General features: G+C 70.0%; 93 protein-coding genes and 1 pseudogene (1 of these 94 cut by a window edge). 33 read left to right on the top strand and 61 right to left on the bottom strand.

The genetic code is table 11. The features are described 5' to 3' along the window. From AB0M63_RS05305 to AB0M63_RS05225, 17 genes are all read right to left on the bottom strand, one after another. Nucleotides 1-430 carry the 5' portion of an EthD domain-containing protein gene (locus AB0M63_RS05305; protein ID WP_366018439.1) on the bottom strand. The gene continues 353 nt to the left of window position 1, outside the view, so the window shows 430 of its 783 coding nt (coding positions 1-430); its start codon is at nucleotides 428-430; the stop codon falls past the left edge of the window. Continuing rightward, a complete protein-coding gene (locus AB0M63_RS05300; RefSeq protein WP_366018438.1) occupies nucleotides 418-786 on the bottom strand; it encodes an antibiotic biosynthesis monooxygenase family protein in 369 nt (122 codons plus the stop codon). Before AB0M63_RS05300 ends, AB0M63_RS05305 begins: the two co-directional genes overlap by 13 nt. 50 nt (nucleotides 787-836) lie before the next feature. Beyond that, nucleotides 837-1,955, bottom strand: a complete 1,119-nt coding sequence (locus tag AB0M63_RS05295) for an acyl-CoA dehydrogenase family protein (RefSeq protein ID WP_366018437.1) — start codon at nucleotides 1,953-1,955, stop codon at nucleotides 837-839. A gap of 213 nt (nucleotides 1,956-2,168) precedes the next feature. Beyond that, entirely contained in the window at nucleotides 2,169-3,167 is a 999-nt protein-coding gene (locus AB0M63_RS05290) for a cytochrome d ubiquinol oxidase subunit II (protein WP_366018436.1), read from the bottom strand. 17 nt (nucleotides 3,168-3,184) lie between these two features. After that, on the bottom strand, nucleotides 3,185-4,462 hold the full coding sequence (locus tag AB0M63_RS05285) for a cytochrome ubiquinol oxidase subunit I (protein ID WP_366018435.1): 1,278 nt from the start codon (nucleotides 4,460-4,462) through the stop codon (nucleotides 3,185-3,187). Between the two features lie 28 nt (nucleotides 4,463-4,490). After that, on the bottom strand, nucleotides 4,491-5,372 hold the full coding sequence (locus AB0M63_RS05280; protein ID WP_366018434.1) for a LysR family transcriptional regulator: 882 nt from the start codon (nucleotides 5,370-5,372) through the stop codon (nucleotides 4,491-4,493). A 114-nt stretch (nucleotides 5,373-5,486) separates the two neighbouring features. Beyond that, on the bottom strand, nucleotides 5,487-7,235 hold the full coding sequence (locus AB0M63_RS05275) for a fatty acyl-AMP ligase (protein ID WP_366018433.1): 1,749 nt from the start codon (nucleotides 7,233-7,235) through the stop codon (nucleotides 5,487-5,489). A 123-nt stretch (nucleotides 7,236-7,358) separates the two neighbouring features. Beyond that, complete coding sequence (ccrA, locus tag AB0M63_RS05270) at nucleotides 7,359-8,603, bottom strand: crotonyl-CoA carboxylase/reductase (protein WP_366018432.1); 1,245 nt, start codon at nucleotides 8,601-8,603, stop codon at nucleotides 7,359-7,361. Between the two features lie 84 nt (nucleotides 8,604-8,687). After that, nucleotides 8,688-11,033, bottom strand: a complete 2,346-nt coding sequence (locus tag AB0M63_RS05265) for a type I polyketide synthase (RefSeq protein ID WP_366018431.1) — start codon at nucleotides 11,031-11,033, stop codon at nucleotides 8,688-8,690. 53 nt (nucleotides 11,034-11,086) lie between these two features. After that, entirely contained in the window at nucleotides 11,087-12,142 is a 1,056-nt protein-coding gene (locus AB0M63_RS05260) for an aldo/keto reductase (protein WP_366018430.1), read from the bottom strand. Nucleotides 12,143-12,152: 10 nt separating this feature from the next. Then, a complete protein-coding gene (locus AB0M63_RS05255) occupies nucleotides 12,153-12,935 on the bottom strand; it encodes an alpha/beta fold hydrolase (RefSeq protein ID WP_366018429.1) in 783 nt (260 codons plus the stop codon). Beyond that, a complete protein-coding gene (locus AB0M63_RS05250; protein ID WP_366018428.1) occupies nucleotides 12,932-15,592 on the bottom strand; it encodes a beta-ketoacyl synthase N-terminal-like domain-containing protein in 2,661 nt (886 codons plus the stop codon). Before AB0M63_RS05250 ends, AB0M63_RS05255 begins: the two co-directional genes overlap by 4 nt. Continuing rightward, nucleotides 15,585-15,911, bottom strand: a complete 327-nt coding sequence (locus AB0M63_RS05245; RefSeq protein ID WP_366018427.1) for a phosphopantetheine-binding protein — start codon at nucleotides 15,909-15,911, stop codon at nucleotides 15,585-15,587. The genes AB0M63_RS05250 and AB0M63_RS05245 overlap by 8 nt, the downstream gene beginning before the upstream one ends. Before the next feature lie 147 nt (nucleotides 15,912-16,058). Next, nucleotides 16,059-16,949 (bottom strand): methylenetetrahydrofolate reductase [NAD(P)H], encoded by an 891-nt coding sequence (metF, locus tag AB0M63_RS05240; protein ID WP_366018426.1) that lies wholly within the window; start codon nucleotides 16,947-16,949, stop codon nucleotides 16,059-16,061. 28 nt (nucleotides 16,950-16,977) lie between these two features. Continuing rightward, nucleotides 16,978-17,958: a carbohydrate kinase family protein gene (locus AB0M63_RS05235; protein ID WP_366018425.1), complete on the bottom strand. Its 981-nt coding sequence runs from the start codon at nucleotides 17,956-17,958 to the stop codon at nucleotides 16,978-16,980. 1 nt (nucleotide 17,959) lies between these two features. Then, entirely contained in the window at nucleotides 17,960-19,363 is a 1,404-nt protein-coding gene (locus AB0M63_RS05230) for an aldehyde dehydrogenase family protein (protein WP_366018424.1), read from the bottom strand. After that, nucleotides 19,363-20,463: a phenazine antibiotic biosynthesis protein gene (locus AB0M63_RS05225; protein ID WP_366018423.1), complete on the bottom strand. Its 1,101-nt coding sequence runs from the start codon at nucleotides 20,461-20,463 to the stop codon at nucleotides 19,363-19,365. The genes AB0M63_RS05230 and AB0M63_RS05225 overlap by 1 nt, the downstream gene beginning before the upstream one ends. 202 nt (nucleotides 20,464-20,665) lie before the next feature. Between AB0M63_RS05225 and AB0M63_RS05220 the strand changes: the two genes are divergently transcribed. Then, entirely contained in the window at nucleotides 20,666-21,010 is a 345-nt protein-coding gene (locus AB0M63_RS05220; RefSeq protein WP_366018422.1) for a hypothetical protein, read from the top strand. Nucleotides 21,011-21,073: 63 nt separating this feature from the next. Here AB0M63_RS05220 and AB0M63_RS05215 read toward each other — a convergent pair whose 3' ends face one another. The 15 genes from AB0M63_RS05215 to AB0M63_RS05145 all read right to left on the bottom strand — a co-directional run bounded on the left by AB0M63_RS05215 (nucleotide 21,074) and on the right by AB0M63_RS05145 (nucleotide 36,160). Beyond that, complete coding sequence (locus AB0M63_RS05215; protein WP_366018421.1) at nucleotides 21,074-22,450, bottom strand: FAD-binding protein; 1,377 nt, start codon at nucleotides 22,448-22,450, stop codon at nucleotides 21,074-21,076. Nucleotides 22,451-22,502: 52 nt separating this feature from the next. Continuing rightward, a complete protein-coding gene (locus AB0M63_RS05210; RefSeq protein ID WP_366018420.1) occupies nucleotides 22,503-24,149 on the bottom strand; it encodes an amino acid adenylation domain-containing protein in 1,647 nt (548 codons plus the stop codon). Nucleotides 24,150-24,209: 60 nt separating this feature from the next. After that, nucleotides 24,210-24,869 (bottom strand): phenazine biosynthesis FMN-dependent oxidase PhzG, encoded by a 660-nt coding sequence (phzG, locus tag AB0M63_RS05205; protein ID WP_366018419.1) that lies wholly within the window; start codon nucleotides 24,867-24,869, stop codon nucleotides 24,210-24,212. Continuing rightward, on the bottom strand, nucleotides 24,866-25,702 hold the full coding sequence (locus tag AB0M63_RS05200; protein ID WP_366018418.1) for a PhzF family phenazine biosynthesis isomerase: 837 nt from the start codon (nucleotides 25,700-25,702) through the stop codon (nucleotides 24,866-24,868). Before AB0M63_RS05200 ends, phzG begins: the two co-directional genes overlap by 4 nt. Nucleotides 25,703-25,726: 24 nt before the next feature. After that, a complete protein-coding gene (locus tag AB0M63_RS05195) occupies nucleotides 25,727-27,646 on the bottom strand; it encodes an anthranilate synthase family protein (protein WP_366018417.1) in 1,920 nt (639 codons plus the stop codon). Further along, on the bottom strand, nucleotides 27,643-28,266 hold the full coding sequence (locus AB0M63_RS05190) for an isochorismatase family protein (RefSeq protein ID WP_366018416.1): 624 nt from the start codon (nucleotides 28,264-28,266) through the stop codon (nucleotides 27,643-27,645). Before AB0M63_RS05190 ends, AB0M63_RS05195 begins: the two co-directional genes overlap by 4 nt. Before the next feature lie 49 nt (nucleotides 28,267-28,315). Continuing rightward, a complete protein-coding gene (locus AB0M63_RS05185; protein ID WP_366018415.1) occupies nucleotides 28,316-29,491 on the bottom strand; it encodes a 3-deoxy-7-phosphoheptulonate synthase in 1,176 nt (391 codons plus the stop codon). A 34-nt stretch (nucleotides 29,492-29,525) separates the two neighbouring features. Next, nucleotides 29,526-30,011 (bottom strand): PhzA/PhzB family protein, encoded by a 486-nt coding sequence (locus AB0M63_RS05180; protein WP_366018414.1) that lies wholly within the window; start codon nucleotides 30,009-30,011, stop codon nucleotides 29,526-29,528. Nucleotides 30,012-30,179: 168 nt separating this feature from the next. Next, nucleotides 30,180-31,136 carry an aromatase/cyclase gene (locus AB0M63_RS05175; RefSeq protein WP_366018413.1) on the bottom strand — a complete coding sequence of 319 codons (957 nt, stop codon included), beginning with the start codon at nucleotides 31,134-31,136 and terminating at the stop codon, nucleotides 30,180-30,182. A gap of 30 nt (nucleotides 31,137-31,166) precedes the next feature. Next, nucleotides 31,167-31,955 (bottom strand): 3-oxoacyl-ACP reductase FabG, encoded by a 789-nt coding sequence (fabG, locus tag AB0M63_RS05170; protein WP_366018412.1) that lies wholly within the window; start codon nucleotides 31,953-31,955, stop codon nucleotides 31,167-31,169. Nucleotides 31,956-32,010: 55 nt separating this feature from the next. After that, a complete protein-coding gene (locus AB0M63_RS05165) occupies nucleotides 32,011-32,274 on the bottom strand; it encodes an acyl carrier protein (protein WP_366018411.1) in 264 nt (87 codons plus the stop codon). Then, a complete protein-coding gene (locus AB0M63_RS05160; protein WP_366018537.1) occupies nucleotides 32,271-33,515 on the bottom strand; it encodes a ketosynthase chain-length factor in 1,245 nt (414 codons plus the stop codon). The genes AB0M63_RS05165 and AB0M63_RS05160 overlap by 4 nt, the downstream gene beginning before the upstream one ends. After that, entirely contained in the window at nucleotides 33,515-34,804 is a 1,290-nt protein-coding gene (locus AB0M63_RS05155; protein ID WP_366018410.1) for a beta-ketoacyl-[acyl-carrier-protein] synthase family protein, read from the bottom strand. Before AB0M63_RS05155 ends, AB0M63_RS05160 begins: the two co-directional genes overlap by 1 nt. Beyond that, nucleotides 34,801-35,130: a TcmI family type II polyketide cyclase gene (locus AB0M63_RS05150; RefSeq protein ID WP_366018409.1), complete on the bottom strand. Its 330-nt coding sequence runs from the start codon at nucleotides 35,128-35,130 to the stop codon at nucleotides 34,801-34,803. Before AB0M63_RS05150 ends, AB0M63_RS05155 begins: the two co-directional genes overlap by 4 nt. A gap of 265 nt (nucleotides 35,131-35,395) precedes the next feature. Continuing rightward, a complete protein-coding gene (locus tag AB0M63_RS05145) occupies nucleotides 35,396-36,160 on the bottom strand; it encodes a response regulator transcription factor (protein WP_366018408.1) in 765 nt (254 codons plus the stop codon). Nucleotides 36,161-36,502: 342 nt separating this feature from the next. Between AB0M63_RS05145 and AB0M63_RS05140 the strand changes: the two genes are divergently transcribed. Next, the gene (locus tag AB0M63_RS05140) at nucleotides 36,503-37,534 is read left to right on the top strand and encodes a ketoacyl-ACP synthase III family protein (protein WP_366018407.1); all 1,032 of its coding nucleotides are present in this window, start codon (nucleotides 36,503-36,505) and stop codon (nucleotides 37,532-37,534) included. A gap of 56 nt (nucleotides 37,535-37,590) precedes the next feature. Next, nucleotides 37,591-37,881 (top strand): phosphopantetheine-binding protein, encoded by a 291-nt coding sequence (locus AB0M63_RS05135; RefSeq protein WP_366018406.1) that lies wholly within the window; start codon nucleotides 37,591-37,593, stop codon nucleotides 37,879-37,881. 229 nt (nucleotides 37,882-38,110) lie between these two features. On the opposite strand, the gene AB0M63_RS05130 is transcribed toward AB0M63_RS05135, so the two are convergent. The 3 genes from AB0M63_RS05130 to AB0M63_RS05120 all read right to left on the bottom strand — a co-directional run bounded on the left by AB0M63_RS05130 (nucleotide 38,111) and on the right by AB0M63_RS05120 (nucleotide 43,155). Next, on the bottom strand, nucleotides 38,111-40,834 hold the full coding sequence (locus tag AB0M63_RS05130) for a LuxR family transcriptional regulator (protein WP_366018405.1): 2,724 nt from the start codon (nucleotides 40,832-40,834) through the stop codon (nucleotides 38,111-38,113). Between the two features lie 105 nt (nucleotides 40,835-40,939). Next, on the bottom strand, nucleotides 40,940-41,821 hold the full coding sequence (locus AB0M63_RS05125; RefSeq protein WP_366018404.1) for a methyltransferase domain-containing protein: 882 nt from the start codon (nucleotides 41,819-41,821) through the stop codon (nucleotides 40,940-40,942). Nucleotides 41,822-42,111: 290 nt separating this feature from the next. Continuing rightward, a complete protein-coding gene (locus tag AB0M63_RS05120) occupies nucleotides 42,112-43,155 on the bottom strand; it encodes a streptomycin biosynthesis protein (protein WP_366018403.1) in 1,044 nt (347 codons plus the stop codon). 211 nt (nucleotides 43,156-43,366) lie between these two features. On the opposite strand from AB0M63_RS05120, the gene AB0M63_RS05115 reads away from it, so the two are divergent. From AB0M63_RS05115 to AB0M63_RS05100, 4 genes are all read left to right on the top strand, one after another. Continuing rightward, entirely contained in the window at nucleotides 43,367-43,810 is a 444-nt protein-coding gene (locus AB0M63_RS05115) for a helix-turn-helix transcriptional regulator (protein ID WP_366018402.1), read from the top strand. A 140-nt stretch (nucleotides 43,811-43,950) separates the two neighbouring features. Continuing rightward, complete coding sequence (locus tag AB0M63_RS05110) at nucleotides 43,951-44,427, top strand: hypothetical protein (protein WP_366018401.1); 477 nt, start codon at nucleotides 43,951-43,953, stop codon at nucleotides 44,425-44,427. After that, on the top strand, nucleotides 44,424-45,641 hold the full coding sequence (locus AB0M63_RS05105) for an MAB_1171c family putative transporter (RefSeq protein WP_366018400.1): 1,218 nt from the start codon (nucleotides 44,424-44,426) through the stop codon (nucleotides 45,639-45,641). Before AB0M63_RS05110 ends, AB0M63_RS05105 begins: the two co-directional genes overlap by 4 nt. Then, complete coding sequence (locus AB0M63_RS05100) at nucleotides 45,638-46,834, top strand: amidohydrolase family protein (RefSeq protein ID WP_366018399.1); 1,197 nt, start codon at nucleotides 45,638-45,640, stop codon at nucleotides 46,832-46,834. Before AB0M63_RS05105 ends, AB0M63_RS05100 begins: the two co-directional genes overlap by 4 nt. A 220-nt stretch (nucleotides 46,835-47,054) precedes the next feature. On the opposite strand, the gene AB0M63_RS05095 is transcribed toward AB0M63_RS05100, so the two are convergent. Further along, nucleotides 47,055-47,441 (bottom strand): hypothetical protein, encoded by a 387-nt coding sequence (locus tag AB0M63_RS05095; RefSeq protein ID WP_366018398.1) that lies wholly within the window; start codon nucleotides 47,439-47,441, stop codon nucleotides 47,055-47,057. Between the two features lie 65 nt (nucleotides 47,442-47,506). Between AB0M63_RS05095 and AB0M63_RS05090 the strand changes: the two genes are divergently transcribed. After that, entirely contained in the window at nucleotides 47,507-48,130 is a 624-nt protein-coding gene (locus tag AB0M63_RS05090; protein WP_366018397.1) for a TetR/AcrR family transcriptional regulator, read from the top strand. Nucleotides 48,131-48,964: 834 nt separating this feature from the next. Here AB0M63_RS05090 and AB0M63_RS05085 read toward each other — a convergent pair. Together AB0M63_RS05085 and AB0M63_RS05080 are read right to left on the bottom strand one after the other, a co-directional pair. Next, a complete protein-coding gene (locus tag AB0M63_RS05085) occupies nucleotides 48,965-49,249 on the bottom strand; it encodes a hypothetical protein (RefSeq protein ID WP_366018396.1) in 285 nt (94 codons plus the stop codon). 394 nt (nucleotides 49,250-49,643) lie between these two features. Beyond that, on the bottom strand, nucleotides 49,644-50,264 hold the full coding sequence (locus AB0M63_RS05080; RefSeq protein ID WP_366018395.1) for a DUF2637 domain-containing protein: 621 nt from the start codon (nucleotides 50,262-50,264) through the stop codon (nucleotides 49,644-49,646). Between the two features lie 1,994 nt (nucleotides 50,265-52,258). On the opposite strand from AB0M63_RS05080, the gene AB0M63_RS05075 reads away from it, so the two are divergent. Further along, nucleotides 52,259-53,749 (top strand): hypothetical protein, encoded by a 1,491-nt coding sequence (locus tag AB0M63_RS05075; protein WP_366018394.1) that lies wholly within the window; start codon nucleotides 52,259-52,261, stop codon nucleotides 53,747-53,749. 191 nt (nucleotides 53,750-53,940) lie between these two features. Then, nucleotides 53,941-57,846: an FxSxx-COOH system tetratricopeptide repeat protein gene (fxsT, locus tag AB0M63_RS05070; protein ID WP_366018393.1), complete on the top strand. Its 3,906-nt coding sequence runs from the start codon at nucleotides 53,941-53,943 to the stop codon at nucleotides 57,844-57,846. An 8-nt stretch (nucleotides 57,847-57,854) separates the two neighbouring features. Here fxsT and AB0M63_RS05065 read toward each other — a convergent pair whose 3' ends face one another. The 4 genes from AB0M63_RS05065 to AB0M63_RS05050 form a co-directional block, all read right to left on the bottom strand. Next, on the bottom strand, nucleotides 57,855-59,573 hold the full coding sequence (locus AB0M63_RS05065) for an HEXXH motif domain-containing protein (protein ID WP_366018392.1): 1,719 nt from the start codon (nucleotides 59,571-59,573) through the stop codon (nucleotides 57,855-57,857). A 151-nt stretch (nucleotides 59,574-59,724) separates the two neighbouring features. After that, nucleotides 59,725-59,913: a hypothetical protein gene (locus AB0M63_RS05060; protein WP_366018391.1), complete on the bottom strand. Its 189-nt coding sequence runs from the start codon at nucleotides 59,911-59,913 to the stop codon at nucleotides 59,725-59,727. A 104-nt stretch (nucleotides 59,914-60,017) separates the two neighbouring features. Next, nucleotides 60,018-61,043 (bottom strand): trypsin-like peptidase domain-containing protein, encoded by a 1,026-nt coding sequence (locus AB0M63_RS05055; RefSeq protein WP_366018390.1) that lies wholly within the window; start codon nucleotides 61,041-61,043, stop codon nucleotides 60,018-60,020. A 764-nt stretch (nucleotides 61,044-61,807) separates the two neighbouring features. After that, entirely contained in the window at nucleotides 61,808-62,377 is a 570-nt protein-coding gene (locus AB0M63_RS05050) for a lamin tail domain-containing protein (RefSeq protein WP_355911950.1), read from the bottom strand. 338 nt (nucleotides 62,378-62,715) lie between these two features. On the opposite strand from AB0M63_RS05050, the gene AB0M63_RS05045 reads away from it, so the two are divergent. Beyond that, nucleotides 62,716-64,116, top strand: coding sequence for an acyltransferase (locus tag AB0M63_RS05045; protein ID WP_366018389.1), 1,401 nt, complete (start codon nucleotides 62,716-62,718; stop codon nucleotides 64,114-64,116). Here the strand turns inward: AB0M63_RS05045 and AB0M63_RS05040 are convergent. Next, nucleotides 64,034-66,418, bottom strand: a complete 2,385-nt coding sequence (locus AB0M63_RS05040; protein WP_366018536.1) for an endonuclease/exonuclease/phosphatase family protein — start codon at nucleotides 66,416-66,418, stop codon at nucleotides 64,034-64,036. The genes AB0M63_RS05045 and AB0M63_RS05040 overlap by 83 nt on opposite strands. A 395-nt stretch (nucleotides 66,419-66,813) precedes the next feature. On the opposite strand from AB0M63_RS05040, the gene AB0M63_RS05035 reads away from it, so the two are divergent. Then, nucleotides 66,814-68,571 carry a beta-ketoacyl-[acyl-carrier-protein] synthase family protein gene (locus AB0M63_RS05035; protein ID WP_355911944.1) on the top strand — a complete coding sequence of 586 codons (1,758 nt, stop codon included), beginning with the start codon at nucleotides 66,814-66,816 and terminating at the stop codon, nucleotides 68,569-68,571. 20 nt (nucleotides 68,572-68,591) lie between these two features. Here the strand turns inward: AB0M63_RS05035 and AB0M63_RS05030 are convergent, their stop codons facing one another. Further along, nucleotides 68,592-69,602, bottom strand: a complete 1,011-nt coding sequence (locus tag AB0M63_RS05030) for a Ku protein (protein WP_366018388.1) — start codon at nucleotides 69,600-69,602, stop codon at nucleotides 68,592-68,594. A gap of 54 nt (nucleotides 69,603-69,656) precedes the next feature. Here AB0M63_RS05030 and ligD point away from each other — a divergent pair, with 54 nt between their 5' ends. Further along, nucleotides 69,657-70,538: a non-homologous end-joining DNA ligase gene (gene ligD, locus AB0M63_RS05025; RefSeq protein WP_366018387.1), complete on the top strand. Its 882-nt coding sequence runs from the start codon at nucleotides 69,657-69,659 to the stop codon at nucleotides 70,536-70,538. A gap of 70 nt (nucleotides 70,539-70,608) precedes the next feature. On the opposite strand, the gene AB0M63_RS05020 is transcribed toward ligD, so the two are convergent. Both AB0M63_RS05020 and AB0M63_RS05015 read right to left on the bottom strand, forming a co-directional pair. Next, on the bottom strand, nucleotides 70,609-71,313 hold the full coding sequence (locus AB0M63_RS05020; RefSeq protein WP_366018386.1) for a Clp protease N-terminal domain-containing protein: 705 nt from the start codon (nucleotides 71,311-71,313) through the stop codon (nucleotides 70,609-70,611). Between the two features lie 75 nt (nucleotides 71,314-71,388). Next, nucleotides 71,389-72,192, bottom strand: coding sequence for a nuclease-related domain-containing protein (locus AB0M63_RS05015; protein WP_355911932.1), 804 nt, complete (start codon nucleotides 72,190-72,192; stop codon nucleotides 71,389-71,391). A 96-nt stretch (nucleotides 72,193-72,288) separates the two neighbouring features. Here AB0M63_RS05015 and AB0M63_RS05010 point away from each other — a divergent pair, with 96 nt between their 5' ends. The 7 genes from AB0M63_RS05010 to AB0M63_RS04980 all read left to right on the top strand — a co-directional run bounded on the left by AB0M63_RS05010 (nucleotide 72,289) and on the right by AB0M63_RS04980 (nucleotide 78,890). Next, nucleotides 72,289-72,795 (top strand): dual specificity protein phosphatase, encoded by a 507-nt coding sequence (locus tag AB0M63_RS05010; RefSeq protein ID WP_366018385.1) that lies wholly within the window; start codon nucleotides 72,289-72,291, stop codon nucleotides 72,793-72,795. A gap of 126 nt (nucleotides 72,796-72,921) precedes the next feature. Next, nucleotides 72,922-73,638, top strand: a complete 717-nt coding sequence (locus AB0M63_RS05005; RefSeq protein WP_366018384.1) for a hypothetical protein — start codon at nucleotides 72,922-72,924, stop codon at nucleotides 73,636-73,638. Next, a complete protein-coding gene (locus tag AB0M63_RS05000) occupies nucleotides 73,635-74,909 on the top strand; it encodes a HAMP domain-containing sensor histidine kinase (protein ID WP_366018383.1) in 1,275 nt (424 codons plus the stop codon). The genes AB0M63_RS05005 and AB0M63_RS05000 overlap by 4 nt, the downstream gene beginning before the upstream one ends. A gap of 69 nt (nucleotides 74,910-74,978) precedes the next feature. Beyond that, entirely contained in the window at nucleotides 74,979-75,443 is a 465-nt protein-coding gene (locus AB0M63_RS04995; protein ID WP_366018382.1) for an SH3 domain-containing protein, read from the top strand. 61 nt (nucleotides 75,444-75,504) lie between these two features. Next, complete coding sequence (locus AB0M63_RS04990) at nucleotides 75,505-76,863, top strand: FtsW/RodA/SpoVE family cell cycle protein (RefSeq protein WP_355911917.1); 1,359 nt, start codon at nucleotides 75,505-75,507, stop codon at nucleotides 76,861-76,863. A gap of 8 nt (nucleotides 76,864-76,871) precedes the next feature. Further along, nucleotides 76,872-78,329: a penicillin-binding transpeptidase domain-containing protein gene (locus AB0M63_RS04985; protein WP_366018535.1), complete on the top strand. Its 1,458-nt coding sequence runs from the start codon at nucleotides 76,872-76,874 to the stop codon at nucleotides 78,327-78,329. Between the two features lie 45 nt (nucleotides 78,330-78,374). After that, the gene (locus tag AB0M63_RS04980; protein ID WP_366018381.1) at nucleotides 78,375-78,890 is read left to right on the top strand and encodes a DUF3291 domain-containing protein; all 516 of its coding nucleotides are present in this window, start codon (nucleotides 78,375-78,377) and stop codon (nucleotides 78,888-78,890) included. Nucleotides 78,891-78,906: 16 nt separating this feature from the next. On the opposite strand, the gene AB0M63_RS04975 is transcribed toward AB0M63_RS04980, so the two are convergent. Next, entirely contained in the window at nucleotides 78,907-79,512 is a 606-nt protein-coding gene (locus tag AB0M63_RS04975; RefSeq protein ID WP_366018380.1) for a hypothetical protein, read from the bottom strand. A gap of 256 nt (nucleotides 79,513-79,768) precedes the next feature. Here AB0M63_RS04975 and AB0M63_RS04970 point away from each other — a divergent pair, with 256 nt between their 5' ends. The 4 genes from AB0M63_RS04970 to AB0M63_RS04955 all read left to right on the top strand — a co-directional run bounded on the left by AB0M63_RS04970 (nucleotide 79,769) and on the right by AB0M63_RS04955 (nucleotide 82,903). Continuing rightward, nucleotides 79,769-80,707 (top strand): diiron oxygenase, encoded by a 939-nt coding sequence (locus AB0M63_RS04970; protein ID WP_366018379.1) that lies wholly within the window; start codon nucleotides 79,769-79,771, stop codon nucleotides 80,705-80,707. 55 nt (nucleotides 80,708-80,762) lie between these two features. After that, on the top strand, nucleotides 80,763-81,413 hold the full coding sequence (locus AB0M63_RS04965) for a helix-turn-helix domain-containing protein (RefSeq protein ID WP_355911905.1): 651 nt from the start codon (nucleotides 80,763-80,765) through the stop codon (nucleotides 81,411-81,413). Then, nucleotides 81,406-81,726 (top strand): hypothetical protein, encoded by a 321-nt coding sequence (locus tag AB0M63_RS04960; RefSeq protein WP_355911902.1) that lies wholly within the window; start codon nucleotides 81,406-81,408, stop codon nucleotides 81,724-81,726. The genes AB0M63_RS04965 and AB0M63_RS04960 overlap by 8 nt, the downstream gene beginning before the upstream one ends. A gap of 142 nt (nucleotides 81,727-81,868) precedes the next feature. After that, nucleotides 81,869-82,903, top strand: coding sequence for a C40 family peptidase (locus AB0M63_RS04955; RefSeq protein ID WP_366018534.1), 1,035 nt, complete (start codon nucleotides 81,869-81,871; stop codon nucleotides 82,901-82,903). On the opposite strand, the gene AB0M63_RS04950 is transcribed toward AB0M63_RS04955, so the two are convergent. Genes AB0M63_RS04950 through AB0M63_RS04930 form a run of 5 tightly spaced genes read right to left on the bottom strand, consistent with a single transcriptional unit; the run spans nucleotide 82,876 to nucleotide 88,385 of the window. Then, entirely contained in the window at nucleotides 82,876-84,129 is a 1,254-nt protein-coding gene (locus AB0M63_RS04950) for a styrene monooxygenase/indole monooxygenase family protein (protein WP_366018378.1), read from the bottom strand. The genes AB0M63_RS04955 and AB0M63_RS04950 overlap by 28 nt on opposite strands. 36 nt (nucleotides 84,130-84,165) lie before the next feature. Continuing rightward, entirely contained in the window at nucleotides 84,166-84,807 is a 642-nt protein-coding gene (locus AB0M63_RS04945; RefSeq protein WP_355911896.1) for an ATP/GTP-binding protein, read from the bottom strand. Beyond that, nucleotides 84,788-85,198 (bottom strand): DUF742 domain-containing protein, encoded by a 411-nt coding sequence (locus AB0M63_RS04940; RefSeq protein WP_366018377.1) that lies wholly within the window; start codon nucleotides 85,196-85,198, stop codon nucleotides 84,788-84,790. Before AB0M63_RS04940 ends, AB0M63_RS04945 begins: the two co-directional genes overlap by 20 nt. Beyond that, nucleotides 85,195-85,698, bottom strand: coding sequence for a roadblock/LC7 domain-containing protein (locus AB0M63_RS04935; protein ID WP_355911890.1), 504 nt, complete (start codon nucleotides 85,696-85,698; stop codon nucleotides 85,195-85,197). Before AB0M63_RS04935 ends, AB0M63_RS04940 begins: the two co-directional genes overlap by 4 nt. Beyond that, entirely contained in the window at nucleotides 85,695-88,385 is a 2,691-nt protein-coding gene (locus AB0M63_RS04930; protein WP_366018376.1) for a nitrate- and nitrite sensing domain-containing protein, read from the bottom strand. The genes AB0M63_RS04935 and AB0M63_RS04930 overlap by 4 nt, the downstream gene beginning before the upstream one ends. A 353-nt stretch (nucleotides 88,386-88,738) precedes the next feature. On the opposite strand from AB0M63_RS04930, the gene AB0M63_RS04925 reads away from it, so the two are divergent. Next, nucleotides 88,739-89,527, top strand: a complete 789-nt coding sequence (locus tag AB0M63_RS04925; protein WP_355911884.1) for a protein phosphatase 2C domain-containing protein — start codon at nucleotides 88,739-88,741, stop codon at nucleotides 89,525-89,527. A 27-nt stretch (nucleotides 89,528-89,554) separates the two neighbouring features. On the opposite strand, the gene AB0M63_RS04920 is transcribed toward AB0M63_RS04925, so the two are convergent. Further along, nucleotides 89,555-89,737: a hypothetical protein gene (locus tag AB0M63_RS04920; protein WP_366018375.1), complete on the bottom strand. Its 183-nt coding sequence runs from the start codon at nucleotides 89,735-89,737 to the stop codon at nucleotides 89,555-89,557. A gap of 74 nt (nucleotides 89,738-89,811) precedes the next feature. After that, nucleotides 89,812-90,306, bottom strand: coding sequence for a MarR family transcriptional regulator (locus AB0M63_RS04915; RefSeq protein ID WP_366018374.1), 495 nt, complete (start codon nucleotides 90,304-90,306; stop codon nucleotides 89,812-89,814). A gap of 201 nt (nucleotides 90,307-90,507) precedes the next feature. Between AB0M63_RS04915 and AB0M63_RS04910 the strand changes: the two genes are divergently transcribed. Next, nucleotides 90,508-91,326: a lysozyme gene (locus tag AB0M63_RS04910; protein WP_366018373.1), complete on the top strand. Its 819-nt coding sequence runs from the start codon at nucleotides 90,508-90,510 to the stop codon at nucleotides 91,324-91,326. Here AB0M63_RS04910 and AB0M63_RS04905 read toward each other — a convergent pair. Continuing rightward, a complete protein-coding gene (locus AB0M63_RS04905; RefSeq protein ID WP_366018372.1) occupies nucleotides 91,323-94,175 on the bottom strand; it encodes a COR domain-containing protein in 2,853 nt (950 codons plus the stop codon). The two genes, AB0M63_RS04910 and AB0M63_RS04905, sit on opposite strands and share 4 nt — an antisense overlap. Nucleotides 94,176-94,361: 186 nt before the next feature. Beyond that, nucleotides 94,362-96,779 (bottom strand): endopeptidase La, encoded by a 2,418-nt coding sequence (gene lon / locus AB0M63_RS04900; RefSeq protein ID WP_355911870.1) that lies wholly within the window; start codon nucleotides 96,777-96,779, stop codon nucleotides 94,362-94,364. Nucleotides 96,780-97,000: 221 nt separating this feature from the next. Between lon and AB0M63_RS04895 the strand changes: the two are divergent. Both AB0M63_RS04895 and AB0M63_RS04890 read left to right on the top strand, forming a co-directional pair. After that, nucleotides 97,001-97,823 (top strand): annotated as a pseudogene (locus tag AB0M63_RS04895) (GNAT family N-acetyltransferase). A 108-nt stretch (nucleotides 97,824-97,931) separates the two neighbouring features. After that, nucleotides 97,932-99,431 carry a sulfatase gene (locus AB0M63_RS04890; RefSeq protein ID WP_366018371.1) on the top strand — a complete coding sequence of 500 codons (1,500 nt, stop codon included), beginning with the start codon at nucleotides 97,932-97,934 and terminating at the stop codon, nucleotides 99,429-99,431. Here the strand turns inward: AB0M63_RS04890 and AB0M63_RS04885 are convergent. Further along, nucleotides 99,428-100,237, bottom strand: a complete 810-nt coding sequence (locus AB0M63_RS04885) for a rhomboid-like protein (protein WP_366018370.1) — start codon at nucleotides 100,235-100,237, stop codon at nucleotides 99,428-99,430. The genes AB0M63_RS04890 and AB0M63_RS04885 overlap by 4 nt on opposite strands. A 192-nt stretch (nucleotides 100,238-100,429) precedes the next feature. Here AB0M63_RS04885 and AB0M63_RS04880 point away from each other — a divergent pair, with 192 nt between their 5' ends. The 4 genes from AB0M63_RS04880 (at nucleotide 100,430) to AB0M63_RS04865 (ending at nucleotide 107,158) form a co-directional block, all read left to right on the top strand. After that, nucleotides 100,430-101,107, top strand: a complete 678-nt coding sequence (locus tag AB0M63_RS04880) for a spermidine synthase (RefSeq protein WP_366018369.1) — start codon at nucleotides 100,430-100,432, stop codon at nucleotides 101,105-101,107. 113 nt (nucleotides 101,108-101,220) lie between these two features. Then, on the top strand, nucleotides 101,221-101,961 hold the full coding sequence (locus AB0M63_RS04875; RefSeq protein WP_019075191.1) for a response regulator transcription factor: 741 nt from the start codon (nucleotides 101,221-101,223) through the stop codon (nucleotides 101,959-101,961). After that, nucleotides 101,958-103,064: an ATP-binding protein gene (locus AB0M63_RS04870; RefSeq protein WP_355911855.1), complete on the top strand. Its 1,107-nt coding sequence runs from the start codon at nucleotides 101,958-101,960 to the stop codon at nucleotides 103,062-103,064. The genes AB0M63_RS04875 and AB0M63_RS04870 overlap by 4 nt, the downstream gene beginning before the upstream one ends. Nucleotides 103,065-103,345: 281 nt before the next feature. Then, nucleotides 103,346-107,158 carry a multifunctional oxoglutarate decarboxylase/oxoglutarate dehydrogenase thiamine pyrophosphate-binding subunit/dihydrolipoyllysine-residue succinyltransferase subunit gene (locus AB0M63_RS04865; protein WP_366018368.1) on the top strand — a complete coding sequence of 1,271 codons (3,813 nt, stop codon included), beginning with the start codon at nucleotides 103,346-103,348 and terminating at the stop codon, nucleotides 107,156-107,158. Between the two features lie 72 nt (nucleotides 107,159-107,230). On the opposite strand, the gene AB0M63_RS04860 is transcribed toward AB0M63_RS04865, so the two are convergent. The 4 genes from AB0M63_RS04860 to AB0M63_RS04845 are packed head-to-tail and all read right to left on the bottom strand — an operon-like array spanning nucleotide 107,231 to nucleotide 114,972. Then, nucleotides 107,231-111,553: an SAV_2336 N-terminal domain-related protein gene (locus AB0M63_RS04860; RefSeq protein ID WP_366018367.1), complete on the bottom strand. Its 4,323-nt coding sequence runs from the start codon at nucleotides 111,551-111,553 to the stop codon at nucleotides 107,231-107,233. Then, nucleotides 111,553-112,587 (bottom strand): MoxR family ATPase, encoded by a 1,035-nt coding sequence (locus AB0M63_RS04855; RefSeq protein WP_366018366.1) that lies wholly within the window; start codon nucleotides 112,585-112,587, stop codon nucleotides 111,553-111,555. Before AB0M63_RS04855 ends, AB0M63_RS04860 begins: the two co-directional genes overlap by 1 nt. 52 nt (nucleotides 112,588-112,639) lie before the next feature. After that, entirely contained in the window at nucleotides 112,640-114,568 is a 1,929-nt protein-coding gene (locus AB0M63_RS04850) for a trypsin-like peptidase domain-containing protein (protein ID WP_366018365.1), read from the bottom strand. After that, nucleotides 114,565-114,972 carry a CU044_2847 family protein gene (locus AB0M63_RS04845; protein ID WP_366018364.1) on the bottom strand — a complete coding sequence of 136 codons (408 nt, stop codon included), beginning with the start codon at nucleotides 114,970-114,972 and terminating at the stop codon, nucleotides 114,565-114,567. The genes AB0M63_RS04850 and AB0M63_RS04845 overlap by 4 nt, the downstream gene beginning before the upstream one ends. 133 nt (nucleotides 114,973-115,105) lie before the next feature. Between AB0M63_RS04845 and AB0M63_RS04840 the strand changes: the two genes are divergently transcribed. Next, nucleotides 115,106-115,288: a DUF6104 family protein gene (locus AB0M63_RS04840; RefSeq protein ID WP_003961784.1), complete on the top strand. Its 183-nt coding sequence runs from the start codon at nucleotides 115,106-115,108 to the stop codon at nucleotides 115,286-115,288. The last annotated feature ends 55 nt before the right edge of the window (nucleotides 115,289-115,343 follow it).

Genomic DNA, 115,343 nt, shown 5'->3' with positions numbered 1-115,343 from the left:
AGACGTGTTCTGTCCGCACGTCGTACATCGTCGGCCGGCCCATCAGGAGTTCACGGTCCAGGTATTCCTCCTCCGGCCGCACCCGGGCCAGGTACTCGGGGTCCTCACGGGCCCGCAGATACGCGGCCCGCGATGGGCCGACGTGCTCGACGACCGCCAGCGCCGTCGCGTCCGGCGCGTACAGCAGGTGCAGAGCCGGATCCGGTATCCCGTCCGTCCTGGTCAGCACCCGGTTCATGGCGTACCGGCTGAATACGTCCTGGAACGCGGGCACGCTCATCACCAGCGCACCGTGCCGCGTGACGATCCGGTCGCGGGCGCGGGCCCGGTCCCGGCCGGGGGCGAGCCGGGGCACCAGGACCGTCTTGAAAGGACGGTCGGGATCGGTCTCGGCGGCCGGTGCCGTCTCGGTCACGGTCACGCGAGGCATATGCCCGGCACCCCGGCCTTCTGGGTCAGCAGCGGGCGGGACACAAGGCCGTCGGGCTGGCTGTGGTGGATGTCCTGGAACTCCTTGGACTGCACAGCGGTGCGCAGTTGCTCCGCGGACTCCCACACGGCCATGTTCACCAGGACGTTGTCGCTGCCGACGACTCGGTGCAACTGGGTGGAGATATAGCCGGGCTGACGCTTCATGAAGGTGGAGATGGCCGTCCACCCGGCCATGAAGCGCTCCATTTCGCCCTCGGGCACGACGAACGTGTTGAACAGTGTCACCGGGCCGACGTCTTGCTGTAGCTGGGCGCGGTAGGAGTTCTCGGGCTCGATGTCCTGCATGCTCACCATGGCGGTGTCACTCCTCGGTCGGTCATGGGCAGTGCTCGGGATCGGTCGGGTCACTCGGACAGGGCGGCCGCAGGGGCGGCGAGCCCCTCGGCGTGGACGGCGGCATGTGTCCCGGCGTTCAGCGACCGGTGGCTCAGCTCGCAGGTGACGTCCCGCCAGACCCTCTGCATGACGTCCGTCTCCTGGTGGGCGGCGGTGCCCGCGGCCCGGAAGAGCCGGTCGACAGCGGATGCCAGGAACCGCGCCGCCACCGCGCAGTCCCGGCCGCCCCGGGCGACGGCCGCCGCGTCGGGTACCGCCGTGTCCGCGTTTACCGCGGCCCGCTCCAGCAGCAGCCCGGCCGCATCCACCTCGCCCCGGGACCACAACAAGTCCACCTGCGAGGCGCTGCCCGCCGGGCCTGCGGCGAGACGCCGGACCAGAGGGTGGTCGCCGGTCAACAGGGCGCGCGCGGCGCCGAGCGCCGGTGCCGTGAATGTCAGCCCGCTCACCATGGCGAGCGGCACCCGGTGACAGGCGGCGGGCAGTCCGCTCTCCCCGCGCAGCAGATCGTCCTGGCGGAATGTGCGCTCGAGCGGTACGACCGCCTCGTCGACGACGAGGGTGTGGCTTCCGGTGCCGCGCATGCCGACGGACTGCCAGGTGTGCTCGACGCGGAACCCGGTACGCGGGACCGCGAAGTAGCGGACCGTGCCCACCTCGCCCGTCTCGCGGGCCCGTACCAGGGCCCAGTCCGCGTACTCCACGGCGCTCACATAGGGCCAGCTGCCGCGGACGACCCAGCCGCCGTCCGTCTCCTCGGCGGTGCCGTCGGATGCCTGGGCGGCGACGATGAACGCGTCGGGGCCGTCCGCCCACACCTCCGCCCGCCCCTTCTCGGGCAGGTGAGCGGCCATCCGGGAGACCGCCGCGCTGAGCCCGGCGACCCAGGCGGCCGACACACACGCCCCGCCCAGTACCGCCACTGCCTCGGTGAGTTCGGCGAAGGTGCCCTCGCGACCGCCGTGGGCGAGCGGCACGAAGTGGCGGGCGAACCCCGCCCCGGTCAGCTCGGCGACCACTGCGGGGTCGAGCCGGCGCTCGGCGTCGGCATCGGCTGCGTGCAGCGCGGCCACGGCGGCGGCCCGCCGGGCGCCGTGCGCGAGATGCGTGAGGGTATCGGCAGTCACAACGGTCCCCTTCCTGACGCTCAGTGCGTCCCAGGGACCAGACGATCACGGGAGCGGAGGCGAGGGAGTGAGTACCGGGTACTCAGATACGGCCCCGGCGAACGCGGCGTGACGGCACGCCCTGCTCGGGGTTCGCCGCCGCGGAACGTCGCAGGCCGGGTGGCCACGGAGCGTTCTCGCGCCGGGCGGGCGGGCCGGCTCCCCGGCCGACCGTCACTGCGCCGGGCGGACCTGTGTGGGCCGCGCTCCCCGACGTCCGAAGACGCGCCACATCCAGACCTGACCGATCGCCACGGGGACCAGGGCGGGCAGGACGGTCACCGTCAGCAGGGTGAGCGAGCCGGAGTCGGCGGCGGTCGCCGAGACGGTGAGGGAGCCGGTGCCGGAGCGAGTGGCCAGCAGCGTCGTGCCGTGGACCGCGATCACCGTCACCGGCAGCGAGAGCCATCCGGCGGCGCCGTACAGCAAAGCGCGGTCGACGCGGCCGACGGCCAGCGCGCGTCCGGAGGCGTAAACCACCCCCGCGGCCGCGACCCCGGCAACGGCCGCCACCGGGACGTCAGTTGTCGCCGCGACCAAGACGGCCAGCAGGAGAAGCAGCCCGATGAGGGCCCGGCCCGACTGCCGGGCCACCTGGACCGCGGGCTCCCGCACCGCGTCGTGGCCGGGCAGCGCGCGGCAGGCGAACAGCGCGCCCTGCCGCAGACTCGCCGCCACCGCCAGCAGCGCGCACACCGGCGCCAGGGGATGCGCCAGGTCTCCGAGGGCAGCTGCCGCCCGGCCGTGCCCGTCGGTGGACAGGCCGCGGATCAGTACGGCGAAGACGATCCCCCACCCGACGGCGAGCGCCACCCCGGCGGAGGGCAGCACCGCGTCCCACAGTCGGCGCCATCCGGCCCCCGGCCTCGCGGTACGGAACCACAGGGCGGCGTCGCGCAGCATCCAGGCGCACACCAGCACCACCACGTAGGGCCGCAGGACGTGCAGCAGCGTGCCCTCTGCCTGCGGAAAGGCGCCGAAGAGCAAACCTACGAAGGCAACCAGCCACACCTCGTTCGCGAGGAACAGCGGCACGATCCGTCCCCGTAGGCGCTCACGGTCGGGCTCGGCACCGAGCGCGGGCACCAGCATCCCCACCCCGAAGTCGATGCTTTCCAGGGACAGGTAGCCGACGAGGAGCAGCCCGGTCAGCACGTACCAGAAGATGTCCACAGCTCGTTCCCGTCGGGTCAGTAGGAGGGCGCCTCGGCCGCAGCCGGCAAGGAGCCGGTGTCCCCGATGAAAGCGCCGTCGGGGCCACGCCGGGCGTAGCAGGTGAGCAGCGCCCAGTCAGCGACGGCGAGAGCGAGCAGGACGGCCGTGAACGCGAGGAAGGACAGCAGCATCCCGGTGACCGAGACATCGCCGACGGCGTCCCGGACAGTGAGTTCCCCGGTCACCATCCAGGGTTCCCGTCCGACCTCGCGGCTGAGCCAGCCGCAGATCAGTGCGAGGAAGCCGAGCGGCAGCAGCACCAGAGGCAGCCCGAGCCGGAGGCGTTTGCGGGCGAGCGGCACGTTTGCGCGGCCGAGCACGGCGGTGGCCGGCAGCCAAGCGAGGAGGAGCAGCAGGAAGCCGATGACGAGCATGGTGACGGAGGCGATGCCGACCCAGGCCGGCGGCAGCCAGTCGCCCGTGCCGTAACGGGCGGCCTGAGCCCCCTTGACGCGGGCGAGCCGGCTGCCCGACTCCCCCATCAGCACGGCGTACTTGGCGGGCTGATAGCCCTGCAGTGCGTTCAGGTGCGCGAAACCGGCGCCCACGGTGAGGAGCGCGCCCACGCCCGCGGTCACCGAGCCCCGTACCAACGTGGGCCTGAAGAAGCCGACTTCCCGGTCCCGGCGCAGGTGGTAGCCGCTCACCGCAGCGAGGAACAGCCCAGTGAGCAGGGCCACGGCGCCCGCGATGTGGGCGATCGCATACCAGGTCGCCTCGTTGCCGAGGACTGCGGCCCAGTCGGTGACGCGGGCTACGCCATCGTGCATGCGATATCCGACGGGATGCTGCATGAAGCCGTTGGCCACCATGATCCAGAAGGTGCTGAGATACGCGGTCAGGGTGACCAGCCAGATCAGGGTGAGGTGCGCGCGGGCGGGGATGCGGTCGAACCCGAAAGCCCACATCCCGAGGAACGTGGACTCCAGGAAGAACGCCACGACGGTCTCGATGGCCATCGGAGCACCGATGATGTTGCCCATGACGTGCGAGAGCCCGGTCCAGTTGAGGCCGAACTGGAACTCCTGGGTGAGGCCGCTGACGATGCCCAGCGCGTAGTTGACGACGTAGAGACCGCCCCAGAACCGCACCTTGCGCATCCTCTCCCGGCGCTCGCCGGGTGCGGTACGGCGGATCGCCCCGGACTGCATCACGGCGACGGTCGTCACCAGTCCGAGCGTGAGGGCGACAAAGAGAAAGTGCAGGGTCGCCGTCGTAGCGAACTGCAGACGGGCAAGACCTACTACACTCACTGTCCCTTTTCCCCACCAGATGTCGTGGCTACGCGAACGCCTCGCGGGCCTGATAGACCAGGGCCTGCGCCGCTGGTCCAGTGCGTCCGCCGGAGCGCCATACGAGGGCGAGTCGACCCCGAAGCCCCGGGCCGAGGACCTCCAGGCAGTGCAGTTCCCCTGCGCGCGCCCTGACGAACCGCTCGGGCAGGATGGCGACACCGAGGCCACGCGCGGCGAGTTGCGCCAGCACCGCGGGGTCGCCGGCCTCGAACGCGATACGCGGCCGGAGGCCGGCCGCGCTCCACGCCGCGTCGGCGGCGGCCCGCAGTCCGCTGCCCACGGGCAGGCACATGAGCGGGTGGCGGTCGAGCTCCTCGATGTGGACTCCGCTGCGCCCAGCGAGGGGGTGGTCCGGGCTGACCGCGCCGACCAGGGACTCGTCGACGAGGATCTGCGACTCCAGGTCGGCCGGCGGATCCGTGGACAGGCCGATGACGGCCACATCGGCCTTGCCGTCGCGTACTGCGTCCGCCAGTTGGTCGGTCGTGCCCTCGATGAGCGAGATCTCCACCGCCGGGTGGCGCGCGCTGAAGTCCGCAATCAGGTCGGGCAGCCGCATCGAGAGGGACGAGGACACCGAACCGAGGGTGACCTGTCCACGCACCAGGCCGGTGACGTCCTCGACCGCGTCGCGCACGCCGTCCAGGGCGGCCAGAACCGCGCGGGCGTGCGGCAGCGCGGCGACGCCGACCTCGGTCAGCCGGACCGTCCGGCCGGCGCGGTCGAGGAGATCGTGTCCCAGTTCGCGTTCCAGTCTGCGGATCTGGGCACTGACACAGGGTTGGGTCACGAAGACACGGGCAGCCGCCTTCGTGAAACTCTCTTCCTCGGCCACGGCCACGAGATATTCCAGCTGACGCAGCTCCATATGATCACCCTATCGATGTAAGCCGTCACCATCCGGCGCGTTCGGGTAATCGATCGTCAATAACCGCACACGCTTTTCAAAGCCGGGCAAGCGAAATGTCAATTCCGCGTCAGATCACCGACGGGCCACGCGCGTGCCCAGCCGCGTCAGGGAACCGGCGACATACTGATCGCGGCAGGTGCGGCGGCGTACCTTGCCGCTCGTCGTCTTGGGCAGGGTGCCCCGGCGGATCAGCACGACGTCGTCGACGTCGATCCGGTGCCCGGCGCGTATCGCGGCCCGCACCGCCTCGGTGACTTCCTCGGCGCCCGCGTATCGCAGGACGCGGTTGTCACCCTCCACCACGACCACGACGTTCTCCCGGCCGTCCGCCTCGACCGCGAAAGCGGCGGTGGAGCCCGAACGGAGCAGCGGATGGCTGGTCTCGGCGCTGTGTTCGAGGTCCTGCGGGTAATGATTGCGGCCTCTGACGACGATCAGGTCCTTGAGCCGTCCGGTGACGTACACCTGCCCGTCCCGTACGAAGCCCGTGTCGCCGGTGCGCAGGAACGGGCCAGCGGCCTCCTCCCCCCGGATCCGGGCCCGGAAGACACGTTCGGTGTCCTCCTCGTGCCCGAGGTATCCAGCGGTCACGCACGGGCCGGAGACCCATATCTCACCGACCTCATCGCCGACCGCAGCGCACCGGGTGCGCGGGTCCACGATGCGCACCTGGGTGGTGCCGACCGTCCGGCCGCAACTCAGTACGGTGGTGGAGCCCACTGCGGCAGCCCGGTCCGCGGGGAGAGGCACCACCCGGCCTCGGCCCAGTTCTGCGGCGTCGAGCACGAGGACGGCGGGTTCGGCGTCGGCGGGCGTGCCGCTGACCTTCAGCGTGTTCTCAGCGAGCCCGTACGCCGGGCACAGCGCGGTGCGGCGCAGGCCGTAGGGGGCGAACTTGCCGGTGAACTCTCGCAGGGTGTGCTCCCGTACGGGTTCCGCGCCGTTGATGGCGACCCGCCAGTGCGAGAGGTCCAGCGAGCCGTGCATGGCGTCCGCGCGCACACACAGGTCATAGGCGAAATTGGGGGCCGAGGAGTGCGTGCCCGCGTACCGGGAGAGGGCCTCCAGCCAGCGGGCCGGGCGGCGGACGAAGGCCTCGGGGGGCATCAGGTAGGCGGGCCGGCCGGACCACAGCGGCAGGACGACGCCGAGCAGCAGACCCATGTCGTGGAAGAACGGCAGCCAGGAGACGATCGTGCCGTCGTCACCGAGCGGCCACAGGGCGTCTGTCTCCTGGGCGTTGGCCCAGAAGTTCCCGTGGGTGACCATGACGCCTCTGGGCGAGCCCGTGGATCCGGAGGTGTACTGCAGCAGTGCCACGTCCGACAGCCGCGGTCCCGGAAGCGACGGGGCCGGGGCGGCGGGTAGCCCATCCGTCGCCACGAGGTCGAGACCGGAGAGCTCCGGCAGGTCCGCGAAATCCGCGAGGACGCGGTCCCGGGTCTCCCGGGTTGTGAGCACCAGTGCGGTGCCCGCGTCGTCGGCGATGGCGCGCAGCCGCCGTACGGCTTCGCGGCGGGTCGGCGCCTGGACCGGGGCGCCCATGATCCCGGCGCTGGCGCAGGCCAGCCAGCCGCGGACGAACTCAAGGGAACTGGGGTACATCAGCACGGCGCTGCGGGCACCGGCGGCCTTCTGTACGAGAACTGCGGCCCGGGCCGCGACAGCGTCGCACAGTGCGGCGTACGTGGTCCGCTCGCCCTCCTGCTCGCCGTCGCGGAGATGGACGTAGGCGACACGGTCGGGCGTTTCGGCGGCACGCAGGGAGAGCAGGGCGGGCAGGGTCATGGGGCGTCGTTCGGCTGCGGGGTGCATGCTCATGGACGTCCGTTCGTGGAAGTGAGCCGGAAGAAGGCCGAAAGGGGCCTGGAAGACCGGAAGAGGAACGGCTGGAAAGCGACAGGAACCGGGGGCGCGGTTGCGGGGGCGCGCCCCTTGCCCGGGTCAGGGGAGGGTCGTCAGGCCCGGAGCGGGGGCGTTGATCAGGGCGGCCATGTTGCCGGGGGGCTGACGGTTCTCGTGCATCAGCTGGTGGGCCTCGCCTATCTCCTCGAAGGTGAACAGGCGGGACAGGCACGGGTCGACCAGACCCGAGGCGACCAGACGGATGATCGCCCGGCACTGCGCGCCGTTGAAACCGTGCGAGCCTTGCAGCCGCTTCTGGCGCATCCACAGGAAGCGGAGGTCGACGTCGGCCGCGTAGCCGGAGGTGCCACCGCAGATGACGACCATGCCTCCGGTGTCGCAGAGGTACATCGACGTCGGGATGGTGTCCTGCCCGCTGTGCTCGAACACGATCCTCGGCGCCCGGCGTTCACCGAGGACCTCCCAGAAGGCCCGTCCGAAGGAGCGCAGTTCGGCCGTCCACGCGGCGTAGGCGGCCGGGTCGTCGAGATCGGGCATCCGTCCCCAGTGCGTGAACTTCGTACGGTCGATGACGCCGGCCGCGCCGAGTCCCCGGCAGTACTCCGCCCGTTCCTCGCTGGAGACGACGGCGACGGGGATGCCGCCGGCGTTGCGCACCAGTTGGATCGCCATGGAGCCGAGGCCGCCCGCGCCACCCCAGATCAGCACCGGGTCACCGGGCTTGACGGCGTTGGGCTTCCAGCCGAGCAACTGGCGGTAGGCGGTGGCACCGGTGAGGATGAAGGCGGCCGCGGCCTCCCATGTCAGGTTCTTCGGCTTGGGGTGGCACTGGAAGTCCTGCACCAGCGCGAACTGCGCGAACGACCCGTAGTTCGACTCGTACCCCCAGGCCTGCAAGGTCGACGAGAGCATAGGGTCGGTGCCGAGCCGAATGTCCTCGGACCGCTCGTCCCACTGGCCGCCGGAGAGCATCACCTCGTCGCCGACGGACACCCCGGCGACTCCCTCACCGACGGCGAAGACAATGCCGGAGCCCTCCGATCCGCCGATGTGGAAGTCCTCCGGCTCCCCGCGCTTCTGCCGCGCCGCGATGACGTCGAGGGGGAGGCCCAGGCCGGCCCAGACATTGTTGTAGTTGATGCCAGCGGCCATCATCCACACCAGCACCTGGCCACGGCCGGGCTTGGGGGTGTCGACGACCTCCATGGCGAATGCCTGCCGGGGTTGCCCGAACCGTTCGCGTCGGATGAGGTTGGCGTGCATCTTCTCCGGGACGGAGCCGAGGGGCGGCATCTCGCCGGGGTCGTACAGCGTCTTCGCCATGTCACTGGTCTCCTGGTCTTTCGGTGGTTGCTTCGTCGGTGCCGTTCGGCAGTGCCTTCCGGCGGGGGCGGGCGTGGGGCGCGGTCAGGCCACGGGCAACGGGAACTCGGTGCGCCGGAAGGGGTATCCGGGCAGTCCGGTCCGGCGGGGCCGGTAGCCCTCGTGCAGCGCGGCCCAGTCGATGTCGACCCCGGCGGTCCACAGCGCGCCCAGCGCGGTCAGGAAGGTCTCCGGGGCGGGGGTGGGGTCCGTCGGGTGAGGGAGGAGGGGCATCACGAGGTGGTCCCGGCGCAGCGCGGAGTCGCGGCGGGCCAGGGAGGTCAGGGTGGTGCCGGGTCCGACCTCGACCAGGGCGCAGTCGTCGAAGGCAGCCAGGGTCCGCAGCACGTCGTGGTAGCGGACCGTCCGCCGCATGTGCTCGCACCAGTAGTCGGGGGTGGCGATGTGCTCGGGGCGGGCCCAGGTGCCGGTCGTGTCCGAGATCACTGGGATGTCGGGGGCCCGGAACTCCACGGACTCCAGGAACGCGGCGAACTCGCCGAGGACGGGGTCGACGAGCGACGAGTGCCCGGCGCCCGGGATCTTCAGCAGCCGGGCCTCGATGTCCTTGTCCTGGGCACGCGTCACGAACTCTTCCACCATGGTGCGCGGTCCGGAGATCGTGACCTGGTCCGGGCCGCTGATCGCGCCGATTCCGACGCCGGCGGGGAGCAGCGTCAACAGCTCCCGCTCGGGCATGCGCACCGCCGCCATCGCGCCAGGGGCGAGGCTCAGCAGCAGCCGGGTACGGGCGACGACCATCCGGACGGCATCGGGCAGCGAGAACACCCCGGCGACGCAGGCCGCCGCGTAGCCGCCGAGGCTGTGTCCGACGACCGCGGCCGGGCGCACACCTCGGTGTTGGAGGGCCCGGGCGAGGGCGTGCTCGACGACGAACACGGCATGCTGAGCAGTGCCGCCGTCCGACAGCGCCTGCCGCGCCGCCTCTTCCGCGGCGTCACCGACGGGGTCGAGCACGGGGCGCAGGTCCAGCCCCGTCTCGGCCTGCACCAGCTCGGCGGCGGTATCGACGTCGGCCCGGAACCGGTCATCCGTGCGGTACAGCTCGCGAGCCATGCCCAGGTGCTGACCGCCGTGCCCAGGGAAGGTGAAAACCACCGGCGGTGCTCCGCCCGCGCTGTCGCCGACCACGCGTTCCCCCGTCTTGAGGCCGGCCAGTTCCTCGGCGGCCCCCGCGGTGTCGCGGGCCACGACGCAGGCGCGCCGCACGTGTGCGGTGCGTCCCGTCTGCAGCGTCCAGGCCACCTCGCGCAGCGGAGTCGGGTTGCCGGACCCGGCGACGCGTAGCAGGTGGTCGCGCAGGTCACTTGCGACATCCGCGAGTGCGTCGGGCGTCTTCGCCGAGAGCGGCAGCAGCTGCCAGACGGCCTCCTCTCCGGCGGACTGGGGAGGGGCGGGTGGCGGTTCGAGGACCGCGCCGGCGTGCAGACCGAAGGACGCGGAGACGGTGACGCCGGCCCGGCCCGGCCCGCCCGGCTCCGCCTCGTACATCGCGAGGACGGCCTGGACGAGGGCGGCCATGGCGGGGGCGACGTCCGTCACCCCGTCAGCGTGGGCGACCTCGACGGGGGTCACTGTGTCCGGGTCGGTGTCGGCTGCGAGTGCCGCGTAGCGGGCGATCCGGTCACGGCCGTCGCCGTCGGACTCGTTCGGTGCCGATCTGCCCACGGCGGTGCCGCTGACGACGGCGAGTATCCGGTCCCCCTGTTCCTCGGCCGTTGCCAGGGGCTTGAGGACGATGACGACACAGCCGCCGGTGGCGGTCGGGCCGTCGGCGGCGGGCCGTACCGAGACGGCTCCGGCCAGTGCGAGATCGCACTCGCCGCCGAGCAGGGCCTGCACCGCGGTGTGCACGGCAACCAGCCCGGTCGCGGCTGCGGCTTGGAGGGAGACAGCCGGTCCGGTCAGCCCGAGCTTGTAGGCGACCCGGGCAGCGAGGAAGTCGGCGCCAGTGCCGGCCCGTATCTGGCGGTCGTCGACGCCGGATGGCCCGGCGGGGCCGCGCAGCCACGCCGCGTGGCCAGTGGCGCCACCGCCCGCGTAGACGCCGATGACCAGGTCGTCGTCCGAGGGGCGCTGACCGGCGTCCTCCAGCGCGTGCTGGGCACACTCCAGCAGGATCCGATGTTGCGGATCGAGGAGCGCGGACTCGCGCGGCGAGACACCGAAGAACCGGTGGTCGAAGGCCTGATACCCGGCGAGTGGCCGACGGGTGTCCAGCCCCCCGGCGATGCGCCACGGCTGTCCTGCCGCCTCCTCGGCCGGGTCAGCCGTTTCGCCAGGCCCGCCATCTCCGGTGACCGTGCCGATGCGGGCCGCCATCCCGACCATGGCGATCCGAGGGTCGTCGTCCGGGTCCCACTGCGTCATGGTGCTGCCTTCCTCCCTGCCCGCGGTGGCACCCGGGGCCGTGTCCGTCCGGCTCATGCGACTGGGGTTTCGAAGCTGGTGAAACGGCTCGCCTCGTGTCCCAGGACGGCGTCCCGGTGCCCCTCGATCAGCTCGTACGGCTGGCCGAGCCGGACGGCTGCGGCCTTGTCGAGCCGGGCCAGCTGGGCATCGTCCAGGGCGAGGTCGAGGGCGGCGAGGTACTCCTCCAACTGGGCAAGGTCGCGCGGACCGATGACCGGCACCATCGCGGTGGCGGACCGGGTGGCACGGGCCCGCAGCCAGGCCATCGCCACCCGCGCCGCGGGTACCTGTGCTTCCTCGGCGACGGCCAGCACGGTGTCCAGGATCCCGGTGCGTTGCTCGGTATCCTCCAGTCGGATGGCAAGGCCGTCCCAGTCGCTGAGGCGACCGTCGCGGCCGGTGCGGTACTTGCCGGTGAGCAGCCCGCCGCCGAGTGGTGACCACAGGGCCGTGCCCAGGCCCAGTGCCTCGGCCATGGGCAGCAGCTCTCGTTCGGCGCCACGCTCGGCGAGGCTGTACTCGAACTGGACCCCCACGACCCGGGTCAGTCCGCGTAGTTCGGCCAGGGTTGCCGCCCGGGAGACGCGCCACGCGGGGAAGTTGGACAGCCCGGCATAGAGGATCTTCCCGGCGTGGACCAGGTCGTCCAGCGCGCCGAGGATCTCCTCGACGGGTGTCACGCCGTCGGGCAGATGCGCCCAGTAGACGTCGATGTAGTCGGTGCCGAGCCGCTTGAGGCTTGCCTCGACCGAACCGCGGATGTTCTTGCGGCTGTTGCCGGTGGAGGAGATCCGGGGCCGGCCCGAGCCCAGCGAGAACTTGGTCGTCACCACGAAGTGGTCACGGTCGGCGGCGATGAACTCTCCGAGGAGCCGCTCGGACTCGCCCACCTGGTAGTTGTCGGCCGTGTCGACGAACGTACCGCCGGCCTCGGCGAACCGCTCGAAGATCCTGCGGGCCTCCTCGCGCCGGGCTCCGCCGCCCCACAGGGTGCCGAAGTTGGCAGTGCCGAGGGCGTACTCGGACACGCGCAGGCCGGTGCCCCGCCCGAAGGTCGTGTAACGCATCGCCGTTCTCCTAGTTCCGGGGGTCCTGTGTGCCGAGCGCGCCGCCGACCAGGCGCAGCAGCGCCTGTTGCTGGCCGGGGTCACGGAAGTAGAAGTGGCCGCCGCGCAGCAGATGGGTCTCGCAGCCGGCCCGGGTGTGGGTGTGCCAGCGCAGTTGCTCGCGTTCCTCCAGGTCGCCGGCGATGGCGGTGACCGGTACATCCAGCGGCTCCTCGGGCAGGTACGCGTAGGTCTCGGCCAGTTCGGCGTCGGCACGCAGGGTGCCGAGGACGATCTCCCGGAGCTCGGGGTCGTCGTGCAGCGCCTGCGGCAGCGCGCCCCAGCGGCGTTCCACCTCGGCGAGGAGTTCGTCACCCGGCAGCCGGTGGGCGACACGGCTGGTCGTGATGGGCGGCGGCTGCATAGAGGACAGCAACAGTCGGCTCGGCTGCCTGCGGCCGGTGCGGCGCAACGCGCGGGTGACCTCGAAGGCCACCAGGGCGCCAAGGCTGTGCCCGAAGAAGGCGAAGTCGCGCCGGCCGAACTCGACCTGCTCGACCAGGTCGGCGACAAGTTCGGTCATCCGGGTGTACGGCGGCTCGTCGTGGCGGGGAGCGCGGCCGGGCATCTTCACCGCCCACAGGCGCACCCCAGGCAGGCTCGCGTCCCAGCGCAGGAACTCGCTGGCGGAGCCCCCCGCGGGGGGAAAGCAGAACAGGTCGAGCGTCGTGTCCCCACGGGGCCGTCGGCCGGCGAGCCAGCGGCTCTCGGGAAGAACCGGCGCGGGGGACGCCGGGTTCGCGGTGCCCGTCATGACGGCTCCTCGTCCGTGGCAGAGCCGTGGCCCGGCTCGGCGAGCTGCTGTTCGATGAGTGCGGCCAGGTCGGCGGCGGTCGCCGCGGTGAAGAGGGACCGCATCTTGATGTCCACCGGGTAGGTGTCGCGGATCCGCGCGAGCAGCTTGGTGGCGATGAGCGAGTCGCCGCCGAGTTCGAAGAAGCTCTCGTCCGGGGCGATGTCCGGCAGTCCGAGCGCCTCCTGGAACAGGTGCAGCACCAGGCCCAGCGGGGTGTCCTCGCCGGGTGTTCCGGCCGTGCGGGGCACGGGGTCGGGCCGCTGCTCGGGGGCGGACTCCTCAGCGACCGCCGGGGCGGCGTCGGCCGCGGCGCCCGCCGGAACGGCGGACGTGGCTGCCTCGGCCGGGTCTCGCAGCAGATAGGGCAGGCGCTCGAACGGATAGGTGGGCAGCGAGACCTTGCGGCGGCGTTCCCCGTCGTGCACCCCCGCCCAGTCGACCGCGGTGCCGGCGGCCCAGAGCCGACCCAGCGCGGTGTACAGCCCCGGGAGCACGTCGGTGTCGTCGTGCTCCGCCTGCGGCAGCGTGGCAAGGAAGAGATGACGGTCGCTACGGCCGGGGTGCCGGGCGGCTCGTTCGGTCAGGGTGGTGCCGGCGCCGACCTCCAGGAGGATCAGGCCGGAGTCGGCGAGCAGGGCGGCCAGCGCGGCGTCCGTGTCGTCCGGCTCGGCCGACGCGTCGGCCGAGCCGGACGGGGTCCGGTTCCGTTCCGCGGTCCGCCGCAGTGCGTCCGTCAACGAGAGAGAGCCCGTGACCGCAGCCGCCGTCAACGCGCCCACACCGATCCCCCAGCACCGGTCCGGGCTCACTCCCCAGCGCCGCCACAGGGCCGCGAGGGCGTACTCCACAGCGAAGACGTACGCATCGCGCACCTCAGGTGCGTCGAGCCGGTCGAGTCCGCGGGCCACCTGCCGTACGGCCCGGGCGAGTTCGGGGTCGAGGGCGTCGGTGCAGGCCCGAAAGGCCTCGCGGAACGCAGGCTCTGTGGTGTGCAGCCGCCGGGTCGCGGACGGCGGCGCGGTGCCGGGGAACAGAAGGGCGACGGGCCGGTCAGGGCCGACGGGCTCGGCGGCGGCCACCCAGTCCGTGCCGTGCGGCCCGGTGACCCGGACGGCGCGGTGCGGGAGTTGGCGCCGACCGGTCTGCAGGGTCCAGGCGACGTCAGCCGGGGACGCGTCAGGGTGGCGCTCCAGGTGTCCGTCCAGCCGGCGGAGCTGGGCGTGCAGCGCGGTGGCGGTCCGTGCGGAGTGGACGAACAGCTGGGCTGGCCGGTCGGAATCCGCGGGGTGTTCGGCGGGAGCCTCCTCCAGGACCAGATGGGCGTTGACCCCGCCGACGGCGAAGGCGCTCACCCCGGCCCGCCGGGCGCCACCCCGCGGTTTCCAGGGCAGTGGCCGGGTGGCGACCCGGAACGGGCTGGCCTCGAAGTCAATCCGTGGGTTGGGTTCGGTGTGGTGGAGGCTGGGCGGGATGGTGCCGTGCTCCAGCGCGAGCACGGTCTTGATGAGTCCGGCGGCGCCGGCCGCGGCGTCGGCGTGCCCGATGTTGGTCTTCACCGACCCGATCGCGCAGAACCCGCGGGCATCGGTGTCCTGACGGAACGCCTCCGTGAGCGCGGCGATCTCGATCGGGTCGCCCAGCGGCGTCGCCGTGCCGTGGGCCTCGACGTAGGTGATGGTCCCGGCGTCAGTACCGGCCGCCAGCTGCGCGTCCCGGACGGCGGCGGCCTGGCCGGGCACGCTGGGCGCGGTGAAGCCGATGCGGGCGGCGCCGTCGTTGGTGACGGCCGACCCACGAACGACGGCCCGCACACAATCGCCGTCGATACGGGCGTCCACGAGCCGTTTCAGTACGACGACACCGGCGCCGTTGCTCGCCACCGTGCCGGCGCCGTGGGCGTCGAAGGCGCGGCAGACCCCGTCCGGGGCGAGGGTGCCGTCCGGGCCGGTCCAGGTGATCGCCTTCGGCGGCACATGGACGGCGACACCACCCGCGAGGGCCATGTCGCAGTCGCCGGCCAGCAGGGCGCGGCCAGCTGTGTGGACGGCGACCAGGGCAGTGGCGCAGGCCGTCTGCACGGCGACCGCTGGGCCGCCGAGGCCCAGCCGTTCGGCAGTGCGCAGAGGCAGGAAGTCCGGAGCGGTCGCCAGCAGGATCTCGTCGTCGGTGAGGCCGCCGAGGGCTTCGCGGTGGGCATCCACGTACCGGGCGTAGGCGGTCTCGGTGGAGCCGCCGTAGACGCCGATCGTGCCGGGGAACCGATCGGGGTCCTGGCCCGCGTCCTCCAGCGCCTCCAACGCGCACTCCAGGAACACCCGATGCTGCGGATCGGTCAGAACGGCGTCCCGCGCGGTGAGGCCGAAGTACTCGGCGTCGAACCACTCAGGCCTTTCGAGCCGGCCACGAGCTGGGACGTAGGTAAGATCCGAACCGTCTTCAGCGTCCCCCCTGAATACCTGGGGGAGGCCGCGCTCGATGGTGTCGCGCCCCTCGACCAGATTCTCCCAGAACTCATCGAGGTCAGCCGCGCCGGGAAAGCGTCCGGCCATTCCGATGACGGCTATAAAGTCGCTCTCGTCGGGCTGGTCGTCGAATCCAGTCACCGATTCAGTCACCGAGGTCTCCTTGCGGGCGCGTCCGGTCGCCGCCCAGTCGGGCCCGGCGGCCCGCGAGCCGGCCGGCCGCTCCGGCCGTGCGTCGCACGCGCACCGGACGACCGGTCTCCGAACCAGAGTTGAGGTGGTCTACGAGGCTGCGCACGGTCGGGTGGTTGAACAGCTCGACGAGCGGCAGGTCCCGGCCGGTGCGCTCGGCGAGACGGCTCTGGACCAGCTGGAGCAGGAGGGAATGCCCGCCGATGTCGAAGAAATTTTCGTCGGACCCGACCTCGGGAATCTCAAGAACATCGCACCAGATGGCTCGAACGGAATCCATGTCGATGGGTCCCGGATTTCCTTCCATTCTGCCTCAATCCTCTTTTCCGTCGATTCCCGATGGCGTCCCGATAATCATCCGCAAGCCACTGGAGAGATGTCCAATAAATGATTTCTCAGCCCGGTAGAAACGTTGTTTATCCAGAGGTCACGCGACCGGCAGGACAGCCCGCGCGGCCAGCACCGCCCGATGGATGTCCAGGGCGGCAGAGGACCGGTTGAGCGTGATGTAGTGCAGCCCGGGCGCGCCCTCGGCCAGCAGCCGTTCCGCCATGGCGGTCGCGTACTCGACGCCGATCCGGTGGGCGTCGGCGGGCCGGTGGCGGGCCGCCTCCAGCCGCAGGGCGAGCGCGGCCGGGAAGACGGCGCCGCTCAGCTCCGCGAACCGGGCGATCTGCCGGACGTCGGTAGCGGGCATGATCTCCGGCACGATCGGGGTTGCGCAACCCGCGGCGGCCACCCGGTCACGCAGCCGCAGATAGTCATCGACGTGGAAGAACATCTGAGTGATCGCGTAGTCGGCGCCGGCCCGGCACTTGGCGACGAAGTGCCGGATCTCGCTGTCCCAGTCCGGCGAGCGTGGGTGCCGTTCGGGAAAGGCGGCCACACCGATGCCGAAGTCTCCCGACTCCCGTATCAGGGAGACCAACTCGTGCGCGTGGGCGAGGCCCCGGGGGTGCGGGACCCAGGGGCCCCGCGGGTCGCCGGGAGGGTCGCCGCGCAGGGCCAGCACGTCCCGGACACCGGCGTCCGCGTACGCGCCGAGGACTCGGCGCAGTTCGGTGACCGAGTGGCCGACCGCGGTCAGGTGGGCGACCGGCCGCAGGGTGGTCTCGGCCGCGATCCGCCGGGTCAGTCCGACAGTGCGCTCGCGCGAGGAGCCGCCAGCGCCGTAGGTGACGGAGACGAAGGCGGGCGCCATGGCCTCGACCCTGCGCAGAGCGTCCCAGAGGGCGCGCTCCCCGGCGGGGGTACGGGGCGGGAAGAACTCGAAGGAGAAGGACGGCATCCCGGACCGCAACAGATCACGCGGGTTCATGCCGCACTCCCCGATGTCCTGCGCGGGTTCATGTCGCGCCTCCCAGCGCCGGGGCCAGCTCGGCCGCCGCGGTCGCGCCGTACGTTTCCCGGATGCTCGCGGACAACGCCGCCGAGTCGGCCGGGTATCCCTGCGAGCCAGGCGAGCCCAGTACACCGGAGGCGACGGCGCATCCGAGCCTGGCCGCCGCGGTGACGGAGAGCCCGTGGGCCAGCGCGGCCAGGAAACCCGCCCGGAAGCCGTCGCCGGCCCCGGTGGGGTCCGTCACCCGTTCCCGGGGCACGGCGGGCACGAGCAGGGGCGGCCCGCAGCGCCGTTCGACGCGAACGCCCCGCGGGCCGAGCGTGGTCACCCAGGCGCCGACCCGCCTGAGGATGTCCTCGGGCGGGCGGCCGGTGTGCTCGGTGAGCAGTGCGGCCTCGTACTCGTTGGTGAACAACCAGCGCGCGCCGTCGACCAGATCCAGGATCTGCTGCCCGGTCAGCCGGGCCAGCTGCTGGGAGGGGTCGGCGGCGAAAGACAAACCCAGGTCCCTGGCCTGCCGGGTGTGACGGGCCATGGCGTCGGGGTCGTTGGCGCACACGAGCAGCAGGTCGGGGCGGGTGCCGACGGCGAGTGGGGCCAGGTCGATCTCCCGAGCCTCGGTCATGGCGCCCGAGTGGAAGGCGGCGATCTGGTTGCCGTCCCGGTCGGTGAGGCACAGGAAGCGTGCCGTCCGGCGGGTGCCGGAGACCCGGACGCCGCTGATGTCGACGCCGTCCGCCTTGAGCCGCCGCCCGTACTCCTCGAAGTCGGTGCCGGCCGCGCCGACGAGCAGTGGGGTGAGGCCGAGTCTGCCGAGGCCGTGCGCGATGTTCGCCGCGACCCCGCCGTGCCGGATGTCCAGGTCGTCGACGAGGAAGGACAGGGAGACATGGTCGAGGCGGTCGGCGAGCAACTGGTCGGTGAACCGGCCGGGGAACCGCATCAGATGGTCGGTGGCGATGGAACCGGTGACGGCGATCCGCATCTCAGGCCTCCGCCGCGATGCGGTGATAGACGGTCTTGCTGCGCATGAGGAACTCACCGAGATGCCCGTCGTGCGGCAGACCGGGGCGGTGCCAGTGAGTGGGATGAGCGCCGATGTGCACATTGCTGATCGTCGGTTCGTCGACCAGCGCGTCGACCAGTGCCTCGTCCTCGGTGACGACGGTCAGCACGAGGGTGTCCCGCAGCGGCTCGATACCGTCGTCGCGGCTCCACGGCGCGACCCACACACAGGGGAACGGAACCTCGACCCCGACCTGCGGGGCACCGGCCGAGTCGACCTGGTGGACGACCGGGCGCAGTACGGCGCTGCCGTCGCCGAGTTCGTCGACGAATCCGGTTCCGCCGAGCCAGGCCCGGCTGCCCTGGGCCCGGTCGAGGACGAATTTCTCCATGGCGCGGGCGGCCTTGACGTGCTGCACGGGCAGGCATGCCTTGTCGTCGTCCGGGGGAAGGCTGGGCAGGGCGGCGAGCCGCTCGGCGATGGCACCGGCCGGCTCCGCCGGGTCCCCCTCGACGAGTACCGCGGTGGCATTCACACAGCCGGTACCGGCGTGCCGGGCCACCGAGTCGACGATCATGTCGAGGTGGTCGCGCCAATCGGTGTCCGCGGTGATGAGGATCTTCGAGCGGCCGGGACGCAGCGAGAGCACCCCGGGGTCGTCCGCATAGGCGCGGATCACTTCGTCGCCGCCGTAGGCGAGATCGGCGGCGCGGACCAGGGCGTCGGCGGCCTCGTGTCCGCAGGGCAGCAGGACGACGTGGTCGTCTCCGAACCCGGCCGCACGCAGGGCATGCACCAGACGGTGGGCGGTGAACGGTTCGCGGGCCGCCGGACGCACCGCCACCCGGTAGCCGAGGGCGAGCGCCTCGGGCCAGAAGCCGTGCGTGCCGGGGTGGTTGCCGGGGACGTGCACGGCGAGCACCTCGCCGCGCCGGGTCCACAGCGCCCGCCCGGTACGGGCCAGCGGATCGCGCCAGTCGGCGACGGCACCGGCGGGCCGGGCCAGCGCGGTGCTGCCGGCGGTCCGGCTCACGCGTTCGGCGCAGGTCAGGGTGGCGGTCGCCACGACGGAGGCGGGAAGCCCGGAGACCCGGGTCACGGCCCGCTGGTAGTCCCGGACGGTCAGGCCGCCGAGTTCGGCGCCGCGGAACAGTTCACCGGCCCGGGCGAGCGCGGCGGCCCGGTCGGCAGCCGGCAGCGGGACGGCTTGGTGCAGTGCCTTCATGGCGCGGTTGACGTAGAGCGTGGGCGCGAGGCTCAGCTCGGCGACGACGGCACCGGTCACGTCGGTGATGTCCTGGCGGGTGCCGGAGCGGTAGGGACCGGCCGGGCCGAGGGCGTCCAGGACCAGGACCGGGGAGCCGGCCGTCTCTGGCGCGCCCATCAGTAGACGCCCTCGATGACTGTCTCGTCGTCGAAGCGGGCCACCGGGGCGATGCCGGCGGCCGAGTCGCCGACCCGGCCGTCGGGCGCCGGTACCCGGATCGCGGTGTCGCGCTCCAGGTTGTTGGGAAGCAGCAGCGCCTTGCTGACGTGGTGCATCACCACCTGGCCACGCTCGCCATACGCGACGGCGGCGCCCGTGACCGGGTCGACGACCTGGAAGGTGATGTACGGCGAGAAGGTGTCGAAGACGCACGGTCCGCCTGCCGGGGTGCCATGCCGCTCGCCGGCGATGCCGAGGATCATCGTGCTGCCGTAGTGGCCGTACAGGACGGTGTCGGGAAAGATTTCGCTCCGGTACAGCTGCGCGGTGTCGGGGTCCATCTGGGTGCCACCCCAGCGGATCGCCCGCACCTTGGAGTTGACGAGTTCCACCAGGTCCTCGCGCTGGGCGATGCGTTCCAGCAGCGGCGGGGTGACGGTGAGGACGCCGATGTCCTGGGTCCGCAGCACATGGGCCGCCTGGTCGATGACGTGCTCGGCGTAGGCGTCGGCCTGGCCGCCCTTGCCCTCGGCGATCAGGCGCTTGACCCAGCGCGGGTCAAGGTCGACCTGGAAGCCGTAGCGGCCGTGGGTGAGGGCGGAGCGACGGAAGATCTCACCGACGACGTGCGGGCCGGAGGGCGTGATGCCGAGCCAGTCGACACCACGCGGGAACCCGTGCACATCGAGGTTGGCGTTGCTCCAGGCCACCAGCTTCTCCAGCCAGTCGCGGGGGCAGACCACCCGCTTGGGGGCGCCGGTCGTACCGCCGCTCTCGTACACGCCGACGATGTCCGGCCGACTGCCGTAGCCGCGCGGCACCAGGTCGGCCGCGGGGACCTCGCGCAGTTCGTTGGCGACGTTGGGGAAGAGTCTCAGGTCGTCGTAGCCCTTGACGTCGGAGAGCGGATCGAAGCCGAGTGTGGCCGCTCGGCGCAGCCAGAATGGGGAACCGGTCTCCGGGCCGAAGTGCCACTCCATCGCGGCCCGGACGAGTTCGTCGGGGTCCGGACTCGCCTCATGAGGCAGATCCAGGATCGACAGCTCTGCACGCGCCACGCGTCCTCCCAATTCACACCGCCGGCCGCTCGGGTCCGGCGTCCCGTCTCGTACGGGTCCGAAGCTGGTTGTGCATGTGTTCCCATTCGAGCAACGGGACGGGATGCGTTCCTGAGTAGCCACTACTCAATTCCCTTACTGAGCGGGCCTTTTCTCGGACCACGACCGCCGCAGGAGGCGGGTCCGTCCGTACGCTGGCGCGATGAAGGCAATGATCGCTTGGTGGGATCTCACCGATTCGGAGCACACCGCGCAGAGCCTCCGCGCGTTTCTTCGGGACGAGGCCGAGCAGTCCTGGTCGGGGATACCTGGCCTGTTGCTCAAGGTCTGGATCTCGGATCCGGAGAAGAACCGCTGGGGAGCGGTGTTCCTTTGGGAGTCAGAACAAGCTGCAGCTGCCGCCCGGTTGCCGCGCAGCGCCGGGGAACTGATCGGCCGGCCACTGGAGTTCCGTGAGTGGTTCGACATCGAGGCGACGGTCGAGGGCAGCCATGCGCTGGCCTCGCTCGCGGGCTTGGGACTGGCTCTGCAACCTCGGACCGACTGAAGCGCCGGACGTGCGGAGGCGGCTGCCCGGAGCGATCCGGGCAGCCGCCTCCTCCTGCGAGGCTCAACCGTGCGCGGCCGGTGGGATGTTGCGGTTGCAGCGGAACAGGTTGGCCGGGTCCAAGCGGGTCTTCAGACCGGTCAGCCACCGGTGGTCGGCCGGCTCCCAGAAGTCCTCGGCCGGTCCGGGCGGCCTTCCGTACACCAGGTTCTGGCAGCGCCCGCCCACGGACTGCCCGGCGACCGTGTCGAGCACGGCACGCCGCATCCGGTCGGCATGGTCCGGTTCGGCGCCCATCAGGGGCACCAGCACCCGGAGCAGATAGCGGGCCTCGCGGTGCCCCACGACGTTCGGCACGGCAGGCTGCCGCCCGAGGGCCCCGCCCAGATGCCGGACGTCCACCACGCACGGCACCGGCCCCGGTGCGCCGGCCAGTTCGGTGACGGCGGCGGCCTGCTCCGGGGTGACAGCCCGCAGCAGGACGTTGTCCCCCAGGTACGCGTGAGGCATGTGGGGATCGTCGTAGATCGCCCCGCACTCGGTGTACGGCATCTCCGCGAGGGTGTCCGACAACAGGTGACCGATCGCCCGCAGCGGTGCCGCCAGGCACTCGCCGCTACGGGCGTCACCGGTGTGGGCGATGCGCACGTGCCCCGCGAGCCGGCCGCGCAGCCGGGCGGGGAACAGCGGCAGGTCCGGGTAGGCGACCAGGGACACCGAGGAGGTCAGCTCCTCCGGCAGGGTCCGGGTCCAGCCCAAGTAGCGCTCCAGGAGATCGGGGGTGCGGGCGAGGTCGAAGACCAGCTCTCCCCCGTAGATCCGGCTGATCCGCACCAGCTCCAGCTCCACTGCGGTGACCACGCCGAAGTTGGCACCGGCGCCGCGCAGCGCGCGGAACAGCCCAGGGTCGGAGTCGGCCGTCACCCGCCGTGACCGGGCGTCGGGGGTGACGATCTCGACGGCGCGCACATGGTCCGCCGCCCAGCCGAACCGCCGGCCCAGCAGGCCCAGTCCGCCGCCGAGCACATAGCCGACGGCGCCCACTCCCGGGGCGGAGCCGTTCAGCGGGGCGAGGCCGTGGCGGGCGGCGGCGTCGACAACGTCCGTGAACCGGGTACCCGCCGCCACCCGCGCGGTGCCGGCCCGCGCGTCCACGGTGACCCCGGTCAGCGTGGACGTGTCCACGAGCACACCGCCATCGAGAGGGAACGACAGCCCGTGACCGGTGGCCTGTGCGGCGACCGACAGGCCGGCTCCGGCCGCGTGGGCCACGGCCGCCACCACGTCCTCGGGCCCGTCGGGCCGTACGATCACCGAGGGCCTGTGGTGGTAGGCGGTCTGGAAGCCTTTGCGCCGGGCGTCGAACCCGGCGTCGCCCGGCAGCAGAACCGCGCCGCGGACCTGGTCGGTCAGGATCCGTGCCGTCGCGGCACCGTTCATGGCAGAGCGCTCCTTATCGGTCGTACGGGCCGATGGGACACCGGCGTCCGCGTCACAGTGGGAACGGCTTGAGCTCCCCGGAGACGATCCGCTCGCGCAGGGCCGTCCGGTCGGTCTTGCCGTTGGCGTTCAGCGGGAACGCGTCCAGGGTGTGATAGGTCAGCGGGATCATGTAGGGCGGCAGGGCGGCCCGCAGCGCCTCGTCGACGGCAGCCACGTCCAGCCCGTCGCCGCAGAGCACGGCGGCGAGCACGGTCAATCCCTCCTCGTCGCCGGGTACGGGCAGCACCACCGCCTGCTCCACGCCCGGCCGACGTTCCAGATGGGTCTCGACCTCGCCGGTCTCGATGCGGTGGCCGAGGATCTTCACCTGGGAGTCCAGCCGTCCGACGTAGCCGAACTGACCGTCCGGGAACCGGCGGACCAGGTCGCCGGTGCGGTACCAGCGGACGCGCCCGCCGTCGCCGGACTCCCGGACGTGGAAGGCCCGTTCGGTCTGCTCCGGCGCGTTCAGATAGCCCTCGAAGATCTGCGCCCCGGCCACGCACAGCTCGCCGGTCTCGCCGTCGGGCAGCTCGGTGCCGTCCTCGGCGAGCGCCGCGGCCGCCGTGCCCGGGTAGGGCGCCCCGATGGGCACCACTCCGTTGACGGCCAGACCGGGCGAGGTCCGCGGGTCCCAGCGGTGCCCAAGACAGGTGATCGTCGCTTCGGTGGGGCCGTACAGGTTCTCCAGGACCGAGCCGTCGGCCGCCTCCTGCCAGGCCCGGGCCACCGTCACCGGCAGGGCCTCGCCGCAGAACAGGCTCCAGCGCAGCGAGGGCAGCGAGCCGGGGGCCAGGGTTTCCCGACGGTGCTGGAGGATGGCCACGGAGGGGACCGACGACCAGACGGTGATGCCGTGGTCTCGGACGAAGTCGAGCGGCGCCATCAAGTCGAAGGTGTCCATGGGGAACAGATGGCCGCCGTGGCCCCAGGCCATGAAGAGGTCGAAGACGGCCGGGTCGAAGGTCTGGTCGAAGGTGTTGCTGAACCGGTCCTCGGGGGCGAAGTCGTAGCGCGCTGCGCTCGCCCGCAGGAATGAGGTGACGTTGTGGTGGGAGACGGGCACGCCCTTGGGGCGGCCTGTGGAGCCGGAGGTGAATAGCAGATACGCGGTGCCGTCGGGGTCCGTGAACTCGGGTTCCGCCAGGGAGACGGCATCCGCCAGTGTCGGAGCGGTGACCGGCCGCGACCCTTGCGGCAGTCCGGGGGGCGCCTCGTCGCTCTCCGGGAGCAGCACGGCGGGCGCCGCGGGCAGGCCGCTGAGGAGTTCGGCCAGGCCGGGCAGCGCGCCCCGGTCGGCGAACAGGGCGTCCGCGCCGGACCGTTCCAGGATGTCCCGGTTGCGGGCCACCGGGTACTTGGTGTGCAGGGGTACCACGGTGGCTCCCGCGTAGAGGGCGGCGAGGAAGCCTGCGTAGGTGACGATGCTGCGGTGACCCAGCAGACCGACGCGCGCGGGCCGGTGTCCGTCCGCCCGCAGGGCCCCGGCCCAGCGCCGGGCGAGGGCGTCCAGCTCGGCGTAGGTCCAGGTCCGGTCCCCAAGGGTGAGGGCGGGTCGGCCAGGGTGGCGCCGGGCCGAGGCGTGGAAGCCGGCGTGAAGGAAGGGCTGGTGTGGTCCCTGCATGATGGGCTCGCGTTTCGCTTCGATGGGTCTCATGGACAGGCTCGATCCGGTTCCGGTGTACGAGCGGCCCGAGGTACGGCCCCGGTACGGGGGTCAGGGCTGGCGGCGGCCGACGTTCCAGCCGTCACCCGTGCGCTCGTAGCAGAGCCGTTCGTGGAGCCGGTCGGTGCCGTTGGCCCAGAACTCCACGGAGTCGAAGCGGAGTTCGTAGGCGGTGAATTCCTCGGGGCAAGGCAGCGCCTCGCCGCTCTTGCCCAGCCGCAGGGCCCGTTCGCGCAGTTCCTCGACCTGCTCGGGACCCCTCAGCGGGCGGCTCTGCCGGGCGGCGGCCGACATCGCGTGAGTGAACACCGGGCGGGCGAACCACATGGCCTCGGTCTCGGGCCTGGGCAGAACTGTCACGGGTCCGGCGACGATGATCTGCTGGCTGGTCTCGCGCCAGTACAGCACGCCCGAGGCCCAGGAGTTGACGGCCAGGTCGAGGCCCTTGCGACTGCCGGCGTGGCTGAGGAAGACGAACCCGTCGTCGGTGACCTGGCTGATCACCACGATCCGCGAGGACGGCCGGCCGCGGGCGTCGGCGGTGGCGAGGGCCAGCGCGCGGGGCTCGCGGACCCCCAGTTCCGCGGCTTGGGCGAGCCATCGCCGCAGCAGCCCGGACGGTTCCGCGGGTGGCACCGCGTACTCCGGGAAGTCCACCCGCACCTTGCCCGTGAGGCTCTCCGATCTGGTGCTGCCCGGAGACGTGGTCACAGCCGCAGGGTTCCTTCCAGTACGACGACCCCGTTTCCGCCGACCGCGACGGAACCCACCCGGTCGCCGTCGCCGTGTGCGATCACGTGCATGGGCGAGGGGCGGCCCATCTCGACGCCCTGGGTGATCACGAGGTGCTGCCCGTATCCGGCCAGCCCGTGGCGTGCGAGGTGGATCGCGATGGGCCCGGCCGCCGACCCGGTGGCCGCGTCCTCGACCACTCCGTAGGCCGGGGAGAACATTCGGCTGCGCCACTGGGTCCCGGAACCGGCGAAGCAGTTGGCCGCCATGTCGGGGAACCGGGCGAGGGCGCGGTGGTCGGGGGCGAGCGCGGAGAGCTCCCGGACGCTGCCGAGACAGACCAGGACGTGGCGCGGGCCGTTGCGGTAGATCTCCACGGGCAGCACGGAGTCCTGGACGCCGAGTGCGGCGAGCAGTTCGTCGCGCCGCTCGAAGGGCTCCCAGACGGGCACCGGCTGCTGCATCCAGGCCCCCGTCACCCGCTCGCCTTCCTGGGTCAGTTCGAAGGGGACGACGCCCATGGCGGTCTCCAGTTTCAGCTGCCGCGCGGGCGCGCGGTGGGCGAGGGCGAGGGCGGTGCCGAGGAGCGGGTGCCCGGCGAACGGCAGCTCGTTGACCGGGGTGAAGACCCGCACCCGGGCGTCGCCTCCGCCCTCGGGCCGCAGTACGAAGGTCGTCTCGGAGAGGTTCATCTCCCGGGCGATCCGCTGCATCTGGTCACCCGTCAGGTCGTCCGCGTCGAAGTAAACGGCGACGGGGTTGCCCCGCAGGGGTTCGGTCGTGAAGGCGTCGACGACGGTGTAGGAGTACATGGCGTGGTCTCACCTGTTCTGTGGTCAGGCGCCGAGCGCGTCCCGGACGGCCGCGGCGAGGATGTCCGGTCCGCCGCGGGTGAGCACCGACTCGGCGTGGAACTGTAGGGACGTGAAGTGCGAGCCACGCAGGGCGTACACCTCTCCGGTGCCCGGCTCGCGGCACACCTCGACCACACCGACGCCCTCGACGTCCCGTTTGTCGGTCGTGCTGCGGGCGGCGAAGGTGTTGTAGAAGCCGACGTGCGCGCGGCTGCCGAAGAGGTCGATCTCCTTCTGCAGTCCCTGGTTGGGGACCGGCAGCCGGGTCACCTCCAGGCCGAGCCGGAGGCTGAGCACCTGGTGGCTCAGGCAGACTGCGACAAACGGCAGCCGACGGCGCAGCAGATCGGCCACGGCCGCGTGCAGGTGGGCGATCTTGGCGTGGTCCGTCTCGCTGGGGTCGCCGGGGCCGGGCCCCATGACGACGAGGTCGCAGTCGTCCAGGTCGTGCTCCTCGTCGAAGCGGCGGACAGTCACCTCCATGCCGAGGGCGCGCAGCTGGTGGCCGATCATCGAGGTGAAGGTGTCCTCGGCGTCGACGATCAGCACCCGTAGGCCGGCCACGCCTCCCACCGGGACGGCCTGTCCAGGGGTCTCGTCCAGCCAGAAGTCGGCGATCGTGTCGTTGCGTCGGGCGAGGGCGGCCCGTACCTCGGGGTGGGCGGCGAACCGGCGGACCGGCCCGGCCTCCAGCGCGGCGATCAGGGTGGAGGCCTTGACCCGGGTCTCGGCGGCCTCGGCAGCCGGGTCGGAGTGGCGCACCAAGGTCGCGCCGACCCCGATGCCCAGCCTGCCGGAACGGTCGATGTCCGCGGTGCGGATGAGGATGGCGGAGTCCAGTGTGCGCGTGCCCCGGGTGTCACGTCCGATCAGGGCGGCAATCCCGCTGTAGTAGCCGCGGCCGCCCGGTTCGAATGCGTCGATGACCCGGCAGGCGCTCTCCAGCGGAGAGCCGGTCACGGTCGGCGCGAACATGGTCTCGCGCAGGATGTCGCGGACGTCCCGCCGGGTGTGGCCCTCGATGAAGTACTCGGTGTGCGCGAGCCGGGCCATCTCCTTCAGGTACGGTCCACGGACCCGGCCGCCGTCCTCGCAGATGCGGGCCATCATCTTCAGCTCTTCGTCGACAACCATGTAGAGCTCGTCGGCCTCCTTGCCGTCGGCGAGGAAGTCCATCACCCCGGGCAGCACCGGGCCGTCGGCCGGATAGCGGTAGGTGCCGCTGATTGGGTTCATCACGGCGGTGCCGTCGTGAACGCTGATGTGCCGCTCGGGTGAGGCACCGACGAAGGTGCGGTCGCCGGTATGGATCAGGAACGTCCAGTAGGCACCGGACTCCTGGGCGAGGAGCCGGACGAAAAAGGACAGGGCGCTGTGCGGGCCGTAGTCGGTGATGTCCGCGACGAAGGAGCGCCGGATCACGAAGTTGGCGCCGTCGCCGGTGCCGATGGCTTCGTCGACGACCCGACGCACGATGTCCTGGTAGGCGTCGTCGCCGATGTCGAAACGGGCGCCGGCGAGCGTGGTGGGCATCTGGGGGACACGAGCAATCGCGTCCCCCAAGGGCACGCGCTGCTGCTCGGTGATGGTCAGGGCGATCAGCGGGGCACCGTCGTCGGGTGCGGCGTAGCCCCGCTCGGCGATCTGCCGGTACGGGACGACGACGAGGACCTCGTGCCGGGCGCCCGGCACGGTGCCGGATACGGTGGGATCGTCGTCCGGCAGCGGGATACCGGCCAGGGTCTCGGGAAGCGACACCTCGCCGGCCAAAACCTCGAGCACCCCCGCTCCGCCCGCCTCGGGCCGGTGCAGCAGGGCGTAGCCGGTGGGCGGTTCGGCGAGGACGCGGTCCAGGAGGTCGCGGGGGCGGCCGTCGTCCTGGACTTCGGGTCGTCCAGTCATGCGAGGACCTCCTTCGCGAGCAGGACACGGGCGCAGCGCTCGGCGGCGTAGGTGAGGGCCAGATAGTGGTGGTGCGCGGAGAAGTCGGCGACGGCGTCGGCGACCAGGAATGGCTGGATGTCGTGTCCGAACGCCTCAATGGCCGTCACCAGCACGCCGATGTGTGCGTAGACCCCGCAGAGGATCAGCTGGTCACGACCGGACTCCCGCATGGTCCGCAGCAGCGGCGAGTCGTGGAAGGCGCTGTACCGCCACTTGGTCAGCAGCAGGTCCCCGTCGCTGGGGGCCAGTTCGTCGACAACCGCGTTGTCGCCGGGGTCACGGCGCATACCCGGCCCCCAGAAGTCCTTGAGGAGCCCCCGCTGTTCCTCGGTCATGCTGCCGGGCTGGGCCGTGTACGCCACCGGCACCCCGGCGGCGGCGCAGCGTTTGCGCAGCGCGGCGGCGCCCCCCACGAGCTGTTCGCGCACGGACCTGGGGAACCCCGCGAGGAAGTAGCGCTGCATGTCGTGGACGAGGAGGACCGCGCGGTCTGGATCGGGCGTCCACCGGGCCGGACCGGAGGGAAGGTCACCGGCGGTGGGAAACTCATAGGGCTCGATCGGAGGTATGCCAGCCATGGACTCGCTTTCCGGGACGAGGGCGGACGGGAGCTGGGGCACGCCGGTGTCAGGCCTGCCAGGCCGCGACGACCGCCATGGCCTGCCGCGGGTTGAGCCTCGGGTCGCAGAGGGTCGTGTACTTCTCACCGACGTGGGCGAGTTCCGCCTCGTGGGTGACGCATTCGGTGACGTCGTCCGGGGTGGTTTCGAGATGCAGGCCGCCGCACACCCCGCCGGCGGCTGTGACGGCCTCCTGAAAGAGCGCCACCTCGGCCAGGACGGTGTCCAGGTGCCGGGTCTTGTTGCCGTCGGGAGCGGTGACGGTGTTGCCGTGCATGGGGTCGGTCAGCCAGATCACCGGATGGCCGGCCCCTCGTACGGCCCGCACCAGCGCCGGCAGCCGGTCGGCGACCAGGTCGGCTCCCATACGGGCGATGAGGGTGAGCCGGCCCGGTTCCCGGCCGGGGTCCAAGCGCGCACACAGGTCGAGCAGCACGGCGCTCTCCGTCGTCGGGCCGACCTTGCACGCGACGGGGTTGGCCACCTCGGCCAACAACGCCACATGGGCACCGTCCGGCTGCCGGGTCCGTTCGCCGACCCAGGGCCAGTGGGTGGAGCCGAGGAATACCCGGTCCCGGTCGTCGGTGCGCAGCATGGGGATCTCGTAGTCCAGCAACAGCGCCTCGTGGCTCGTCCAGACCGGGGCCCCGAAGGGCCCGGGCCCGTCCGTGTCGGGGTGCCAGCCCAGATGCCGCATGATGTCGCCGGCGGCAATGTGGCCGGTGAAGATGCGCACCGGATCGTGGCGCCGGGCCTCCGGGTCCGGTTCAGGGCCGTTGACCATGTGCCCCCGGAAGGTGGGCAGTACGGCGTCGCCCACGGTCTCGGTGTCGCGGGAGCGGGGCTTGGCGAACTGTCCGGCTATGCGGCCCACCCGTACGACCGGCTTGTGCGCGGTCATCCGGAGAGTGCCGGCGAGCAGGTCGAGAAGCCCCGCTTTGCGGGAGACGTCACCGGAGGTGCACTCGGCCGGGTCCTCGGCACAGTCTCCGGCCTGGACGACCAGTGCCTCGCCGGCGGCCACCCGGGCCAGCGCGGCGCGCAGCCGGGCCAGATCGGCGGGCCGGACCAGGGCGGGCCGCCCCGCCAGCGCCTCGCCCACCCGGCCGACCTGAGGCAGATCGGGCCAGTCGGGCTGCTGCCGTGCCGTGCGGACCCGGATGTCGCGCAGGACTTCGTCCACTGGGCTACTCCTACGTGGCGATGGGCCGATCCGGTCAGGTGGGTATGCCGGCGCGCTTGATTTCCGGTACGGCAATGCCGAGTGCCCGCAACTGCTCGAACGGGTTCATGAACTCCCGCTGCCTTTTGATCTTGCCGTTTTCGAACTCGAAGGAATGCAGGAAGTGGTTCTCGTAATACCCCGCCGGATAGTCAGCGAAGAGGATTTTCCCGCGCCCGTCGCATTCGACCCAGAACCGGTCGGGGTCCTGCGTCTCGAAGATCTCGACGTTGTACCACTCCCAATCAGGGAATGTCTTGAGGGACCACACGGCATGCTCGCCGAGCCGGTCCCGCCCGTTGATGCTGATGGGGGCTCCGGTGTCGGTGGTCCACAGTCCGCCCACGCCGTCCTCAGTGAACAGCAGGTGACGCCGTAGCCGGGCCTCCCCCCGCGCAGCCATGTAGGTCTCGACCACCACACGGTTGGCGCGGCGGGTCTCCGAGTCGTCCGAGAAAACGGGCGGAACGGATTCGGGCATGCCTGTACTCCAATTCCTGAAGATTTTTTGACCCTTTGAATTTTCTGGGCACGACGGGCTCGAACTCCGAGGCGAAGTAACTCCGCAGTATCGAAACGCCGTTGTCGATCCTGCCGTCCGGAAAGATGTCAGGCAAGAAGAGAAGCCGTCGCGAATGTCAATTCGCCGTCAATTCCGGATCCGTTGCGGCTGGGCACCCTCGGCATGGTCCTTGGCATGGGTCAGGGTGGCCAGGCTGTTGGTGCTGAGCGCACCGTGCACATAGGCGCGGGCATCAGCGACGGTCGCTCCGGCACCGAGCACCCGCTCGATGTTTTCCGGGTTCAGCACGACGGTGTGCTGAGAGGTGGCCGCGACCATGTCGTGTGCTGCGGACAGGAAGGTCCAACGGCCGGTGTGCAGTGTCATCAGGGCCGGCAGAGTGGTCTGCTTGTAGATGATCTCGCGGTGCGGGAGGCACACGCGGTAGGAGTGCGTGAGATGGGTCGAGCCGTCCTTGGCCCGGGTGTGCATCCGCAGACTCTGCAACCCGGGTTCGGGCTCGGACAGTTCGACGTCCGCCACGTGTGGGAGCCGCCGTGGCCACAGGTGCGCCTCGTTGACGAAGTCGTAGAGGTCCTTGGCCGAACCGTCGACGAGGACGGTGTCCTCGAAGGAGAGCGTCAGCTCCGCCTCGGCGCGCACCCGTTCCACGTTGGCCTTCAGCGCGGCGAGCTCGGACCGGGAGTTGCGATCGACTGCCTCGTCGATCCAGGCGAGGCCCACCGGGTCGTCACCGATCGCCCGGTAGTCGTGCAGCAACCGCAGCCGACAGGTGTCCGCGGACAGCACCTCGACGATCCAGGTGCCGCCCATCTCGGCGACGGGCGGAGCGGAGATCTCCTGGCGGAAGGTGATCCGCCGGTGCTGTGCGTCCAGGGTACGCAGGGACGTCCACTGCTTCGCCTGGTCGCCCGCGGTGGCCCAGATCCGGATCCGCTCCCGGTCCGTGCCGTGCTCCACACGGTCGACATGGATGGTCGGGGGGAAGATCCTCGGCCAGTTCTCCACCTGTGCGATCAGTCGGTACACGGCGCCGGCCGGGGCGTCCACGGTGATCTCGTGCTCGACCTGACGTGTCGTCATAATGTGGTGTTCTCCGTGCTTTCCGGGAGGTCAGAAGTTGCCGAGACCGCCGCAGACGTTGAGGGCCTGCGCGGTGATGGAGGCGGCGGTGTCGGAGGCGAGGTAACCGACGAGCCCAGCGACCTCTTCGGGGGTGGAGTAGCGACCGAGCGGGATCTTCGCCGTGAACTTGTCGAGGATGGCGTCCTCGCTGGTGTCGTAGGCAGCGGCGTACCCGGCGCGCACGCGCTGCGCCATCGGTGTCTCGACGTACCCGGGGCAGACGGCGTTGACGGTGATGCCGGTCGGAGCGAGCTCGTTGCCGAGCGCCTTCGTGAACCCCACCACCCCGTGCTTCGAGGCAGAGTACGGCGCTCCCAGCACAACGCCCTGCTTGCCCGCCGTGGAAGCGATGTTGATGATCCGCCCACGGCTCCTGTCCCGCATCCCGCCGCTGGTGAGCACTGCACGCGTCATCCGGAACACGCTGTTGAGGTTGGTGTCGATGACGTCGTGCCAGAGCTCGTCGGCGATGTCCGCGGTGACGCCCCCACCGCTGCGGCCCGCGTTGTTGACGAGGACATCGACGGCGCCGTACCGGTCGACAGCGGCCCGCACGAAGGCCTTCACACTTGTGTCGTCACGCACGTCCAGGGCGGTGCCGTCGGCCTCGTACCCCTCCTCGCGCAGTTCCTTGACAGTCCTCGTCACGTTCTCGGCGGTGCGCGCCCCGATGAATACCCGGTGGCCCGCGGCCGCCAGGGTCCGGGCCACGGCGAGACCGATCCCGCTGGTGGCACCCGTGACGAGAGCGTCCCGCAGACGCTTCTGCTCGGCCATGTCCGTTCTTCCTCCGCTGTGATGACGTCGATGGGGTCGGTAGGCGGCCCGGACCTCAGGCCGCGGTGGCCAGCAGTCCGTTCACGGCCTCGATCAGGTCCCGCGGGGTCATGGCGTCGAACAGCGCGGAGTCGTCCAGCTCGACGGCGTACTCGCGCTCGATCCGACTGCCGGTCTCCAACAAGGCCAGCGACTCGTAGCCCAGCTCGGTGAAGTTCACGTCGAGGATGTCGCCGTCCAGGGCCGACAGGTCGTCGGCGCCGGCACTCTCCAGGAGGATTCGCTTGAGGTCGGCCAGGGTGAAGGGGCTGGAGGTCATGTCGTTCCTTCTTTCGGCTTCGGCGGGATGTTTTCGGGGGCCCGCACGACCATCGCGGAGTTGAAGCCGCCGTGGCCGCGGGCCAGGACGAGTGCCGCGTCGATGCGCGCCCGGCGCGGCTGGGAAACGACGAGGTCGAGATCATGGCGAGGTGCGGGGGTGACGTGCACGGTCGGCGGAACGAGCTGCTCACCGATCGCCAGGACGGCCGCTGCCAGATCCAGCGGAGCACCGCCGGAGTGGAGCCGGCCCGTCATCGTCTTGGGTGCGGTGACCGGGACTCCGCCCGGTCCGAAGACCGCCCGGATCGCGTCGGCCTCCACCTGGTCCAGTTCGGCGACCCCGGCGGCGTCGGCGAAGACCACACCGATGTCGGCAGGTTCGAGGCCGGCGTCGGCCAGAGCCAGTTCCACGGCCCGGCGCAGGCCCGGCGGCCGCCCCCGGCCCGGGGCGGGATCGAACGTCGCCCCGTATCCGGCGATCTCCCCGTAGACCCGGGCGCCTCGGGCCAGGGCCGCGTCGGCGTCCTCCAGAACGAGGATGGCCCCGCCCTCGCCCGGCACGTGGCCGCAGGCGTCCTCGTCGAACGGGAGATAGGCGCGCGACGGCTCGTGCCGGGTGCTCAGCCGCCCGCTGGTCATCTGCGCGACCCAGCCCCAGGGGCAGATCGAGGCGTCGACGGCGCCGGTGACCATCACCGGGGTGCCCCTGCGGATCTGCCTGCGAGCCTGCGCGACGGCGTCCAGCCCACCGGCCTGGTCGCTGACCACGACCCCGCTCGGCCCCTTCATCCCGTTGCGGATGGAGATCTGACCGCTGTTGACGGCGTAGAACCACGCGAAGGACTGATAGGCACTGACGTACCGGCTGCCCCGGCTCCACAGGTTGCGTAGCTCGCCCTCACCGAACTCGAATCCGCCGGACGAGCTGGCCGTGACCACGCCCATCGCGTACGGCGGGGTCCGCGCCGGATCGAGCCCGGCGTCGGCAAACGCCCAGTCCGCGGCGGCCAGCGCCATCCGGGTCATCCGGTCGGTCTGCGGCAGCAGCCTGCCGGGCAACAGGTCCTCGGCCACGAAACCGGGCACCTCGCCGGCGAGCCGCACCGGGTAGCCCGCCGGATCGAAGCGGGTGACCCGCCCGATGCCGCTCTTGCCGGCCAGGGTGGCAGCCCAGAACTCCTGGGTGCCCAGGCCGTTGGGGGCCGCCACGCCAAGCCCCGTGATCACTGTCCTGGTCATCATGCGGCCCTGCTTCGGGTGCGGGCGAGGCGGTCCGGCCGGGTCAGCACCATGGCGCTCTGGAAGCCACCGAATCCGCTGCCGACGGTGAGCACCGCGTCGGTGGTCTGCTCCCGTGCCGTGCGTGGCACGTAGTCGAGGTCGCACTCGGGGTCGGGGGTGGTGAGGTTCGCCGTGGGCGGCACGACACCGTGTTCCATGGCCAGCGCACTGGCGGCTATCTCGATGGAGCCGATGGCGCCCAGCGAGTGGCCGACCATCGACTTGATCGAGCTGACCGGAGTCCGGTAGGCGTGCGCGCCGAGGCTCTTCTTGAACGCGGCCGTCTCGTGCCGGTCGTTCTGCTTGGTGCCGGAGCCGTGCGCGTTGACGTAATGGATGTCGTCCGGGTCGAGCCTGGCCTCGTCCAGCGCGACACGGATCGCCTCCGCCATCTCCGCGCCGTCCGGGCGCAGTCCGGTCATGTGGTAGGCGTTGCTGCGGGTCGCGTAGCCGGCGATCTCCGCATACACGTGGGCGCCCCGGCGGCGGGCCGCGCCCAGCTCCTCCAGTACGAAGACGGCGCAGCCCTCGCCGAGTACGAAGCCGTTGCGAGTGGCATCGAAGGGCCGCGACGCGCTGTGCGGGTGGTCGGTGCGCGGGGTGGTCGCCTTGATGGCGTCGAAGCAGGCCAGGGTGATCGGCGAGATCGGCGCGTCGGACGACCCGGCGACGACGACGTCCGCGCTGCCCTCACGGATCAGTTCGGCGGCATAGCCGACCGAGTCGATGCCCGAGGTACAGCCGGTTGAGACCATGGCGACAGGCCCCTCCGCACCGACGGCCTGGGCCACTTCGGCGGCGAACGAGCTGGGCACCATGGCGTCGCAGAGATACGGCACGGCATAGCGGTGGTCGACCGGGTCAAGCCGACCGCCGTCGCTGACTACCCGGTATTCCTGGTCGAGGGTCATGGTGGCGCCGACCGCGCTGCCGAGGGTGACCCCGACGCGGTACGGATCGGCGGCGGACAGGTCGAGCCCGCTGTCCGCGACGGCACCACGGGCCGCGACCAGCGCGAACTGCGCGGCCCGGTCCGTGCGGCGGATCTCCTGGGGGGTCAGCCCGTGCGCCTCCGGGTCGAAGTCGGCCTCCGCGGCGACCCTGGAGCGGAAGGGGGAGGGGTCGAAGAAGGTGATGTCGCGGGTCGCGGTGCGGCCCTCGCTGAGCAGGCTCCAGAACGCGCGCAGCCCGACCCCGCCGGGAGCGATGACCTCCATCCCCGTGACGGCCACCCGGCGGCCGGTCACGCGCCTGCCTCCCAGCGGTAGAAGCGGGTGGCCATGGCGTCGGCCGGGGACCGCCAGGTCGTCGGGTCGTAGGCCTCGATGTACGGCTTGAGGTCCTCGCTGATCCGGACGAATCGGGGATCGGTCTTCGCCTCCTCGATGCGCTCCGAGCCGTCGGCGGCGTCGAAGTCCTGCAGGTGGAAGTACAGCCCCCGGTACGCGAACAACTGGCGGCGGCGTGTGCCCATGCGTTGCGGCATCTCCGTGGCGTCGAAATCGGTGAACAGCCGGGCGACGTCGTCGCTCGCGGCCGGTCGCATGCGCGCCACGATCAAGGTGCTGTGCAAGGTCCTGTCCCCTCCTGAGCAGTCCGGCCTCGTTTCCCGGCGTCGAATTTCTCCGGAAAGTCCCGCCGGAACCCTGGCACCAAGGTTCGCCGCCACCGACGGTCCTTTACAAGAGAATTCCTGACAGAACAACGTCAGATCACGTCATGTTCGGTCAGCTGTGTTCGCACGGGCCGCCCGTAACGTCAGACACCACGTCAGGGGAATGTCAGAACCCCTGGCGGGCGGCATCCCGAAGACGTGACCCAGGCGCCGGGATCGGGGCTCACACGCAGCCGATCCGAAAGCCGACGCCCCGGACCGTGACAATCCATTCACTCGCGCCGAGTTTGTTGCGGAGGCTATTGACATGAGTGTCGATGGTGCGGCGCGACCAGACGCCTTCCCAGACCTCCTGCATAATTCGCTTGCGCGGAATCACCGCATCAGGGTGGGAAGCGAGAAGGTAAAGCAGATCGAATTCCTTGCGCGTAACACTGACAGGCCGGCCGTCGACGTTCACCTGACGGGTGGTCGGGTCGAGGCGCAACGGTCCGTACGAGATCACGGCCGGCACGACCGGGCGCTCCCCGGCGCGCCGCATGACGGCGTCCATACGGGCCATGAGTTCACGAAACCCGTACGGCTTGACGAGGTAGTCGTCAGCACCGGCCTGCAGCCCGAGCACCCGGTCCAACTCCGCGCCCCTGCCGGTGACCACGATCACCGGCAGGGTGCTGGCCGAGCGAATCCGACGGCAGACCTCAAGGCCGTCCAGGTCGGGCAGATCCAGGTCCATCAGGAGGATGTCGACACCGGCCTGTGCACGTAGCGCGGCAACCCCCGTCGTCACCCGCCGCACCTCATGACCGTGCCGCTGCAACCCCTTGATCAGCGGCTCCGCGTCCTCACTGTCACTCTCGACGACGAGCACCCGCCAGGCGGCGTGCAGATCCGGCGGCTGCGGGACGCTCCGCTCCGTCGAGCCGCCAGAGCCAGCCTGCCGGGGTATCCCAGGCCGGTGTACATCCATCAGGTTCGCACGAGTCATTTTCTCCCCCATCAAATCGACACACAGGCACGCACGGAAAGCCATCACCGGCGGCAGAGCACGGACACCTTCTCGGATTGGTTCACCTGCACGAAACACGCAGTTCCGGTCGCACGTCAGCACCATAACAAAAGATCATGAAAAACCTTCAACAAACAAAAGTGAAAAACTCTGGGCGTGAACCCGTTCGGGATTTGACACGGCTAAGTCCGAAAGTCCGTGCGTCGCAATCTGAGTAGCGACTACTCATGCCTATGGAATCACCTTCATGATTGCCTTCCGCACGAGGTGTGCGCAACGGTCGGCACCCGCTTCCGTGCAATGCGTCGGAGAGAAGTGAAGATGAAGACAGAAGGCACCTATCTGGCAGGCCTCGGTAAATATGTGCCCAATCTGGTATCCACCGATCAGGCGGTTCGGGAGGGCTGGTACGACGCCGCCGTCCGAGAGGCTTCCGGGCTGGAGTCGGTCGCCGTCGCCGGGTCGCTCTCCGCCCCCGAGATGGCGGTGCTCGCCGCCAGGGAGGCGGTGGCACACTCGGGCCACGCCGCCGAGGACTTCGGCGCACTGATCCACTGCTCGGCGTACCACCAGGGACCCGACGGCTGGTCACCGCCGCACTACGTCCTCGCCAACACCCTGGGTACGTCCATCACGGCAATGGAGCTCAAGCAGGGCTGCCAGGGCGTACTCTCGTCAATCGCCATCGCGGCCCAACGGCTCGCCTGTGTACCGGACGAGACCGCGGTGCTCGTCACCGCGGCCGACAACTACTCGGCGCCGCTGGTGAACCGGTGGACGACCTCACGCCTGTCGATCTTCGGCGACGGGGCCGTGGCCGTCGTGGTCTCCCGCGCCGGGGGTTTCGCCAAGGTCCTCTCCGTGGGTACGCATTCCGTCCCGGCGATGGAGGCGCTGCATCGGGGCAGCGAACCGCTCTTCCCTCCCGCGGTGACGGTCGGCCGGGAACTGGACTACGAGGCCCGGGTGAAGTTCTGGATGGAGGAGTGGGCCAAGGGCAACACACCGCCCATGGAGCACCCGGGCGAGGTGCTGCGCCGGGCGATGGACGAGGCGCTGAAGGACGCCGACATCACGGCCGCCGAGATCACCCGGGTGATCCATCCGAGTGCCACCGTGGAGGCTCTGCGCGACCAGTGGCTCGAACCACTTGGATTCACCTTGGAGCAGGGCATCTGGGACCACACGAGGCGACTGGGGCACATCGGTCCCGCGGACGTCTTCATCGGTCTGGAGCACGCCTGGAGCAGCCGGCTGGTGGGGGTGGGCGACAAGATTCTGATCTTCACCGGCAGTCCTGGTTTCGAGGCCGGCTGCTCGATCGTGGAGATCGTCTCCACACCGGCCGGATGACCGGACCCCGCGTGCCCTCGCCCCACCCCGACCCGCAGGAAAGGACCAGCCCCACCATGATCGACGACCACGAGCGGAGTACTTCCGACGACCCGGCACCCGCCACCGGCGAGGAGCTGAAGGCGTCTCTCGGACTGCTCATCGGCGCCGACCCGGCCGAGATAGCGGACGACGCCAACCTGATCAGGCTCGGCCTCGGCTCCCTGCAGCTGATGCGCCTCGTCACCCAGTGGCGGCGTGCGGGTTTGACGCTGACGTTCGGGGACATGGCCGCGAACCCGACATTCGCCGCGTGGAACGAGCGGATCACGAAAGAGGTCGCAGCCCGGGCCGACGACTCGGCCTGACGGCCGCGCAGACGGAACCGAACCGGGTACGACCAGACACAGAAGCCTTCGAGGCGCTCACGCCATGGTGCGGGGCGCCTCGAAGGTGTTGCGGGGCCAGCTCGGGCCGACGGCGGAGCGGAGGCGAAACCGCGCCGATCCATACCGTGAGGGCGGCCGGACGTAGAACACGGTGGCGGTGGTGCAACGGGAAAACGCGGACCTGACCGCCCCGGCTGCCAGATGACAGTCAGGCGATCAGGCAGGAGCGCAGGGTGTCGGGGGCGAGCCGACGGGGCAACTCGGCGCGGGTGGTGACACCGAGCTTGGCGAAGGCCCGGTAGAGGTGGTTCTCCACCGTACGTACCGACAACACCAGGCGGTCCGCGATCTCCTGGTTGGACAGATGCGCGGCGGCCAGGGTCGCGATCTCACACTCCCGGCTGGTCAGTTGCGGACCCACTGGGTTGTCACCGCCTGGTGTCGGCACGGTCCAGTCGGGCGGGGAAACATCGCAGCGTGAGGCCAGTGCGGCGCTCGTGGCCTGGGAGGCCCGGGCCTTGAGGCGGTCTCCGCCGGTCTGGTGGACCCGTGCCGCCTGCGCGGCGGCCTCCGCCGCGAGCGGCAGTCGGCCCAGGCCCGCAAAGTCCTCGGCGACGCCGTCGAGGGCATCGCCGTCGCGAACGGCGAGCGCGCGGATGTGGCGTACGACGACGGCGTCGGGCACGCAACCCGCCGACGCCGCCGGCAGCAGCATCGCCGCACGAACGGCGGCCCCTGCCCGCGCGGTCAGGTGCAGCGCCGCCAATGCCTGGACGCTCCAGCCCGCCGCAGCCGCTTGCTGGGCAACGCCGAGCGCTTGCCGCACCGTGGTGCTCCGATCCCCCGCGCACGCCGCGACAGTCGCGGCCTCCAGCAGCACGGCGTTGGTCGCGAGCAGATGGGCGAGTTCCTCGTCCTCGGCGGTACGAGCCTGTTCCAGCACGCTCAGCGCCTCAGCTGTCTCACCCTGCTCTGCGAGGGCTCCAGCGAGCTGGGCCAGCCGCCATGATCGGGTGACGAACCATTCGGCCGGTCCACGCTGGGCGGCGGCCTGCCGGAACAACTCGACCGCGCGCGCGGTACGGCCGGCCGTGCGATGGATCCGGGCCTCCAACAAAGCCAAGTACATACACCGGCGCGGGCCTGCGCCGACGTGGTCGCGCAGGATGTCCAATATCCCCAAGGCCTCTGCCCCGCCACAGGCGTGCAACGTGATCCAGGCGCTGACGACGAGGTGGTCGAGTCCGGCGTCACGGGCAGGGGCACCGGACTCCAGCAAGGCCAGTGATGCCTGGCTGCCACCCCCCTCGTGGAGGGCCAGAGCAGCGGGCGGCGGGACGGACCCCGTCGGCATCAGGGCGTAGGACGACGAAGTGGTCGGCAGGGTGTCGAGGCGCCCGGCGAGCAGACCCAGCAACGCCCTGGGCTCCAGGTGACGGTCTGCCTGCCCGGCACGGACGGCTCCTTCGGCGTCCAGGACAGCCTGAGCCTCGGCAAGCCGGCCGAGTCCGACGGCGAGGTTGCGGACCCGGGACCGCACGAGGCGCGGGCGCAGGTCCGCCGCAACCCCGACCCGGTCCGCCTCCAGGAACTCTGCTTCCGCCTCGGCACATCGTCGCTGACCGGCGAGGGCCTCACCGAGCAGGATCAGAAGTTCACCGTCCGCGCCCCGGGCCGACCCTCGTGCAGCGCCCGCTCGGCTGCCAGTACCCGACACCAGCAGGTCGCCCACCTCGGACGTGCCGCCCTCGACAGCGAACGTCGCCGGGGGGCCACCGCCCGTACGAAGGCCCACACCGCACGGTGGCAAGCCGTCGGCTGAGCGGCCCGTCGGGGGCGTCACCGCCTCCTTCAGTGCTGTGCGGCACAGAGCCTCCGCGAGGACGTAGTCCTCCCCGTGCAGCGCTTCAGCGGCGGACGTGACCGAACCAGCCGATGTTGGACGGTCATTCAGGCCGAGTCGCAGCGCGGCAAAGCGAGCCGGGTCTGCGGGACGAGGAATGCCGGACGCCTTCACCGCGTCCGCGATGCGGGCCCGGAGTCTGCCGACCGTGTCGGCCGGCAGAGTGCACGGGACGACGTGGGCGCACAGTCCATGGGTCAGTCGCAGCATCTTCCGAAGTCCCTGATGTTCGACGGTGACGACACCGCGCCGGTCGAGGGACTCCGCCGCTTCCGCGAGACCGACGACGAGCGACAGTGTGGTGTCCAGCGGACCGGCGAGCGCCAGGACGGCGACCAGCTCCCGTTCGTTCCTGGTCAGTCGGCCGAGCACCAAGTCGACGAGACCGACCAGCCCGTCGTCGGGGACGGCCGGCAGACCCGTCCAGCGCCAGAGGTTCCCCACGCGCCGAAGGCTCCCGTCCGTCAGCGACCGTTCCGTCAGATCCTGAAGCACCCGGATGTTGCCGCCGCTCGCGTCCCAGAACCGCTCGGCGGTCTCGACGGCGACGGGTGCGCCGAGCCGGGTACGGAGCGCCTTGGCGATGCCCGACCGGTCAAGGGGGCCGACCTTCACCCGGTGGATCAGCGTGCCGGTCAGCAGCCGCCTCATGTCCGCGGATAGCGGAGCCCGCGAGGATTCGGCGGCAAGCAGCAGAGCATGGCCGCCGGCGATGAGCCGGCAGGCAGCGGCCAGTGTGGCGGGAGCAGCGGTCCGCACATCGTCAGCGACGATGATGAGGCGTTGCCCTCGGCCGGATACAGGCTGGGCCGCGTGCCGCGGACTCGACGGATCCAGTCTGCCGATGTCCAGGGCGCGGGCGCCGCCGCGCTGCTCCCGCTCCAGCACAGCCCGCAGCAGCGCACTCTTGCCCACACTCGGCTCGCCGGTGAGCAGGACACCGGCCCCCATGTTCAGGGCGCGAGCGATCTCCGCGAGTTCGGCGTCCCGGGCTATGACAGGCCAGTCGAATCCGATACCCGAGCCCATTTCCTCTCCCCCATACCTACAGACAAAGATGGGTGCCCCCGAACGGCTTGCCTCGGGAGCACCCGAATTTCCCTGAACGAGAAAATCCAATGCCACGGAACGGCGTCAGTCGACGCCGGGCGTCTGAGCGCGCATGTAGACAATGGGAACGTGGGTTGTGATCGCACCGCTCCCGTCCTTGATACCGTCCAATCGGCGGCAGACCTCAGCGACGAGTTCAGTGCGCTCTTTCTCGTCCTCGATCCGTTCCCACATGCCGCGCATTCCAGTGGTGTAGGTGAATTCGACCCACTGCTCGCCGGATTCAACGACGACCGGCAGGTCCTCCTCCCTGACGACCGCCCCGACGAAACCGGCTTCGGTGAGGGTCTGCTCGATCAGCTCGGGCGTGGCCAGCCAGTTGGTGCCCGCCTCGGCGAACTGGGAGTCGTAGGAGCCACTTTGCTTCAGCGACCGCAGCATGTACGGCATGAGCAGGTCGTTGACGATGTCAGGGAAGAGCGCCCACTTGCCCTGGAGCGTCGAGAAGAACGACGGAGCGGCCGTGGCAAAGGTGCCGCCGGGTCGTAGCAGCTCCCGGTAGGGGCGCAGGTGGTCGGCGTTCTTGGTCCAGATGAAGAGGGAACAGCTGCCGACAACCGCGTCGAACCGGCCGACCGGGAAGGCGGGCGCACGGCCGTCCATCACCGAGACACTCACGTGGCCCAAGCCGTGCTCGCGGACTGCCTCCGTGGCGTACCTGGTCATCTCCTCGGAGATATCGATACCGACGGCTTCACCGTCCGGGCCGACCGCTGCCGCCGCCGGCAGCAGGGCCGCGCCACGGCCACAGCCGACATCGAGGACCGAGGCTCCCGCGGAAAGATTCGCAAATTCCACAAGGCGGCGCCCGATGGGACCGAAGAACTCCACACCACTCTGGTCGTACACCTTCGCCGTCTTGTCGAACAGACGGTGCATCTCATCTGATTCGGAAACGCTTCCCACGTTCGGCAACTCCTTCGCTCGGAATCTTGCAGAACGGGCGAGAGCCCGCCGCGGCAAGACCCATACCAGCATGGTGTCCGAGCGACCGTCCAATAGCGAACCACTCTCATCCCCAGTAGGGATCGTTATGCCGATTAATACAGAAGGACGCAGTCGCGGAAAACAATTGACCAAAGAATCGGACAGGAAGACAGGAATTCAAGGGAGGCGGAACAGCATCGGCCGAGGACGCCGGAGGGCCGCGCCGGAAGCCCCGAAAGACGGAGCCAGAGCGCACCGCACCGCCGTCCTCAGGCCTTCCTCTCCAGGCTGCGCGCGAACCGGGCCCAGGCGTCGGCGTACTCCCGGGCCACGTGGGCCATGAGGGCGGCACGGTGCCGCGGCACGCCGCTCACCAGTTGCTGCCACTCGGCCGGACCCGGCGGATGCGCACTCAGCAGCCGCAGCAGATGCCGCCCCGGCACCGAGAGTCGTACCGAGGGGTCCTTACGCAGGCTCTCCAGCAGCGTGGGGGGCAGGGGCACCGGGGTCGAGTCTGCAGAAGGGGGCTCGCGGCCATCGGCCGCCCGCTCGCTGTCCGGCTGTGCCGAGCGCCGCTCGACGGGTTCCGCATCCGCCCTCCGGCGCACTCGGGCCGGCACCACGTCCCGCCCGTCGAGCATGCGCCGTCGTACGTCACTCGCCGTCGACAGGGAGATACCGGCCTGCCTGGCCACTTGACGCAGGGGCAGGGCCGGATCCCCATTCAGTAACTCGGCCGCCAGTTCTCGCCCTTCGGCCGGACACAGCGGTCGGGTGCGGCCGTCTCGACCGACTCTCGTGTTCGACTGAGGATCATCCTCGGTCGAACGCCTACGGACGGCAGCCACGCTCTTCGGCGACAGATACGTCACCGCCGCGACACGCCGGTCCGACCAGTCGGGCCGCAGCGCGATGATCCGCTCAGCTGCGCTTGTCCGCTCGGTGTAGGACAACGGCTTGCCATGCATTGAGTTGAGCCGCACGGCGAGAATGAAGGCCTCACCCTCGTCACCGTCGAAGTACCGCACCGCGACCTCGCTCCCGCCGCGCATCAGCACGGCCTGGACACGGTGGATCCCATCAAGGACCCTCATGGTCGGTCGGTGGACGACGACCGGTGGCAGGGGCGCGTCCAACTCGGCGAGCAGGCGGACGTGGTCGGAGTCCGCGCCGGAGGTGCGGGGCGAGTTGACGCCGGTCAGTCGGCGGATAGAGACCTCGCACACCTCGGAAGCCAGGGCGTCTCCGCAGCCGTCGGCCATGACGCGAGCAGCCGCCGACGACGGTGACAACCGAAGTCCACGCTCATCCATCAGAAACACGCACCTCCCCCGCGCCTGTTCCACAGAGTGCTCATACACTCGGGACTAAACTCCAACCACCGAGCGCTTCACGTCAGTTGAGACCAGCCGTTCGGACAGTAGCGCAGGGATTGACGCTCTTCAACTGATGACGAACTCATATACTTCACACAGGTTCACGCGGGTGGAGACCCGCGCACGGCACACACGGCGAGGAGGCAGGATGACGCAGGCATCCGAACGAGCTCTGGCCGACCGACTAAACAAGCTCTTCGCCAAGGTCAGGCCCGCAGCAGGTCGCGAGTACAGCAACGAACACGTCGCGGCCGCAATCCGCGACAAGGGTGTGACGATCTCCCAGAGTTACCTCTGGCAGCTACGCAAGGGCACCAAGACCAACCCGACCCTGCGGCACCTAGAGGCCGTCGCCGACTTCTTCGGTGTACCCACCGCCTATTTCTTCGACACCGAGGTCGGCGACCGCATCTCGGAACAGCTGGAACGCCTGTCTGCCGCACAGGAGCAGTCGGCGCAGGCCGCCTCGGCAGGGGACGTTCAACTGATGGCCATGCGCGCCGGCCAACTCACCCCCGAACGACGCAAACAGGTCATGGACCTCTTGGACGTCGTCTATCGCCTAGAACAGGCGGAGCGCCGGAAGGACTGAATCCACCTGACAGCGTGCCCTGGTAGCGTCTCGCGTCTGAACCGCGCGTCCGATCACACGGGCGGTGACCGATTCTCAGCTTCGGACATATTCGGGGGAACGTTTTGCGCGAGGGGAAGTTAAAGCGTCGGTGTCGGCGTATGCTCCAGCAGCTCGACATTCAGCCTCCATTACAGGTGAACGTTCTGTGCCGGATACTCGGAGAACAGCGCGGGCGGCCCATCCGGCTCCTGCCCTACCCCCTCCCGGTCCCGGGGCCGTTCGGACTGTGGATCGCGTCCAGCTCGGCTGACTACGTCTTCTACCAGCTGGAAACCACCAAGATCCACCAAGATCACATCGTTCTGCACGAGATCGGCCACATCGTGGCCGGCCACCATGGCCCGGTGGCTGACGACCAACCGCTGCGCGAGCAGTTCCCCGACCTGGGCATCGAGGTCATCGAGGCGGCGCTAGGTCGCTCCTCGTACGAGGAGGAACACGAGCGCGAGGCCGAACTGGTCGCCACCATCATCCTGGAGTGGGCCTCTGTTCTCACCTGTGCTCCTACACAGGCAGCCGATCCATCCGTCGGCCGGGTCCAGGCTGCGCTGGGAGATCGGCAGGGCTGGCAGTGATTGCGCTCGCCCTGATCATCGGTATGGCGCTCCTGCTACCACTGGGCTGGAAAGCCCAACAGCTGTACCGGGCCCCGCACAACGCCCCGCTGCGCGCCGTGACCCTGTGCCTGGCGGCTGTCACCGCCTCCTTCGGGCTCGCGCTTCCACCGTCGGCAAGGGTAATCCGCGAGATCGCCGGGCCCGGTGGACCGCGGCTCGTACAGAACACCTTCGCGTTCGTCATGGTCTTCTGGCTGATGTGCTTCTACCTGTACTCGACGGCGGAACCCCGCCGCGGACGGATCCGCGCCCGCTGGGAGGCACTCCCCCTCGGCATCACCGTCCTGGGATGCACGCTGGCTACCGCCGCCGCTCGCGGACAGGACAGCGGGGACACGTTCAACGCCATCGACATGCGAGTGTCCGCCTTCGCGATCTTCTACCTGCTGGCCGACCTCTACCTGGTCTACGCCCTGACCATGGCACTGCGGTGGACCTGGCGCCTGGCAGGCAGGTCGCAGGCCCCACTCACCACAGGCCTCCGACTGATCGGCTACGCCCTCGTCGGCATCGCCTCCGCAAGCGCACTGCGGGCCGTGCTGACCGTGCTGCGCTGGCGCGGCGCCCCCGTCTCCTCCATCATCTCCAGGATCTCCGGCCATGTGATCGCCGTGTCGCTCTTCCTCTTCCTCATCGGGGTCCTCTACCCGGCCGTCCGCACCCGACTGTCGGTGATCCGGCTGCGCGGTCACCGGCGGGCCATGTACCGCAGAATGCAGCCGCTGTGGAACCTGCTGCACGAGGCGTTTCCGCAGGATGCCCTGCACGAGTCCCACCACGCTCCCTGGTCACTGTCGCGCCTCCGGCTCGGCGTGGACCGCCGCTACTACCGCCGGGCCATCGAGTGCCGCGACGGCCTGGTCCGCATCAGCCCCTATCTCTGGCCTGCCGCTGCCCCCGAGCCTTCCGAACACGCCGGGTCCGACGGCCGCTCCGGCCTCTCCAAGGCAAGCGCCGACGACCTCGCGGACCAGCTGTACAGGGCACTGCACGCACAGGCCGAGGGCCGCACGGTGCCGTCCGGGGCAGTCGCCGTCGCCGTACCGCAGGCGCAAACCCTGGACGAGGACGTACGGCAGCTCGTGCTGCTGTCGGACGCCCTCAGGCGGCGGGCCGCTCACCGCACCGCACCACCCGCGTCATCGGACCACCAAGAGAGCGAGACGGCATGACCGACCTTCTCATCACCGCACGACAGCTGCTGTTCGGACCCCGGGATGAACCTGTGGCGGACGCCGCGGTCCTCGTCTCGGGGAGCACTGGCAGGATCACGGCCGCCGGGCCCCGCACCGAGGTCGCCACCCAGGCCGGCCCCGGCCACCAGACCAGGGACTTCGGCGACGCCACCATCCTGCCCGGGCTCATCGACTGCCATGTGCATCTGGCGTTCGACGCCGGAGCCGACCCCGTCGGCACACTGCGCGCGAGCGACGATCCGACGCTGCTCGCTGACATGGCGGACCGGGCACGGCAGCTGCTCGCCTCTGGAGTCACCACAGTGCGCGATCTTGGCGACCGAGGTGGACTCTCCATCCGCCTCCGTGACGAGATCGTTGCGGGTGAGCACAGCGGGCCACGCATCATCGCCGCCGGGCAGCCGCTTACTTCACCGCAGGGCCACTGCTGGTTCCTCGGCGGCGAGGTGCGAGGGAGCGAAGAGATCCGCGCGGCGGTACGCCGAACCGCGGAGCAGGGGGCGGATCTGATCAAGATCATGGTGACCGGCGGCGGTCTGACCGCCGGCGGACCCCCCATCTGGGACTGCCAGTTCACCCCGGAGGAACTCACCGCGGCCGTCGAGGAAGCACACCAGGCCGGCCTTCCCGTCGCAGCCCACGCCCACGGCACCGCGGGCATCGCGGCAGCGATCACTGCTGGCGTGGATACAGTCGAGCACTGCACCTGGATGACCAGGGACAACGAGGTCGAGATACGGGATGATCTGATCGCCGAGCTCGTGGCCAGGGGCATTCACGTCTGCCCGGCAACCCATCCCAACTGGCGTGCCTTCGCGGAACGGGTCGGGCCCGAGCGCGCCGCGCACCTCTTCGGCCCCACCCGCCGGATGGCCGAACATGGTGTGCGGCTCATCGCGGGAACGGATGCGGGCGTCCCCCGCACCGGCTTCGACGGCCTCACCCGGTCCATGGAATTCCTGGAGCATGCCGGTCTCTCCAGGAACCAGGTGATCGCCACGGCGACCGTTGAGGCGGCCAGGGCGCTGCGCATCGCCGACGACACAGGACGTCTGCGCGCCGGCTACCGAGCCGACCTCCTCGTCGTCAGCGGAAGTCCGTTGGACGATCTGAAGGCCCTCCAAGACGTCCGCCTCGTCATGACGAACGGCCACTCCGTCGGTCCTTGAACCCCCGGTTCCCAGGAACGCCAGACCTGCCTCACCACGGTCCGCCTCGCCCGGTCCTCCGGTCGACACGACACCGGCCATCCACACTGTCGACCGTGGCGCCACCGCAGATCGTCCCTCGGTATCTCGCTGAAGGTGAGGCAGGGTGGCGGTCTCGCTCAATCCGGGATCTGGCGCCTCTCGGAGGACAGGCTGAGCCAGCAGCTGAAAGAGCTTTCCTTCAGCCTTGATCAGCAGCGATCAGCAGTGCCGCGAACACCATGGGGGCGGCTGCCTGGTACCCCATCCACACTTCACCCCCGGCGCTGCTGGCCCGCCACGCCATCAGGAGACCGGCGAGGGCCGTCAGCACCCAGCCGCTGTCGTAGGCAACCATGAGCTTCGTGTAAGTGCGCATCGACCGGCTGCTCGTGTATCCGATCTCGGTACCGCCGCCGATCAGCAGGGCCACGCCTGAGGCAACCATCAGCCAAACCGAAACGCCTAGTAACCGGCCAAGCGGGCCAGCGCCGGCGATATAGACAACGGCGAGCAAAACTTTGAAGGCGCCATCGCCGATGACCCCCACTGTCCGGCGGGTCACTCGCGATGCCACGGCCTGGACCATGAGCGTTCCTCCTGAGGATGGTAGTGATTCCGTAATGAGATTACGGCAATAATCAAACTATGAGAATGACGAGAGCTCAGGCCAAGGAACGCAACCGCCGCGCCTTGCTGGACGCTGCGTTCGAGGTCGTTTCCCGGGACGGGTACCGGGCCAAGCTTGATGAGATCGCCGAACGCGCCGACCTGACCACTGGCGCCATCTACTCACTGTTCGGGAGCAAGAACGGCCTGGTGGTCGCCCTCGTCGCCGACTATCTTCGGCAGCACTACGAAGAGATCGAGCAAGTGGTTCCAGCTGGACTGGATCTGCTCGAAGCGATCGACGCTTTTGCCCGGCACTATCGGCGCAGTTGTGACGCTCCCCATGCGCGATCCGGCCTATCGTTCCAGATCACCTTGCTGGACATGGCCTTGCACAACCTCGACCTAGGTGCTCAGCTCGCCACGTCCGTCCGATCACAGGAGAGTCACCTGATCGCGCTGTTCACCGGACGATCGCACTACGGGAGCGTCGTCACACCGCATCAGGCACAACGTCTGACCACAGCGCTCAGGGCACTGTTCGTCGGCCTCAGTCAGGGCGTCGTCCTCGGCCTCGCCCACGGTGCAGACGAGCAGTACTTCGCCGACGCCGCCCGTGCGTTGGCACGCGGCATGTCCCTCATGAGTCACGATGCGGATGCTTCATAATCGTCGTGGACTAGTGACGGAGTGGTCGTACGGGCCGGGGACGCAGGCCCGTGGGGCGAGGCGAGCCCCGACCTGCGATCGCGACGGCGACGGCGACGGCGACTAGAATCACGCTCGGTCGTCCGTCCATGGCACCGTGATGAAAACGGTCGCGATCCGCCACACGGAGCCTCACCGCGGAGGGCCCGAGCAGAAAGCCCTCCAACTGCTCACTGCGGTAGAGCCGTTGACAGTAAGTCCGTCCACGTGGCGGCACGTCGCGTGACCGTACTTCCCAGGCTCCGCCTTTGCCCCGTTGCACAGCATGCCTCGCCGAGGACCGTGGGCCCTTCTGAGCGTGATGATGATCACCCGCGTCAGCGGCCAGTGTCCCGGTGATCGAGACTCACGCCGGGGCGGACGATGGTCCATGGGTGAGCTCAGAGCGCCATCACCGATCTCCTCGGGAGTGAACGTGCCGAGCGAGGCGTCGAGTGAATGGTCCAACTGTGCCCGGCGATCGGACCGGTGCCGGGCCAGAGCCTGTGCGACGGCCTCACCCAGGAAGTCCTCCGGACCCTTGCCTGCTACTGCGGCCTGACCGTGTACCCGTTCCCAGGCCCCGTCGGCCATCGGGATGCTCATGAGGTATTTGCCGTCTGCCCCTGGGAAAACACCGCACAGCACATCGATGGGCAGTGCGTTCTGCAGCCGCCGCCAGATCCTCCTCATGGCCTGGTGTTCGTTCTTCGCGGTCACGAGTACGGCGAGGCGTGTGCGTTCCGGGGAGGCAGCCAGGGGGCAGACGGCTCCGCTCGCGCGCGGCCCTCAGCTCAACGGCCTCGACCGCCCGGGTCAGAGTGATTTCAACGGCGTACAAGGTCTGCGGCTCCGGCCACCTGTCCGGATCGGCTCATCCGCCGCCCACAGCACTACCCCCGCCTGCTCCAGCCGATACTCGAACTCCGTCGCCAGATACGTGTGCCGCGCAATCCGGTCGATCGACTCACAGATCACCGCATCGAACCGCCGCTCCGCACGGCCCGCCTCCCGCAACAGATCCCCGATACCACCATCTCGCGGCACCGGAATCTCCATCCGCTCATGGCCGACCCCATGACCGCGGTCGGCAAGAGCCATACGCCCCGACTCCACGTCATAGAAATGGGCCGTGATGACCGCACCTACGGGCAATGCCTGCTGGCACACCCGTAGCTGCCGGGGCAGCGACAACGTCGGATTCTGCTGATCAAAGGTCGACCTCCGACCCACCCATGCCACCAGAACCGTCCTCCCGCCCACAGCGGAACAGGGATCGCCACGGCCGCGACGCGATGCCGCTCCGTCCGTACGCCGCGAGGCGGCCCATACCTGAATCGCCTCCGGGCTACCCACCCACCGCCCCTCACCCAGCACCAACCGGAACCCGCCATCGACTTTCGGCTACTGCAACTCTTGGCTGCCAGCCCCTCGGGAAAACCACTCCAAACGGGTGCAATTGGAGATCGTCAAGGCAGTCCTGAAACGTCAGCACTCACTCTCGTACGCCGCCATTACGACTCACCCGCACCAAAGCCACCAACTGCCTCGACCGGTCCGCACCAATCCGCAGCTCCTTCCGCAGCGACTCCGCCGAGACCGGACGCTGATGCAGCTCCCGATGCCGGGCATCCATCCGCCGAGCACGCTCCAACAGCAGATCACCACCACGTTCATGGCCGTCGCCCTCGGCGTCCCCCGCACCCCCGCGCCCCGTCTCCGCCCGGACAGTCGGCCGGTGCGCCAACAACTCCACCGACAACAACAGCGCAACCGGCGGCCACCCCGCCACCAGCACCGGCTTCCAGGCCAGCGCAGGCGCCGCCGCAATATTCGCGGCCAGGGACACCGCGATCCCCAACAGAAAAGCCAGCCACACCACATACCGTCCCCGACGGCCACCATTCGGCGACGGTTTCAGCAGACCGACCGTCGCCAACAGCAACAACCCGTCCACCGACAAAGGCCACAAGGACGCGCTCACCCCATCCGCACCACCCAGCAGGGCGAACTCCCGCTGATGCACATACGAGGCATACGCAGCCACCCCCGCAACCACCAACGCACAACCCCGCCGCAACCACGCATCAAGATCAGACAAGCCGCTCTCCGCCACCCGGCGCGGCTCCCCGCTCGGGACAGACTCGGCACCCGAGGCGTTCATCGCGCCGCCGCCCCCCACACCGCAGGACGGAACCGCCCCTCCACCACCAGCCGCCCAACAAGAAACCGCTGGTCAGCCCCGCAACCATCTGCGAATAGTCCCCCCGGGGGCACCTGTTATGAGGTGCCTAAAGACCCCGCCATCAGCGCGTTAGCTGAGTGCGGGGTCTTCGCGTGTGTGCAGGCGGATCCCATTTTGTCCGCGAACTGTGCCGAGGGAATGCACTGCTGTGGCCTCCCCCTGCCCGGCCCAGTGCAGACTAGCCCCGCATGGAGGACACCATTGCGGTTGCGCTGATCACTGCCTCATCAACCTTGCTGGGAGGCGCCCTCGCGGCGTTCATTGCCGCCAAGACAACGGGCGGGCAACCGGACTCACAGGAGAGACAGGCGCAACAAGACCGCAGCGAGCAACGAGGGTCACGACGGCGTGAGCTCCAACGTGACGCGTACATGCAGTTCCTCAACGAGCTTGACAGGCTGAATCGCGAGCTGGCCGCTGCCTGGTCCGCCCCCGCCCCGTCCGAAGGAAGCACAATCATCGGACAGTTCAGAGACACCACATGGCAGCTGAGAGAGGTCGAACCTGATCGCGTGAGGGCCCCAAGAACGTAGCGACAGCAGTGGAGCCAGCCGTCCGTAGCGTTCTTGACCAGGTGCACTCGTTGAATCAGGTGGCGACCATCGCTGCACACCTTGGCAGCCGTGACGTGCTCTTGGAGCTTCGTGAAGACGAGTGGGAGACGCATTCGGACCGTTGCCGAGGAGCACACCAAGAGTTACTGATTCAAGTGCTCGCGGAGCAGCCGCACCAACGGAGGCGGTATCGGCACGATGCGCACCTCGCCATGGGCGCGCTGTTTCAGGCCGCACCGATCGTGCGCCTCACCGGCGTCGGTCCACGCCGTACTCGCCGTAGGACGCGTCTACGCCAACTCGATACGACCCCACCCAGTTTCGGGAAAAGTGCAGTTGGAACGGCGAAGACCCAGCGCCTCCTCCCGGCCTCATGGCCGCGCAGTACAGGCACCCGAAAAACGCCCGCAGCCGCCCATTGGCCTGGTAGTCGTAGCCACCATGTACGTAAGCGCCGTCAGCAGCTCCCGAACCTGCCGAGGATTGCCACAGTCGGGCGGAGTCCCGCGACTTACATGACCGCGTAGGAGCGCACCCGGCGCCGGTCCTTCTCGCGGCCTTCTGTCCCGACGTACGAGACCGAGGCGAGGAGTTGAGCAGCCTGCGTCCTGTTCACGAGGACCCGGGGGCCACGCGGTCCGATGCAGCACTCATCGCCATCTTGCTAGCGGTGAGTGGATTCTCTGTCAGAGGCCTGCACTCGATGGCGTGTTCAACCGCGGCGTTGAGTACACGCCGACGGCGACGGGAGGCATCCCCGGCGTGGGGAAGGCGGCTTCCCCACGCTCGGCCTGCCGACGGCGTTCCAGCAGCCAGTGGTTGCGGAGGACGTCGGCTTCAACTCGCTGCGGCGAGGTTCCCTTCCGAAGGGAGGTGTGCAGAAGCAGGTTGCCAGGTCAGCTGCTGGCCGTTCATCTGTGCGGGCATCATCCCGACGCAGGAGCAGGCCTCGAGGTCCGGTCGAATCCCTGCATGCTTTCCCTGGACGCGACCTGGACGCATCCTGGCCAGTTGCCGACTCGGGGCAGCCGTCAGAACTACGTCATCGCGACTCCGATCACTCCCCAACTGGCTTCCGATGGGCCTGACCTGACGCGAAGTATTGGGACGTCGCATGCATCCGACCTCTCCCGTAGGTCGCTACACCGATCGAAATGTCCTTTGCGTAGCGTCCTGCCGCTCTCGGGCACCAACCAGCCCAACTCATGGGTCGATTACGACCTTTCGAGCCCATGTCGTCCGGGAAGGCTTAGTCGTAGGCTGTCCGAACCAGCGGGCAGTGACTCGATGACAGCCGGGGGGAGGTCACGGGTGGGAGAGCGCACCTCCGCACGTGTACGCAACGAGCTGTTGGCCGCAGTCACCCGCGTTCTGACGGCCTCGGAGACGATGCGCCGGCAGGTCGGCGTGGACATGGTGTTGCACGATCTGACCGCGGAGCTGGGGCCGGGTACGACGTTCGAGACGCGTGGGGATGGTCCGTTGGCCTTGTGGATGCGCCAGTTGGTGCATTCCTGTGCGGCGGCCGACGAAGGACTGCAGGCGCTGGCTCGCTGTGTCGGCTATTCCGAACAGAACTCGGACACCGTTCTCGCGCTGTGGCGGCTGGCGGATGAGTGGGAGGCGGTCGCCTTCTTCGAGGACGCGGATCTGCATCCTCTGCGACCGGTCCTGGAAAGCATCCGCTCCGCGTCACTGCTGACCCGACTGACCCGACGCGCGAGTCACGCCCGCACGCAGGAGTTGGAAGCGTGGTGCGACACCGGCTGGGAGGTCTTCCTGCGTCTGGCGGGCGACAATGCGGCGGCGGACGAACTTCCCCCAGCCATGGCCTTCCTCGCTGTCGTCGCCGAGTACCTGGTCAAGGACGGCCGCAGCAAGGAAGCCGAGGAGTTGCGGCGATGGAACCGCAGCCAGGCTCAACAGCGGGGACTGACGGACGCGATGGCCGGCTGGCAGCAGGACGCCTATCTCGCCCCCGGTGAACCCTCCCTCACGCCCGCCTACTTATTGATCCAGCTGGAGCCAGACGGCGTCGACAAGGACTGCTACTACCTGGCGCACTGGCGTCAGTCCGACTCCGACGGATGGCACCCGATCCCCGGGGAGACGCTCAAATTCCACCGGGACGACCTTCCCGGCGCGGTGGACCGCCTCATCGAACAGACCGAGGAGCGATGGGCGGATCTTCGCCAGCCGGTGATCATCGAGTACATACTGCCGTGGGAACTGCTCGATGAACCGGTGGAGTGGTGGAGCAAGGAGCTCGACGCCCCCATCCCGACCCCTCTGGTGATGGACTACACCGTGGTCCTGCGTTCCTTCGACCGACTACGCAAAGCAGCATGGCACCGCCCCTGGAACAACCGTTGGCGCCAGTTCAAGGACAGACCGGCGGACAGCCGTTCGTACTGGAGCACTCCGGACGGATCCGCGTTCCACCTGGAACGGGAACTGAAAGAGGACGACCAGATCGTCTGCCTGGTGCTCAGCGAATCGCCCCGCACAGACTCAGGACCGGCCCGCCAGGAGTTCGTCGCAGCTCTGCGTGCCGGAATTCCCGCCCTGCTGTGGGACAGGAGCGGTTCAGGGGTCCGCTTTCGTGAGGCTGCCGCGGACATCGTCCGCGACGGCGGGCTGGCCGGGCTGCTCGAAAGCACTCGCCGCTGGCGCAACGAGGCACTGGCTCTGGGACCCGAGGGGTGGGACGGCCACGTCGGCCGTCATCTGGCCCTCCTCCTGGACGACCCCGAACGACTGCCCGGACCGTCTGCTCCGGCAAGTGGCCAGGGCAGCCCGTGATCTGAAATTGCTTACGAGCGGGGGAGATTGGAGGCCGCAGTCCGTGATGCCGGAGACGCATTCGAGAGCGTGCAACCACCTGGCTCCAGCCCGGGTAACCTGCCCTGTGCACGGGGTGGTTGTCGCAATTGTCAGCGGAGACGCGTCCCCGTCACCCCGCCGACTCCGCCGCCAATCCCCTGTGAGTGACCATGTCCAATGACGACGCTTGGCGCGGTCTCTTACGCTCTGGAACAGACACCGCGCACCTGTGGCAGACACTGCCCCCGGCAGACGACGGGGGCATCTCGGAGGCGGTCCTGGTCGTCGACGCCCATGTGAGCATGCGCGTATGGGACGACGTCGTACAGGAACTCCCCCAGACGCTGAGTACGCATTTCACCCATGTTCGGGTTGTCCGCCTGCTGGGCACGGACGAGACGGTTCCGTCTCGCGTGAGTACCGATTCCCCGTTCGGAGCAATGTCCGAGGGTATCCGCCGGGTGATTCTTGTGGTTACCGACGGGCTTGCGGCCGGTTGGCACCTGGGCACCGTGCAGCCTCTGCTCCGTGACTGGACTCTGACCTGGCCGCTTGCAGTGATCAATGTGCTGCCGCCCCACCTGTGGTTCCGCACCGGACTGGATGTGTCCCACGTTCAGGTGAAGGCGCCGGCCGTCTGGAGCGCGAACACTTGGTGGCAGTGGCGGCAGCGGGAAGCACCCACAGGACTCTGGTCGGCCGACCCGGCGGGGACGGAAGAGGAATCGGAGAGCACCGCGGAGGCCGATGCCCCGAGCGTCGTTCCCGTACTGTCCCTCACCCAACACGGAGCACGCGCTCTGTTCGTGGTGCTCAGCGACACCGAACCTCATTGGCGGGATCTGCCCGCCCTGTTCGCCCACCGGTGGAAGGCACGACCGGATTCCGCGCGGGCGCTGCCCTGGGCAAACGAGTTTCTCGCCGCTCACGGACCGCCCTCCGCCGCGAACCGTGTCTCCGACTTTCGAGCCGCGGCGTCGCCCACCGCTTTCAGACTGGCGACACGCCTAGCCGCCGCACCGCTCAGTCTGCCCGTCCTCCGCGCCCTGATCGCCTCCACGGCCGGAGCGGGCCCGGTCCACGCCTCCGAACTGTTCCTAGGTGGTCTGGTACGCCCCACCGGAGTCCGCGAGGACTCACCGGATGCCGTCGTCTACGACTTCCTGCCGGATGCGCGCGAGCAACTGCTCGCCGCAGGCCGGCGCAGTGCGACGCTGCGGACTGTGCGTGAGGTTCGGGCAGTGCTCGCCGGCGCCCCGGCGAACACTTCTTTGCTGCCGCCGACGTCAGCGTCATTGTGCGACCTGACGAGGCCCACGATCACAAGCCGCAATGCCTACTTCCACCGTGTGGAGCTCAGCGCGATGGCGGCCCTCTCGTTCCTTGAGCGTGCCGCCCTGCTGCGCGAAGCCTTGCGCTGGCACGATCAGCGGCATGCGCCCCGCCTTCCCGGTGATCCGCCCCCTGCATCTGTCGTCACTCCGCCTATACACCCCACAGAAGACGAAGGAGTAATGCGCATGACAACGACGCCTCAGCGTCCGGAGGAAGGAGTGAGGACCGCACAGCCTCGCATTTGGAGCTTGCCGCCCCGAAATCAGAATTTCACAGGGCGGACCGAACTTCTTAATCTGCTGGACGAGAGCCTGGGCGAAGGCACGACGACCGTATTGCCCGAGGCAATTCACGGCATGGGCGGGGTCGGGAAAACGCAACTTGCTATTGAATACGCCTATCGCCATCAAGCAGAATTTGACATCATCTGGTGGATCCCTTCCGAACGTCCAGGTCAGATCGGCCAATCACTGGTCGAACTCGCCAGGCGGTTGGGGCTGACCACCACCTCAGAAGTCAACGTCGCCGGTCCTGCGGTTCGCGAAGCACTGCGTGAGGGAAAACCATTTTCCAGGTGGATGCTCATCTTTGACAATGCGGACAGTCCGGAACAGGTACGCCCCTATTTCCCGACGGGCGGCGCGGGAACCATCCTCGTGACCTCTCGAAACCGGCGCTGGGGACTCGTCAGCGGATCTCTCGAAGTGGACGTATTCACTCGGGAAGAAAGCAAAGAGCTACTGCGCGGTTCGGGTCCGATACTTCAGGAAGAGGAAGCCGAGGCGCTGGCTGAGGCTCTGGGCGACCTTCCGCTGGCACTGGTTCAGGCAGCAGCGTGGCGCGCGGAGACAGGAATGCCCGCATCCGAGTATCTGCGACTCTTCGAAAGCAAGAAGAACGAACTCCTGGAAACCGCTCCGCCGCCAGACTACCAACTTCCTGTCGCGGCCGCCTGGAACGTCTCCCTGGACCACCTGGAGACACGCAGCCCCGCCGCACTCCGCCTGCTCCAGTTGTGCTCGTATTTCGCCCCGGACCCGATCTCCCGGAAAATCCTGTCCCGCCGTGAAAGCAGTCCGGACGACCCTTTCCCCGAGTTGAATTCAACACTCAGCGACCCGATGAAGCTCGCGCGCGCTATTCGGGAGATCAACCGGTACTCGCTAGCCCGAATCGATCACCGCACCAACTCCATCGAGATGCACAGGTTGGTGCAGCACGTTTTGATCAACCGTATGAGCCCCCAGGAGCAAGAACGTATGCGCGAGAGCGCCCACCGCCTGATGGCGACAGCCGACCCAGGGACCCCGACCGACCCGACGAGCTGGGGACGGTACGCCGAGCTGTACACCCATGTGATGGCTTCAGACGCCCTCCGGTCCAGTCAGTCCTGGACCCGGGACCTCGTCATCAATGTCGCCAAGTACCTTTACCACTGGGGCGAGCATGAGGTGGCCGTCGACTTCTCAGAATCCGCTTGGAAGACCTGGCTACAGCTCTTCGGCGAGGAAGACCACCAGACACTGCTGATGGGTCAGTGGCTGACCTGGATGTATTGGACGGTCGGGCGGTACCAGGAAGCGTCCAGCCTCGTGGAACAGGTCCGGCAGGTCTACGACCGTGTCGCTGACCCAGATGCCGAGAGCACCCTCGACGCCATCGACACCGAAGCAGGCGTCCGCCGTGCCGAAGGCCGGTTCCAGGACGCTGTGGAACTCAACCGCGTGGCCTACGAGCGGGCGGTGAACGCGTTCCGCGAGGACGACCCTGTCACTCTCAACATCGCCCACAACCTAGGTGTGAGTCTTCGTCTGACCGGCGCTTTCCGGGAAGCGCTGGAACTCGACCGCAGGACCTGGGAACTCAAGCTGCGCGTCTTCGGCCGCGACGAACAGCGAAGTCTCATCACCGAGAACTCGATCGCCATCGACGTGCGGGAGATCGGGGACTACATCGTTGCTCGCCGCCTCCAGGAAAGCGCCCTAAGCGCGTCACGCGAGCTGTTCGGCAGCGACAACCCGAACACCATCGACACCGTGCGAGAACTCGGCATCGCATGCCGGAAGGCAGGCGATCACGCCCGCGCCCTGGAGCTGGCCCTGGAAACCCAAGAGGGCTTCACCCGCCGCTATGGCGAGACCCATCCCCGCTCGCTGGCGAGCGCGCTGACACTGGCCATCGCCCTGCGCCAGAACGGCGATCTGGACTCCGCGCACGCTCGCGGACTTCAGGTCTGCGCCGGTTACCGCACGGTCTTCCACGAGCGCCACCCCTACACCATGTCGGCAGACGTGGGCCTCGCGGTCTCCGAGCGCCTCCTGGGACGGCCGGAAGAGGCCCGGCTGCTGGACGAGGCGGCGCAGGAGGCATTGGTCGACGTGGTCGGTCCCCTGCATCCCTTCACTCTGGTGACGGCGATCAACCTGGCCAGTGATCTGGCTGACCTGGGCGAGCACCAAGCGGCCGCGGACGTCGGACGGGACGCGCTCGCCCGGTGTCTGCAGACGTTTGGTCCGGACCACCCCACCACCCTGGCGTGCGCCGGAAATCTCGCCCAGGACTTGGTCTCGGTCGGCCTGATCGACGAAGGCAACGCCCTGCGTCGGGACACTGGTGAGCGGCTTGAGCGGGTACTCAACACATCTGCCGCCGGGGAGGAGAACACCGCGCCGCACCCCGCGGCCGTGGACTTCCGGGCGGGCCTCCGAGCCAACTGCGACATCGACCCCCTGCCTCTGTGACAGATAACCTATCCACCGTTGGCAAGCCACGTGGCCAACCGCAAGGGATCACTCGGTCGCACTCCTGCGGCTGTCAGAGCTTCCTGAACGGCTCTGGCCCTCTCCGGGAAACGAAGCAGGAACCGGGCGGCCTCGTGATGCACGGGGTCGTCCGCCAGTGCTCGCCCCAGAAGCGCCCAGGAAGCCGCGGGAGGGTCCTGGGTTTCCATCTGTTCCAACAAGCCTCGGCGAGCGGCCGGCCGCTCGCCGAGCGCCAGCAGTACATCTGCCCTCGTCGCCCCGCCCACCTTCGCCTCTGCCCGTGAGGCCCACTCCCCTGTCGAATCCGTGATGACGTGCCGGGCGAGAGTGGCCGCGACGTCGAGACTGACAGCCTGGGCATCCGGCACGGTCCTCGGCGGTGCGCCCAAGGAGACCGGCGGAAGCGCGTCCCCCCGCCTCCAGGCACGCACGGTCTCGTCAACGGCCCGCACATCCGGTCGTAGATGGTGGGCGCGCCATCGAGCGCTGTGATCGACGATCGCATCGCGCGCCAGCCGCATCCCCGTCCGTGACACCTCTTCGGCCCGCCACGCATCGCAGTGCTCGATCACGAGATCCACCAGCTGGCGCCCTGCGGCCGTCAGCCGGTGGTGCCGTCGGAGACCCGTCAGGACGGACCACACCTGGTCACGGCAGAGGGCGAACTCAAAATCCGCGAGCAGTGAGCCCGATCCTTCGGATTTTCGTCGATGAGCGCGCCAGAAGCGCGCCACGCCGAAAAACGCATAAAATCCCTGAATTAATCCCTCCAATGGCCTTGGGTCATCACGCCAAGGCGCATAGAATAATTCCAGGCGATCCTTTGGACTTTCCAGCCTTCTCGCCAGGGATTCAAGATGGATCAGCGCGCCGAGCTTTATATGCTGAAATTCATGCACCAAAGTGGCGGCGAACTGGAGAGAGGTGTCGGGCAGAGACGCGCTGATCCCACCGAATGCCTCGCCGGCCGAGCTGCTGTACGGGCGGAATTCCTCCCGTGCTTCCACCGGAGCTATGGAAAGAAGAGGCCCGCGACGTATTTCTTCGGCCACTTCGGAGTCATCACGGGTGAGGATGTTCCACGCCTCCGTCAGCACCAGACGCCAGGCCTCCTTCTCCTCCCCACTCAGGAGACGAGGTTCTTGAGGTGTCGAGAAGTTTCGACAGGGGTCGTGCTCGTCCAGCACGAGATCCAGGGCGTCACCGCGTCGACCGACCGTCAGTCGACAGGTCGGCGACCAGCCAGGAACGTGGTGCCGCCAGTCGGGTCCCGTCCGCACCTCCGCACCGGCGGCGTCGACGATCCGCAGGGAGCCGCCCTGACCGGAGGCCCGCCCGATCGCCCACGCCCGCCGCCTTCGCTCCTCGAATCGCACGCAGCCCAGACCCGGCAAAGAAACGATTCCCCACTGGATAGGCACTTCCAGCGAGAAGGACAGCCGGGCGCGGGTCGCAGCGGCTATGGCCATGGCGGAAAGACGTCCCGCAGCCACCCGTAAAGGAAGTGGCCTCGCAGACTTGTCACCCTGTAGCTGCCGCAGGACGGACGTGACCCAGATGCCCGTTCCAGGGGTCATGAGAATCTCTTCCACCGCCTGAGGCGCCACGCCCTGGGCTCGCTCCAGCAAGGACCAGGCGATGACAACGCCCGCTCCGGCATCGGCGTCCTGACGCGCGAGGCCCAGGAAGCCACGCAGGAGCAGCATGCGGCGGCTGCGTTCGGCCCTCCTCAGCTCACCGACAAGCCGGCCCGGGTCGGGATCACGGACAAGCGCTGTGACATCCTCCGCGGAGATCCTGTGGAACGCCGGGCGACCTCTCGCCATGCCGGCTTCAGCACCCACAGCTCCCCCTGCGTCACTCCGCACGAGACGGGTTGCTGCCGCCGGCCCTCACCGAAAAGGGGTCGTTGAGGTCACTCATCAGGTACTCAAGCGACTCGGTCACCTCTGGGCCGTCCATGGAGCGCAGTTCCTCAAGAGATATGCCCGAAAGGTCCATGACTGCGGAACCATTCTCGGGCTCAGCCTGCTCTGCGGCTGCCAAGTCCCCTCCAGTTAACGGCCATTGACCCATGCGGCACCCCTTCCCATAATGACCCAGAGCAGGGCTTCCCGAAACCCTGCGTACCAGCCAGCAACCACATCGGTTCATGCGTATTTGAGCGCCAATCGCTCCACTACGTACTCGACTTGGCGGACTTCCTCCGAGCCCTGCTCCCAGTTTCGCAAGGCGTGGACCAGCGTGCCGAAGGTGCCCGGGTACCTCCGGCAAGTGAGCAGGAGACCGTGCACTTCGGAACGGAGCCGGCTGTCCCTCGGACGCTGGACCGCGAGCAGCGGATCGGAATCCTCCAGAACCGAGTCCAGCCCGTCGGGCCGACGCATCACCCGGAGAGTGACAATTGCATCCGTCAATTGCCAGAGCTCCGCGGGACTCAAGTGGGACAGCAGACGGGGCGGCAACACAAAAGTCGACGGCTCCCCGGCACCCGGCAGACTCTGCGGCAGGCCGGCATGCCTGCGCATCGTCTCCAGCTCTTCTTCCCGCAGGACCTCGTACCAGCGGCTCACGCGAACAGCGGCAAGTCGGTTCAGACCATCTGCTCGATGGTGTCTGGCCATCACACCGATGATCGCGTCTCCGTGCCAGACGACGGCGCCGGACATGCCTTCCCAGGGAGAGCGATGCGGCTCGACCTCGTCGGCGGGCGACGAGACACCCACCTCCAGGGTTCCCTCACGCCGGTTCGACAGGACGGAAACCGTGCCGTCCACGTGGCAGGAATCGCGATAACGCGTGGGCACCTCGGGCTCGGCGAGTCCCCTCCGCGCAGTGGCCCTGCGCATTTTGAACAGGGGAAATCCCACTGCCGACACCCGCAAGGTCGCGTCGACGTCCGGCACTCCGGCGAAGCGCGGGTGCGCGAGCACCGCCTGGGACGCCGGAGGCATGTCCACCAGCTCCAACAGCGCCAGGTCCGCCTCCTCCGAGGAGAGAAGGACCCGAGCTCCCGTCGCCCATTCAGCCGGGCGATCGGCTTCGAAGCGGACGCGCAGCGCGGACGTCGGCCCCTCAACAACGTGCGCCGAGGTGATCACATGATGCCCCGACACCCGGTACCCCGAGCCTCGTCGGCCCGGACCGGCGATGCCCTGCCAGATCACCTCGGCCACTCGGCCAATGTCCAGCCCCGTCGGACTCCTCCCGGGTTCGCCCACAGGAGCCCTCTACCCCGCGCCCGCCCGGCCTACGCTGTTGCGGGGGCCCAAGCCTTCACCCCGTCAGGCAGGTGGCGGCTCGCAAGGGCCCGGCGTCCGCGCAATCGAACTGGCCACTTTCGTCAGGGAATTGAGGAAGCAGCTCAGCCCCCCCCCGGAGACGAGTCCCAGTCACGTCCGCTTCGAGCTGGGCCCGGTCGAGAGCAGGCGACGGTCGCGGTCGAGCAACACCGCGGCGCGTCAGGGAAGATCGGCTTGTGGGCGGTAAGACGAACATCGATACGGCCACCACCGCGGCCCATACCCATCGCATCACAACAACCCTGCAACCGGTCCTGATCCCACCTGATGGCACCGTCACTGCACCCTGATTGATCACTGGCCAGGAACACGCAGACGAACCCTGACGAGCTCGTGCGCGGATGACCGCTGTTGGTGCGAGAGCGGTGCTGCGACAGCCTGGATGGTGTCGCTCAAGAGCCCGGAAGTCTCGATCTCGCCGACGCTCTCAACCACCGCGTCCAGCACGCGGAGCCGAAGGCTGGGAGCAACAGTGCAACCTCCTGGGCAGCAGGCCAGCACCAGTGGCGCAAGGAGCCTCGCGACAAAGCCGTCACCGTGCAGTTGCCCGCCACACACCCCAACGGCGCGCCGCCCCCGGATGGGACGGCGCGCCGCAGGTCTCACGTCACTGACAGGACGTCATGGTGCCGATGGGGTCAGCGGTGCCCGCCGCCACCCCCGTGGCCGCCGCCCTCGTGACCGCCACCGTTGTGACCGCCACCGTCGTGACCCCCACCCCCGTGGCCGCCGCCGTTGCGGCCGCCCCAGGACTGGTCGTCCACCAGGCGGCGGTGGTCGTTGCGGAGGGTGGCCGTGTCGGAGCGGTTGTCCCAGACGTAGTCGCGGCGGCCCTGGTAGAGGTCGCGCATGTCGTCGCGGCCCTTGCCGGTGTGGACGCGGACCGTGGCGTGGCCGGCGAGGCGGTAGTGGTGGAAGGTGTAGGTCTGGCCGTCCTTGTTCGAGAGCTTCCAGCCGTCGAGGTTGACGCCGTTGCGGGTGTGGTTGGTGATCTCGACCCACTCGTTGTTGAGAGAACGGGCGGAGCGGTCGTCGTGTCCCGGAGAGTCGTACTGCACGCGGCTGATCTCCACGCTCGGCCGGGCCGCGTGGTCGGCCGCGGTCGCCGGCAGTGCCGCCGCGCCGACGAGAGCACCGGCCGCCAGAGCGGCTGCGGCCAGACGACGGACGGACACGGAAGGTGAAGAGGTCACGGGTTCCCCCAGCATGGTGCGGGCACCTCCCTGGATACGGCAACGGCCGGACCCCGGGCTGTGCGGTGTGCGGGTGGCGGCCTCTTGGCCGCACATCCACACCTTCTCCGCCGTACCGGCGGGATATGAGCGATACGTGAACGGCGTTACGAGTCAGTCGCATTTCCGTGACTCTCACCTGCATCATCCATTTATGCGCGTGATGCACCAGGTTGACGGCCCGATGGAGCCAGGGGCCTTGTGCGTGCTGGTCCGGGTTCCGTGATCGCCACGGTGCGCCACCCCAGGGCCGCCGAAGCCATCACCCGAAAGTGAGTAACGGTGGACCCACGCCTACGGCACCATGACCTCTCATGGGGAGCTTGAGCGGGGGCCGGGATCGCTACGTCGACTTTCTGCGGGCGTGGGCGATCGTGCTGGTGGTGTTCGGGCACTGGCTGATCACCGGGTTGGTGCGGGAGCCCGACGGGACCATCAGCGCACCGGAGTTGCTCGCCACCGTGCCCTGGACCCAGTGGCTGACCCTGGGGTTCCAGGTCATGCCGTTGTTCTTTCTGGCCGGTGGGCATGCGGCCGGCGGGTCCTGGGCGCGGGCCCGGGCGGAGGGTCGTACGGCCACGGGGTGGGTGGGGCGGCGGGCGTTGCGGATGCTGCTGCCCGCCGGGGTGTACAGCGGGCTGGTGCTGGCCGCCGTGGCGATCTGCTCGGCGGCCGGGGTGGACCGGGGCACCCTCGCGCTCGTCGGGTGGGCCATGGCCATGCAGTTCTGGTTCCTGCCGGTGTATCTGCTCCTCAGCGCGCTGACTCCGGCCTTGCACGCGGCACATCGGCGGTGGGGGCTGCGCGTGCCGGTGGCCATGGGGGCGGTCGCCCTGGTCGCCGACACGCTCGTGGTCAGTGGGCATGTGGCCGGTCTCGGGCTGCTCGACTATCTGCTTGTGTGGGGCGTTGCCTACCAGTTGGGCTTCTGTTGGCGGGATGGGATCGTGACTGAGCGGTCCTCGGTCCCGGTCCGCATGGCCGTGGGCGGTGTGCTCGGCTTCGCGGTGCTCGTCGGCTTCGGGCCCTTCCCGGTGAGTCTGATCCTCGTCACCGGGCAGCATCCCAGCAACACCAATCCCCCGTCCGCCGCCATGCTGACCTGGGCAGTTGGGCAGTCCGGGCTCGCGCTGCTCCTCGCGCCCGTGCTGCGGCGGCTGTTGGAGCGCGGCCGAGTGTGGGGGCTGGTACGGCCGTTGGGCGGCGCCAGCATGACGCTCTATCTGTGGCACATGCTGCCCGTACTGATCGTCGCCGGTGCTTTCTATCTCACCGGGCTCGCGCCCGAACCCGCCTACGGGTCGGCGAGTTGGTGGGCGCTGCGCGTGCCCTGGCTGGCCGTGCTCGGGGGCGTGCTGGCGGGGGTCGTAGTGGCGCTGCGGCCGTTGGAGCGTGGGCTCGCGGTCGTCTACGAGCGGACCCTGCCGGGTGATCGGCCGCGCCGGGCCTGGGCGTTGTGGGGCGGGCTGGCCGCGAGTGTGGGTGCGCTGATCTGGTTCGCGGGGCACGGGTTCGCCTACGAGGGGCGGTTCCCGGTGCTGCCCGCGCTGGGGCTGGCGGTGGGTGTGGGGCTGGTCATGGCGGTGGGGCGGGACGGTCGAGGCCGTCCCGCCCCACCCGACCTCAACGGCCTTAGCGCCTACGGCACTTGGACACGTCGATCCGTACGATCTGCGGGTCGTGGTCGCTCGCCTGGTCCGCGAACTCCGCGTTGATGTGCACGACGTCGTAGTCGAACGACGTCACCGCGGGGCTGGTCAGGATGTGGTCCAGGGTCTGGGAGTTGCCGTCGTAGACGTAGGTGTAGCGCTCGGCGGCGGGCAGGGTGGTGATCAGGGGCTTGAGGACGTTGCCGGCCGTCAGGGTGGTGACGGTCTGCGAGAACTCGTAGTCGTTCAGGTCGCCCAGGACGATCGCCTTGGCGTTCTTGTCCGCCGCCAGCAGGGACTTGACGAAGGTGTTGACCTCCGCCGCCTGGGCCGCGCGCTGGGTCTCCGAGCTGCGGGCCGGGGGCTGGTAGCGGCCGTGGATGGGCTGGTCGCCGCCCTTGGAGATGAAGTGGTTGGCGACGACGAAGACCTGCTCGCCCTGGAAGGTGAACTCGCCGACCAGGGGCTTGCGGCTGTCGTCCCAGGCCGCGTTGGTCGGGTCGATACGGCCCGGGGAGTAGGTGAGTTCGACGCCCCTGCGGGTCTTCACCACGCTGGTGGCGGTGGTCGCGTCGCCGCCGGTGTGGTCGGTGAAGGAGACCCGCTTGGGGTTGAAGAGGAAGACCTGGCGGATGTTGCCGCCGGGCTCGCCGCCGTCCTGGTCGTTGGTCGGCGAGATGTAGCGCCACTTGTAGGCCGGGCCACCGGCCGCGCGGACCGCGTCCGTGAAGCGCTTGAGGGTGGCCTCGGCCGTCACCGTGCCGTCGTCGGTGGCGCCGTTGTCGTCCTGGATCTCCTCCAGGGCCACGATGTCGGGCGAGTCGAGGTTGACTGCGACGCCCTCGGCGAGCCGGTCGAACTTCTCCTGGACGTCGAGCGCGTCCAGGTTCTCGACGTTGTACGTGGCGACCGCCAGCTCGTCCTTCTTCTGACGGCGGGTCACCTCCTGCTTCAGGCCGTTGTCGACGAGGGTGCCGAGCTGGGTGGCCTGGACGTTGTAACCGCCATAGGTGGAGTAGTCGAGGGGGCCGGTCGTGGCACCTGACAGTTCGTCACCCACGTTGGCTGCGGGGAAGGTTGACGTCGTGTCGAGCGACATCACCTCTATACGGCCCGTGTTGGGCTGGTCGTAGGAGGAGTAGAGCGTGCCGCCGCGGGACGTCGCGTTCTCGTCCGGCTTCACCGTGACCCACAGTTCGCCGTAGGCGTCCGAGGCGCCGACCACGCGGGCGTCGGCGAACGTGACCCTCATGCCCTCCAGGGATTCGTAGAAGTCCTGGGCGTAGACGGTGGGTTGGAGGGCGAGGGACTCGATGCTGCCGCCGGACGCGGTCGGGATGTAGGCGTCGGGGACCGAGGTGGCGTCCAGGGTCACGGCGTCCGGCAGCGCGTTGCCGCTGGAGAGGACGGTGGTCGTCGGGCCGCCGATCTCGGTGTTCGACTGGCTGGTGCTGCTCGGGTAGTACTCGCTGACCTTGCCGGTGACCAGGACCGAGTCGCCGACCGCGACGGTGGGCTTGGCGGAGCCGGTGTAGACGAAGACGGCCTCGCTGGTGCGCGGGTCGGTGTCGGGGGTCGGGTCCTGGATCCAGTAGCCGAGGGAGCCGCTGCTGCGGACGCCGGTGACGATGCCCGGGACGCGGGTGACCGTCTGGCCGGCGTACGGCGAGAGGCGGGTCGTGCCCTGGATGTCGTGGACGCGGACGGTGCCGGGGTCGGTCGGCGAGCCGCCGTCGTCGCCGCCGTCGCCCGAACCGGGCGTCTGGCCCGCCGAGTTGACCGGGGTCGGGGTGCCCGCGGTGAGGTCCGCCGCGTTGTCGTCGGTGTCCGCGAGGGAGTCGGCGCGGGCGACGGACGCGGTGTTGGAGGCGCCGGTGGCCGGGCCGCTGCCCTCGCGGACGACCGCGGTGCCGTAGCCCGTGAGGTCGACGACGCTGGGGTCGGCCGCGCAGTCCGCGGCGGTCTTGCAGGTCAGCGCGGTGGTGCCGGAGACCAGGGCGATCGTGCCGGTGGTGGCGCTCATGGCGATCGAGCCGCCGGCGTCGGTGGTCGGCAGGGCGGTGGTGCCGCCGCTGCCGGTGCCCTCGCCGACGAGGTAGCGGGCGCCGGGGGCGATCGCGCCGGTGAGGGCGGTGACCTGCCAAGTGGAGCCGGCGGAAGGCGAACCGGGCAGGTACTGCACGCTGTAGCCCGACAGGTCGTACGCGGCGGAACCGGCGTTGCCGAGTTCCACGAAGTCCCGGGTCAGGGTCGCCCCCGAGTTGCCCCCGCCGCCGTACACCTCGGCGATCACGGCCGAGGCCGACGGGGTGGCGGACGCGGCGGGCAGGGCGGTGAAGGCGAACGCTCCCGCCGTACCGACGGATATGAGCGCGTAGGCGGTGCGGCGGGCGCGGGGTCTGCGTCCCTCGGGTCTGGACACGCTGGCGGTCTCCTCGTGCTTCGTGTAGCTGCCGATACCGGTGCCTGTGGGGAGTCGGCTCAAGTTACGCGCGTAGAAAGGGAGTTGCCAGAGGGCCTTGCGTTAAATCCAGGGAACAAGTGCGTGCGACGGTGGCGGGGCGCCGGCCGCGAAAGTGACCTTCCACACATAAGGCCAGTGATCAACTAGGGCAACTCGCCCTATTCGGGCGAGCCTTGAGGGCCTCCGGACCGCAACCGGTTCACCTTTCAACCGTGGCATTTTCCGGTTTCGTCCAGTTCACTCGGGATGGCTTGCCGCAGGGCATAAGCCCGTTCCGTCCCCAGGAGGCGTGTAGAGATATGTCCCATTCATCCGATTCGCCGCAAGTCCCCTTCGCTCCCCACCCGGTGACCGCCGCCGAAGTCATCCCGGGCGACCTCATCGCCCTGACCCCCGACGACGCCGAGCGCGCCTGCTGGTACGTCGTGACCCACACCCTCCCCGAGACGCCCGAGACGATCCGGGTCACCCTGCGGCCGCCGCTCGGCGGGACCGACCGCGACGAGGTGCTCGGCCGGGACCGCCGGGTGACCAGCGCGGGCCGGCGACTGGATGTCGGGGCCGTGCCGCGGCTCGTCTCCGACGACCTGGCCGGCGTCGAGTTCCATGACGGCGACCGGGTGACCTCGCTGCGGGTGGTCGATCCGGGGGCCGACGAGCTGTCGTACGAACGGCGTTGGGGTGTGTGGCACCGCGACCTAGACGGGGGCTCGGGGGAGGTCGCCTCCGACGCCGAGATACGGGGGCGGGCGGACGAGGAGTGTGTCGTACGGCACTATCCGCGGCCGGAGCGGGAGGTGACCGCGCACGGGCCGCGGCGGGTCGTGGTCACCGGGCTCGGTGCCGTCACACCGCTCGGGGTCGGGGTCGACGAGCTGTGGCGGGGGCTGCTCGACGGCCGGCACGGGATCCGGGAGCTGGACGGCGAGGAGTTCGCGGAACTGCCCGTGCGGGTGGCCGGCACCGTGCCCGTCGACCCGGCGGAGCTGCTGCCGCGTCAGGCGGCGCGGCGGATGAACCGGGGCGCGCAGTTCGCCGTGCTCGCCGCGCGGGAGGCGTGGGGCGACGCCGGGTTCGTGGCCGGGGGCACCCGGGAGAGCGGGCTCGATCCCGAACGGGTCGGCGTCAGCCTCGGGGCGATCCTCGGGGACGCGTCCGTACTCGTCGGCGCCGACCGCCGCCTCAGGGACGGGCGTTCCGTCTCACCGCTCACCACGCCCATGACCGTGCCCTCGCAGGCCGCCTCCCAGGTCTCCCTCGACCTGCACATCACCGGCGAGGCCCGCACGGTCACCGCCGCGTGCGCCTCCGGCACCGAGGCGATAGGGGCGGCCATCGACCGCATACGGTACGGCCGTGTCGACGTCGCCCTCGCGGGCGGGGCCGAGGCGGTCGTCACGCCGGCGATCATGGCGTCGTTCGCCGCGATGCGGGCCTTGTCCACGCGCGGGGTGGCGGACGGTTCGTCGCCGTCCCGGCCGTTCGGGAAGGACCGGGACGGGTTCGTGAACGGGGAGGGCGCGGGGGTGCTCGTCCTCGAGGCCGAGGAGCACGCACGCGCGCGTGGAGCGCGGATCTACTGCGAGGCCGCCGGGTGGGGACTGTCCGCCGACGCGCACCACATGGCGGCTCCCGATCCCTCGGGGGCCGGGGTCGCGCTCGCGGTGCGGCGGGCGGTGCGGGACGCGGGCGGGCATGTCGTGGACGTCGTCCATGTGAACGCGCATGCCACGGCGACGGTCGAGGGCGATCTCGCCGAGGCGGGGGCGCTGCGGGCCGTGTTCGGGCGGCGGGCCCTTCCCGTCACCGCACTCAAGGGACATCTCGGACATCTGCAGGGTGCGGCGGGCGGGGTCGAGGCCGTGGCGACCGTCCTCACGCTGCATCACGGGGTGGTGCCGCCGACCGTGGGGAGCGGGGAGTTGGACGAGGCGATCGGGCTGGATGTGGTGACGGGGGCGGTGCGGGAGTTGCCCGGGGGCGGCGACCTCGCTCTCAGCAACTCGTTCGGGTTCGGGGGGCACAACGCGGTGCTGGCGTTGCGGCGGGTGATCTGACCGACAGGGGAAGAGGTGGCTCACGCGGTGCGCTTGCGCGGGGCCGCCTTCTTCGCCGGGGTCTTCTTGGTGGCGGTCTTCTTCTTGCCCTGTGTCGTCTTCTTCGTCGACGCCGACGCGGGAGTCGTGGACTTCTTCGCCGCCGTCTTCTTCGTCGCCGTGGAGGTCGACTTCTTGCCGGTGGCCTGTTTGGGGGTCGCGCGCGGCGAGAGCGGTCTGACCTCGGCCTTCTCCCCCGTCCCCTCGCCGCGCGACTCCTTCGCCTCGCGGACGCTCTTCTCCAGGGCGGCCATCAGGTCGAGGACCTTGCCGCTGCGGGCCGGGGCCGGGGACTCCGCGGGCTGTTCCCCGGAGGCCTTGGCGGCGATCATCTCCTCGACCGCCTCGCGGTAGTCGTCGTGGAGGTCGGCGAGGTCGACCTCGCCCAGGGTGTCCATCAGGGCGTCCGCGAGGTCGAGTTCCTTGTCGCGGACGGTGACGCCGGTGTCGGGGGCGACGTCCTCGGGGGCGCGGATCTCGTCCGGCCAGAGCAGGCCGTGCATCGCGATCACGTCGTCGACGACGCGCAGCATGCCCAGGCGTTCGCGGCCCCGCAGCGCGTACTTCGCGATAGCCACCTTCTGGCTCCGCTTCAGCGCCTCGCGCAGCAGGGTGTACGGCTTGGCGGCGGGGACGCCGTTGGCGGAGAGGTAGTACGCCGCGTCCATCTGGAGCGGGTCGATCCGGTCGGCCGGGACGAAGGCCACGATCTCGATCGTCTTCGCCGTCGGGATCGGCAGGTGGGCCAGGTCCTCGTCGGTGATCGGGATCATCGTGCCGTCCGCGTCCTCGTACGCCTTGCCGATCTCGGACTGGGTGACCTCGCGGTCCTCCAGTTCGCAGACCTTGCGGTAGCGGATGCGGCCGCCGTCCTCGGTGTGGATCTGGCGGAAGGAGATCGAGTGGCTCTCGGTCGCGTTCACCAGCTTGATCGGGATGCTGACCAGGCCGAAGGAGATGGCGCCGTTCCATATGGATCGCACCTGCGGCACCCACCTTCCGTTTCCTCTGGGCGATTCATCACGTTTACGTGGGATTCTCATCGTATGACGCCGATCACAGAGGTGGAGGGGCGAAGGCTCACGCTCAGCAATCTGGAGAAGGTGCTGTACCCGGCGACCGGCTTCACCAAGGGCGAGGTCCTGCACTACTACGCCACGACCGCCGAGGTCCTGCTGCCCCATCTGCGCGACCGGCCGCTGTCCTTCCTGCGCTATCCGGACGGGCCCGACGGCCAGGTCTTCTTCGCCAAGAACGTGCCGCCGGGTACGCCCGACTGGGTCACCACGGCCGAGGTGCCGAGGTCGGAGGGGCCGGCCCGGATGGTGCTGGTGCAGGATCTGGCGTCCTTGATGTGGGCGGCGAACCTCGTCACCGAGTTCCATACGCCCCAGTGGGTGATCGGGGCGCCGGGGGATGCCGACCGGCTGGTGTTCGACCTCGATCCCGGGCCGCCGGCGACGGTCGTCGAGTGCTGCGAGGTCGCGCTGTGGCTGCGGGAGCGGTTGGCGGCGGACGGGATCGAGGCGTACGTCAAGACGTCCGGGGCGAAGGGGCTGCATCTGCTGGCGGGGGTGGAGCCGGCGCCTTCGGGACGGGCCGTCGAGTACGCGAAGCAACTGGCCGTGGAGGCGGAGCAGGCCCTCCCTCGGCTCGTCGTCCACCGGATGACACGGAGCCTGCGGCCCGGGAAGGTGTTCGTCGACTGGAGCCAGAACGCCGCGCGGAAGACTACGGCCACGCCGTACACCCTGCGGGCGCGGAGCGAGCCCGGGGTGTCGGCTCCGGTGACGTGGGAGGAGGTGGCGGGGTGCCGGTCGGCGCGTCAACTCACCTTTCTGGCACCGGACATGGGGGAACGGCTGGGGGAGTACGGGGATTTGTTGGCGCCGTTGGTGGGTGGGGGGAGGGCGGGGGTGGTGCCGTGAGGGTCGCATGCTGGAGTACCCGCCAGGGAGGCCGTGTCGACCCGGTCTCCCGTCACGGTCGATCGTTCGGTTACCGCTTGTCGCGGGCCGCCGGCCGCTCCGCGATCCCGGCGCTGACCATCTCCTGAAGGCCGTCCGGGGTGAAGCCGAGGTTGCGGAGGATCCGGGCGGCCGGGCTCTCCTCGACGCGGATCAGGCCCAGGAGGGTGTGTTCCGTGCCGACCCAGTCGTGGCCGAGGTCGGCTGCGGCGCGGCGGGCCTGGCCGATGGAGTCCTTGGTTTCCGGGCGGAACGGGATGTGGCCCCGCAGCGCCTTTTCACCGGCCGGGGGCAGCGCCTCCCCGATCGCGTCGCGGACGCGTTGCTCCGAGCCCGCCTTCGCGATCAGCACCTCGTAGGCCAGCCCCCGCGGTTCGCCGAGCAGGCCGAGCAGGAGGTGTTCGGTGCCGATGGAGTCGTGCTTGTGCGTGCGGGCCGCCTCCTGCGCCAGCACGATGCTGTGCCGGTTCAGGTTGGTGTAGCGCTCGAAGGGGCCGGGTGCGTGGCGTTGCTGGGCGGCCTGCTTGGACACCCCGATGGCGTCGCCGATCTCGGTCCAGGACGCACCGGTCCGCTTGGCCTTGCTGACGTAGTGGTCGATGAGCTGGTCACCGAGGTCGGACAGGGTCTGGGCGCGCAGGCGCGCTTCACTGACGCGGGCCAGCTCGCCCGCTTCCGGGAGTTCCTCGTCGAGTCGGGCGATCAGGTCGGCGAGGCTGATGTCGAGTGGACTCATGCGTCAACTTTAAATTGACGCCACCTCATCGTCAATCTGTAATTGACGATTCCCTGAGTCAAGAAGCCATGCCCCTCACACCCGCCCCCACGTATGCCGATCCCGCGCCATCGCGTGCAGCGCCTCCACGTCCGCCGGCTTCAACACCCCTCCCGCTCTTGCCAGTCCGGACAGTTCCGTGTCCTGGAGTACGCGCACCTCGCGCAGCGGAGCCGTCACCGAGACGTCCGTCGGGCCGGCCAGGGCGAGGACCGGGTGGACCTCGGCGGTGAGGGCGTAGGACGCCCGGTCCGCGTCGGCGCGGACGCGGCGGAGCAGCGGGAGCGGGTCGCGGCGGCCCACCTGGACCATGGGGTCGGCGATCCGGACGCGTTGTTTACGGGCGTACAGCGTGTGCAGCGCGAAGAGCCCGCCGGGGCCGATCGCCAGGTGGTGGAGGCGGTCGCCGCCGGGGAGCGGGATCGAGTGGAGGGCGTGCCAGCCGGCGCCGTCGAGGTCGTCCAGGGCCTCGCCGACGGCCTGTTCGGCGGTCAGGGCGCGGCGGCGGGCGTCGGGACGGAGGCGGTGCTGCGGGCCCGGGTCCCGGTCGAGGGCCACGTGGAGCGCCTCGCCGGGGCGGTTGGGGGCCAGGTCGTCGTCCGGGTGGAGGCTGAGCCGCGCGAGTTCCGCGGGCGTCGGCACCGGGGGCGGGCCCACCGTGACCGGGCCGGTGATGAAGGGGCCGAGGGCGTGCAGGACGTCCTCTCTTCGGTCCTCGCTCAGCAGGTTGATCCGGGCCGCCTCCCTGTCGTACCAGGCGACGTTCCTTCCGTCCGTGCGACAGACGTACAGCCGTTCCTGACCATGGCGCCAGGTCGGTACGATGCGCAGTCCGCTCATGCACCATCACCCCTCGACCATGGGAACAGGCGGGGTGCTCAAGGGGCAAGAACCCGGTTACCTTTGGGTCAGTCGCTGTGCCTTGGGGAGGCGCCGTTGCGGACGCGCAGGAAGCAACCCGACGTACCCGCTCCGGACAGTCCGTGGAGCGAGATCACACCCGGTCTGTGGATGGGCGGACACGAGTTCAGGGGGCGTTCGGGGCAACTGGAGTTCGCGGTGGCGCGGGACGAGTTCGACCTCGTGCAGACGCTGCTGCGACTGCCGGGGCACGGGCCCGACAGCGGTGTCGAGCATCATGTGTGGCCGATTCCGGACGGGCCGCTGGACGGGACGCAGCTCGCCGGCGTGATGCGGCTGGCGCTGGCCGCCTGCGACGCGCTGGACGAGGGGCGGAAGGTCCTCGTCCGCTGCTATCACGGCTACAACAGGTCGGGGCTGGTCGTCGCGCACGCGCTGGTCCGCCGGGGGCACTCCACCGAGGAGGCGATCCGGCTGATCCGTTCCCGCCGCTCGCCCTGGGCGCTGCACAACGACCTCTTCGTCGAGTACCTGCGGGCGGGACTGCCCACGGCCCGGCTGCTGGAGGAACTGGCCGAGTAATCGTTTCCCCCGACCCACTCACGCGCGCGAACAAAAAGGACTTCCGTACGAATAGGGTGTACGGGTCCCGCGGGCCCGGTCCCGCACCAGCACCAGCACCAGCACCAGCACCTCGCCAGGAGAACAGTGCCGCCTCGTCGCCCCCTCCGCGCCACCGCCGCCGTCGCCCTGCTCCTCGCGACCGCCGCGGCCTGCGGTGACACCGGCGCGCTGCGTGGCGCGGGGGCGACCCCGACGGCGACCAGTCCGGCCCGGCTCTGGCCGGATCTGTCGCCCGCCGCCTCCCCCGCCTACGACTTCGACGAGGCGGACACCCAGACCGTGAAGGGCGTCACCGTCCCCGGCGACGACATCCGCAAAGTGGATCCCTTCGCCGTCGTACGGGCCGAGATCGCCGCGAACCCGAGTGACTACGACGGGTCGAAGGCACCGTACCGGGGAACCGCCGAGCGGATCGCCGACTGTGCGAAGGGCCAGGACCGGAACCGCTGTCCCGTCCTCAAGCCGTACTACCGCGATCTGACCGGCGACGGACGGGACGACCTGACGCTGGGCTTCCGGCTGCTGCCCACGAAGATGACGGCCGTGCGGGTCTACACCGTCGAGAAGCACCGGCTGGTGCAGGTCATGGCCAACGACGACGCGGTGAGCGGGGTCGAGCTGGCCGGGCACTCGGTGATCATCCGCTCGCCGTCGGAGCTGGCGGGGTACGAGTACCGCGTGCAGTGGACCTGGGACGCCGACCAGAAGGCGATGCTGCTGACGCACGACGAGTTCCTGCACACCGGCGGCCGCAAACACGGTGTCCGGCGTGCCACCCCCACACCCTCGGCGTCCCCGTGAGACGGCCCGCGCTGCCCCGGTGGGCCGGGACCCTCGCCTTCAAGTCCGCCGTGTTCATCACCGTGATGTGCTGTGCGCTGGCCGCCCTGCTCGGCGTCCTCGTGCATGTCTCGGTGACCGACCGGACCGTGGGCCAGGCCCGTGAGCTGGCGCTGTCGCGGCTGCGGACGGCGACGACGCAGTACGAGGCCGGGGACTCGCTGGTCCACGGCGCGGGCGTCGATCCCGAGAACCTGCCCGTGCCGCTGCGGGAGCTGGCGGCGACCGGGGAGCGCGGCACGATGGTCGGCAAGCGCCGGGGGCGCCCGACGATGTGGGCGGCGGGCCCGGCCGACGGCGGCCGGGTGCTGGCCGTGGCGGTCGACTACTCGCAGGGCGCCGACACCATCGCCGGACTCGACCGGGCGATCGTGTGGTCCTCGGCGCTGGCGATCGGGGCGACCCTGCTGGTCGGCGCGTTCGCGGTGACCCGGGTGACACGCAGGCTGCACGGGACCGCCCAGGTGGCCCGGCGGATCAGCGCCGGTGACCTGGATGCGCGGGTCGACGATCCCCGTACGAAGGACGCGACCTTGCCCCAGGACGAGGTGGCCGCGGTGGCCGCCGCGCTGGACACCATGGCCGCGTCGTTGCAGGGCAAGCTGCTGACCGAGCAGCGGTTCACCGCGGACGTGGCGCACGAGCTGCGGACCCCGCTGACCGGGCTGCACGCGGCGGCCGAACTGCTGCCGCCGGGGCGGCCGACCGAGCTGGTGCGCGACCGGGTGGCCGCGCTGCGCACGCTCACCGAGGACCTGCTGGAGATCTCCCGGCTGGACACCCGGCGGGAGAGACTGGAGCTGGACACCGAGCGGCTGGGGGCGGTGGCCGAGCGGGTCGTGCGGGGCTCGGGGACGGACACCGGGATCAGGGTCGTACGGGACGAGTGGGTGGAGACGGACCGGCGGCGCCTTGAGCGGGTGCTCGGGAATCTGGTCGCCAACGCGCACAAGCACGGGCGGGGGCCGGTCGTGCTGACCGTGGACGGGCCGGTGGTGACCGTGCGGGACCACGGGGACGGGTATCCGGAGTACCTGGTGGAGCACGGGCCGCAGCGGTTCCGCACGGAGGGCGGGGCGCGGGGGCACGGCCTGGGGCTGACCATCGCGTCGGGGCAGGCGGAGGTGCTGGGCGCGCGGCTGGAGTTCACGAACGCGGCGGAGGACGGCGGGGCGCTGGCCACCCTGACACTGCCTCAGCGACCGGGCCGGGGCCCTGATGGCGCAGTGTGAGAAGCGCCCCGTGCGAACCCCTCCTAGTGTGGCGATTAGTCAGCTTCGCCCCATTTCTGGAGGTACTCCATGCCCCTCAGCCTCTCCCTCCGCCGCCTCGGTATAGCGGTCGCCGCCGGTGCGCTCGTCACCGCCGCCGCCGTCACGCCCGCCGTGGCCGACGACGACTGGGGCGACGAAGACCCGGGCGTCAGCCGCCAGGACGACGGCTGGAACCAGGGCGACGACGGCCGGCAGAACGCCGACAGCTTCGACGGCCGCGGCGACCACGACGAGCACGGCGACCACGACGACAACCAGCGCCTGTACCGGGGCGTCGTCACGGCGAGCCAACTGGCCCTGCGCTCCCGCCCGGACCGCGGCAGCAGGATCATCCGGTACGCCCACCGCGGCGAGCACGTCTCGATCTTCTGCAAGACCCGCGGCTCCAACGTCCAGGGCAACAACCTCTGGTACCTCCTCACGGACGGCACCTGGGCCTGGGGTTCGGCGCGCTACATCGACAACATCGGACCCGCGCCCCGCTGGTGCTGACGGGCGAGACACACTCCACGCCCAAGGCACACAACCCGTCCCATTTGGGTAAGTTCCGGACATGACCAACGCCGGAACCACCGTGACAGCGGACCCTCCCACACCCGCTGTACGCCTCCCCCGGCGCCGTGGCATCGAACTCACCCTCATCGTCGTGGCCGTCCTGCTCTCCGTGTACGGCTACTGCGCTGTGGGTCTCGCCAGACACGGCACGGTCCCGCCCGGCGCCGCCGGCTACGGCGCCGGGCTCGGCGTGCTCGCCCTGCTGGCGCACTGCGCGGTGCGCCTGCGGGCCCCGTACGCCGACCCCCTCCTGCTGCCGATCGGCGTGCTCCTCAACGGCCTCGGCCTGGTCCTGATCTACCGGCTCGACCTGGAGACCCCGGGCGACCGGGCGGCCCCCACCCAACTGGTGTGGTCAACGCTGGGCGTTGCCCTCTTCATCGTCGTGGTCCTGGCCCTGCGCGACCACCGCGTCCTCCAGCGCTACGCCTACGTCTGCGTGGCCGCCGCCCTCGCCCTGCTCACCCTCCCGGTCTTCTTCCCGGCCGTGAACGGCGCCCGGATCTGGATCCGGATCGCCGGATTCTCCATCCAGCCGGGCGAGTTCGCGAAGGTGCTGCTCGCGATCTTCTTCGCCGCCTATCTGGCGGCCAACCGCAACGCGCTCGCCTACACGGGCCGCCGCGTCTGGCGCCTGACGCTCCCCACCGGCCGGGTGCTCGGCCCGATCGTCGCGATCTGGCTGCTGAGCGTGGGCGTCCTGATCCTGGAACGCGACCTCGGCACCTCACTCCTCTTCTTCGGCCTGTTCGTGACCCTTCTCTACGTCGCCACCGGCCGCACCGGCTGGATCGCGGTCGGCCTGCTGCTCGCGGCCCTCGGCGCGGTCGCGGTCGGCCGGCTCGAACCCCACGTCCACAGCCGCGTCCTCGACTGGCTGCACCCCTTCGCCTCGATCGACGCGGGCCAGGGGCCGAACCAACTCGCCCAGTCCCTTTTTGCGTTCGCGGCCGGCGGCCTGCTCGGCACGGGCCTGGGCCTGGGCCACTCCGTCCTCATTGGCTTCGCCGCGAAGTCGGACTTCATCCTCGCGACGGCGGGCGAGGAACTCGGCCTGTCCGGCCTCCTGGCGATCTTCATCCTCTACGGCCTGCTCGTGGAGCGCGGCTACCGGGCCGGCCTGGCTCTCCGCGACCCCTTCGGCCGGCTGCTCGCGGTCGGCCTCGCCTCGATCGTCGCGCTCCAGGTGTTCGTGATCGCGGGCGGGGTGACCGGCCTGATCCCGCTCACCGGCATGGCGATGCCCTTCCTCGCCCAGGGCGGCTCCTCGGTCGTCACCAACTGGGCGATCGTGGCCCTGCTGATCCGGGTCAGCGACTCGGCCCGCCGTCCGTACGACATCGAGGTGGCCGCGTGACCGACTCCATGACCCGCCACATCCGCCTGGCGGCGGCCTTCTGCACCCTGCTTCTGCTGGCCCTGCTGGTGAACGCCACCCGCATCCAGATCTTCCAGTCCCGGACCTACGACGGCAATCCCGCCAACCGCCGCCACAGCATCGCCCGTTACGACCAGCCGCGCGGCGCCATCCTCGTCGGCGGCAGAGCGGTCACCGGCTCCCGCGACTCCCGCGAGCAGCTCCGCTACGAACGGACGTACAAGGACGGCCCGTTGTACGCGCCGGTCACCGGCTTCGCCTCGCAGGAGTACGGCACGACCTTCCTGGAGCACTCCGAGGACGGCATCCTCTCCGGCACCGACTCGATGCTCTCGCCCTTCCCTCTGTGGAACGACCTGACCCGCGCGCAGAACCCCGGCGGCGATGTCGTCACCACCCTCAACAGGGCCGCGCAGCGGGCGGCTTACGACGGACTCGGCGCGCGCACCGGCGCGGTCGCCGCGATCGAGCCGTCGACCGGCCGCGTCCTCGCGCTGGTCTCCACGCCGTCCTACGACCCCGGGGCCCTGTCGGGCAACGGCCGTGCCGCGAGCCGTGCCTGGGCCCGGCTGAACGCCGACGCGGCGAAGCCGATGCTCAACCGGGCGGTGCGGCAGACGTATCCGCCGGGTTCGACGTTCAAGGTGGTCACCGCGGCGGCGGCGCTGGACGCGGGGGTGGTGAGCGACCTGGACGCGGCGACCGACTCCCCCGACCCGTACACCCTGCCCGGCACGACGACGACGCTGACGAACGAGGGCGACGGGTGCGTGGACGCACCGCTCCGCTCCGCCTTCGAGTGGTCGTGCAACACGGTGTTCGCGAAGCTCGGCGTGGATGTCGGCGTGCGGGACATGAGCGCCACGGCGGAGGCGTTCGGCTTCAACGACACCGGCGTGAAGATCCCGTTCGCGGTCTCCCCCAGCACCTTCGACACCTCGCTGGACAAGGCCCAGTTGGCGCTGTCGTCGATCGGGCAGTACAACACGCGGGCCACGCCCTTGCAGATGGCGATGGTCGCGGCGGCGGTCGCGAACGGCGGGCAGGTGCGGGAGCCGTATCTGGTGGAACGCACGACGCGGCGCGGTGGCGCGACGGTGTCGACGGCGGGCTCGCGGCCCGTCCGGCAGGCGATGCATCCCTCGACCGCCGTACGGATGAGGGAACTCATGGAGGACGTGGTCACCGAGGGCACCGGCACCAACGCGGCGATCCCCGGCGCGACCGTCGGCGGCAAGACCGGCACCGCGCAGCACGGCATCGGCAACTCCGGTACGCCGTATGCCTGGTTCGTGTCCTGGGCGCAGGGCGAGCGGGACATGGAGGCGAAGGTGGCGGTCGCGGTGGTGGTGGAGGACGCGTCGGCGGACCGGGGGGAGATCAGCGGGGGCGGGGACGCGGCGCCGATCGCCAAGGCGGTGATGGAGGCGGTTCTCGGTTCGTGAGACGGGGGTACCGGGAGCCACCCCGCCCGACCTACCGTTCGGTATATGACTCAACCCCTGACGCGTCCGTACCAGCTCGCCCAGGTCAACGTCTCACGTCTCCGATTCCCGCTGGACTCCCCGGAGTTGAAGGACTTCGTGGACGCCCTCGATCCGGTGAACGCCGTCGCCGACACGGCCGAGGGTTTCGTCTGGCGCCTTCAGTCCGAGAGCGGCAACGCGACCGACGTTCCCGTCCTCGGCGACGACTGGCTGATCATCAACATGTCGACGTGGCGCGACACGAACGCCCTGACCGCGTTCATGTACCAAGGACAGCACAGGGAGTTGCTGGCCCGCCGCCGCGAGTGGTTCGAGCGGATGCGGGAGGCGATGGCGGTCCTGTGGTGGGTCCCGACGGGCCACCGCCCGACCGTGTCGGAGGCCGAGGACCGGCTGCTGCACCTGCGGGCGCACGGCCCGACCCCGTACGCGTTCACGCTGCGGACGTCGTTCCCGGCGCAGGGGGCGGAGCCGGTGGCACCGGTCGACATCCCGGAGGGGCTGGGCTGTTCGGTCTAGGCGGCGCCGCGATCGGTCAATGGATGGCCTTGCGGGTCTCGGAGCGGACCTGCGAGGTCATCTTCGCCGAGAACGCCAGATCCACGTCCGCGGGGTCCTGGGTGAGGTTCTTCTGCGTCGTCCAGGCGACGGCGGCCGCCGTGTTGCCGTCCGCCCAGGCACACGTCGGGTAGGTGATCTCCACGCCGGACCGCCGCTGGGTGATCACCTCGCAGGAGATCGTGACACCCCCTTCGGCGAAGTCCTTGCGCGGCACGGCGACGGTGACCCCGGTGGCCTGGCCGGCGCCCCTCAGCATGCCCTCACGGGCGTCGTCCGTGTTCTTGAAGCGGCCGTACATCCCCGAGAGCGCCAGCGTGCCCTTGGTCGCGTCGCCGTTCAGGGCGTAGGTGCCCACCACTCCCACGGTGTCCTTCGCGTCCCAGGCCCCGTCCGCCTCCTGCTCGATCTTCTGCCCCTCGGTGTCGGAGAGGTCGGCGGCGAGTTCGAACCGGCCGTCTATCAGCGTCTTCGGCAACGTCAACGTGAAGTCGGCCTCGGGAAAGCCGCTTTCGACCCGCTCACCGATCAGGGCGAGCGCCACGACGAGCCCCACCCTGCGCTTCTTGGGCGGCGGGAACACGGGCGGAGGAGCACCCCAGCCGTAGGGCTGTTGCCCATAGGGCGGTTGCCCGTACGGGGGCTGCCCGTACGGCTGTTGAGGATATGGGGGCTGCTGCGGCGGTGGCATGGACACTCCAGAACCGTACCCGCGAACGAACCCCTGCCCGACCAACAAGTCCCGCAAAGGGGATTGACGAGCTTGCTGACAAGCAGTCTCATAAGACTTCGGAGGATGTGACCCCGGGTAACACGCCGATGCGCGAGGTGGGAGAACCATGACGACCCTGACCGAAGCCGACGCGGTCGACGGGCTGCGTGACGCACTCGGGCTGCTCAAGGACCGTGAGCAGGTGGCCGAGCGACTGCTCGCCTCCTCCGCCAAGCACTCCTTCGACCCCGACAAGGAACTGGACTGGAACGCGCCCTTCGAGGACGGCAAGTGGTTCTGGCCGCCGGAGCTGGTCTCGCTGTACGACACCCCGCTGTGGAAGCGCATGGGCGAGGAGCAGCGCATCCTCCTCTCGCAGCACGAGGCCGCCGCGCTCGCCTCGCTCGGCATCTGGTTCGAACTGATCCTGATGCAGTTGCTCGTCCGGCACATCTACGACAAGGCGGCCACCAGCGCGCACGTCCGCTACGCGCTCACCGAGATCGAGGACGAGTGCCGGCACTCCAAGATGTTCGCGCGGCTGATCTCCCGCGGCGACACACCCTGGTATCCGGTGAGCCGGGCCCACCAGAACCTGGGGCGGCTGTTCAAGACGATCTCCACCACCCCCGGTTCCTTCACGGCCACGCTGCTCGGCGAGGAGGTCCTCGACTGGATGCAGCGGCTGACGTTCCCGGACGAGCGGGTGCAGCCGCTGGTGCGGGGTGTGACCCGCATCCACGTGGTGGAGGAGGCCCGCCATGTGCGGTACGCCCGCGAGGAGTTGAGGCGCCAGATGGTGACCGCGCCCAGGTGGTCCCAGGAGTTCACCCGGGTGACGTCGGGTGAGTTCGCCCGTATCTTCTCCATCGCCTTCGTGAACCCCGAGGTCTACACGAATGTGGGGCTCGACAAACGGGAGGCGGTGGCCCAGATGCAGGCGAGCGGACACCGGCGGGAGGTCATGCAGACGGGCTCGAAGAAGCTGACGGACTTCCTCGACGACATCGGTGTGCTGCGGGGCGTGGGGCGCCGGCTGTGGAAGGCGTCGGGCCTCCTCGCATAGGTGCCGACCGGCCACGACGGGCCCGTCCCGGACCCGCACGGCTACGCTGCCCTTCATGACCCCGGCCGCGACCCCCGCCTACCGCCGCCTGAACGTGGAGGAGCGGCGGACCCAGCTCCTCGACGCCGCCCTCACCCTCTTCGCCCACCGCGCCCCCGAGGACGTCTCCCTCGACGACGTGGCGGAGGCGGCCGGTGTCTCCCGGCCCCTGGTGTACCGGTACTTCCCCGGCGGCAAGCAGCAGCTCTACGAAGCCGCCCTGCGCTCCGCCGCCGAGGAACTCCAGCAGTGCTTCGACGAACCCCGTGAGGGCCCGCTCCTCCCCCGGCTCGCCCGCGCCCTCGACCGCTACCTCGGCTTCGTCGACCAGCACGACGCCGGGTTCAGCGCACTGCTCCAGGGCGGGAGCGTCGTGGAGACCTCCCGTACGACGGCCATCGTGGACGGGGTCCGCCGGGCCGCCGCCGTGCACATCCTCAGCCATCTCGGCGTCGCCGAACCCGGACCGCGGCTGCGGATGACCGTACGGATGTGGATCACGGCCGTGGAAGCCGCCTCGCTGATCTGGCTCGACGAGGACAAGCAGCCGCCCCTCGACGAGCTGCGGGACTGGCTGGTCGAACAGTTCGCGGCGGTGCTCTCGGTGACGGCCCGGCGCGACCCGCAGACCGCCGCGCTGGTCCGGGGCCTCGCGGCGGATGGCTGACACTGGTGGCGTGAAGAGCGAAGACACCCCGTTCGAGGGCGGCCCCATGGACGGGCGCTCCCTGCCGGTACTGGTCGGCCCGACCGGGAACCCGCCGAAGACCTACCGCATCCCGGTCCCCGACGCGGCCGGCGGTCCGCCCACGGTGCTCGTGTACCGCCGGGTGCCCAGGGCCCACAGCAAACGGCTCGGTCTGCCCAAGGGCTGGAAGTACGAGTACGACCCGGAAGGCAGGAGTGGCGGCACCCTGCGCTGGCCGTGGTCCAAGCCGGACGCCACGCCGGGCGGCAAGCCGGACGACACCCACGGGTGACCGGGTTGCGCCGAACCGCGCACACTCGGCGCGCGGACCCGGCGGCCGCGACTGATGCTCACGGTACGGGGCGGAAAGGCCGCCGCGCACCGGAGGTGATGACGTGTCAGGAAGGCTTCTGCGTCTGGTCTGTACGGCGACGATGGCGGCCGGGACCGTCCTCGCACCGCTGCCCGCCGCCGCCGTACCCGATCCGCAGGCACCCGGACAGCGGCCCGTGGCCGAGCTGCTGACGGACCTTCAGACCCTGTACCGGGACGCCGAGCAGGCCACGGAGACGTACAACGCCACCGAGGAGAAGTTGAAGAAGCAGCGCGCCGAGGTCGACCGGCTCGACTCCGCGCTGGCCCGCGCCCGCCTCACCCTGCACGACAGCCGGGGCGCCGCCGGACGGCTGGCCCGGGAGCAGTACCAGAACAGCACCGCGCTCTCCCCGTACGTACGGCTGCTGCTCGCCCGCGATCCGCAGCACGCGCTCGACGAGGGCCATGTGATCGGGCAGGTGGCGCGGGAGCGGGCCGAGACGGTGGGCCGGCTGGTCGGCAGCGAGAAGAAGAGCGACGGACTCGCGCGCGCGGCCCGCAAGGCCCTGGACGGTCAACTCACCCTGGCAGCACGGCAGAAGAAGGACCGCGACGACGTGCGCAAGCGCCTCGCCGACGTCGAGAAGCTCCTCACCTCTCTCAGCCCCGGGCAACTCACCGCGCTGGCCGCGTTCGAGAAGACCGACGTCGACAAGGCCCAGCGGAAACTGGTCACTTCGGGCGCCCTGGGCGACGACGACCGCGAACCCTCGCGCGCCGGCGACCGGGCCCTCCGCTACGCCGTACAGCAGATGGGCAAGCCGTACGAGTGGGGAGCGGAGGGCCCGAAGACGTACGACTGCTCCGGGCTGACCTCCGAGGCCTGGGGCCACGCGGGCACCCCGATCCCGAGGACGAGTCAGGAGCAGTGGGCCGAGCTGCCCAGGGTCCCGCTGAACGAGCTGCGCCCCGGTGACCTGGTCGTCTACTTCCCCGAGGCGACCCATGTGGCGATGTACCTGGGCGACGGAAAGATCGTCCAGGCCCCGCGCACCGGCGAGAAGGTCCAGGTGTCGCCGATCGCGTCCTACCCGATCCTCGGGGCGGTGCGCCCGGACCGGTCCGGCTACGCTCCGGCGACCGGTCCGAGGTAGGCGGCCGTCTTCTCCGGCTCGTAGAAGAAGTTCTCGAAGTCGGCCGGGTCGTCGAAGGCGTTGGCGAAGCGGTCCGCGACCGGCTGCAACTGGCCTGCCGCGCCGATGAGGTTGAGGATGTGCTCCGGCGGCGGGGCGAGCATCGCGTTGGTCCACTTGGTGACGTGGCGCGCGGTGTCCCAGTACCGCTCGAAGGTGGCCCGCATCCAGTCGCCGTCGAACTCCTTGTCCCCGTGGTCGAGGATCGAGGCGAGATACGAAGCCGCGCACTTGGAGGCCGAGTTGGAGCCCTGACCGGTGATCGGGTCGTTGGCCACGACGACGTCCGCGACGCCGAGGACGAGCCCGCCGCCGGGGAGCTGTCCCACGGGGTTGCGGACGGTGGGTGCGTAGCGGCCGGCCAACGTGCCGCCCGCGTCGGTCAGTTCGACGTTCCGCGCCCGGTCGTACTCCCAGGGCGTGAACTTCTCCATGAGGTCCAGGGTCAGGGAGAGGTGTTCCGCCGGGTCCTTGACGCCGTTGAAGACGTCGAGGGGGCCGCCGGGTATGCCCTCCCAGAAGAGGATGTCGGCGCGGCCCGAGGTGGTGAGGGTCGGCATGACGAACAACTCGCCCACTCCGGGCACCAGGTTGCAGCGGACCGCGTCGAACTCCGGGTGCTCGGGGCGCGGGCCCAGACCGTGGACGTAGGAGACGGCGAGGGCGCGCTGCGGCTCGGTGTACGGGGAGCGCTCCGGGTCGCGGGCGAACATGGAGACCAGCTCGCCCTTGCCGGCCGAGACGAGGACGAGGTCGTACGTACGGGAGAAGTAGTCGAGGTCGCCGACGGCCGCGCCGTGGATGACCAGTTGGCCGCCGCGCTGGGCGAAGGTCTCCATCCAGCCGGCCATCTTGACCCGCTGGTCGACCGACTGCGCGTATCCGTCGAGCCTGCCCACCCAGTCGATCGCGCGCTGCGTCGGGCCCGGGTCGTGCGAGCCGGGGGCCGCGACCGAGACACCGAGGCCCTCGATCTTCGGCGCCTGGGACTCCCAGAAGTTCACCTGGAGCTCGCGCTCGTGCCCGAGGGCCGTGTCGAACATGCACTGCGTCGACATGACCCGCCCGGAGCGGATCTCGTCCGCGGTCCGGTTGGACATCAGGGTGACCTCGTACCCGTGCGACTGGAGTCCGAGGGCGAGCTGGAGACCGGACTGGCCGGCTCCGACGACGAGTATCTTCCGCATACGGGTGGTGGCTCCTTGGTCGCGACTGCTCGGGGACTACTCGGGGGTGACGTCCAGCGCGTGGCCGACGAGCGCGAGCAGGGTCTCGATGGCCGAAATCCGCCGTCGCGCATCCATGATCATGACAGGTACGTGCGCGGGGATCGTCAGTGCCTCCCGCACGTCCTCCGGGTCGAACCGCTCGCTGCCGACGAAGTGGTTGACCGCGACGATGTACGGCAGCCCGCAGCTCTCGAAGTAGTCCAGCGCGGGGAAACAGTCCTTGAGGCGGCGGGTGTCGGCCAGCACCACGGCGCCGATCGCGCCGCGCACCAGGTCGTCCCACATGAACCAGAACCGCTGCTGGCCCGGCGTGCCGAACAGGTACAGCACCAGGTCGTCGTCGAGGGTCAGCCGCCCGTAGTCCATGGCGACGGTGGTGGTCATCTTGCCCGGGGTGGCCGTGAGGTCGTCGGTCTCCTCGCTGGCCTCGGTCATCAGCGCCTCCGTCTGGAGGGGCTCGATCTCGGAGACGGCACCGACCAGGGTGGTCTTGCCTGCGCCGAAGCCGCCGGCCACCACGATCTTCGTGGCGACGGGCGCGCGGGTGCGGTCCGTCTGCCAGGGCCGCAGTTGCTCCTCGTCATTGAGGAGCGGGGAGACGCCGTAGGCGGCGGCGTCAGAGACGACGGAGTCCACTCAGCACCTTTTCCAGCAGAGCGCGGTCAGGACGGCCCGTACCGTGAGCGGTTCCGGTTCCGTACACACGGATCTTTCCCTGGTCCGCGAGATCGCTCAGAAGCACGCGGACCACACCGAGCGGCATCCTCAGCAGCGCGGCGATCTCGGCCACCGTGCGCATCCGGCGGCAGAGTTCGACGATGGCCCGCATCTCCGGCATGACCCGGGTCTCCAGCGAACCGTTCGTCAGCTCCTTGCGTTCCTCCGGGGCCTCGAGCGCCGCCACGAAGGTCTCCACGAGGAGCACATGGCCGAAGCGGGTACGGCCGCCGGTGAGCGAGTAAGGGCGGACGCGGGCGGGTTTGCGGTCGCCGCCGCGCACCGGGAGCTTGTCGGGCCTGCTGCTCATCGGGCGCTCCCCGTCGACGCGTCTTCGAGGGATTTCCGTAGCTCGCTGCGGAGTTCGGGCGTCAGCACATGGCCGGCCCGGCCCACGAAGAGCGCCATGTGGTACGCCACGACGCTCATGTCGCAGTCCGCGGAGCCGTGCACACCGAGCAGCGAACCGTCGCTGATCGACATCACGAAGAGGCTGCCCTCCTCCATCGCGACCATCGTGTGCTTCACCGGGCCGGAGTCCATCAGCTTGGCGGCGCCGATGGTGAGGCTGCCGATGCCGGAGACGATGGTGGCGAGGTCCGCGGAGGAGCCGCGCGGGGTGGAGCGCGTGGTTTCGAGCGCCTCCCTGGCTTCCGTGTTCCTCCCCGGATCGGAGGAGAGGAGCAGCAGGCCGTCGGAGGAGACGACCGCGACCGACTGGATGCCGGGCACCTCCTCGACGAGGTTGCTCAGCAGCCAGTGCAGGTTGCGGGCTTCACTGCTCAGTCCGAAGGTACTGGGCGCGGTCAACTGCTTGCCTCCTCGACGGTGCCCCCCGTGAGTTCCTCGGATCGTGCGGTCTCACTGCGCGGTGCCGGGACCGGGTTCTGACCGGTCCGTTCGGCGATCTCCGCTTCTACGTCCCGGTAGCCGGCGGAGGCGCCCGCGCGGAAGCCGCCCAGTCTGCGGCGCAGCGCGTCGGCGTCCACGGTGCCGGTCCGCTGGCGCGGGGCCTGGGCGGGCTGGGTGATCTTGGGGGTGCGCTTGGGGAGGCCCTTGGCCGTCACCGGTTCCTCGTCGGCCCGGGTGTGCTCTGCCTCGGCTTCACCCTCGGCGGCCTTCGGATCCTCCGCCGCCAGGGGCAGCAGGAGTTCCATCGTCGTCTCCGCCGGCGTCTCGGGGGATTCCGGAGTCGCCGGGGTCGCCACGATGTCCGGGGTCTCCGGAGTCTCGGGGGCCTCCGGGGTGTCCCTCACCGCCTGCTCCGCGAGGGCTACCAGCGGGTCCGCGTGCTCCGAACGGCCGTACAGGACATTGGAGTTGACCTCCGCGTCCGCGCCCGGCAGGGAGTAGGAGTGCGTGTCGCCACTCACCGGTGCGGACGAGGGGACCGCCGACGTGGGGGCCGTGGCCAGCAGTGGGCCCGGGAGGACCACGACGGCCGCGATGCCGCCCTGCTTCTGGTCGCGGAGCTGGACGCGGACGCCGAGGCGGTGGGCCAGCCGGGCCACCACGTACAGGCCGAGGCCGAGGCCCTCCTCGCCCTCCTGGTCGTAGGGGGAGTCCGGGTCGAACTCGGCGAGGCGGGTGTTCAGGCTGTCCATGCGGCTGACGGTCATGCCGATGCCCTCGTCCTGGACGGAGAGCATGACCTCGCCGTTCTCCAGGAGCCAGCCGGAGATCTCGACGGGAGTGTCCGGCGGGGAGAACGACGTGGCGTTCTCCATGAGTTCGGCCAGCAGATGGCTCAGGTCGTCGGCGGCGAAGCCGGCCACATGGGCGTGCGGCGGGAGCGCGGAGATGCGGACGCGTTCGTAGCGCTCGATCTCGCTGACGGCCGCGCGGACGACGTCGACGAGCGGGACCGGGCCCGCGTGCTGCTGCACGTGTTCGGTGCCGGCGAGGACCAGGAGGTTCTCGCTGTGCCGGCGCATGACCGTGGCGAAGTGGTCGAGCTTGAAGAGGGTGGAGAGCCGCTCGGGGTCCTGCTCGCGCTCCTCCAGGCCCTCGATGACGGCGAGTTGGCGTTCCACCAGGCCGAGGGTGCGCAGCGCGAGGTTGACGAAGGTGCCACCGATGCTGCTGCGCAGGCGCTCCAACTGGGTCGCGGAGTCGGTGACTTCGGCGCGGAGTTCCTCGCGGGCGTCGGCCATCTTCTGGCGCTGGCCGACCAGGTGCTTGCGGTCGGCCTCCAGGGTGGCGATGCGTTCGTGGAGGGCGGCGGCGTGCGCGTGCAGGGAGTTGACCGAGCGGACGACCTGGGCGAACTCGTCGTTGCGGCCGGTGAACTTGATGGCTTCCTCGGCCGCCGGGTCCTCGGCGCCGGCCAGCCGTGCCGAGCCCCGGCGCAGCACCGACAGCGGGCGGGTCAGGGTGCGGGCCATGGCGGTGGCGATGCCGACGGCGAGCAGCATGAGGGCGCCGAGGATCGCGATGCGCAGCTCCAGCGCGCTGACGTCGTCGTCGCGGAGCTGGGCGAGGTCCTTGCCGCGGTCCACGTACAGCGCGGACTCCTCGCCGCGCATCAGGTCGACCCGGGCGGAGAGCGCCGCGTCGACCTTCTTGGTGCTGGTGTCCAACTCGCTGTCGGACAGCGTGGGTTGGTCGGTGAGGGAGGTGAGGTACTTCTGGGCGGAGTTGACCTCGGGTCCGGTGACCGTGGAGTCGTAGCCCTCGACGGCCGCCTTCGTCGCGGTCTCGCGGAAGTCGGCGAGCGCCGCGTCGGAGCGCAGCCGGGCCTGCTGGGCGGCGGCGCTCAGCGCGTCGCGCTGCTTGGTCTGGGCGTCCGTGGAGGTGGTCTCGGTGACCGGGAGGCCGGTGGTCTGGCTGATGACCGTCTCGGTGGTCGTCGGCACGTTCAGGGCGGCGAGGAGCAGTCCGCGGGCGGCGGCGGCCTGCTGGACGGCCGCGTCGAGTTCGGCGAGCGCGTAGGCGCCGGCGCCCGCGCGCGGCGGCGTCTTCTCCGCCAACTGCTCCGCGAGCCGGTGCAGTTCGGTGATGGCGCCGGAGTAGGCGTCGTGCGTCTCAAGGGCGCTGCTCTTGCCGGTGAGCGCGGCCCGTCGTACGGCGGCGACGTCGTCGAGGTCCGAGCGCAGCGCGGCGGGCGTGTCGGTGTCGGCGCGGAGTTCCTCGACCTGCCGGTCGACACGGGCGCTGCGGTCCTCGTCGGGCGCCTGGGACTTGGGGCGGCCGGCGGCGATGTACGAGGTGACCTCGTCCCGCTCGTCGGCGAGCGAGTGGGCCAGCGACAGGGCGTCCTGGGTCTGCCCGGCGAGCGTCACCAGGTCCTGGGAGTCGCTCAGTTGTCCCGAGGCGGTGATCAGCGAGGGGACACCGGCCGCGGCGATGGCGGCGGCCACGACCGCCACGGCGACGATGAGCCGGTTGCGTACGTGGGTGCTGCGCCCCTGGCCCGCGGGGTCGGGCGTGGCGGCACCGGTGGCGCCCCCCTGAGGGGCCGTCTGCTTGCCTGGGCGCCGAGGCCGCTTTTTCTGCACCGGTGCTCGCATTCCTGACTCGTGGTACCCATGGGGCCGGGTGACGCTCCGTCATCCCGGTACGGCGACCCTCCCAGTGCCGGTGGGCAGTGGTCGCGCATCGTCCGGCCCGCCACCCGAAGGAGTGAACCCCGGACGGGAGTTGGCGGGCAAGTTCCGGCGGCCTGCCCTACTGATCGGTACGCCGCGCCGGTTGGACGTGAGCGACATGCTTTGGCAGGATTCGCCGCCACGCATTCCCGGAGTGATCCATTCCATCCCAAACCAGTCGTCTGACCTGCACGACTGCACCGATTCGGCAATGAGTTCCAAGCTTTTGCGGGCCCTGTGAAGAGGTCGTGCAGACTGGCCGAATGCGTACGGAACTTGTGTCGGAACCCGGCGACCGGGCCCGCCCCAACGAGGACTTCGCGAGCGTCGGCCTTCCGGCCTCGGGTCAGGGCGGTTCGCTGATCGTCCTGGACGGTGTGACCCCGCCCCGAGGGGAGACGGGCTGTCTGCATTCGGTCCCCTGGTTCACCGCGCGGCTCGGCGGCGCGCTGACCGAACTGACCGTTTCCGCCCGGGATCTGACCCTGGCGGAGATTCTCTCCCGGGCGATCCTCCGAACATCCGAGGCCCACTCCACCACCTGTGACCTTTCTCACCCACGCACCCCTCAGGCAACGGTGGTGCTGGCCCGCTGGTCCGCGCGGGAGATCGAATACCTGGTCCTCTCGGACTCGGCCCTGCTCCTCGAATCCCCCGCCGGCGAGGTGACCGCCGTACTCGACGACCGCCTTTCCCGCCTGCCCCGGGCCGCCCTGGCGACGGACGCCCTCGTCGACACCACGGTGCGTAACAAGGAGGGCGGCTTCTTCACGGCGGCCGCGGATCCCTCGGTGGCGGCACGGGCGGTGACGGGCTCCCTCCCGCGCGACGGCGTACGCGCCCTCGCCGCCCTGACGGACGGGGCGACGCGCTGGGTGGAGAAGTTCCACGAAGGCGACTGGGCGGACTGCTTCACCCTCGTCCGCAAGCAGGGGCCGTCGGAACTGGTGACCCGCGTCCGGGCACTGGAGCGGGCCGACGAGGAGACCCGGACGTATCTGCGGCGGAGCAAGACGCACGACGACGCGACGGTGGTGTTCGTGGAGCTGTGACGGGGCCGGCCCGGCGGTACCGCCGCGTCACGGTCCCGGCGTGGCACTGCTCTCCGCCGAGGGGCGGCTCTCGGGAGTCGACGGAGCCGGTCCGTTGTCCGGGGTGATCCAGACGCCCACCATGGCGGTGGCCAGCGCGGTGGCCGCCGCGACCAGCACCGCGCCCCCGAGCACCCTGCCGTACCGCCTGACCACCCCAGTCATGCCCATCGCCCCCGTCCCCCAACGGTCGCCAGGGTAACGACCGGAGCGCCCGTTGCGGGGGCCTCTCGCGCTGCGCGATGTTACTTCTCCATCACGCCGTTCAACTGGCGCAGCAGCCGGGCGAGTTCGGCGACCTCCCGGCGGTCCCAGTGGGAGAGCTGGGTGAAGTAGCGGCCCCGTCTGGCCTCGCGGACATGGGTGACGCGGCGGCGGCCCTCGTCGGTGAGGTCGACCAGCCAGGCGCGGCCGTCCGCCGGGTCGGGCTCGCGGGCGATCAGGCCCAGCTCCTCCAGGGCGCGCAGTTGGCGGGACATGGTGGCCTTGCCGACGCCGATGTAGGCGGCCAGCTCGGTGGCCCGCTGCCGGCCGTACTCCTCCAGCCGGACCAGCAGGCCGTACGCGGCGGACTCCAGGTCGGGGTGGACCTCGCGGGCCATCTCGCCCTGGTTGGCCCGGGCCCGACGGAAGAGGAACGTCAACTCGCGCTCCAGGGACAGGTATTCCTGGTCCGGAAGCGCGTCGTCGTGGGACCCGTCGTCGCCTCTGTCCTCGTCCTTGTGCACATCAGCACCCATGGCCAGCTTTCCCGATCGTGAAAGTTTCCGCCGAACACCGTCATCGCCGCAGCTCCGCCAGTATTTCGCAGGGCTAGACCAACGGCGTCCCCCGGACCCCCTTCCCACCCGGTGTTGCCGGTGCGTAGCGTCTTCCACCAGGCGATTCTCGGCATGCCCACGCCATCCCTGCACGACCTTCCCCCCTCTCGGAGGCACGCCATGCCCGTGCACAGACCCGGCACGCCACGACTCAGGCACCTCGCCGTCTGCACTCTCCTGCTCGCCGCGCTCACCCTCCTGCCCGCCCTCCCGGCGACCGCGGCCACCACCGTCCCGGCCCGCGGCTCCGCCTACATGGGCATCGGCGTCCTGGCCCACGACGGCCAGGGCGGCTCCCCCGCCTCCCTCGCCGCCCAGACGGAGGGCGTCGACGTCAGCGGCTACCAGGGCAACGTCGCCTGGTCGACCCTGTGGAGCAGCGGGGTCAGATGGGCCTACACGAAAGCCACCGAGGGGACGTACTACACGAACCCCTACTTCACCCAGCAGTACAACGGCTCCTACTCCGTCGGCATGATCCGCGGCGCGTACCACTTCGCGACCCCGGACACGACGAGCGGCGCCACCCAGGCCAACTACTTCGTCGACCACGGCGGCGGCTGGTCCAAGGACGGCCGGACCCTCCCCGGTGTCCTCGACATCGAGTGGAACCCGTACGGCGCGTCCTGCTACGGCAAGTCGGCGGCGGCGATGGTCAGTTGGATCGCCGACTTCCTCGCCACGTACAAGTCCCGCACCGGCCGCGACGCCGTGATCTACACGGCCACGAGCTGGTGGACGGCCTGCACGGGCAACTACGGCGGCTTCGCGTCCACCAGTCCCCTGTGGATCGCGCGCTACGCCTCGGCCCCGGGGACGCTGCCGGCCGGGTGGTCGTACTACACGATGTGGCAGTACACGTCGTCCGGGCCGACGGTCGGGGACCACGACGTGTTCAACGGGGCGCTGGACCGGGTGGTGGCGCTCGCCAACGGTTAGGTCGCGGGCGGGAGTTGGGGCCGGGCGGGCTGGAACGGGCGGGCGTGCTGCTCGCAGAGCCAGAGGGTGTCGCCCTCCGGTGTCACGACCTTGTTGAGGCCGGCCCAGTGGTGGTCGGGGTCGAGCTTGGTCAGGAGGGCGTACATGGTGCGGAACTCCGAGTCCCATTCGCCCAGTTGAAAGCGAGGCACAGGGAGGCCGTCCGGCTCACCCAGATTCTGGCCCACCTCGACGAGGGCCTTCATCAGCGCGATGTCGTCCTTGAGCCGGTTGTTGAGATCGTCGGCCGCCACATCGAGTACGGCACCGGCCACGGGAACGGCGTAGCGGAGCACCTTCAGCACGGTGCGGGCGTACGGAATCAGCTCCGCCGTCGTCTCCGACGTGGCCCGGACCTCGTACGGATCGTGACCCGGCGCGGGATGCCAGGCTCCGGGTGCCTCGCAGTACAGGCGGAGTTGCAGGACCGCACCGGGGAGCAGTCCGAGGGCACGACGTCGTGTCACCCGGGTGACGGAGAGAAGGGTGGGACAGCGCACCTCGTACACGCTGCCGCGCCAGGTGGCGAGCGCGACCCGCTGCTGCTCCGCCGCGATGGCGAGCCGCTGTGCCTTCGCCTGCCGCAGCTCCTCCAGAAGGTCGCGCCTGCCCTCCGCCTGTGCCTGGTCCTGCCGCTCGACCAGCGTCTGCAGAGCCTGGACCGCCTCCTTGGTCTCCTGGGCCAGTTCCGCGGAGCGGTCGGCGGAGGGTGACTCGATGCCCTGGAGAAGCAGCCGTACGTCGTGATGGTCGTAGTCGACCGGGCACTCGACCTTCTCCAGCGGCGGAGTTCGGGTGAGACGGTCCTTCAACTGCTCGTGGGAGAACTCGTGGGTGCACTCCGTTCCGTCGGGCAACGTCCCGGGACAGGGCACCAGCCGGTTGATCTCCAGACCGGGGTAGCGCTGGAGGGTCTGCTCGAAGCCCTCCTTGAGCACGGCGAAGAAGTCCGGCGGATAGGGGCCGCGCACCCGCAGTTCTGCGGTCCTCGCCAGGCGGTCCACGACGATGAGCGCGAGGTGCTCGCCCTCCGGGCCGGTCTGGCGCAACAGCGCGCCCGTGCGCCAGTGGATGTCCGCCGTGAAGCGGTGCTCACGGGCGATGAACCAGGTGGGGATGCCGGGCGGAACGGTGTGGAGGCGGTAGCGGAGCCTGAGTTCGCGCCCATGTGCCCGCGCGGCGCCGGCCCAGGTCTCCTCGTAATCGGGCGGGTCCAGCGGCAGCCGCTCCACCACGAGGCTGTTGACGCCGTCCTCGGTCCGGTAGGAGAGGTCGAAGTGCTCCATCATCGCGACGAAGTGCCGACGCAGGCCCGGGTCGAGTTCCCGCCACAGGTGCGCCTGGTGCCGCTTGGTGAACAGGCCGTTCCCGTCCCGCACTTCGTGCGAGTCCAGCACCTTGCTGATGTAGTCGGTCACCCACTGCGGACGCAGTACGACGATGTCCTCGAGCTCGGGATCGTCGGTGTAGGCGAGGATGTCCCCCAGGCTGTGCAGGGCGGCCCGCAACCCCTGCTGGTGGGTAGGGTCGGTGACGCCGTGCGCGGCAAGCAGCTCGCCCAGCGCGGCCGGGGTGACGTGGTTGCGCTGGTCGGCCCGGACCGCCTCCGAGGCACGCAGCCAGCTATCGGGCCAGCGCACGCCCATCAGCGGGAGCCGCGCGGCCTCCCGGGCCAGACACGCGACGACCTCGTCGATGCCCACGTGCGTCTCGCTGTCCGCGGCGAGCGAGTCCACGATCATCCCGGGGTACGCCGCGTGCAGTTCGGCCAGCGGCAACTCCGCCGGGCGTGGGCCGAGATGCGTCGCCACCAGCACGACCGGCGCACGGGGAGCCCTCGCCTTGATCATGTCCAGCCAGTAGTAGAGCTTGCTGGCCTCCCAGCCGACCTGGGCGTCCCAGACCAGCACGAACAGCGAGCGGTCGGTGAGGAAGAACTGGTGAGTCGCGTGGTAGATCTCCTGGCCGCCGAAGTCCCAGGTCGCCAGGTTCATGGTGACATCGGCATGTTCGGGAGCGGGGTGCGGGAAGCACAGGTCACCGACGCTTAGCCCGTGGGTGCTGTTCTCGTTCCGGTCGAAGGGCTCACCCCGAACGGCCTTGAGTAGAGAGGTCTTTCCGGCCCGACCCTCACCCACGACCACGATCTTGGAGGACCACTGGGGGGTGGGGGCGATGGAGCGTTCGCGGAGGAAGGCCAGGAGGGTGGACGTAGCGTCGGAGACCACTTCGGGAGGCAGGCCAGCGAGGGGACTGCCGTGGACCCTCAACACTGAGAGGCCCATATGCCCGAGCACGTCAGGCAGATCGCTCATCCTGTTGTAGGCGATGTCGAGGATCTCGAGTCCGGGCAGCGCGAGGATCGGTCGCGGTAGCTCCGTCAACCTGTTGCCGGACAGGTGGAGTTTCCTGAGCGAGGAAAGGTCACCGCACGACTCGGGCAGCCCTGTCAGTGCGTTGCCGTCGAGGTAGAGGGTTTCGAGCTGCCGGAGGCGGCCGATCCAGTCCGGCACCTCCGTCAGCCCGTTGTTGTCCATGTCCAACCTGTTCAACTGGGTGAGGTTCCCGAACGACGAAGGCAGCTCGGTGATCCTGTTGTAGTCGAGCTGTAGGTGGCGCAGCCCGGTGAGTTCACCGATCCAGTCCGGCAGTTCCGTCAGCCGATTCTGGCTCAGGTCGAGTGTGAAGAGCCCGGTAAGTCCCCTGACGCCGCTGGGCACCGCGAACAGGTCCATGGCACTCAGATCCAAGATCCCCGTGCCCGCCGCACTCCCGATGCGCTCTGCCACCTCGGCGTCCTGCTCTCCCATACCGTCCCCCGACATACCGCTCCCCCGCCCCCTCACAACCAGCACGAGCCCCCAGTCTTCCCACCTGAGCCCCCGTCAGAGCCCCGTTTCCCATATCGAGATATCAAGGCACTCAAAAACCGGAAACGGCCCCCGCCACGGAGTCTCAACTCCGCACCGGGGGCCGCCCATTACCGGTGGCGTCCGTCACGCCGCCACCGGAACCTCCGTCGCCGCGCCGTTCGTCGCCGGTGCCAGCGCCAGCTCCAGGACCTGGCGGACGTCCGTCACCGCGTGGACGTCGAGCTTGTCCAGGACCTCGGCCGGGACGTCGTCCAGGTCGGGCTCGTTGCGCTTCGGGATGATCACCGTGGTGACCCCGGCCTGGTGCGCGGCGAGCAGCTTCTGCTTCACGCCGCCGATCGGCAGGACCCGACCGGTCAGCGAGACCTCACCGGTCATCGCCACGTCCGTACGGACCAGTCGGCCGCTGAGCAGTGACGCCAGGGCCGTCGTCATCGTGACGCCCGCGCTCGGGCCGTCCTTGGGCACCGAGCCCGCCGGGAAGTGGATGTGCACGCCCCGGTCCTTCAAGTCGCCGACCGGCAGCTCCAGTTCGGCGCCGTGCGAGCGCAGGAACGACAGGGCGATCTGCGCGCTCTCCTTCATCACGTCACCGAGCTGACCGGTGAGGGTCAGACCCGCCGCGCCCGTCTCCGGGTCGGCCAGCGACGCCTCGACGAACAACACGTCACCGCCCGCTCCCGTCACCGCGAGTCCGGTGGCGACACCGGGGACCGCCGTACGGCGCTCCGCCGGGTCCTGGGCGGACTCGGGCACGTGGTGCGGCCGACCGATCAGGGCGCGCAGGTCGGCGTCCGTGACGGTGAACGGCAGTTCCCGCTCGCCCAGTTCGTGCTGTGCGGCGATCTTGCGCAGCAGCCGGGCGACCGAGCGCTCCAGGGTGCGGACGCCCGCCTCGCGGGTGTACTCACCGGCGAGCTTGCGCAGCGCGCTCTCGTCGATGACGACCTCGTCGTCCTTGAGCCCCGCCCGCTCCAGTTGACGCGGGAGCAGGTGGTCACGGGCGATGACGACCTTCTCGTCCTCGGTGTAGCCGTCCAGCCGGACCAGTTCCATCCGGTCGAGCAGCGCCTCCGGGATGGCCTCCAGGACGTTCGCCGTCGCGAGGAACACGACGTCGGACAGGTCGAGTTCGACCTCCAGGTAGTGGTCGCGGAAGGTGTGGTTCTGCGCGGGGTCGAGGACTTCGAGCAGGGCGGCCGCCGGGTCGCCCCGGTAGTCGGACCCCACCTTGTCGATCTCGTCCAGCAGGACCACCGGGTTCATGGACCCGGCCTCCTTGATGGCACGGACGACCCGGCCGGGCAGCGCACCGACGTACGTACGCCGGTGACCGCGGATCTCCGCCTCGTCCCGGACGCCGCCGAGCGCGACCCGGACGAACTTCCGTCCCATCGCGTGCGCGACGGACTCACCGAGCGAGGTCTTGCCGACGCCGGGCGGCCCGACGAGGGCCAGTACGGCACCGCCGCGCCGGCCGCCCACGACACCCAGGCCCCGCTCCGCGCGCCGCTTGCGCACGGCCAGGTACTCGGTGATGCGTTCCTTCACGTCCTCCAGGCCGGCGTGCTCGGCGTCCAGGATCGCCTTGGCGCCCTGGATGTCGTACTCGTCCTGGGTCCTCTCGTTCCAAGGTAGTTCGAGGACGGTGTCCAGCCAGGTGCGGATCCACGACCCCTCGGGCGACTGGTCGGAGGACCGCTCCAGCTTCTCGACCTCCTTGAGCGCGGCCTCGCGGACCTTCTCGGGAAGATCGGCGGCCTCGACCCGGGCCCGGTAGTCGTCGGACTCCTCGCCCTCGGTCGCGTCGCCGTTCAGCTCGCGCAGCTCCTTGCGGACGGCTTCGAGCTGGCGGCGGAGCAGGAACTCGCGCTGCTGCTTGTCGACGCCTTCCTGCACGTCCTTGGCGATGGTCTCGGCGACATCCTGTTCGGCGAGGTGGTCGCGCAGATGCTGGGTGGCGAGCTTGAGGCGGGCCACCGGGTCGGCGGTCTCCAGCAGCTCGATCTTCTGCTCGGTGGTCAGGAAGGGCGAGTAACCGGAATTGTCGGCGAGCGTGGATACGTCATCGATCGCCTGTACGCGGTCGACGACCTGCCAGGCCCCCCGCTTGCGCAGCCACGCGGTGGCCAGCGCCTTGTACTCCTTCACCAGCTCGGTCACCGAGCCGGGCAACGGTTCGGGCAGGCTCTCGTCGAGCGCGGTGCCCTCCACCCACAGTGCGGCACCCGGGCCGGTGGTCCCGGCGCCGATCTGCACGCGGCTACGGCCGCGGATCAGCGCACCCGGGTCCCCGTCGGCCAGCCGGCCGACCTGCTCGATCGTGCCGAGCACACCCGTGCTCGCGTACGTCCCGTCGATGCGTGGCACCAGCAGGACCTTGGGCTTTCCGGGCTCGGACCGCGCGGCGGCCTGGGCGGCCTCCACGGCGGCGCGTACATCGGTGTCGTTCAGGTCCAGCGGAACCACCATTCCGGGCAGCACGACCTCGTCGTCGAGCGGCAGCACGGGCAGGGTGAGCGGTGTGGACGTCGAAGCCATGATCTCCCCTTAGGCAGTCAAGTTGAGCTATGCCGACTCAATGCTTGTACGCCTTCGATTGTTCCCCGGGGGGTGTTCGCCGTGAGCGATCAGGGGGCGATGGCTGCCTCATCGCAGGTGAACGCGGAACGGGGGTGGGAGCTTCCCGGAGGGATGCCCTTCGACGAGGTGCCGCGCCGATAATCGGTTGCCCCACCCCACACACTCCGTACCGTCTCCCCGTGACGGAAACAGACACGCAGGCCCTCGCCCTCCGCTCCGCCTACGACGACCAGCTGCGCGCCAACCCGCCCATTCCGCCCGTCGGAGTGACGTACGAGAAGGACGGGCCGCTGCTGCGGGTGGTCGGGAACTTCCGGGGTTTCGTGAGCGGGCCGCGCGATCTCGGGGTGCGGGGGGGCGGCACTCGACGAACTGATCGTCCGGCAGCGGGACTTCTTCGCGGCGCGCGGGGAGAGCGTGGAGTGGAAGACCCGGTCCCATGACGTACCGGCCGATATTCCGGAGCGGCTGCGTGCCGCGGGCTTCGTGCCCGAGGAGCGGGCGACGGTGCTCGTCGGGCGGGCCGAGGAGATGGCCGCGGCGCAGCCTGTGCTGCCGGAGGGTGTCACGATCCGCCAGGTCGACTCCGAGGCGGATCTGCGGCGGCTCGGGGCCCTACAGTCGGCCGTCTGGGACATGGACCTCGACTGGCTGGTGGCCGACCTGCTGGGCCGGATCGCCGCCGCTCCGGACGAGATGGCCGTCTACGTCGTCGAGGCGGGGGACGAGCTGGTCTGCTCGGCCTGGCTGGCCTTCCGCCCGAAAACGGAGTTCGCCAACCTGCTCGGCGGCTCCACCCTCCCCGCCTGGCGCGGCAAGGGCATCTACCGCGCCCTGGTCGCCACCCGGGCCGCCCTCGCCGCCGCCCGCGGAGTGCGCTATCTGCACGTGGACGCCTCCGACGACAGCGCGCCCATCCTTCAGCGGCTGGGATTCCGGGCGGTCACGACGACCACGCCATACGTGTGGTCACCGCAGCAGGAGATCGTGCGGGTGAAGTAGGGCGAGGGCGCGCGCCACACCCCCGCAACGGCATTCACAGGCAACTGCCGCAAAATGCAAGCTGATTCACAGCATGCGGGCAGTGCATACGGGGACATGGGGGATCAAATGAACGACGAGCAGTCTCGGCGTGGGCCGCGCAGGCGGACGGTCGTGGCCGGGGCCGCCGTGGTGGCGACGGCGGCGGCGATCCCGGTGGCCGTCCGGGCCGCGAAGGACGACAAGAGCCGACCGCCGGCAGCCGAACCCGCCACGCCCGCGCGGCACATCACCGCCCCTTCGGCCTCCCCCACGCCCCACACCCGCGCCCGCGGCGACGACCGGCCCAACATCCTCCTCGTCGTCACGGACGACCAGCCCAAGGAGACCGAGTGGGCGACCCCGGAGACCGTCGACTGGCTCGGTGACCACGGCGTCACCTTCGAGCGGGCGCACGCCAACACTCCGCTGTGCGCACCTTCCCGCGCCTCGATCATGTCGGGCCGGTACGCGCACAACCACGGCGTCCTGGACACCCGCCATCCCTATCACCTGGACCAACACACCACCGTGCAGCGACAGTTGCACAACTCCGGTTACCGCACGGGCCTGTTCGGCAAGTACCTGAACTACTGGCGCACCGGCGACAACCCGCCGCACTTCGACGAGTGGCTGCTCCAGGAGCCGGTGGCGTACTACAACGGCCATTACAACGACGGCGGAACGGTCCGGAACATCCCCGGCTACAACACCACCGTCATCAGGGACCGCGCCCTCGCCTTCCTGGAGGGCTCGCGCACGGACCGCCGGCCGTGGTTCGCCTATGTCGCCACGCGCAGCGCGCACGAACTGAACATCCCGGAGAAGAAGTACGCCGGCACTCGCGTCCCCGAGTGGCCGGGCCGGCCGTCCGTCTTCGAGACCGACAAGGCCGACAAGCCGGCGTTCCTGCGCACGGCGAAGCACGGTCTGCGCGCCGGACAGGCCCTGCGCGAGCGCCAGTTGAGGACCCTGCTGTCGGTGGACGACGCGATGCGCGACTTCCGGGACAAGCTGCGGGCGCTCGGCCAGTTGGAGAACACCCTCGTGCTGTACACCAGCGATCACGGGCTGTGCTGGGGCGACCACGGCTGGCTGCGCAAGTCGGTGCCGTACCGGCCGAGTCTGGAGGTGCCGTTCCAACTGTCGTGGCCGGCCCGGGGATTGAACAAGGGCACCTCCGACGACCGTCTCACCGGTCACGTCGACATCGCGCCCACCCTCCTCGACGCGGCCGGCATCACCCCGGACACCCCGCACGACGGCCACTCGCTGCTCGGCACCGGCGACCGGGAGCATCTCCTCGCCGAGTGGTGGTGGAACCGGCAGGACAAGGAACCGATCCACACCTGGGCGACGTATGTCGGCAAGTCCGAGCAGTACACGGAGTACTACCGCACCCGGCTCGACAAGAACGGCCTGGCGACGGACGGCGACGGCAAGGTGCTCTTCCGTGAGTACTACGACCTGCGTGCCGACCCCTACCAGCTCACCAACAAGCTGCACTCCGCGACCGCCCAGGAGGAGCGGCGACTTGGTGTTCCGGCGCTGGCGAAGGGGCTCAACGCGGCCAGGCGGGCGGGGAGTTAGGCCGCGGCGAGCCGCGCGGCCCGCTGCCGGCGCCGTATCAGCGGCCAGGTCGCGATGCCCAGCGTCAGGGCGATCAGATGGCCCCAGTTCGTCATGGGGTCGGTGAACTCGATCAGGTCCTCGACCAGCGTCCAGCCGAAGAGCGCGATCAACGGCAGGCCGAGCCACGGCCGCAGCAGGCCGGCCAGCGCTCCTGTGCTCGCGGCGACGCCGAAGCTGATGCCGTAGTCGAGGCGGTGCAGCGAGCTGTCGGGCAGATGCCCGGCCAACACCGCGATCCCTACGGTCCCTTCGGTCGCGAGCGTGGCCACGATGTGCCCGAAGAGGAACACCCCGGCGGCCCGCACCCCGCCGATCCGCCGCTCCAGCGCGGTCAGCACGAGCAGGAAGAGGATCGCGTACGGCGACAGCATGCCGCCGACGATCCACAGCGCGCTGGCGACCAGCACCAGCAGCGGGTCGTGCACGAGGTGGGCGACATCGGTGCTGGAGGCCTGGTGCAGTTGGTTCACGAGCGCGGGAGCGGCGTACTGCGCGACGAGCGAGGTGACGACGAGCAACACCGCGTAACCGAAGGTGAACGGCATCCCGGTGGGCGTGGGCAGCAGTTGGCGCAGGGCGGGCAGGAGCCGTGGCTCACGGGGAACGGCGGGGGTGGACGCCGAGACGGACACCGCCGCCGGGGCCGCGACCGGCAGGCCCGACTCCGCGGCCGTCTGCGCCACTTCCCGCTGTCGGGGCAGCGCGTCGAGCAGAGCTGAGTCCACCACCGGATCCGGTCCGGGCTCCGTCGCGATCCGTTCCACGCCGAGGCGCTCCTTCCGTATCGCCCCACCCTTCGTCGTCCCACCTGTCGCTGTCTATGACCGACGCCACGCGAGAGCCGATTCACAGCAACCCGAGAGCTTCCGCACGCGTCCGCCGCCACCGTGTGCCCGAGGCGTCCCTCCAGGGTTAATTCGGCTGCCCGTTCCGGTGAAACTGTCAGGATGGGTTCCATGACCACCACGTACGGCACTCCCGTCGTCCTGGACCGCCGCGAAGGCCCCTACGGCGAGGTGGTGCTGCGCCGGCACGGCGAGTTGCTGCAGATCATCGCCAACGGCTGCTTCCTGATGGACACCTCGGACGGGCGCTCGGAGCGCCTGCTGGTCGACGCCGCCTACGACGCGCTCGACGGGCGCCCCGAACCGGACGTACTGATCGGCGGGTTGGGCGTGGGTTTCTCCCTCGCGCATGCCGCCGCCGATCCCCGCTGGGGCCGGATCACGGTCGTGGAGCGCGAGCCCGCGATCGTCGAATGGCACCGCCGCGGACCGCTGTCCGCGCTCTCCGCGTCCGCCCTGGCCGACCCCCGGACCGAGATTCTGAAAACGGACCTGGTCGCATTCGTCAATGAGACATGCGCCACTTTCGACGCGCTCTGCCTCGACATCGACAACGGCCCCGACTGGACCGTCACAGAAGGCAACGACAACCTCTACTCACCAGCCGGACTGGCAAGCTGCGCAAGGGTGTTGAGGCCCGGCGGGGTACTCGCCGTATGGTCGGCGCAGCCCTCTCCGGAATTTGAGCGAACCTTATGGAATGCCGGGTTCAAACAGGTGCGTACCGAAGAGATCCCCGTTGCCCGAGGAGTTCCCGACGTCGTGCACCTCGCCGTCCGGCCTGGATAGCAAAGGCGCCGTGACTGCCCGTACCCTGCTTCCCTGACGCAGATCATTCAAGCGTCAAGCGCAGTCATGGGATCACCCCACTGGTTCCGGAAAGCACACTTCAGGGGCGGGCGATGGAGCAGACACACACCTCCCACAACGGCACGGCCACGGCCACGCCGGGCGCACAGCGCCGGGTGCTCGTGGTCGAGGACGATGCGACAATCGTCGACGCCATCGCGGCCCGTTTGCGCGCCGAGGGATTTCTCGTGCAGACCGCGGGCGACGGGCCCTCGGCCGTCGACACCGCCGAGGCCTGGCAGCCCGATCTGCTGATCCTCGACATCATGCTGCCCGGCTTCGACGGGCTGGAGGTCTGCCGCCGTGTGCAGGCCGCCCGCCCGGTGCCGGTGCTGATGCTCACCGCGCGCGACGACGAGACCGACATGCTGGTCGGGCTCGGGGTCGGCGCCGACGACTACATGACCAAGCCGTTCTCGATGCGGGAGCTGGCGGCGCGGGTGCACGTCCTGCTGCGCCGCGTGGAGCGTGCCGTAGTGGCCGCGTCCACCCCGCGCTCGGGCATCCTGCGCCTCGGCGAGCTGGAGATCGACCACGCGCAGCGCCGGGTACGGGTACGCAGCGAGGACGTGCACCTGACGCCCACCGAGTTCGACCTTCTGGTGTGCCTGGCGAACACCCCGCGTGCCGTGCTCTCGCGCGAGCAGCTGCTCGCCGAGGTGTGGGACTGGGCGGACGCCTCCGGCACCCGCACCGTGGACAGCCACATCAAGGCGCTGCGCCGGAAGATCGGCGCCGAGCGGATCCGCACGGTGCACGGCGTCGGGTACGCGCTGGAGACACCGACGCCATGAGCGACGGGCCGACGTCACGGAGGAGCCCCGGGGAGCCCTGGGGCGGCGTACGCCCGTTCTCGATCAAGACCAAGCTGGGCGCGCTGGTGGTCATCGCAGTGCTGATCACCACCGGGCTGATGATGATCGCCATGCGCACCGCGACGGAGCTGCGCTTCATCACGGTCTTCTCGATGATCGCCACACTGCTGATAACGCAGTTCGTGGCCCATTCGCTCACCGCGCCGCTGGACGAGATGAACGCGGTGGCCCGGTCCATCTCGCACGGCGACTACACCCGCCGGGTGCGCGAGAACCGCCGCGACGAACTGGGCGACCTGGCCGAGACGATCAACGTCATGGCCGACGAGCTGGAGGCGCAGGAGCGCCAGCGCAAGGAACTCGTCGCGAACGTCTCGCACGAGCTGCGCACCCCCATCGCCGGTCTGCGCGCCGTCCTGGAGAACGTCGTCGACGGCGTCTCGGCGGCCGACCCGGAGACCATGCGTACGGCGCTGAAGCAGACCGAGCGCCTCGGGCGCCTGGTCGAGACGCTGCTGGACCTCTCCCGCTTGGACAACGGCGTCGTACCGCTGAAGACGCGCCGCTTCGAGGTGTGGCCGTATCTCTCGGGCGTGCTCAAGGAGGCCAACATGGTGGCCTCCTTGCGCGCGGGCATCGCGTCCGGCTCGGGCAGTCACACGCGGACGGACGTCCATCTACACCTGGACGTGTCCCCGCCGGAGCTGACCGCGCTCGCGGACCCGGAGCGCATCCACCAGGTCGTCGCCAACCTGATCGACAACGCGGTCAAGCACAGCCCCGCGCACGGGCGCGTGACGGTCAAGGCGCGCCGCGGCTCGCTGCCGGAGTCGCTGGAGCTGGAGGTCCTGGACGAGGGGCCCGGCATCCCGAAGGCGGAGTGGGCGCACATCTTCGAGCGGTTCAACCGGGGAGCGGTGAGCTCCCCGCACGGACCCGGCAGCGACGGCGGTACGGGTCTCGGCCTGGCGATCGCCCGCTGGGCGGTGGATCTGCACGGCGGCCGGATCGGCGTGGCCGAATCCGACCGTGGCTGCAGGATTATCGTCACTCTTCCGGGACTGTCATCCGTGCCAAGTTGACGTAAAGTTCGAACCGGAGCCCCAAGATCCACGACGGTCCGCGCTGACGGACACGTGTGATCAGGCACAGGCCCGCGCCCTTCGTGCGCCCTCCCCGCCTCCGTGCGCCCCTTCTGCAGCGGAACCACGCTTGTTTCCCGCCATTTCGGCCCCCGAAACACACTTTCCGGTGTGACTTACGCGACGATGCACCGGCCCGACCTGACCTTGGCCGTCATGGGGGCGTAGCCTTAATTCCCGCTGTCCATCACCTTGTGAAGCGGAAGAGGGCGGTTGCCGCCGTGTCGTCACAGTCCCCCAGTAACTCGACCATCTCGAACGAGTCCGACCAAGCCGCGGGTAAGAATCCCGCGGCGGCGTTCGGTCCCAACGAGTGGCTCGTCGACGAGATCTATCAGCAGTACCTCCAGGATCCGAACTCGGTCGACCGAGCCTGGTGGGACTTCTTCGCCGACTACAAGCCGGGCGCGGCAGCCACCGCCCCGACCTCGGCGGGTACTGCGGCCGCGGGGGCCGCAGCGACCTCCACACCGGCCCCGGCCGCCCCCGCGGCGCCCGCTGCCCCGGCGGTCCCCGCGCCGGCGCCCGCAGCCGCCGCTCCGGCCCCGGCACCCGCGCCCGCCCCGGCACCGGCTCCCGTCGCCCCCCCGGCTCCCGCGAAGGCCGCCGCTCCGGCACCGGCCGCGAAGCCGAAGCAGGCCGAGCCCGCGACCGAGGCCCCCGGTGGCCCCGAGTTCGTCACGCTGCGCGGCCCCGCCGCCGCGGTCGCGAAGAACATGAACGCCTCGATCGAGGTGCCCACGGCCACGTCCGTGCGCGCGGTCCCGGTCAAGCTGCTCTTCGACAACCGCATCGTCATCAACAACCACCTGAAGCGCGCCCGGGGCGGGAAGATCTCCTTCACCCACCTCATCGGCTACGCGATGGTGCAGGCCATCAAGGCCATGCCGTCGATGAACTACTCCTTCCAGGAGAAGGACGGCAAGCCGACCCTGGTCAAGCCGGAGCACGTCAACTTCGGTCTCGCCATCGACCTGGTGAAGCCCAACGGCGACCGCCAGCTCGTCGTCGCCGGCATCAAGAAGGCCGAGACGCTGAACTTCTTCGAGTTCTGGCAGGCCTACGAGGACATCGTCCGCCGCGCCCGCGAGGGCAAGCTCACGATGGACGACTTCACCGGCGTCACGGTCTCCCTGACGAACCCCGGCGGCCTCGGCACGGTCCACTCCGTCCCCCGCCTGATGCCCGGCCAGTCGGTCATCATGGGCGTCGGCTCCATGGACTACCCGGCGGAGTTCCAGGGCACCTCCCAGGACACCCTGAACAAGCTCGGCATCTCGAAGGTCATGACGCTCACGTCGACCTACGACCACCGGGTCATCCAGGGCGCCGCCTCCGGCGAGTTCCTGCGGATCGTCGCCAACCTCCTCCTCGGTGAGAACGGCTTCTTCGACGAGATCTTCGAGGCGCTGCGCATCCCCTACGAGCCGGTCCGCTGGCTCAAGGACATCGACGCCAGCCACGACGACGACGTCACCAAGGCCGCCCGCGTCTTCGAGCTGATCCACTCCTACCGGGTCCGCGGCCACGTCATGGCCGACACCGACCCGCTGGAGTACCGCCAGCGCAAGCACCCCGACCTGGACATCACCGAGCACGGCCTCACCCTGTGGGACCTGGAGCGGGAGTTCGCGGTCGGCGGCTTCGCCGGCAAGTCCCTGATGAAGCTGCGCGACATCCTCGGCGTGCTGCGCGACTCTTACTGCCGCACCACCGGCATCGAGTTCATGCACATCCAGGACCCCAAGCAGCGCAAGTGGATCCAGGACCGCATCGAGCGCTCGCACTCCAAGCCGGAGCGCGAGGAGCAGCTGCGCATCCTGCGCCGGCTGAACGCGGCGGAGGCCTTCGAGACCTTCCTGCAGACGAAGTACGTCGGCCAGAAGCGCTTCTCCCTGGAGGGCGGCGAGTCCGTCATCCCGCTGCTCGACGCGGTGATCGACTCGGCGGCGGAGTCCCGTCTCGACGAGGTCGTCATCGGCATGGCCCACCGAGGCCGCCTGAACGTCCTCGCGAACATCGTCGGCAAGTCGTACGCCCAGATCTTCCGTGAGTTCGAGGGCAACCTCGACCCGAAGTCGATGCACGGCTCCGGCGACGTGAAGTACCACCTGGGCGCTCAGGGCACCTTCACCGGCCTGGACGGCGAGCAGATCAAGGTCACCCTCGCGGCGAACCCGTCCCACCTGGAGACGGTCGACCCGATCATCGAGGGCATCGTCCGCGCCCGCCAGGACATCATCAACAAGGGCGGCACGGACTTCACGGTCCTGCCGGTCGCCCTGCACGGTGACGCGGCCTTCGCGGGCCAGGGCGTGGTGGCCGAGACACTCAACATGTCGCAGCTGCGCGGCTACCGCACCGGCGGCACGGTCCACATCGTCATCAACAACCAGGTCGGCTTCACGGCGGCTCCCGAGTCGTCGCGCTCCTCGATGTACGCCACCGACGTGGCGCGCATGATCGAGGCCCCGATCTTCCACGTGAACGGCGACGACCCCGAGGCCGTCGTCCGCGTCGCTCGCCTGGCCTTCGAGTTCCGCCAGGCGTTCAACAAGGACGTCGTCATCGACCTCATCTGCTACCGCCGCCGCGGTCACAACGAGTCGGACAACCCGGCCTTCACCCAGCCCCTGATGTACGACCTGATCGACAAGAAGCGCTCGGTGCGCAAGCTCTACACCGAGTCCCTCATCGGTCGCGGCGACATCACCCTGGAAGAGGCCGAACAGGCCCTCCAGGACTACCAGGGCCAGCTGGAGAAGGTCTTCACGGAGGTCCGCGAGGCCACCGCGCAGCCCGGCGCCGCCCCGCTGTCGGACCCGCAGGCCGAGTTCCCGGTCTCGGTCTCCACCGCGATCTCCTCGGAGGTCGTCAAGCGGATCGCCGAGTCCCAGGTCAACATCCCCGACCACTTCCACGTCCACCCGCGGCTGCTGCCCCAGCTCCAGCGCCGGGCGACGATGGTCGAGGACGGCACGATCGACTGGGGCATGGGCGAGACCCTCGCGATCGGCTCCCTGCTCCTTGAGGGCACCCCGGTGCGCCTCTCCGGCCAGGACTCCCGCCGGGGCACCTTCGGCCAGCGCCACGCGGTCCTCATCGACCGCCAGACGGGCGAGGACTACACCCCGCTCCAGTACCTCTCCGAGGACCAGGCCCGCTACAACGTCTACGACTCGCTGCTCTCCGAGTACGCGGTCATGGGCTTCGAGTACGGCTACTCGCTGGCCCGCCCCGACGCGCTGGTGATGTGGGAGGCGCAGTTCGGCGACTTCGTCAACGGCGCGCAGTCCGTGGTCGACGAGTACATCTCGGCGGCGGAACAGAAGTGGGGCCAGACGAGCGGTGTGACGCTCCTCCTCCCCCACGGCTACGAGGGCCAGGGCCCGGACCACTCCTCGGCCCGCGTCGAGCGCTTCCTCCAGCTCTGCGCGCAGAACAACATGACGGTCGCGATGCCGACCCTGCCGTCGAACTACTTCCACCTCCTGCGGTGGCAGGTGCACAACCCGCACCACAAGCCGCTGGTGGTCTTCACCCCGAAGTCGATGCTGCGCCTGAAGGCTGCCGCGTCGAAGACGGAGGAGTTCACGACGGGTCAGTTCCGTCCGGTCATCGGCGACGAGACGGTGACGGACCCCGCGTCCGTCCGCAAGGTCGTCTTCGTCACGGGCAAGCTCTACTACGACCTGGAGGCCGAGCGCACCAAGCGCGGCACCACGGACGTGGCGATCATCCGCGTCGAGCGCCTGTACCCGCTGCCGGGTGCCGAGCTCCAGGCGGAGGTCAACAAGTACCCGAACGTCGAGAAGTACCTGTGGGCCCAGGAGGAGCCGGCCAACCAGGGCGCCTGGCCGTTCATCGCCCTCAACCTGATCGACCACCTGGACCTCGCGGTCGGCGCGGACGTCCCGCACGGCGAGCGGCTGCGGCGGATCTCCCGCCCGCACAGCTCGTCGCCCGCGGTCGGTTCCGCGAAGCGGCACCAGGCTGAGCAGGAGCAGTTGGTGCGCGAGGTGTTCGAGGCGTGAGGCTCTGAAAAGAGCTGAACTCGCTTGACTGAAGGGCCCGTTCCCGGGGTTTCCCGGGAACGGGCCCCTTTGTCATGGGAGGTCGGGAGGGTCGTAGTGGATGACCAGGTGCTGCGCCCAGGCGGCATCGGGGTACGGATCCGGGCCGGCGTTGAGGATGCGCACCCGAGCGACACGGCTGAGGAGTTCGCCAGGAGTTTCGGCCCACTCCAGAAGCTCCGCCGCCCGCTCGTAAACCTCTGGACAGTCCTCATGGCGTGGTGCGCTGCTCCACAGGATGAGGGGGAAACCAAAGGACCAGGCATCCTGCAGCGCGGCGACCTGATGACTGCAGCCCACGGGTACGGCGGAGTCCGGCGCCTCCTCCAACTGCCGACGAGTCGTCGCACTGTTCAGGAAGAGAGGTCGCCGACCACGTGGTGACACGACTTCTGAAAGGGCGTTCCAGCACCGCCGCCAAGCCTCCGCCGGACGCCCGGTGCGGTCATGTGCCCGTACGACGACGGATCGCGGTGTCCCTCCCGGAGGTCCGGTCAGCTCGGCCATCGTCCTCGCGCCCCACACGGGGGCCCACAGGAGTTCCGGAGGCAGGGAGAACATGACGTTCGGCCCGCTCTCCGCGGTGTGACTCTTGCGCAGTGCGTCCATCACCCGTCGAACGAGGCCGTCCCGGACATCTGAGTAGGTTGTGCCGTCCAGTTCGGAGACGATCGTGCGCTCTTCGCCTCGCACATGAGTGATACGCAAGGGGTACACGTTGAGGTCCGGCAGGCGTGGCGCGAGGTCGACCAGAAGGTAGTTGTCCCGGAAGGGGACGACACCGCGCACCGAGCCCAGGACGTCCTCGACGGCCCGGCGGGTGATCTCGTCCCGGGTCCGGACGGTCTCCTTGATCCACGTCCGCAGTTTCACGAGCCCCGGGTCCGAGGCGGACCCGCCGCGCGCCGCCAGCTCGGCCCACACCCGCGCCGCGTACGTCAGGGTGAGGTCGGCGGAGTCGCCCCGCCGCAGCAGCCCCGCACCGTCGCGCCAGCTGTACGGCGGATACCGGTCCTCCCGGCGCTCCCCCAGCAACAGGTCCACGACCTCCGGCCCCGCGGGAGGAGGCAACTCGGCCAGGAGCCCGTACAGTTCCGTACGCTCCACGGGTGGGATCTTGCCCACTGCGCTCGACATCCGCACGAGCCACTCGTGCACACCGGTCCACGTCATGTGCGGGCCCCGCGCCCGGAACCGCTCGGCATGGTGGCGGTCGTGCGCCCGTACGACGGTGTGCCACAGCTCGGAGCTGCCGGACTCGCAGAGGGTCCGCAGCAGTCCGATGCGTACGGCCCTCCCGCCGCCGTCAGGCGCCGGATCGGTCAGCACACCGACAACAGCGCCGTCCACGGAGTCGATGACGGGACCGCCTCTGCCGTCCAGCGGAAGTGGCGCGTCGCCCACCCAGAGAGCGTTTCTGCCGTCGATGCTCCTGATCCTGAGCGCCGTCCCGAACGACCGCAGGTATACGGCGGTCCCCACGCCCGTGGTCGAGTACAGCGCCACCCCGGCCCCGGGGGACACGTAGGGAACATCACTGAGCCAGAGGCAGTCCGGATCGACCGCCCCGGGCACCCGGACGAGCGCCAAGTCCTCGACAGGATGCACCTGTTCGACCCGGTAGGACTGACCGTCCATCGTGACGGCTTCGACGGAGACCCGGTTCGTCCACCGTTCCACCAAGCGTGCGCTGGTCACCACCCAGCCCGGCGCGAGGAAGAACCCGCTGCCGGACACCGTGTCCCCCGTCCGGTCCTCGGCATGCAGACGCACGAGGGCCCGACGCACCAGCTCCTCACGGTCGGCCGCGGGTCCTGACAGCTCCGCCTCCCTGCCGGTCCTCACCCGCACGGCGGGCACGATCTCCTCCCAAGCGGAGTCCCTGGTGGTGATCAGGACGTGCCCTCCGCTGTACAGCCACTCGGCGGCGCTGTCGAGGTCGTCCAAACCGTCGTGGACGACCAGCCAGCAGACACCGGCCCGCCCCAACTCCCGCAGCAGCGCTGCCACACCGTCGGCCGTCAACGACGGAATCCCGAGATCGTTCCCGAACCTCCGCGCTGCGCCGGCGAACTCCTCCCGGTCGTCGTCGCTGATCCACCACACGAGGTCGTACTCATCGGCATGGCGGTGCACGTACTCGGCGGCGGCCTGCGACTTCCCGCCGGCAGGCGAGCCGACCAGGGCGCAGGAGACAGGGGCATGGGGCTCGAACCTCGCGGCGAGCTCTTCGAGGAGTTCCCGCCGGTAGACGTATCCGGGCGTACGTTGCGGGACCTCGCCGAGCACCATCCGGGCGGCTCCGGGATAGGCCGGCACATGCCGATGGTCCGCGTCCGCGCTCCAGTCGATGCCGAACCGGCGCAGCAGCCGCCAGCGGGCAATCCCCTCCGTCAGGCCTGCCAGTGACTCGTCGGCCTGAGCCGCCGTCGCATACGGGGTGACGTCGACGGTCAGCGGACGGTTGTCCCGTGCCGCGGACTGGGGCAGCCACGGCTCGTAAAACTCTTCCCGATGGCCGAGGAGAAAGACCAGGTGCCGTCCGGGCTCGTCCGCGGTCTGCAGGGAGCGCCCTACGACGGCCGCCATCCCTCCCTCACCGTCCCAGGGCCTGAGGTTGACCTCGTGGCCACAGGCCGCGAACACGTGGGCCAGCCACGTGCCCCACAGCTGGTCCTCGACGTCGTACACCACGTCGAACGCCCGCCGCCGTGCCACGGACTCCAGCGCGGACCGCCCCAGGTACCGCCCCACCACCAGGTCCGACACCTTGGCGAACGCCGCCGGCACCGCCTCCGTACCCGCGACGGTACCGGCGTCTCCGGTGAGCCGCGCCAGGGCCAGCGCCGGGAAATTCCGGGCTCGGCGCCCGAAGTGCCGCTCCACGTACGTGCCACAGTGCTTGAGCAGGAGCAGCGCGTCTCCTCTTGGCAGAAGGCAGAGCAGTTCCTCCCGCACGCCCGGTACGAACTCGTACCAGCCGTCCTCCTGTCCGCGCCGCATCAGGCCGCCCAGCAGCACCTCGGCCAGTACGTTCGGCCCACTTCGGGGCAGCATCACCCGCTGAACGAGCTGCATCACCGGCAGGTTCAGCGGTACGGCGGAGAAGGAGACGGCGAGGGACACGGCCTGCCGGGAGGCGGAGCGGCGGAAGGCCGTGACGAGCCGGCCGGCGTCGGCAGGCGGGCGTTCGGCGCGGGGCGGGGCCGCGGGATGGTTCGCGTGGACCCAGGCCGCTGCTGCGGGGAGGGACAGGCCCGTACCGCCGGAGAGCAGCCGCGCCCACGTGCCCAGCGCGGCCCGGGTGGGACCGAGCACCGGCACCGGGAGCGCCCCGGACGGCACGTCACCCTCGGTCGGCCTGAACTCCAGCCTCGCGCCCAGGCCTTCGCGGCGGCGCAGCGTGCCGGGGAGGGCCGGGAGGTGGGTGCGGCGCCACAGTCGCTGTGGGAGGGGCTGGACCACGGCGACGGGAGCCGCCTGTGTCCAGTGGTGCAGCAGCCGCTGCATCTGGCCCGAGCGCCACAGCGGGCCCGCGCAGTCGCTGAGGACGAGGGTGAGTTGACGCCCGGTGGGGTCGCGCAGTTGCTCGGCGGCACGCAAACCGCGGCCGGGGTCGCGCGAGGTGCCGATCGCCAACTGGCCGTCGGGGCCCTGGTGGACGTAGTGCGCCTGGACTTCGCGGAACGCGCCGAGGCCCGCGCAGATCTGGCGGAGTTCCTCAAGTGTGCTGTCCCAGACGGAGGTTGAGGTCGATGCGTCCATGAGGAGCCGCAGCCGGGCCTCGCGACGGGCGCCCGGTCGGAGCACCGGCGTGAACAGGCCTGTCTCCGCGGCCCGTTCGGCGGTGGCCTGTTCGTCGAGATGGTGGGCGGTGGTGCGGACGGGCGGACGGTAGCGCTGGAGGGGGCGCAGGGCGCGTTGGAGGGCGAGGAAGTCGGGGAGGGCGGTCGCCACGGGGACGCGTACCCGTGCGAAGTCCGGTTCGGGGCCGCCCTGTTCGGCCCGATCGTGAGAGGCGGGGCGTGATCGGTCGGCGTACAGGCGGGTGGTCGGGGTGGTGCGGTCGGGTGGGTCGGGGGCGGGAGTCGCCAGGTCGATGCGGGCCGCCGGCTCCCCGGGCGGCGCACCCGTCGACCCGGGCTCCGAGAGGAACGGGGATTCGTCCAGCTCCTCCTCGGCGTCCGCCGACTCCGGTTCCGGTGGGCGTACTTCTGGGCGGCCCACGTGTTCCGCGAGCCACAGCGCCTCCGCGAGTTCGCGTGCGCTCGGGTCCACACCCGTCCGTGCGCGCAGCCGCTCGGCGAGTCCGCTGAGCGGCACCACGGCGGCGGGGATTTCCGGAGGGACCGTCATCAGCGCGTTCCGTGCTCGCCCTGGTCCAGTGGCCTCATCAGCAGTTCGGCGAGCCGTTGTCGGTCGGGCTCGCTGTCGCGTACCGCTTCCTGGGTGAGGTAGATGGCGTTGAGGAGTTGGTCGGCGGCGCGCAGGGAGCCGGGGCTGGACTCCAGGAAATCGCGGATGAGTTGTTCGTTGCCGGAGGTGTCCGTGTCGCCGAAGTGGGCGCGGACCATGGCGTCGAGGCGCGCGGTGCCCCACTCGTCGTTGCGGGGCGAGGGCAGGTCGAGGTGGAGGCAGCGACGCAACAGCGGTGCGGGGAAGTCGCGTTCGCCGTTGCTGGTCATCACGACGACGGGGAAGGCCCGGCAGCGCACCTGTCCCGCCCGGACGACGGCGCGGTCGCCGTCGTCGGTGAGGACCTGGACCTCGGGCTGTCCGCGGGCGATCCGCTGGAGCTCGGCGATACGGAACTCGCCCTCCTCCAGGGCGTTGAGGAGGTCGTTGGGCAGGTCGATGTCGCTCTTGTCCAGTTCGTCGACGAGGAGGACCCGGGGGCGGCTGCGGGGCAGGAGCGCGGTGCCGAGCGGGCCCAGGCGCAGGTACTCGCCGATGTCCTCCGTGTAGGGCTCCTCGGCCGACTCCTTTGCCATCTGCATGTCTTGGAGGCGGGCGATCGCGTCGTACGTGTAGAGGCCGTCGCGCAGGGTGGTGCGGCTCACGATGGGCCAGTGCAGGACACGGCCGAGGCCGAGTTCGTGCGCGAGGGCGTGGGCGAGGGTGGACTTGCCGGAGCCGGGGTCGCCGGTGACCAGGAGCGGGCGGCGCAGATAGAGCGCCGCGTTGATCAACTCCAGTTCCTGCGGGCGCCAGATGAGGCCGCCCGCGCTCCGTGTGCCGAGGCGTCGGGTGGACTCGGTGCCCAGTGGCGGGACCGTGCCGATGAGCGGGCCGCCGTCGAAGTCGCGCCACGGCGGCGGCGCGGGCAGCCGCTCGACACCGTCGTGCGGCTCACCGGAACCCCGGAAGACGAACCAGTCGGGGGTGGTCACGGGAGTCTCCTTCTGCCGGAGGCGGTCGGGCGGGATACGGCGTGGTGGCGGGTCACGGGGAGTCCACCGGGTCCTCGCAGACCGGGAGGGGGCGCCGCGGGTCGTCGTAGAGCAGTGCGATGTGGGCCGACCAGGCCGCGTCCTCGCCGCCTTCCTCACCGGCCTGTTCGCGGAGGGCCCGCAGCCGCTCGGGGAGGGCCGCGGCGCCGTCGACCGAACCGAGCAACTGGGCGGTACGGCCGTACAGGTCGCCGCAGTCCGTGCCGCACGCGCGCGCGTGCTCGCCACGGAGGCTCCACAGGGCGACGCCGTATCCGGCGCCGATCGCGTCGGTCAGCGAATCGGCGTCCTGCTGCGGCGGGCGGCACAGGACCGGTACCGCGTCCGGCGCCGCCGCCTCCAGCGCCTCCTTCGCGTACTCGGGCGAGTGCACCGGCAGCGCCTTGAGCACGCTTCCGGTGACGCCGTCCCAGCGCTCCCGCCACACCGCGGCCGGCTCGCCACGCCGGTTCAGTGACCGCAGCACGACCTGTCGCTGCGCGCCCAGGGGCGGCTCGGCGGTCCGTGGCCACTGGTGGGCGTCCAACCCGAAGTGCTGCACGGGCAGGGCGAGTTCGAGGCGGGCGGGGCGCTCTTCGGTATCCAGTTTTCCGAACGCCTGCCGCAGCGGCCGGTGCAGTACCCGCTGCAGTTCGGTGAGCCGGACGCCCTCTTCGTCCGTGTCCTCATCCAGCATCCGTACCGTGTCGGGTCCGTCGGGCCAGAACCAGACCCGCCAGTGGAAGCGCTCGCCGGGACCGTACGGGTTGAGTTCCAGTTCGACGGCCACGACGGGCCGTTCACTGTCCGGGAGGACGGCGGGGTCGTCCGCGAGCCCACCGGCATCGGCACCGGCAGCGGTCAACCCCCGATCCTCGCCCGCCCGTTCACGCAGCAGCGCCGCGAGGAAGTCGGGGAGCTGTTCGATCCGCGCCTTCACCCATCGCTCCAGTTCGGCGACGGCGTCCGGTGCCCGCCGTCGGCAGGCGTGGGCCACGGCGAGCAGATAGTGCAGCGCGACGATCTCGGCGCCATCCTGCTGGTCATGTGCCCAGCCCTGCCCGTCGCGCCAGTCGACGGGGGCCAACTCGTCCTCCCACAACGGCTCGTAGCCGAGGACGCGGCTGATCATCCGCTGCAGTTCGGCCGACGAGACGGGGCGCGGCAGCCCGGCGAGCAGCGCGGACGCCTCGGCGCTGTCCCCAGGCCCCCAGCCGCGTCGGTCGACGGTGGGCAGTTCGCCCTGCAGACCCACCCAGTTCGGCCTGACGGTCATGCCCTGGTGCCAGCGGTCGTGGCTGCGGATGAGCGCCGCGTACGGGTCGGAGCCCAGGCTGTCCTCGCCGCCCACGGCGCGTGCCTCGCGGAAGCCGCGCAGCGCCGTCGCCGCGACGGCCAGGCCGCCGTCCTTGCCCGCGCGGCGGGCCTTGACGATGCCCGCGACGACTCCGTGGTCACGGTCCAGCAGGGGGCCTCCGGAGGCGCCGTGCGGTATCTCCATGTGAGGCGCGAGGGTGAACCCGTAGGAGCCGTCCCGGCCGTTGCACTCGCTGTGCCCGCTCCAGCGCTGGGGCGCGCCGCCCGTGGGTGTGCGCCAGCCGAGCGCGGTGACCTGGTGCGGCGGGTCGTAGCGATCGGTGAGCCGCACGCACGCGTGGCCGTGCGTCGCGTCATCCTCCAGGCGGACGAGGGCGAGGTCCTGTTCGGGGTCGGTGCCGCCGCCGAGCCAGTACGCGAGCCGGGCCGGGGTGTCGAGCTGATGACCCTGCACGCGCAGCGTGCCGACGTTTTCGACCCCGGCGTCGATGGGCAGGACGTGCGCGCAGGTCAGCACCCAGCCGGGCGCGACGAGGAAACCGCTGCCCCAGAGGGTGCCGGGCGCCGTGTCCGGACCGATCCGGACGGTGGCTCGACTCGCCAGCTGTTCGAGCCGGCCGGTCATGTGGCGGCGGCGTTCCGGCCGTCGCGGAGCGCCGTCACGGTGGCGTCCCCTGCCGCCTGCGTGCTGTCGCCGCGCCAGGTGAGCGTGATCGACAGGGCCGCCTTGGCCTCACCGTCGGCGAGCAGGGCCACGGCCTTGCCCGGCTTCATCGCCAGCTCCACACCGAAGGTGGCGCTGACCTCGTCGGGCCGTACGGCACGCGCCGCCGCCAGCACGGCCCCGCCGACCCCGCTGACCAGTTCGTTGAGCTGGTCGACACGGGCGGCCATGTGATCGAGGGCGCCCACGTCCTCGTACCCGAACTCGTCGGCCCCGCCGGGCACTTCCTCGGGCGAGAGCACACTGACGCGGGCGAGCACCCGCTCTCCCCCGGGCAGCTCGATCTCCTGGATCATCCGTTCCATCACGCCCCCGTACGACCGTCCCGTCCGCCTGTGGTCATTGTGCCCAGGCACGCACGCGTGAGGTGCGGGATCGGAACCTTTGCCCCCCGCATAACCTGGAGCTGTCAGACCCACGCCCCCAGGAGAATCCCCCGTGTACTTCACCGACCGAGGCATCGAAGAGCTCGAAAAGCGGCGCGGCGAGGAAGAGGTCACCTTCGAGTGGCTCGCCGAGCAGCTCCGTACGTTCGTCGACCTGAACCCCGACTTCGAGGTCCCGGTGGAACGCCTGGCGACCTGGCTGGCCCGACTGGACGACGAGGACGAGGACGAGTAGTCCGTCCTCGCGTCTCCTCCTTCCGCGACTTCACGGCACCCTGGGCGCGGCCCGG

The sequence above is a fragment of the Streptomyces sp. NPDC051576 genome (assembly GCF_040681835.1).
In the GTDB taxonomy this organism is placed as follows: domain Bacteria; phylum Actinomycetota; class Actinomycetes; order Streptomycetales; family Streptomycetaceae; genus Streptomyces.
Note: the sequence above shows the minus strand (reverse complement) of the source record. Positions and strands in the feature narration are given on the sequence as shown.

What these genes read in the sequence shown, in the direction of transcription:
- AB0M63_RS05300 (WP_366018438.1), bottom strand. Translation starts at nt 786, where the DNA reads ATGGTGAGCATGCAGGACATCGAGCCCGAGAACTCCTACCGCGCCCAG.
- AB0M63_RS05280 (WP_366018434.1), bottom strand. Translation starts at nt 5,372, where the DNA reads ATGGAGCTGCGTCAGCTGGAATATCTCGTGGCCGTGGCCGAGGAAGAG.
- AB0M63_RS05275 (WP_366018433.1), bottom strand. Translation starts at nt 7,235, where the DNA reads ATGAGCATGCACCCCGCAGCCGAACGACGCCCCATGACCCTGCCCGCC.
- ccrA (WP_366018432.1), bottom strand. Translation starts at nt 8,603, where the DNA reads ATGGCGAAGACGCTGTACGACCCCGGCGAGATGCCGCCCCTCGGCTCC.
- AB0M63_RS05265 (WP_366018431.1), bottom strand. Translation starts at nt 11,033, where the DNA reads ATGACGCAGTGGGACCCGGACGACGACCCTCGGATCGCCATGGTCGGG.
- AB0M63_RS05260 (WP_366018430.1), bottom strand. Translation starts at nt 12,142, where the DNA reads ATGCGTTACACGACCTTCGGGCGGGGCACCGGCCTGCGCGTGTCCGAG.
- AB0M63_RS05255 (WP_366018429.1), bottom strand. Translation starts at nt 12,935, where the DNA reads ATGACGGGCACCGCGAACCCGGCGTCCCCCGCGCCGGTTCTTCCCGAG.
- AB0M63_RS05245 (WP_366018427.1), bottom strand. Translation starts at nt 15,911, where the DNA reads ATGGATTCCGTTCGAGCCATCTGGTGCGATGTTCTTGAGATTCCCGAG.
- metF (WP_366018426.1), bottom strand. Translation starts at nt 16,949, where the DNA reads ATGAACCCGCGTGATCTGTTGCGGTCCGGGATGCCGTCCTTCTCCTTC.
- AB0M63_RS05235 (WP_366018425.1), bottom strand. Translation starts at nt 17,958, where the DNA reads ATGCGGATCGCCGTCACCGGTTCCATCGCCACCGACCATCTGATGCGG.
- AB0M63_RS05230 (WP_366018424.1), bottom strand. Translation starts at nt 19,363, where the DNA reads ATGGGCGCGCCAGAGACGGCCGGCTCCCCGGTCCTGGTCCTGGACGCC.
- AB0M63_RS05220 (WP_366018422.1), top strand. Translation starts at nt 20,666, where the DNA reads ATGAAGGCAATGATCGCTTGGTGGGATCTCACCGATTCGGAGCACACC.
- AB0M63_RS05215 (WP_366018421.1), bottom strand. Translation starts at nt 22,450, where the DNA reads ATGAACGGTGCCGCGACGGCACGGATCCTGACCGACCAGGTCCGCGGC.
- AB0M63_RS05210 (WP_366018420.1), bottom strand. Translation starts at nt 24,149, where the DNA reads ATGAGACCCATCGAAGCGAAACGCGAGCCCATCATGCAGGGACCACAC.
- AB0M63_RS05200 (WP_366018418.1), bottom strand. Translation starts at nt 25,702, where the DNA reads ATGTACTCCTACACCGTCGTCGACGCCTTCACGACCGAACCCCTGCGG.
- AB0M63_RS05195 (WP_366018417.1), bottom strand. Translation starts at nt 27,646, where the DNA reads ATGACTGGACGACCCGAAGTCCAGGACGACGGCCGCCCCCGCGACCTC.
- AB0M63_RS05190 (WP_366018416.1), bottom strand. Translation starts at nt 28,266, where the DNA reads ATGGCTGGCATACCTCCGATCGAGCCCTATGAGTTTCCCACCGCCGGT.
- AB0M63_RS05180 (WP_366018414.1), bottom strand. Translation starts at nt 30,011, where the DNA reads ATGCCCGAATCCGTTCCGCCCGTTTTCTCGGACGACTCGGAGACCCGC.
- AB0M63_RS05175 (WP_366018413.1), bottom strand. Translation starts at nt 31,136, where the DNA reads ATGACGACACGTCAGGTCGAGCACGAGATCACCGTGGACGCCCCGGCC.
- fabG (WP_366018412.1), bottom strand. Translation starts at nt 31,955, where the DNA reads ATGGCCGAGCAGAAGCGTCTGCGGGACGCTCTCGTCACGGGTGCCACC.
- AB0M63_RS05165 (WP_366018411.1), bottom strand. Translation starts at nt 32,274, where the DNA reads ATGACCTCCAGCCCCTTCACCCTGGCCGACCTCAAGCGAATCCTCCTG.
- AB0M63_RS05160 (WP_366018537.1), bottom strand. Translation starts at nt 33,515, where the DNA reads ATGACCAGGACAGTGATCACGGGGCTTGGCGTGGCGGCCCCCAACGGC.
- AB0M63_RS05145 (WP_366018408.1), bottom strand. Translation starts at nt 36,160, where the DNA reads ATGACTCGTGCGAACCTGATGGATGTACACCGGCCTGGGATACCCCGG.
- AB0M63_RS05140 (WP_366018407.1), top strand. Translation starts at nt 36,503, where the DNA reads ATGAAGACAGAAGGCACCTATCTGGCAGGCCTCGGTAAATATGTGCCC.
- AB0M63_RS05135 (WP_366018406.1), top strand. Translation starts at nt 37,591, where the DNA reads ATGATCGACGACCACGAGCGGAGTACTTCCGACGACCCGGCACCCGCC.
- AB0M63_RS05130 (WP_366018405.1), bottom strand. Translation starts at nt 40,834, where the DNA reads ATGGGCTCGGGTATCGGATTCGACTGGCCTGTCATAGCCCGGGACGCC.
- AB0M63_RS05120 (WP_366018403.1), bottom strand. Translation starts at nt 43,155, where the DNA reads ATGGATGAGCGTGGACTTCGGTTGTCACCGTCGTCGGCGGCTGCTCGC.
- AB0M63_RS05115 (WP_366018402.1), top strand. Translation starts at nt 43,367, where the DNA reads ATGACGCAGGCATCCGAACGAGCTCTGGCCGACCGACTAAACAAGCTC.
- AB0M63_RS05110 (WP_366018401.1), top strand. Translation starts at nt 43,951, where the DNA reads ATGCTCCAGCAGCTCGACATTCAGCCTCCATTACAGGTGAACGTTCTG.
- AB0M63_RS05100 (WP_366018399.1), top strand. Translation starts at nt 45,638, where the DNA reads ATGACCGACCTTCTCATCACCGCACGACAGCTGCTGTTCGGACCCCGG.
- AB0M63_RS05095 (WP_366018398.1), bottom strand. Translation starts at nt 47,441, where the DNA reads ATGGTCCAGGCCGTGGCATCGCGAGTGACCCGCCGGACAGTGGGGGTC.
- AB0M63_RS05090 (WP_366018397.1), top strand. Translation starts at nt 47,507, where the DNA reads ATGACGAGAGCTCAGGCCAAGGAACGCAACCGCCGCGCCTTGCTGGAC.
- AB0M63_RS05085 (WP_366018396.1), bottom strand. Translation starts at nt 49,249, where the DNA reads ATGGCTCTTGCCGACCGCGGTCATGGGGTCGGCCATGAGCGGATGGAG.
- fxsT (WP_366018393.1), top strand. Translation starts at nt 53,941, where the DNA reads ATGTCCAATGACGACGCTTGGCGCGGTCTCTTACGCTCTGGAACAGAC.
- AB0M63_RS05065 (WP_366018392.1), bottom strand. Translation starts at nt 59,573, where the DNA reads ATGCTGCTCCTGCGTGGCTTCCTGGGCCTCGCGCGTCAGGACGCCGAT.
- AB0M63_RS05050 (WP_355911950.1), bottom strand. Translation starts at nt 62,377, where the DNA reads ATGCTGGGGGAACCCGTGACCTCTTCACCTTCCGTGTCCGTCCGTCGT.
- AB0M63_RS05045 (WP_366018389.1), top strand. Translation starts at nt 62,716, where the DNA reads ATGGGGAGCTTGAGCGGGGGCCGGGATCGCTACGTCGACTTTCTGCGG.
- AB0M63_RS05035 (WP_355911944.1), top strand. Translation starts at nt 66,814, where the DNA reads ATGTCCCATTCATCCGATTCGCCGCAAGTCCCCTTCGCTCCCCACCCG.
- ligD (WP_366018387.1), top strand. Translation starts at nt 69,657, where the DNA reads ATGACGCCGATCACAGAGGTGGAGGGGCGAAGGCTCACGCTCAGCAAT.
- AB0M63_RS05020 (WP_366018386.1), bottom strand. Translation starts at nt 71,313, where the DNA reads ATGAGTCCACTCGACATCAGCCTCGCCGACCTGATCGCCCGACTCGAC.
- AB0M63_RS05015 (WP_355911932.1), bottom strand. Translation starts at nt 72,192, where the DNA reads ATGAGCGGACTGCGCATCGTACCGACCTGGCGCCATGGTCAGGAACGG.
- AB0M63_RS04995 (WP_366018382.1), top strand. Translation starts at nt 74,979, where the DNA reads ATGCCCCTCAGCCTCTCCCTCCGCCGCCTCGGTATAGCGGTCGCCGCC.
- AB0M63_RS04990 (WP_355911917.1), top strand. Translation starts at nt 75,505, where the DNA reads ATGACCAACGCCGGAACCACCGTGACAGCGGACCCTCCCACACCCGCT.
- AB0M63_RS04985 (WP_366018535.1), top strand. Translation starts at nt 76,872, where the DNA reads ATGACCCGCCACATCCGCCTGGCGGCGGCCTTCTGCACCCTGCTTCTG.
- AB0M63_RS04980 (WP_366018381.1), top strand. Translation starts at nt 78,375, where the DNA reads ATGACTCAACCCCTGACGCGTCCGTACCAGCTCGCCCAGGTCAACGTC.
- AB0M63_RS04970 (WP_366018379.1), top strand. Translation starts at nt 79,769, where the DNA reads ATGACGACCCTGACCGAAGCCGACGCGGTCGACGGGCTGCGTGACGCA.
- AB0M63_RS04965 (WP_355911905.1), top strand. Translation starts at nt 80,763, where the DNA reads ATGACCCCGGCCGCGACCCCCGCCTACCGCCGCCTGAACGTGGAGGAG.
- AB0M63_RS04960 (WP_355911902.1), top strand. Translation starts at nt 81,406, where the DNA reads ATGGCTGACACTGGTGGCGTGAAGAGCGAAGACACCCCGTTCGAGGGC.
- AB0M63_RS04955 (WP_366018534.1), top strand. Translation starts at nt 81,869, where the DNA reads ATGGCGGCCGGGACCGTCCTCGCACCGCTGCCCGCCGCCGCCGTACCC.
- AB0M63_RS04950 (WP_366018378.1), bottom strand. Translation starts at nt 84,129, where the DNA reads ATGCGGAAGATACTCGTCGTCGGAGCCGGCCAGTCCGGTCTCCAGCTC.
- AB0M63_RS04940 (WP_366018377.1), bottom strand. Translation starts at nt 85,198, where the DNA reads ATGAGCAGCAGGCCCGACAAGCTCCCGGTGCGCGGCGGCGACCGCAAA.
- AB0M63_RS04925 (WP_355911884.1), top strand. Translation starts at nt 88,739, where the DNA reads ATGCGTACGGAACTTGTGTCGGAACCCGGCGACCGGGCCCGCCCCAAC.
- AB0M63_RS04920 (WP_366018375.1), bottom strand. Translation starts at nt 89,737, where the DNA reads ATGGGCATGACTGGGGTGGTCAGGCGGTACGGCAGGGTGCTCGGGGGC.
- AB0M63_RS04915 (WP_366018374.1), bottom strand. Translation starts at nt 90,306, where the DNA reads ATGGGTGCTGATGTGCACAAGGACGAGGACAGAGGCGACGACGGGTCC.
- AB0M63_RS04910 (WP_366018373.1), top strand. Translation starts at nt 90,508, where the DNA reads ATGCCCGTGCACAGACCCGGCACGCCACGACTCAGGCACCTCGCCGTC.
- AB0M63_RS04905 (WP_366018372.1), bottom strand. Translation starts at nt 94,175, where the DNA reads ATGGGAGAGCAGGACGCCGAGGTGGCAGAGCGCATCGGGAGTGCGGCG.
- lon (WP_355911870.1), bottom strand. Translation starts at nt 96,779, where the DNA reads ATGGCTTCGACGTCCACACCGCTCACCCTGCCCGTGCTGCCGCTCGAC.
- AB0M63_RS04890 (WP_366018371.1), top strand. Translation starts at nt 97,932, where the DNA reads ATGAACGACGAGCAGTCTCGGCGTGGGCCGCGCAGGCGGACGGTCGTG.
- AB0M63_RS04880 (WP_366018369.1), top strand. Translation starts at nt 100,430, where the DNA reads ATGACCACCACGTACGGCACTCCCGTCGTCCTGGACCGCCGCGAAGGC.
- AB0M63_RS04875 (WP_019075191.1), top strand. Translation starts at nt 101,221, where the DNA reads ATGGAGCAGACACACACCTCCCACAACGGCACGGCCACGGCCACGCCG.
- AB0M63_RS04870 (WP_355911855.1), top strand. Translation starts at nt 101,958, where the DNA reads ATGAGCGACGGGCCGACGTCACGGAGGAGCCCCGGGGAGCCCTGGGGC.
- AB0M63_RS04860 (WP_366018367.1), bottom strand. Translation starts at nt 111,553, where the DNA reads ATGACGGTCCCTCCGGAAATCCCCGCCGCCGTGGTGCCGCTCAGCGGA.
- AB0M63_RS04850 (WP_366018365.1), bottom strand. Translation starts at nt 114,568, where the DNA reads ATGACCGGCCGGCTCGAACAGCTGGCGAGTCGAGCCACCGTCCGGATC.
- AB0M63_RS04845 (WP_366018364.1), bottom strand. Translation starts at nt 114,972, where the DNA reads ATGGAACGGATGATCCAGGAGATCGAGCTGCCCGGGGGAGAGCGGGTG.